Origin of the sequence: Marinomonas sp. KMM3893 (genome assembly GCF_004352855.1) — a bacterium.
Taxonomy (GTDB): Bacteria; Pseudomonadota; Gammaproteobacteria; order Pseudomonadales; family Marinomonadaceae; genus Marinomonas; species Marinomonas arenicola.
Window position 1 is genome coordinate 115,344 of the sequence record NZ_SJSC01000007.1, and the last position, 90,081, is coordinate 205,424.

The 90,081-nt window shown below is 45.6% G+C and carries 81 protein-coding genes, 1 rRNA gene and 1 other RNA gene (1 of these 83 cut by a window edge); 34 read left to right on the plus strand and 49 right to left on the minus strand.

Annotated features, from left to right (window positions below; genetic code table 11):
- A protein-coding gene (dxs, locus tag E0D71_RS15360; RefSeq protein ID WP_133004190.1) for a 1-deoxy-D-xylulose-5-phosphate synthase crosses the window boundary here: on the plus strand, positions 1-362 show its final stretch. 1,525 nt of this gene lie to the left of the window's left edge; 362 of the gene's 1,887 nt are visible here — the last part of the coding sequence; its start codon lies beyond the left edge, outside the window; its stop codon occupies positions 360-362.
- A gap of 99 nt (positions 363-461) precedes the next feature.
- On the opposite strand, the gene E0D71_RS15365 is transcribed toward dxs, so the two are convergent.
- Together E0D71_RS15365 and E0D71_RS15370 are read right to left on the minus strand one after the other, a co-directional pair.
- Positions 462-1,622, minus strand: a complete 1,161-nt coding sequence (locus tag E0D71_RS15365; RefSeq protein ID WP_133004191.1) for an N-acetylmuramoyl-L-alanine amidase — start codon at positions 1,620-1,622, stop codon at positions 462-464.
- Positions 1,623-1,847: 225 nt separating this feature from the next.
- Positions 1,848-3,191 (minus strand): MFS transporter, encoded by a 1,344-nt coding sequence (locus tag E0D71_RS15370; protein WP_133004192.1) that lies wholly within the window; start codon positions 3,189-3,191, stop codon positions 1,848-1,850.
- A gap of 790 nt (positions 3,192-3,981) precedes the next feature.
- On the opposite strand from E0D71_RS15370, the gene E0D71_RS15375 reads away from it, so the two are divergent.
- The gene (locus E0D71_RS15375; protein WP_133004193.1) at positions 3,982-4,245 is read left to right on the plus strand and encodes a hypothetical protein; all 264 of its coding nucleotides are present in this window, start codon (positions 3,982-3,984) and stop codon (positions 4,243-4,245) included.
- A gap of 67 nt (positions 4,246-4,312) precedes the next feature.
- Here the strand turns inward: E0D71_RS15375 and E0D71_RS15380 are convergent, their stop codons facing one another.
- Entirely contained in the window at positions 4,313-4,702 is a 390-nt protein-coding gene (locus E0D71_RS15380; protein WP_133004194.1) for a VOC family protein, read from the minus strand.
- Between the two features lie 189 nt (positions 4,703-4,891).
- Positions 4,892-5,227, minus strand: coding sequence for a YnfA family protein (locus tag E0D71_RS15385; protein WP_133004195.1), 336 nt, complete (start codon positions 5,225-5,227; stop codon positions 4,892-4,894).
- 298 nt (positions 5,228-5,525) lie between these two features.
- Here E0D71_RS15385 and E0D71_RS15390 point away from each other — a divergent pair, with 298 nt between their 5' ends.
- Positions 5,526-7,418, plus strand: a complete 1,893-nt coding sequence (locus E0D71_RS15390) for an ABC transporter transmembrane domain-containing protein (protein WP_243712050.1) — start codon at positions 5,526-5,528, stop codon at positions 7,416-7,418.
- A gap of 7 nt (positions 7,419-7,425) precedes the next feature.
- On the opposite strand, the gene E0D71_RS15395 is transcribed toward E0D71_RS15390, so the two are convergent.
- The 3 genes from E0D71_RS15395 to E0D71_RS15405 form a co-directional block, all read right to left on the minus strand.
- On the minus strand, positions 7,426-7,887 hold the full coding sequence (locus tag E0D71_RS15395; protein WP_243712051.1) for a DUF302 domain-containing protein: 462 nt from the start codon (positions 7,885-7,887) through the stop codon (positions 7,426-7,428).
- Between the two features lie 200 nt (positions 7,888-8,087).
- Positions 8,088-8,384 carry a hypothetical protein gene (locus tag E0D71_RS15400; RefSeq protein ID WP_133004196.1) on the minus strand — a complete coding sequence of 99 codons (297 nt, stop codon included), beginning with the start codon at positions 8,382-8,384 and terminating at the stop codon, positions 8,088-8,090.
- Positions 8,381-8,851 (minus strand): DUF4405 domain-containing protein, encoded by a 471-nt coding sequence (locus E0D71_RS15405; RefSeq protein WP_133004197.1) that lies wholly within the window; start codon positions 8,849-8,851, stop codon positions 8,381-8,383. The genes E0D71_RS15400 and E0D71_RS15405 overlap by 4 nt, the downstream gene beginning before the upstream one ends.
- Before the next feature lie 201 nt (positions 8,852-9,052).
- Here E0D71_RS15405 and E0D71_RS15410 point away from each other — a divergent pair, with 201 nt between their 5' ends.
- Positions 9,053-9,487 carry a MarR family transcriptional regulator gene (locus E0D71_RS15410; RefSeq protein WP_165943017.1) on the plus strand — a complete coding sequence of 145 codons (435 nt, stop codon included), beginning with the start codon at positions 9,053-9,055 and terminating at the stop codon, positions 9,485-9,487.
- 101 nt (positions 9,488-9,588) lie between these two features.
- Here the strand turns inward: E0D71_RS15410 and E0D71_RS15415 are convergent, their stop codons facing one another.
- From E0D71_RS15415 to E0D71_RS15430, 4 genes are all read right to left on the minus strand, one after another.
- Positions 9,589-9,873 (minus strand): DUF3861 domain-containing protein, encoded by a 285-nt coding sequence (locus E0D71_RS15415; RefSeq protein ID WP_133004199.1) that lies wholly within the window; start codon positions 9,871-9,873, stop codon positions 9,589-9,591.
- Positions 9,874-10,072: 199 nt separating this feature from the next.
- Positions 10,073-10,519: an isoprenylcysteine carboxylmethyltransferase family protein gene (locus tag E0D71_RS15420; RefSeq protein WP_165943018.1), complete on the minus strand. Its 447-nt coding sequence runs from the start codon at positions 10,517-10,519 to the stop codon at positions 10,073-10,075.
- Positions 10,520-10,689: 170 nt separating this feature from the next.
- Positions 10,690-10,980 (minus strand): hypothetical protein, encoded by a 291-nt coding sequence (locus E0D71_RS15425; RefSeq protein ID WP_133004201.1) that lies wholly within the window; start codon positions 10,978-10,980, stop codon positions 10,690-10,692.
- A gap of 219 nt (positions 10,981-11,199) precedes the next feature.
- On the minus strand, positions 11,200-12,720 hold the full coding sequence (locus E0D71_RS15430) for a diguanylate cyclase (protein ID WP_133004202.1): 1,521 nt from the start codon (positions 12,718-12,720) through the stop codon (positions 11,200-11,202).
- Positions 12,721-12,945: 225 nt separating this feature from the next.
- On the opposite strand from E0D71_RS15430, the gene E0D71_RS15435 reads away from it, so the two are divergent.
- Positions 12,946-14,148 (plus strand): putative manganese transporter, encoded by a 1,203-nt coding sequence (locus E0D71_RS15435; protein ID WP_243712052.1) that lies wholly within the window; start codon positions 12,946-12,948, stop codon positions 14,146-14,148.
- A 31-nt stretch (positions 14,149-14,179) separates the two neighbouring features.
- Here the strand turns inward: E0D71_RS15435 and E0D71_RS15440 are convergent, their stop codons facing one another.
- From E0D71_RS15440 to prfB, 6 genes are all read right to left on the minus strand, one after another.
- Positions 14,180-14,497, minus strand: a complete 318-nt coding sequence (locus E0D71_RS15440) for an antibiotic biosynthesis monooxygenase (protein WP_133004203.1) — start codon at positions 14,495-14,497, stop codon at positions 14,180-14,182.
- 66 nt (positions 14,498-14,563) lie between these two features.
- Positions 14,564-14,812 (minus strand): Rho-binding antiterminator, encoded by a 249-nt coding sequence (locus tag E0D71_RS15445; RefSeq protein ID WP_133004204.1) that lies wholly within the window; start codon positions 14,810-14,812, stop codon positions 14,564-14,566.
- A 349-nt stretch (positions 14,813-15,161) separates the two neighbouring features.
- Entirely contained in the window at positions 15,162-16,127 is a 966-nt protein-coding gene (locus E0D71_RS15450; protein WP_133004205.1) for a transposase, read from the minus strand.
- A 538-nt stretch (positions 16,128-16,665) separates the two neighbouring features.
- Positions 16,666-17,733, minus strand: coding sequence for a histidinol-phosphate transaminase (hisC, locus tag E0D71_RS15455; RefSeq protein WP_133004206.1), 1,068 nt, complete (start codon positions 17,731-17,733; stop codon positions 16,666-16,668).
- 205 nt (positions 17,734-17,938) lie between these two features.
- Positions 17,939-19,444, minus strand: coding sequence for a lysine--tRNA ligase (gene lysS / locus E0D71_RS15460; RefSeq protein WP_133004207.1), 1,506 nt, complete (start codon positions 19,442-19,444; stop codon positions 17,939-17,941).
- A 37-nt stretch (positions 19,445-19,481) separates the two neighbouring features.
- Positions 19,482-20,577 (minus strand): peptide chain release factor 2 gene (gene prfB, locus E0D71_RS15465; RefSeq protein WP_133004208.1). Its coding sequence is split into 2 segments (ribosomal slippage): positions 19,482-20,504 and positions 20,506-20,577, totalling 1,095 coding nucleotides; the frame shifts between segments, so codons are not numbered across the junction.
- Positions 20,578-20,722: 145 nt separating this feature from the next.
- Here prfB and E0D71_RS15470 point away from each other — a divergent pair.
- The 3 genes from E0D71_RS15470 (at position 20,723) to E0D71_RS15480 (ending at position 21,922) form a co-directional block, all read left to right on the plus strand.
- Positions 20,723-21,016: a cell division protein ZapA gene (locus E0D71_RS15470; RefSeq protein WP_133004209.1), complete on the plus strand. Its 294-nt coding sequence runs from the start codon at positions 20,723-20,725 to the stop codon at positions 21,014-21,016.
- Positions 21,017-21,151: 135 nt separating this feature from the next.
- Positions 21,152-21,329, plus strand: a non-coding RNA gene (gene ssrS, locus E0D71_RS15475) — 6S RNA.
- 5 nt (positions 21,330-21,334) lie between these two features.
- Positions 21,335-21,922, plus strand: coding sequence for a 5-formyltetrahydrofolate cyclo-ligase (locus E0D71_RS15480; protein ID WP_133004210.1), 588 nt, complete (start codon positions 21,335-21,337; stop codon positions 21,920-21,922).
- Between the two features lie 131 nt (positions 21,923-22,053).
- On the opposite strand, the gene traF is transcribed toward E0D71_RS15480, so the two are convergent.
- From traF to astE, 7 genes are all read right to left on the minus strand, one after another.
- Complete coding sequence (gene traF / locus E0D71_RS15485; protein WP_133004211.1) at positions 22,054-23,358, minus strand: conjugal transfer protein TraF; 1,305 nt, start codon at positions 23,356-23,358, stop codon at positions 22,054-22,056.
- Between the two features lie 252 nt (positions 23,359-23,610).
- Complete coding sequence (gene kdsB / locus E0D71_RS15490; protein WP_133004212.1) at positions 23,611-24,387, minus strand: 3-deoxy-manno-octulosonate cytidylyltransferase; 777 nt, start codon at positions 24,385-24,387, stop codon at positions 23,611-23,613.
- On the minus strand, positions 24,384-24,968 hold the full coding sequence (locus E0D71_RS15495; protein ID WP_133004213.1) for an HAD-IIIA family hydrolase: 585 nt from the start codon (positions 24,966-24,968) through the stop codon (positions 24,384-24,386). The genes kdsB and E0D71_RS15495 overlap by 4 nt, the downstream gene beginning before the upstream one ends.
- A 3-nt stretch (positions 24,969-24,971) precedes the next feature.
- Positions 24,972-25,829, minus strand: a complete 858-nt coding sequence (gene kdsA, locus E0D71_RS15500; RefSeq protein WP_133004214.1) for a 3-deoxy-8-phosphooctulonate synthase — start codon at positions 25,827-25,829, stop codon at positions 24,972-24,974.
- 71 nt (positions 25,830-25,900) lie between these two features.
- The gene (locus E0D71_RS15505; protein WP_133004215.1) at positions 25,901-26,911 is read right to left on the minus strand and encodes a KpsF/GutQ family sugar-phosphate isomerase; all 1,011 of its coding nucleotides are present in this window, start codon (positions 26,909-26,911) and stop codon (positions 25,901-25,903) included.
- 116 nt (positions 26,912-27,027) lie between these two features.
- Positions 27,028-28,029, minus strand: a complete 1,002-nt coding sequence (gene znuA / locus E0D71_RS15510; RefSeq protein ID WP_133004216.1) for a zinc ABC transporter substrate-binding protein ZnuA — start codon at positions 28,027-28,029, stop codon at positions 27,028-27,030.
- Between the two features lie 110 nt (positions 28,030-28,139).
- Entirely contained in the window at positions 28,140-29,162 is a 1,023-nt protein-coding gene (gene astE, locus E0D71_RS15515) for a succinylglutamate desuccinylase (protein WP_133004217.1), read from the minus strand.
- A 268-nt stretch (positions 29,163-29,430) separates the two neighbouring features.
- Between astE and E0D71_RS15520 the strand changes: the two genes are divergently transcribed.
- The 3 genes from E0D71_RS15520 to hemE all read left to right on the plus strand — a co-directional run bounded on the left by E0D71_RS15520 (position 29,431) and on the right by hemE (position 32,018).
- The gene (locus E0D71_RS15520) at positions 29,431-29,964 is read left to right on the plus strand and encodes an NUDIX domain-containing protein (RefSeq protein ID WP_133004218.1); all 534 of its coding nucleotides are present in this window, start codon (positions 29,431-29,433) and stop codon (positions 29,962-29,964) included.
- Positions 29,921-30,730 (plus strand): DUF2927 domain-containing protein, encoded by an 810-nt coding sequence (locus tag E0D71_RS15525; RefSeq protein WP_133004219.1) that lies wholly within the window; start codon positions 29,921-29,923, stop codon positions 30,728-30,730. Before E0D71_RS15520 ends, E0D71_RS15525 begins: the two co-directional genes overlap by 44 nt.
- A 184-nt stretch (positions 30,731-30,914) precedes the next feature.
- A complete protein-coding gene (hemE, locus tag E0D71_RS15530; RefSeq protein WP_133004220.1) occupies positions 30,915-32,018 on the plus strand; it encodes a uroporphyrinogen decarboxylase in 1,104 nt (367 codons plus the stop codon).
- Between the two features lie 84 nt (positions 32,019-32,102).
- Here hemE and E0D71_RS15535 read toward each other — a convergent pair whose 3' ends face one another.
- A complete protein-coding gene (locus tag E0D71_RS15535; protein ID WP_133004221.1) occupies positions 32,103-32,474 on the minus strand; it encodes a hypothetical protein in 372 nt (123 codons plus the stop codon).
- A gap of 128 nt (positions 32,475-32,602) precedes the next feature.
- Between E0D71_RS15535 and E0D71_RS15540 the strand changes: the two genes are divergently transcribed.
- Positions 32,603-32,941 (plus strand): P-II family nitrogen regulator, encoded by a 339-nt coding sequence (locus E0D71_RS15540; RefSeq protein WP_133004222.1) that lies wholly within the window; start codon positions 32,603-32,605, stop codon positions 32,939-32,941.
- A gap of 127 nt (positions 32,942-33,068) precedes the next feature.
- On the opposite strand, the gene E0D71_RS15545 is transcribed toward E0D71_RS15540, so the two are convergent.
- The 5 genes from E0D71_RS15545 to E0D71_RS15565 all read right to left on the minus strand — a co-directional run bounded on the left by E0D71_RS15545 (position 33,069) and on the right by E0D71_RS15565 (position 37,296).
- On the minus strand, positions 33,069-33,779 hold the full coding sequence (locus E0D71_RS15545; protein WP_133004223.1) for an ABC transporter permease: 711 nt from the start codon (positions 33,777-33,779) through the stop codon (positions 33,069-33,071).
- A gap of 3 nt (positions 33,780-33,782) precedes the next feature.
- Complete coding sequence (locus tag E0D71_RS15550) at positions 33,783-34,472, minus strand: ABC transporter permease (protein WP_133004224.1); 690 nt, start codon at positions 34,470-34,472, stop codon at positions 33,783-33,785.
- 79 nt (positions 34,473-34,551) lie between these two features.
- On the minus strand, positions 34,552-35,307 hold the full coding sequence (locus E0D71_RS15555) for a transporter substrate-binding domain-containing protein (protein ID WP_133004225.1): 756 nt from the start codon (positions 35,305-35,307) through the stop codon (positions 34,552-34,554).
- 66 nt (positions 35,308-35,373) lie between these two features.
- Positions 35,374-36,141 (minus strand): ATP-binding cassette domain-containing protein, encoded by a 768-nt coding sequence (locus E0D71_RS15560; protein WP_133004226.1) that lies wholly within the window; start codon positions 36,139-36,141, stop codon positions 35,374-35,376.
- A 135-nt stretch (positions 36,142-36,276) separates the two neighbouring features.
- On the minus strand, positions 36,277-37,296 hold the full coding sequence (locus tag E0D71_RS15565) for a GlxA family transcriptional regulator (protein ID WP_133004278.1): 1,020 nt from the start codon (positions 37,294-37,296) through the stop codon (positions 36,277-36,279).
- A gap of 293 nt (positions 37,297-37,589) precedes the next feature.
- Between E0D71_RS15565 and E0D71_RS15570 the strand changes: the two genes are divergently transcribed.
- From E0D71_RS15570 to sbmA, 3 genes are all read left to right on the plus strand, one after another.
- Entirely contained in the window at positions 37,590-42,413 is a 4,824-nt protein-coding gene (locus E0D71_RS15570; RefSeq protein WP_133004227.1) for an NAD-glutamate dehydrogenase, read from the plus strand.
- Between the two features lie 51 nt (positions 42,414-42,464).
- Entirely contained in the window at positions 42,465-43,688 is a 1,224-nt protein-coding gene (locus E0D71_RS15575) for an aspartate aminotransferase family protein (protein WP_133004228.1), read from the plus strand.
- A gap of 324 nt (positions 43,689-44,012) precedes the next feature.
- Positions 44,013-45,296, plus strand: coding sequence for a peptide antibiotic transporter SbmA (gene sbmA, locus E0D71_RS15580; protein ID WP_133004229.1), 1,284 nt, complete (start codon positions 44,013-44,015; stop codon positions 45,294-45,296).
- 144 nt (positions 45,297-45,440) lie between these two features.
- On the opposite strand, the gene E0D71_RS15585 is transcribed toward sbmA, so the two are convergent.
- From E0D71_RS15585 to E0D71_RS15595, 3 genes are all read right to left on the minus strand, one after another.
- Positions 45,441-45,653 carry a hypothetical protein gene (locus tag E0D71_RS15585; protein ID WP_133004230.1) on the minus strand — a complete coding sequence of 71 codons (213 nt, stop codon included), beginning with the start codon at positions 45,651-45,653 and terminating at the stop codon, positions 45,441-45,443.
- Positions 45,654-45,893: 240 nt separating this feature from the next.
- Complete coding sequence (gene glnE, locus E0D71_RS15590) at positions 45,894-48,809, minus strand: bifunctional [glutamate--ammonia ligase]-adenylyl-L-tyrosine phosphorylase/[glutamate--ammonia-ligase] adenylyltransferase (protein ID WP_133004231.1); 2,916 nt, start codon at positions 48,807-48,809, stop codon at positions 45,894-45,896.
- A gap of 67 nt (positions 48,810-48,876) precedes the next feature.
- Complete coding sequence (locus E0D71_RS15595) at positions 48,877-49,836, minus strand: CYTH domain-containing protein (protein WP_133004232.1); 960 nt, start codon at positions 49,834-49,836, stop codon at positions 48,877-48,879.
- Positions 49,837-49,968: 132 nt separating this feature from the next.
- On the opposite strand from E0D71_RS15595, the gene argE reads away from it, so the two are divergent.
- The gene (gene argE, locus E0D71_RS15600; RefSeq protein ID WP_133004233.1) at positions 49,969-51,162 is read left to right on the plus strand and encodes an acetylornithine deacetylase; all 1,194 of its coding nucleotides are present in this window, start codon (positions 49,969-49,971) and stop codon (positions 51,160-51,162) included.
- Entirely contained in the window at positions 51,155-52,465 is a 1,311-nt protein-coding gene (argA, locus tag E0D71_RS15605) for an amino-acid N-acetyltransferase (protein WP_133004234.1), read from the plus strand. Before argE ends, argA begins: the two co-directional genes overlap by 8 nt.
- A gap of 106 nt (positions 52,466-52,571) precedes the next feature.
- Here argA and E0D71_RS15610 read toward each other — a convergent pair whose 3' ends face one another.
- The 5 genes from E0D71_RS15610 to rpoE are packed head-to-tail and all read right to left on the minus strand — an operon-like array spanning position 52,572 to position 56,714.
- Positions 52,572-53,999, minus strand: coding sequence for a DegQ family serine endoprotease (locus E0D71_RS15610; protein WP_133004235.1), 1,428 nt, complete (start codon positions 53,997-53,999; stop codon positions 52,572-52,574).
- A gap of 57 nt (positions 54,000-54,056) precedes the next feature.
- Positions 54,057-54,524 (minus strand): SoxR reducing system RseC family protein, encoded by a 468-nt coding sequence (locus E0D71_RS15615; protein ID WP_133004236.1) that lies wholly within the window; start codon positions 54,522-54,524, stop codon positions 54,057-54,059.
- Positions 54,521-55,489 (minus strand): MucB/RseB C-terminal domain-containing protein, encoded by a 969-nt coding sequence (locus E0D71_RS15620; RefSeq protein WP_133004237.1) that lies wholly within the window; start codon positions 55,487-55,489, stop codon positions 54,521-54,523. Before E0D71_RS15620 ends, E0D71_RS15615 begins: the two co-directional genes overlap by 4 nt.
- Positions 55,490-55,494: 5 nt before the next feature.
- Complete coding sequence (locus E0D71_RS15625) at positions 55,495-56,124, minus strand: sigma-E factor negative regulatory protein (protein ID WP_133004238.1); 630 nt, start codon at positions 56,122-56,124, stop codon at positions 55,495-55,497.
- Positions 56,121-56,714, minus strand: a complete 594-nt coding sequence (rpoE, locus tag E0D71_RS15630; protein WP_133004239.1) for an RNA polymerase sigma factor RpoE — start codon at positions 56,712-56,714, stop codon at positions 56,121-56,123. Before rpoE ends, E0D71_RS15625 begins: the two co-directional genes overlap by 4 nt.
- Positions 56,715-56,928: 214 nt before the next feature.
- Between rpoE and nadB the strand changes: the two genes are divergently transcribed.
- Positions 56,929-58,524 (plus strand): L-aspartate oxidase, encoded by a 1,596-nt coding sequence (gene nadB / locus E0D71_RS15635; RefSeq protein WP_133004240.1) that lies wholly within the window; start codon positions 56,929-56,931, stop codon positions 58,522-58,524.
- On the opposite strand, the gene E0D71_RS15640 is transcribed toward nadB, so the two are convergent.
- Both E0D71_RS15640 and E0D71_RS15645 read right to left on the minus strand, forming a co-directional pair.
- Positions 58,525-58,788, minus strand: a complete 264-nt coding sequence (locus E0D71_RS15640) for a hypothetical protein (protein WP_133004241.1) — start codon at positions 58,786-58,788, stop codon at positions 58,525-58,527.
- A gap of 151 nt (positions 58,789-58,939) precedes the next feature.
- The gene (locus E0D71_RS15645; RefSeq protein WP_133004242.1) at positions 58,940-59,215 is read right to left on the minus strand and encodes a succinate dehydrogenase assembly factor 2; all 276 of its coding nucleotides are present in this window, start codon (positions 59,213-59,215) and stop codon (positions 58,940-58,942) included.
- 315 nt (positions 59,216-59,530) lie between these two features.
- On the opposite strand from E0D71_RS15645, the gene E0D71_RS15650 reads away from it, so the two are divergent.
- From E0D71_RS15650 to E0D71_RS15675, 6 genes are all read left to right on the plus strand, one after another.
- On the plus strand, positions 59,531-60,850 hold the full coding sequence (locus tag E0D71_RS15650) for a sugar ABC transporter substrate-binding protein (RefSeq protein WP_133004243.1): 1,320 nt from the start codon (positions 59,531-59,533) through the stop codon (positions 60,848-60,850).
- 98 nt (positions 60,851-60,948) lie between these two features.
- Complete coding sequence (locus E0D71_RS15655; RefSeq protein ID WP_133004244.1) at positions 60,949-61,809, plus strand: sugar ABC transporter permease; 861 nt, start codon at positions 60,949-60,951, stop codon at positions 61,807-61,809.
- Positions 61,810-61,818: 9 nt separating this feature from the next.
- Entirely contained in the window at positions 61,819-62,649 is an 831-nt protein-coding gene (locus tag E0D71_RS15660; RefSeq protein ID WP_133004245.1) for a carbohydrate ABC transporter permease, read from the plus strand.
- An 18-nt stretch (positions 62,650-62,667) separates the two neighbouring features.
- On the plus strand, positions 62,668-63,771 hold the full coding sequence (ugpC, locus tag E0D71_RS15665; protein ID WP_133004246.1) for a sn-glycerol-3-phosphate ABC transporter ATP-binding protein UgpC: 1,104 nt from the start codon (positions 62,668-62,670) through the stop codon (positions 63,769-63,771).
- Positions 63,764-65,194 (plus strand): mannitol dehydrogenase family protein, encoded by a 1,431-nt coding sequence (locus E0D71_RS15670; RefSeq protein ID WP_133004247.1) that lies wholly within the window; start codon positions 63,764-63,766, stop codon positions 65,192-65,194. The genes ugpC and E0D71_RS15670 overlap by 8 nt, the downstream gene beginning before the upstream one ends.
- A 184-nt stretch (positions 65,195-65,378) precedes the next feature.
- Positions 65,379-66,281, plus strand: a complete 903-nt coding sequence (locus E0D71_RS15675) for an AraC family transcriptional regulator (RefSeq protein WP_133004248.1) — start codon at positions 65,379-65,381, stop codon at positions 66,279-66,281.
- Positions 66,282-66,369: 88 nt separating this feature from the next.
- Here the strand turns inward: E0D71_RS15675 and xylB are convergent, their stop codons facing one another.
- A complete protein-coding gene (xylB, locus tag E0D71_RS15680) occupies positions 66,370-67,866 on the minus strand; it encodes a xylulokinase (RefSeq protein WP_133004249.1) in 1,497 nt (498 codons plus the stop codon).
- 392 nt (positions 67,867-68,258) lie between these two features.
- Between xylB and E0D71_RS15685 the strand changes: the two genes are divergently transcribed.
- The 3 genes from E0D71_RS15685 to E0D71_RS15695 all read left to right on the plus strand — a co-directional run bounded on the left by E0D71_RS15685 (position 68,259) and on the right by E0D71_RS15695 (position 73,713).
- Positions 68,259-71,636, plus strand: coding sequence for a PAS domain S-box protein (locus E0D71_RS15685; protein WP_133004250.1), 3,378 nt, complete (start codon positions 68,259-68,261; stop codon positions 71,634-71,636).
- Entirely contained in the window at positions 71,633-72,640 is a 1,008-nt protein-coding gene (locus E0D71_RS15690) for an HD domain-containing phosphohydrolase (protein ID WP_133004251.1), read from the plus strand. The genes E0D71_RS15685 and E0D71_RS15690 overlap by 4 nt, the downstream gene beginning before the upstream one ends.
- 152 nt (positions 72,641-72,792) lie before the next feature.
- A complete protein-coding gene (locus E0D71_RS15695; RefSeq protein ID WP_133004252.1) occupies positions 72,793-73,713 on the plus strand; it encodes a folate-binding protein YgfZ in 921 nt (306 codons plus the stop codon).
- Between the two features lie 49 nt (positions 73,714-73,762).
- Here E0D71_RS15695 and ung read toward each other — a convergent pair whose 3' ends face one another.
- On the minus strand, positions 73,763-74,434 hold the full coding sequence (gene ung, locus E0D71_RS15700; RefSeq protein WP_133004253.1) for a uracil-DNA glycosylase: 672 nt from the start codon (positions 74,432-74,434) through the stop codon (positions 73,763-73,765).
- A 9-nt stretch (positions 74,435-74,443) separates the two neighbouring features.
- The gene (locus E0D71_RS15705; protein ID WP_133004254.1) at positions 74,444-75,337 is read right to left on the minus strand and encodes a choline kinase family protein; all 894 of its coding nucleotides are present in this window, start codon (positions 75,335-75,337) and stop codon (positions 74,444-74,446) included.
- An 89-nt stretch (positions 75,338-75,426) separates the two neighbouring features.
- Between E0D71_RS15705 and hexR the strand changes: the two genes are divergently transcribed.
- Entirely contained in the window at positions 75,427-76,293 is an 867-nt protein-coding gene (gene hexR / locus E0D71_RS15710) for a transcriptional regulator HexR (RefSeq protein ID WP_133004255.1), read from the plus strand.
- 407 nt (positions 76,294-76,700) lie between these two features.
- Entirely contained in the window at positions 76,701-78,200 is a 1,500-nt protein-coding gene (putP, locus tag E0D71_RS15715; RefSeq protein WP_133004256.1) for a sodium/proline symporter PutP, read from the plus strand.
- A gap of 241 nt (positions 78,201-78,441) precedes the next feature.
- Here putP and edd read toward each other — a convergent pair whose 3' ends face one another.
- Positions 78,442-80,256 carry a phosphogluconate dehydratase gene (gene edd / locus E0D71_RS15720; protein ID WP_133004257.1) on the minus strand — a complete coding sequence of 605 codons (1,815 nt, stop codon included), beginning with the start codon at positions 80,254-80,256 and terminating at the stop codon, positions 78,442-78,444.
- 384 nt (positions 80,257-80,640) lie between these two features.
- Between edd and gap the strand changes: the two genes are divergently transcribed.
- The 5 genes from gap (at position 80,641) to purK (ending at position 85,432) form a co-directional block, all read left to right on the plus strand.
- On the plus strand, positions 80,641-81,654 hold the full coding sequence (gene gap / locus E0D71_RS15725; protein ID WP_133004258.1) for a type I glyceraldehyde-3-phosphate dehydrogenase: 1,014 nt from the start codon (positions 80,641-80,643) through the stop codon (positions 81,652-81,654).
- A gap of 82 nt (positions 81,655-81,736) precedes the next feature.
- Entirely contained in the window at positions 81,737-83,185 is a 1,449-nt protein-coding gene (pyk, locus tag E0D71_RS15730; RefSeq protein ID WP_133004259.1) for a pyruvate kinase, read from the plus strand.
- Positions 83,186-83,191: 6 nt separating this feature from the next.
- Complete coding sequence (locus E0D71_RS15735) at positions 83,192-83,662, plus strand: methylglyoxal synthase (RefSeq protein ID WP_133004260.1); 471 nt, start codon at positions 83,192-83,194, stop codon at positions 83,660-83,662.
- A 213-nt stretch (positions 83,663-83,875) separates the two neighbouring features.
- Positions 83,876-84,367 carry a 5-(carboxyamino)imidazole ribonucleotide mutase gene (gene purE, locus E0D71_RS15740; protein WP_133004261.1) on the plus strand — a complete coding sequence of 164 codons (492 nt, stop codon included), beginning with the start codon at positions 83,876-83,878 and terminating at the stop codon, positions 84,365-84,367.
- Positions 84,368-85,432, plus strand: a complete 1,065-nt coding sequence (purK, locus tag E0D71_RS15745) for a 5-(carboxyamino)imidazole ribonucleotide synthase (protein WP_133004262.1) — start codon at positions 84,368-84,370, stop codon at positions 85,430-85,432. It abuts the gene before it with no gap.
- Positions 85,433-85,544: 112 nt separating this feature from the next.
- Here the strand turns inward: purK and E0D71_RS15750 are convergent, their stop codons facing one another.
- The 5 genes from E0D71_RS15750 to rrf form a co-directional block, all read right to left on the minus strand.
- Positions 85,545-86,858 carry an MFS transporter gene (locus E0D71_RS15750; RefSeq protein ID WP_133004263.1) on the minus strand — a complete coding sequence of 438 codons (1,314 nt, stop codon included), beginning with the start codon at positions 86,856-86,858 and terminating at the stop codon, positions 85,545-85,547.
- Between the two features lie 307 nt (positions 86,859-87,165).
- Positions 87,166-87,630, minus strand: a complete 465-nt coding sequence (locus tag E0D71_RS15755) for a GNAT family N-acetyltransferase (RefSeq protein WP_133004264.1) — start codon at positions 87,628-87,630, stop codon at positions 87,166-87,168.
- A 181-nt stretch (positions 87,631-87,811) separates the two neighbouring features.
- Positions 87,812-88,111, minus strand: coding sequence for a DUF1840 family protein (locus E0D71_RS15760; protein ID WP_133004265.1), 300 nt, complete (start codon positions 88,109-88,111; stop codon positions 87,812-87,814).
- Positions 88,112-88,486: 375 nt separating this feature from the next.
- A complete protein-coding gene (locus E0D71_RS15765) occupies positions 88,487-89,452 on the minus strand; it encodes a transposase (RefSeq protein ID WP_133004266.1) in 966 nt (321 codons plus the stop codon).
- A gap of 523 nt (positions 89,453-89,975) precedes the next feature.
- Positions 89,976-90,081, minus strand: a 5S ribosomal RNA gene (gene rrf / locus E0D71_RS15770); the annotation flags it as partial.

The following is a 90,081-nucleotide window of genomic DNA, read 5'->3' on the forward strand; positions in this document are numbered from 1 at the left end:
GCATTGTTATCTGCGCTTTTGGTCGCCCCACTTATGACGCGCTACAAGCGGCACAAAACTTAGATGCCACCTTGCTGGATATGCGCTTCGTCAAACCAATAGATCAAGCAGCTTTGCTGGCGCAAGCAGACGCGAAACTAATGGTCACTGTGGAAGAGAATGCCATCATGGGCGGCGCAGGATCCGCCGTTAGTGAGTTTTACTTGTCTCAAAACATTACCATGTCGACCCTTCATATTGGCCTGCCGGACCAATATGAAGAACACGCCAGCCACAGCGCCATGCTAAGGCACGTTGGCTTAGATGCCGATGGCATAGAAAGACAAATCAAACAAAGATTGGCTGAAATAGCAAAAGGGTAAACTCACCCCAAGCGATTCAACGAACATCACTTAACATAAAGAACCAACAGCCCGCCTGTTGGTTTTTTTATGTCAGTCGTTTTGCAAGGCCAGAAAAAACTAGCCTACGATCAAGTTACGCTCTGGAATGTTGTGTAAACAATAATGCGTAATGCCTTCATGCAGGGCGCTGGCAATCTTATTTTGGAAAGCCTTAGTTCGAAGTTTCTTCTCTTCGTGTGGGTTAGAGATAAACGCCGTTTCCACCAAGGCAGACGGAATATCCGGTGACTTAAGAACCGCAAAAGCCGCCCTTTCAACCCGTTTATGCAGCACTTTTTCTGTTTTAGCAAGATTGCTAATCACAGTGTTCGCCAGATCCGTACTGGCTTGTAAGGTGCCTGTTTGAGATAAATCGAGCAATACCTTAGCCAGCATATTGTCTTTGGTATTTAACGATACGCCACCAATTAGATCCGAATTATTCTCTCTATGCGCCAAGCGTCGCGCCATCACGCTCGTCGCGCCTTTATTAGACAAGATATACACAGAAGAACCTCGTACCGAACGGTCTTCACAGGCATCGGCATGCACAGAAACAAAAATATCCGCCTTATGTTTATGCGCGATATTGACCCTATCACGCAATGGAATAAACACATCTTTGTCCCGCGTCATAATGACTTTAAAGCCTTGCGTGCGGTTTAACTTTTCGCGCAGCATACGCCCAATGGCCAATACCACGTCTTTTTCATGGGTACCGTGTTTGCCCGTTGCTCCTGGGTCTTTGCCGCCGTGACCTGGGTCCACAACAACAATAATGTCACGCTTTTCGGGCTGCCTTGTGGCCACTTTATGTTGCACCACAACAGAATCTGTCAGCGTTATTATCAGTTCATTATGACGCGCACCACGACGAACCGAGGTGGAGTTAAAGGCAATGTGCTTTTCTAAATCAAACACCAGGCGCAAAGTATCCCCATGGTGAATGGCCCAACGCACATCTTTAAAAAGCCCTAATTTGTGGAGCGATTTAACAGCATAGGCATTTTTTGTTTGCGGCAGATCCACCACTAAGCGTTCAGGATTCTTTAACGTGAAGACCTTGTAATGAGGCGTATGAGTCAACTTCAGGGTGAGGTGCGCGTTGCTCCCTTTGCGGTATGTGGCTATTTCTTCTAGAGTGTTGCCTTGTTCTGCAAACCCAGAAACAGGCAAAAGAGTGGCACAAGAGGCCAATAAAAAACGTCGAATGAAAGTACGTCGAGTGCTGCTTGTCATAGGTGATACGTGATTAATTAAAAGAAGTTAGTTGTGTAATGAAAATCAACACAAGGTGTTACAAAGTAACAAATACCCAATCAGATATCAAAAACAGAGTATGAGCTTTACACAAACCTCAAACTTCACAAACTTCAGTAAACGCGTATTTTGCCCTCTTTATTCAGACAAAAAAAGCCCCGCTTCACAGCAGGGCCTTATAAACGCATTGTGTCTAGGGATTCATCACGCAGGAACGGTAATCAAATCCAAGCGTTGACGAAAACGCATCACAGCCAAACCAGCCAAAACGCCGACACCACATACAAAGGCGACGTAATAAGCAGGTGAAAGTGGGTCTTCACGTAACATCAAGCTAACCACCATTGGCGTTGTTCCACCAAAAATGGCATACGCCACATTGTAAGAGAACGACAAGCCTGAAAAACGGATCGCCGCTGGGAAGCTCTTCACCGCAATCGCCGGCACAACCCCTACCAGTCCAGTGAAGAAGCCGACTAAGGCATACAATGGGAACAAGTACGTTGTGTCATGCAGCATGGTGCTATAGAAAACCCAGTAACTGATGGCCAAGCCAATACTGAAAATAATCATGATAGGACCATTACCAAAACGGTCTGCCAAAGCACCACAAACCACAGAGCCAATCACCACAAAAATAATTGCTAAGCTGTTGGCTTCTAAAGACAGTTTTGCGTCCAGATGAATCAGCTTTTGCAACAAAGATGGCGTCATCAATACGGTTACAACCACCGCTGCTGTCAGCACCCAAGTTACCGCCATAGACACAGCCACTGAAGGCGCATGGTTTTTCAGCACGGTTTTAATTGGCAACTCAACCGCCAATTCTTGGCTTTCCTGCATTTCTTTGAAGATTGGCGTTTCTTGTAACCAGCGACGCAAGTACATTGCGATAAAGCCGAACACACCACCCAACAAGAAAGGAAAACGCCAAGCGTAATCAGAAATCTCATCCGCTGTGTAAACCGTATGCATACCTGTTGCAATCAAAGAGCCAATCAAAATACCAGCAACCAATCCTGCAGACAGAATGCCACACGCTAAACCAACATGACGTTTGGAGACGTGCTCAGTAACAAATACCCAAGCTCCAGGCGCTTCACCACCAATCGCTGCACCTTGTAACACACGGAAGAAAAGTAATAACAGCGGCGCGGCAATGCCAATGGTTTCATAAGTTGGCATTAAACCAATGGCAAACGTTGGAATAGCCATCAGCAAGATACTCATCATAAACATACGTTTACGACCAAGAATATCGCCAAAGTGCGCCATGATAATGCCACCCAAAGGACGCGCTAAATAACCCGCAGCGAAAATCCCGTAGGTTTGTACTTGGCGAAGCCACTCTGGCATGTCGGTTGGAAAGAACAAACTACCAACGACATTGGCAAAATAGACAAAAATAACAAAATCATAAAACTCGAGCGCGCCACCGAGCGCCGATAAGCTTAATGTTTTGGCATCGTTTTTATTCAATCTGCGATGCGGATCGGACTGACCATCAGCATCACCATTTAGATGAGTATTATTAGGTTTTGAGTTCATGATTATTTTATTAACAGCTACTGTTTGTTTGAGACTTTTGTTTAAGGTAATCCGCTATAAACCCGCACCATTATTATTTAATTCGTTTCAGTGTCGTGTTTTATTTTATAGCAGGGGGAATGAATACTACTGAGGCTTTTCCATAAAAGAAAGACGTATTGTGCATTTTCTCGTCGTTCGTCTAGGCGAAACGCAACAAGTGAAAAGCTAGACCGATTCGAAAGAAAATAATTCATGTTAGAACAGGAGGATAAAGCGTATTAATACAAACCCAAAAGCACCTTACAGGGCAGCAACAAGGTGCTTTCAAGGAACAAATCCATCCCCTGTGGCGCCGCGGCTTTTAGTCGCTAGAGAAATCTGCTTCTTTGTGTTTTCAGGCTTTCAACAGTAACTGTGTCAACGTTATCACGGCTAATCTCTGTCATTGGAGGTTTTAGTCGTTTAATTGCTCGACATGTCATCACGTAAATATCCATATATTGAATACGTTAAACACAATAAACTGAGTGATTAAGAAGGTTAACCAGCAAGCCCAAAGATACCGTGCATTTACCTATTTTGACGACTCGTAAGCAGTCACCATAAAGCCATTGGTAAATGGCACCACTTTATTAAAGCGCGGCGGTTATAGAACAGCCATGAATTCAATCGCCAACTTAATGTCTGTCTAAAAAAACAAAAAACGTTCTCTTTTTTGCCTTTATTGACCACTTTAGACAAATCCCTCTTGCCTCTTTAAGTACTCTCCTTTACATTCAAAAAGCTTAACTTTTTCAAGGAGATAAAAATGTATAAAGCACTATTCATCGCTTCTTCCGCACTATTATTAACCGCATGTTCTGGCGCCAATGTAACCAGTCAAATCCGTGATTTTGATGCCACGACACCAGAAAAAATGATGCGCTGTGTGACGGTTGAAACAGGTGATTCTGACACCAATGAAGAATTAAAAGCTTACGATGGTTGGACCATGGTTTATGCATCTGAATACACCACAGATAATAAAGCCACAACAGAACTTACCATGTGCTTCGAAAAATCTGCTCAGTAATTTTGGCATTTAAAATGGCGGGTCACGAAATAGCACCCGCCACTTTAAACAAAGAAGACAATTAGAACTACTGGTTAGACAAAAAACACGTAGCGCAGATTTTATTACCTGATGGATCACGTAAATACGCTAAATACAGCTTTCTAGTGCCATTTTCTCTTATTCCTGGCGCTGATTCACAGGCTTCACCACCCGCTGCAACACCAGCAGCATGCCATGCATCGACTAATTCTGGAGTCGTTGCTTTAAAGCCTATCGTCGAGCCATTTCCGTACGTGGCCGCTTCCCCATTAATGGGCTTAGTAATGGCAAACGCACCGCTTTCACTAAAGTAAAAGAAACGCTGGTTAGACTCGTCAACAACCGCAGGCTCAAACCCCAACACACCTAAGATGGCATCATAGAAAACTTTCGACTTTTCAATGTCATTCGTACCGAGCATTACATGACTGAACATAACTACAACCTCGTGATAATGAACGCGATAATACAATCGCTTAGGGTCAGATGAAGCACAGCTACTTTCTCTAAAGCACTGCCATTTCATGTGAATCACATCATAATATATAAAAACACGTTTGTATCACCTGCCATAAAGGTCAATGTTAGGCTGTCTTTTGTCTGCCAAACAGCGTGGCTTTTGACGTTACGACACCCCGCGCGGTGCAAACATGATAATGGCCATGCCCACCAGTGCCACTCCCGAACCAACCAAATCCCATGCGGTAGGACGAATGCCATCCACCGCCCAGAGCCACAATATCGCGGTAAAAATATACACACCACCATACGCAGCATACACTCGCCCAGCAGCAGAAGGATGCAGGGTAAGCAACCACGCAAATGCGATTAAACTCAGCGCGGCAGGCAGCAATAACCATATCGATTTACCTTCTCGTAACCACAGATAAGGAAGGTAACAACCAATAATTTCAGCCAGTGCGGTCACCATAAAAAGACCGACTGTTTTTAACTCAGGCATAGCATTCAACACCTTAAAAAAACACGTGAGACAACACCGCCGTTAATCGGCAATGCAAAAGAAAACGCAATGACGAGATTCACCGCATTAGCTACCAAGATCAACAAAGTGAACGCCAGTCTAAATACCATAACCTGAAATAACAAAGCCAGGGCCCAAGATGACAAAACCAAACCGAAAATAACGCCTTAGCCAAAGAGAAACGCCATCGTTAGATAGCACATTATTTATCCATTTCCAGCACCAAGTTCCGCTATAGTAAGCATCATTCGTCGTTTTCACCATATGGACATTACTTTTGACCCAACTCGATATCAACCAAGAAAAACCAGCATCTAGGGATCAAGACCCTCACCATAAGGTGACTACCTTGAACAGCGACAAAGATAAGCCTGGCTTAAACGCATTTTTACCTTTTCTACGCCCCTACCGCCTTCAGGTGATATACGCCTTAATCGCGTTAGTCATCACCGCGGGAGCCATGCTGAGCCTGGGTAAAGGCGTGCAGTTTTTAATTGATAGAGGATTAGCCTCAGGCTCAGAAGCGGATTTAACCAAAGCCCTGTGGATATTTATGGGGCTAGTCATCTTACTAGGCGTTGGCAGCTTTTGCCGATTTTTTCTCGTCTCTTGGCTAGGTGAGCGGGTCGTTGCGGACATACGAAAAGCGATCTTTGCCCACTTACTCACGCTCTCTCCGTCTTTTTTTGAAGACAATTCACCGAGTGAAATTCAATCGCGCATCACCTCAGACACCACCTTATTACAAAGCGTTATTGGCTCTTCGTTGTCGATCGCCTTACGCAGCAGCTTAATGTTGGTCGGCGGTATTATTTTCCTACTCGTTATGCATTTTAAGCTGACCTTGATCCTATTGGTTTGCGTGCCTTTTGTGGTGATACCTGTGTTGTATTTTGGCCGCCGAGTACGTCGTCTATCTCGCTATAGCCAAGACGAAATCGCCAATGTAGGACGTTACCTGTCTCAAGCTCTGCGTCATATTAAAGTCGTGCAGGCGTTTACCCATGAAAAACACGATGAACAACGTTTTTCTGCGGCGGTTGAGCAAGCGTTTGCTGTCAGCGTGAAGCGCATACTACAGCGTTCTTGGCTGGCTCTAATGGCCATTTTGCTGTCGATGGGCGGCATTGGCATCATGCTCTGGTTTGGTGGTAAAGATGTCATTTCTGGCGCCATTAGCGCGGGAGATCTGGCTAGCTTTTTGTTTTATTCGATTGTTGTCGCTGGTGCGGTGACGGCGTTATCTGAAGTCATGGGCGAACTGCAACGGGCAGCAGGCGCCACAGAACGCATTATGGAGTTGCTCAATGAGCGCAGCGTCATTGTCGGTGGACAGCAACCAGTCCCTACGGTGCCAGAATCGAAAAGTATGCCTGAATCACAAAATACAGTGGGCGTTAACAACAGCCCAGAGGCACAAACAACGCCTTTGTTGGCGTTACAGGATGTGACTTTTCGCTACCCAACACGACCAACGACAGCGGTCTTAAAACACCTCAATTTCTCAATACAACAAGGCGAAACCGTCGCCCTTGTCGGCCCTTCTGGCGCGGGTAAATCCACCCTCTTTGAGTTGCTATTAAGGTTCTATGATCCGCAGCAAGGGCAAGTTCGTTTTTCTGGGCAAGATATCAAAACCTTCGACCTTGGTGCTTGGCGTCAACAGCTGGCGTTAGTCCCTCAAGAAACCGCGTTGTTTGATCAAAGCGTGACAGACAACCTAGGTTATGCGAACCGCGATGCCAGTGAGGACGCCATTCAAAGTGCGGCGAAGCAATCCAATGCTCACGAGTTTATTCAACGTTTGGATAAAGCCTATGAGACGCGATTAGGGGAAGATGGTGTGCGCTTATCGGGCGGCCAAAGACAGCGCATTGCCATTGCTCGCGCCATTCTAAAAGACGCCCCTATCTTGTTGCTTGACGAAGCAACCAGTGCGCTGGATGCGCAAAGTGAGCACATGGTACAGGCCGCACTTGAACAGCTTATGATAGGACGAACCACCTTGGTGATTGCCCATCGCTTGGCCACAGTATTAAACGCTGACCGTATTATTGTGTTGGATCAAGGGGAAATAATTGCCCAAGGCACTCATTCCGAATTACTCGAAACATGCGCCTTGTACAAACGCCTAGCGGATTTGCAATTTGGTGAGCCGTCAGCGAATTAATAAAGGCTTATTTGGCGGTGGCAGCTGACCCTAACTTGTTCAGCACCCCTGAGATTTTCTTAATAACAGCGTCACAACCTTGAATATGGTGGCGCTCTTTAAGGTACTCTGGGTTATTAAAAGACAACCAAACTTTTTGATTGGCGTCTTCGCTAATAAGCGCTTTTTGAGGCAGGTCGATGGCCACATCTTGGGCACACTTCATCAAGGGCGTGCCCACTTTTGGGTTACCAAACAGAATCACTTGAGTCGGCCTTAGGGACAACCCCGCGCCTTCCGCGTTTTTTTGATGGTCAATTCGAGCAAACACATTCAAGCCTTTACTTTGTGCAATAGACGCAAAACGATCTGCGGTTTCTTGCACCGAATAATGGCTTTCATATCGCAATAAACTGTCTGCGGCATTGGCGGCAAAAGAAGACAATAGCGCCACAACGCCTAACGAAGCTACCTTGATTACTTTCATCATAAAACCTCCCCTCCATAAGAACTAAGCTTACTAAGCCGATAACCTATCGGCTGTTGCACTGTTTTGTATCCGCTTCGTGTGAAGCTTATCGAACAATAGCACACTAAGCATGGCAATATTCAAGGGGGAAACGGCTAAATAATAGCCAGTGAGTGCAAAGACCACAGGACTGATTAAAGTTTGCAGAGCAAAAAGATCGATTAGTTTTTTCGTTTAGGCAGCTTGCGTTTGACAGCAGCCGACAGCGTCATTACTAACAGAGCCAAAAGCATAGGTACGCCAATCAGCACCAACTCTTTGACAAAGGGTAAGACATACATCAAGACAGCCGGAATGTTAGGCTTGCCTTCTCCATCCCCGCCATGTGTGTAACCTTGCTGATTAATCTGCTCAGCCCAGCTGGTCAGATCCAACATCGCCAATAAACCAACCACTGCAAGAGAGACAAGCAAAATAATCGTAAAACGCGACTTCCAGTGATAGCTTAAATATTTCATAACGCCACGCCTTTGGCGGACATTTTCTTCGTCAGATTAACGATCCAACGCCAATGCAACGCTAAATGAACACCAATAACAGGCATGATCAAAGACGCAAATTCGTTATGAACCTTAGACCAAAAATCTTGTATGGAGATCGTGATATGAAGCGCAGGCAATAACGACACAGACACTAAAAATCCGCTCACAAAAACCAACAGCATCATGATGTATAAGAGGTAATTCAGAATGGTGCTAAAGCGCTCTTTAAAGGTCGAGCGCAATAAAAAACGCCGTGCGCTTTTTTTGATCCAATCCCAATGCAGCAGTAAATGAATCGCAAAAGGCACCACAAACAATAAGCTTCCCCACTCATGCAATGGAATGCCTGTCGATTGCGGTGCTGAAATTATCATAAAACTCACAATCAGCAGAACGTCCATAACATAACGCGTTTTCTGCAAGTTTTGCTTCCAATCTGACATGACTTCATTAACCTTAAAAAGTAATCATTTTTTTACTGAACAACTGACGTTCTACGCAGTCATAAGTCTTTTACATGCAAAACGCTTGTCTGGCATTTTGGTTGCATGATTAAGGCCAATAAAATAGAGTTGATAACGTCATATATCCTACCAAAATAGATGATAAAATCAACTAAAACCTTTAACCCACGTGGAGCTTTTGTGAACTTAAATGAAGCGCTTTTTAGCTTAATACACACTGTTCGTAACACCATGATTCAACAGTTAAAATCATTAGATATGAACTTGTCTCCAATGCATTTAAAGTCATTAAAAGCGGTCTCTAAAATCGAACAATGCACAGGTCAAAAACTGGCGGATTTTATGGGCAGAGATAAGGCACAAGTGAACCGTTTGATTAAAGAGTTGGTGAACCAAGAATTGCTCATCAAGAAAGACAATGAGAAGGACAAACGCAGCCAATTACTCATCTTAGCGGCCAGCGGAGAAGCGTTAATAGAAGAGTTTAACAAGGTGGAAAACGAAGTGTTTAGCGCAATGGCATCAGAACTAGAGCCTGATCAAATTGAAAGTTTTATTCAGATTACGCAAACGTTCAAATCCAACCTTGATGCCGCTTATGGGAAAAAGAACTAGCGCTTAAGAGACGACTTTTTAGACATAGCACCTCACTAAAAGCGATTAGTATGAGGTGCTATTGGATGACATTATTCGATAAAATCGTTTGAATTAAACCGTTAAGATTTTTTCAGAGATTTCATAAACTCGGAAAAATACGGTCTAAACTCTTGAAAAAGTTCATGTTTTGAGTTTCTCAGCATCACTTCCCCAAACAGCTTAATACCAAGTGCTAACTCCCTGGCATCGCTCTCATCTAGATCGATCTTTCCTTTCATCGTCTCAACGATTTTAAAAATATCATCGTGATTACGGGTTTCAAACTCTAATGGGCTGGCTTCCACTGCATTGCCTTTAGGATCCTCAAGATGTTCGATAGTAAATTTGTATAAATGACCTTTCATAGTGCCTCCGCTGCGCGTATACATGTTGTCAAATTAAAGGTTGGCGAATCAAATGAACGACAAACAACGCCAACAAATTTTGTCTTGCCTACTCCCTTGTTAGGTGCAAAAAAATCAAAAACAACGGGCGTGACATTTTTAATCTAAATTGCCAACCTTCATACCATCAACCAAACAGTGGAAAATCCAAAGGGGACCGTCAAAGCCAACGACGCACTCTGGCGCAATAGTTCTGATACTCTTCTCCGAATTTTTCCGTTAACGCAGCCTCTTCTGGCTTGATCTGAAAATACGATAAATACACGACAAAACCAACAATGGGCAAAACCACCCACAGCGTATTCAACCAAAATGCACCGCCAACTAAGATCATAGCCAACGACAAATACATGGGATTACGCGAGTATTGAAACACCCCAGACACCACCAAGACATTAGCCTTGTTGGGCTTATGAGGGTTCACCGTTGTCTTTGATTGGGTAAACGACAGAACCGCAGAAACAGCAATGACAGCGGCAAGCAGCCAAATGGCATAACTCAATACCAATGACCAACCAGAAGCCTCAAAATGGAAACCAGATAAGGCAAGCATGATGACCGCAACAACAAGAAAAATAACAAGAGGAGGGATTTTTAAGGCAAGCATAGTCATTCCTTTGAGATCTATTGGCGATAGGAAAAGGAAACAAAAGACACTGTAAAAGGCGCCTTTATTCCGCAACTAGATCATCACTTTATTCCTGCCATTCATAAAAGCCAAGCGCTATATTTGGCTCTCAAAAACGCATTTCTGTGCGCTGAACACTTACCTATTTACTAAGGCGTCAGATGAAGCATTCCACCAACCATTAACATAAAGCCAATCAAAACAGGCGAGGTGACGATACCCACAGCAACAAGCACAAACGCAAAAAGGTTGAGGCCAATGCCAGATATATTCATCTGTAAAAGGGCACCCAGTAGGCCGAAAATAGCAATCAAGGCCGCCAGCGGAACAAACACAACACTCAGCATTAAAATGCCCAACGCAGCAAACACACAAGCAAGGATACCTGCAGTACTGCCCGCGTTATTTGCTTTTACATAAACCACTTCTCGCTCAGCCATGGTGTTTCCTTAAGGTATTGATAGGAAAACCATTGTAGTCAGATCGCAGCCAGATAAGAATCAAACAAGGGTAATTCCATGTTGTAGAAATGTTAACGCGATCGAAAAAACGATAAGTCGATTGCGCTAGGAATCATAGAAAAAAGCGCGTCTTAAGCCTAGCAGGGAAGCACAAAACACTGCGAGTTGGCAGCTTTCAAGTATTGCCACAAACAGGCGCTATAAGGCTTTGGATGGGGTATCTTCAGAAAAATAATAGACGCTATTACGACCTTCTGTTTTTGCCTGATACATGGCTTGGTCGGCACTTTTAAGCAAACCATCAATGCTCACGCCATCATCAGGGTAAAACGCAATGCCGATACTCGCCGTGCAATACACGCTTTCCCCTTGGATCACATAAGGCTCCGCAAGGGCCTGCAGTAAGGTATTGCCAATCATGTCTATTTCAGTCGGCGCGGTGCCAGAAAACACAATGATAAATTCGTCTCCACCTAAGCGCGCAGCGATATCACTCTTTCTAATGCACGCTTGAATACGTTTCGAACACTCGACCAACACACTGTCGCCAGCACCATGACCTAGGGTGTCATTCACATGTTTAAACTTATCAAGATCCAACATAGTGATGGCCAGCTGCCTCTTCTCTCGCTGGGCGGCATTGATTGACGCAGCCAGGTGCTCTTGAAGCAGGTTGCGGTTAGGCAAACCGGTTAAGTTGTCGTAATTGGCTTGCCGCCAAATTATTCTATCTGCTTTTTCTCGTTCAATGGCAATACGAGCAAGATTGACAAACTGCTCAATCAATTTAAATTCAGAGGCTTTGGGGGTGAGCTGTTTACGATAAAAAATATCGAAGCTGCCCAGCACATTACCCTGATTGCCTAATATAGGCTCAGACCAACACGATGCTAATTGCGCCGACTTCGCCGCCTTTTGCAAAGTGGGCCAATCAGAATGAGCCGCTATGTCTTCGATAATAACGCGAGCGCCTGTCGCGGCGGCATAACCTGCATCAGGGCGAATCTCCAACTCTTTTATCGCGTTATGATAAGCCTCTGGCAAGCTCGGCGCTGCCCCTAAGGTTAAGCGTTTGCCGGTTTTATCAAGCAATAAAATGCCACATCTGGCGTCAGGAAATTCGTTTTCAATGGCTTTTACTATGGAGGAAAGCACCTTGGATAACGTGCTGGAGCTGGCAATCAACTCGAGAATCGTATTGTGATGTTGGTTGATTTGGTCTTTTTCCAATAGTTGACGGTTTTTATTTTGCATAAAAACCGAAAAGATTAGCGCAAATATATTGGTCACGATAAAGGCCGCGACCAAACGAGGCAGGGTAAAGCTGTCAAACTGCTCATAAATTAAGAGACAGCCTATTGTGATCAATAGAAAGTTAAACACACCAGCAATCAGAGTCGGCAGTAAGTAAAAGCTAGCGATTATGATAGGAAATAACCAATAAATTAACGCCACACCTTTTATATAAATACCGATTAAGATAGTGACTTGCGCAAGAATGGCAAAAATGGCGCTAAAAAGTGGCACATTGCTGGTAAACCAAACGCCTAAAAAAATGGCAAAAATACCGCCTACCGCAGCAAAATCAACCGCTATATGCGCTGTATCCCCAGCCATCATACTCATGATCAGAAAAGGCGATAGAACCAAGGTCGCTGTCGCCGTAATGGCAAGCAAGATCTTATCTTCTAGAGTGCGGTTCTCCATTTTGACGGTCATATTTGATTCGCTTCCTATGCGGGGGCACAACGATGCCTACTTTTCACTCAATAAATACTCCATTCTTCACCAGTGGCTACTGTCCGTCAATCCTACTATGGGAGATATAGCAGGAATATAGCGCGAATACCCAAAAGAAAAGACGCTATACCTGACTAGGATCTACTTTCTAGAACAGGCTTTATTGGTTATGATAATCATTATCAAAAATAGACCAATCCTATTATGCCTATGATGAGCGCCGCAGTCTTAACAAAACATTATTACTTTGTGCACAGTGCGTTTGCCAACAAACGCATGATACTTCCGTTGCTGTTGTGCGTGCTTTGGCTCATACCAGAAGGTCAAAGCTTGGTAACTTCGGTGTTGGCCGAGGCCTTCTTGCAAGTCTCAGCGTTTGTGGCCTTTACCTTGGCCCTGTATTACGGGCTCAGTCACCACTTTGACTCTTCTCGACTACAAGGTTGGATGCAACAAAAACCCTATCGTGAAGTCTTTTTCGCAGGCCTAATGGGAGTGTTACCAGGATGTGGTGGTGCGATTGTCATTATCACCCAATACACGCAAGGTAAAATCGGCTTCGGTGCCGTGGTCGCGGTACTGACCAGCACCATGGGCGATGCGGCTTTTCTACTGATTAGCCAAAGACCAGAAGACGCTGCCATAGTGCTCCCTATCAGCATAGTGGTTGGTATTGTTTCAGGCTTAATCACCAATGCGTTTCTGCCTGCGCCAGCATTAGAATGCAAGCAAACAGGCTCAGCATGGTCGCCAAATACAACGCCTGAGCCGAATCCATTTGAGCTTTGGGTGAGTCGCTTAAGCGTGGCCTTTTGGTGTCTGCTCATTCTACCAGCCAGTGCGGTCGCCCTATTGATTGCCATGCAATACGATGCGAATACCCTCCTGAGATTACCAGAGCAATCCATTGAATTATTTGGCAGCGTGGCAGGCTTTATCTGCCTTTTGCTTTGGGCATTAAGCGCAAAAACAGATCGCTACTCAGAACTCGCCAAAGAAAATGATAACCCATTGCCAAAGCACTGGATTCGAAAAGTCGCCCAAGACACTCAATTTGTCACCAGCTGGGTGGTGGTCGCCTTTGTCGTTTTTGAAGTGGTGTTGCGCTATTTCGGAGATGGTATGCTGCAGTCACTACAAGAATGGGGCAGCGCGTCTGTCTTCTTCGCAGCCATGATTGGTCTACTACCAGGGTGTGGCCCGCAGATCATGGTGACTGGCTTGTACTTACAAGGAGCGATTCCACTTTCCGCGCAACTTGCCAACGCCATTAGTAACGATGGTGACGCCCTATTCCCTGCCATTGCCTTGGCCCCAAAAGCGGCACTACTTGCAACCCTCTACTCGACCGCACCTGCGCTTGTTGCGGGCTATGGGTATTATTGGCTTATTGAAAGCAGTGTTTAGCGCGCCCTTTTACCGCGTTCAAACAAGCTTGCTAGCAACCGTAATCCCGCTCTACCTTTGAGATGCGCACTTTAAACGACGCATACCAAGATTCACGACCGTTTTTTTGCGCGGCCAAATGCTCTGCATTCGCTTTCCAGCGCTTAATAGACGCTAAATCTGCCCAGTAAGAGACGGTTATTCCTACTTCTTCCCGCGCTGATTCAACCCCTAAAAAGCCCGGCTGCTGCTGCGCGAGCTCGACCATTCGCATCGCCATTTCACCATAACCATTTTCCCCTTCGGTGCGTATCGAAGTGAAAATCACCGCATAGTAAGGCGGCTTGGGAGTACTCGCTATAAAAGACATGCATACTTCTCTTGTTGGATTAAACACAGGCAATCCGCCTCACCACCTAGTGAGAATGCCCTAAGATCACGACTGAAAACTCACTTCCGTAAAGTGTGGGTTATCTATGGTTATCGCAAGCTTAACCAACGCCGCGAGTACCACCAACTGAACCCCATTATCCGTCTGTATTTTTATACACTCGGCACGGTTTTCATTGCGCGCCGTATCCAACGCAACACCCTCTATCCATCCCCCTGAGGCCATCGTTAACCTAATCGGGTAATGGAATAAGCAAACGATCTCAACATAATCGTATTCGTGGCAAGTAATCATAAGGAGTCTCTAATAAAATGCATGATCGTAAAACCATAATGCACCATACGAAAAAAACGACCAAAAGCTTATCCAGCCTTATCACCAAATCATTGACTATAAGCAAGCTTATAAAACTAGCCAGGCACTTATTAAAACTAATAAAAACAGAGCTTTGGATAATTTAATCAAAAAGTGGCAGCCAATCTAGTCGTTACTAATGAATAAGGTATAAACGATAATAAGCAGGAATCGAAACTCAATAGCTCAATATTCTTTATTGAAGATTTTTACGGCTTTTACCGCTTTTTGGCTCATGAGAACGACTCAGAAATACACTGATAAGCAATAATTTAATCCGCAATTCAGCTCAGGCGAGTCGCTGAGCGCTTTTTCGATTGCGTCTGCGATGGTGCGATTCGCAGTACTGGTCAATGGACGATGCCTGCCCGACGACTCTTCCTGTTCTGGCTTCGAACTCGGTTGCAATACACATCCAATTGTCAGATGAAATATGCAATCGCTGTAGAATGGGAAGTAAGGAGGCATCAATCGAGCCTTTTTTGCCCTCTTTCACTATGCGCCCTGTCATATCGACCAGCTCTAAATAATCCGCCAGTTTAAAAGGTAAACCGTTGGGCATGTCTTTTCGTGGATGACCGACAAAAGGATGCAGCGTCTTGGGCTGGCTGTTTTCTTTCACGGCAAGCACGCGCTTCTTGATGCTGGTGAAATCGGAGCTTTCTGGAGTGTCACTAATACCCGACCTGACTGGATTTAGATCCACATAGGCCATGCAAGCGATCAGCGCCGCTTCGTCCAATAAAGCCTGGGATTTAAAGCGTCCTTCCCAGAAATGGCCGGTGCATTCGTCTTCTAGATTGGCTCGCCGTGCAATCGGCTCGTTAAGCTCTTTCATAAACCAGCTAATGTCTGTTAAGCGTGCTCGGTAGGTTTCTGCCGCCGCTTCTGCGAGCGTAATGACATAAGCTGGAAGCGTGCCGCCAAGCAGGTATTGCTGAGTAAAGGTCGTGCCTTTATGAAGCTTATGCCAGCGTTCTAACACCTCCACGACAGACCAGTTTTTCACAGTCTCTGAATCGATATGCAGCACAACATGAAGATGGTTACTCATCACCGCATAGGCACACACATCGATCGAAAAGATACTGGTGAGGAACAGCAAACGGCGCTCGACCCAACTGCGTCTATGTTCGTAGCTCGCACCTGTAAATGGATCCTCACCGCACAAAAAAGCACGACGAACGCATCGGGCCACGCAGTGATAATAAGGGGTATCGTCTAAGCATACTTGCTGACTTCTGGGCATTGGCATAATCCCGCTCCTCTTCCTTGAGAAAACAAAAATTAAGTATAGAAGAAGTCTGAAAAATAAACCGAAAAGAGCGCTAAGCACCGTGGTTACTGGCTTTTTCGTATGCCTGTCTTGGAATGTCTTTCGCGGTAATCACCCGATGTATTTATAAAATGTTTAGCCTCTAAGAAAATCCGTTCGATGCAACCAAGTTGCGCGACTTGAGAATGTTTCTGAGGCAGTGTTTGATGATGTATTTCAATCTAATAAAGCGCTAAACACCTTCCTTAAACGATCGACATACAAACGTTTTTATGTGCCACGGAAACGATACGCTAAAGATCTTAAAGAGCCCTTTTGGTTACTTTTGTGGCTCAGGACAAAAGTTACACGCTCAGCAGAGCGGAATAAAGGCCGGGAAAACAAAGTGGTTCAATGGAACTTACAAAACCAATAAAACCATCTTCCGTCTTGTATCAAGCCTGCTCCGTTGTGATAGAACCCTTAAAACAAAAAACCGCTGAGGTCAGCGGTTTGTCTTTGTTCACGGCCCAAATACTTATGAAAGCAGGGCTTTCAATGCCGTGGCTAATGCGGCCATTTCAGCGTCTGTACCTATGGTGATGCGTAGGTAGTTGCCGATGCGTGGTTTGTTGCTACCAAAGAAGCGAACTAGGATGCCCTGCTCTTTTAAAGCGAGGTAAATTTGTTCGGCGTTTTTCTTTGGGTGTGTTGCGAAGACGAAGTTGGTCGCCGATGGCAAGACACTAAAGCCAAGCGCTTCTAGCTCTTTCACAGACTGCTCGCGTGTGGCGATGGTTTTGTCGCAGATTTCTTTTAGGTAGGTTTCGTCTTCTACCGCTGCGGTTGCGCCTGCTAAAGCAATACGGTCGATTGGGTAGGAGTTGAAGGAGTTCTTCAAACGCTCTAGCCCTTCGATCAAGTCTGAGTGCCCCAATGCATAGCCCACTCGAATTCCGGCCAAGGCGCGGGATTTCGATAACGTCTGTACCACCAATAAGTTCGGGTACTGGTTCACCAGTGTCACCGCACTTTGTGCGCCGAAGTCCACGTAGGCTTCGTCCACCAGCACAACCACATCTGGATTCGCATTTAGAATCGCTTCAATATCCGATAGCGGCAAAGCTTTACCCGTAGGCGCATTCGGGTTGGTTACGACCACACCGGATACGTCTAGATTCTCGTAATCCGTCGGTACAATATTAAAATCATCGTCCAATGGAATCAGCTTAGGCTCGATGCTGTACAAGCCTGCGTACACTTTATAAAAGCTGTAGGTAATATCAGCAAAGGCTAACGGTTTGCCGCCCGCAAAATAGCCCATAAAAGCCAAGGCCAGTACTTCATCTGAACCGTTGCCGACAAACACTTGGTCTGTGTTTAGTTGGTAACTTTTAGCCAATGCTGTTTTTAGTGTCACACAGTTTGGATCAGGATAAAGACGTAAACGCTCACTTACTTGCTCTTGCATGGCTACTAAGGCTTTAGGAGATGGCGCGTAAGGGCTTTCGTTGGTATTTAGCTTGATGTACTTTTTGTCTTGCGGTTGCTCACCTGGCACATAAGGGTCAAGAGAAGCGATTTTATCTGTCCAAAAACGACTCATATCAATTATCTCTCCACTACTTATTTTAAAGGGGTCAGAGCCCTTTAAAAGTAGATGTTGGATAAGTAAATTTTGTCATAAGTTAAAGGGCTCTGACCCCTTTAACTCCTAGCTGTCATCAAAATTAGATTATGGAAACAAAATAAGGCCTCAATTGAGGCCTTATAAACACATTACAAATTGTCAGTCACTGTCCGGCCTAGGATCAGTCCTGAGGCTTCATATGAGGGAACAACAATACGTCACGGATAGACGGCGCATCAGTGAACAACATCACCAAACGGTCGATACCGATACCTTCACCAGCGGTTGGTGGTAGGCCGTATTCTAGGGCGTTGATGTAGTCTGCATCGTAATGCATGGCTTCATCATCACCCGCGTCTTTCTCTGCCACTTGGCGTTTGAAGCGTTCAGCTTGGTCTTCTGGGTCGTTAAGCTCCGAGAAGCCGTTGGCGATTTCACGGCCACCTACGAAGAATTCAAAACGGTCTGTAATGAAGTCGTTGTCGTCGTTACGACGTGCAAGTGGTGATACTTCCGCAGGGTATTCTGTGATGAAAGTCGGCTGATCCAATTTGTGTTCAGCGGTTTCTTCAAAGATTTCCGTCCATAGCTTGCCAAGACCCCAAATCGGTTTCACATCGATTTTCAGTGATTTAGCAACTGCTGTCGCTTTTTCCAAGGTGCTTAGGTCGTCTGCGGTCAACGTTGGGTTGTAGTGCAGGATAGACTCAAGCATGGTCATGCGAACAAACGGCGCGCCGAAGTCGTATTCAGACCCTTGGTAGGTCACTTTAGTGGTGTTCAACACTTTTTCAGCCACGGTGCGCAACATGTCTTCTGTTAGATCCATAAGATCTTTGTAGTCGGCGTACGCTTGGTAGAATTCGATCATGGTGAATTCTGGATTATGGCGAGTCGAGGTTCCTTCGTTACGGAAGTTACGGTTGATCTCGAACACACGCTCAAAGCCACCCACAACCAAACGCTTCAAGTAAAGCTCAGGGGCGATACGCAAGTACATGCTCATGTCCATGGCATTGTGATGCGTCACGAAAGGACGCGCCGTCGCACCACCAGGAATGGTTTGCAGCATTGGCGTTTCCACTTCCATAAAACGACGATCTTCTAGGAAGCGACGAATCGTAGAAATGATTTTTGAGCGCATTTGGAAAGTATCACGAGAATCTTCATTCACGATCAAATCAACGTAGCGCTGGCGGTAACGCATTTCCATGTCAGACAAACCGTGGTGTTTATCTGGCAATGGACGCAAGGATTTGGTTAGCAATTGCGCTTCGTGCATGTCGATGTACAAGTCGCCTTTACCTGACTTGTGAACAGGACCAGAGATACCAATGATATCGCCCAAATCCCATGTTTTTTGTTCAGCAAGCAATTCAGGGCTCAACACTTTGCGGTTGATGTAGGCTTGAATCTGACCAGACATGTCTTGTAGCAACATGAAAGCGCCACGGTTACGAACGATACGACCGGCGATGCTAACCACGTGGTTCTTTTCTTCTAATGCTGGCTTTTCAATCTCGCCAAATTCTGCTTGCAAGTCTGCCGCGTACGCATTGCGACGGAACGCATTAGGGAAAGCATTACGCTGCTCACGGATCGCCGCCAATTTACCGCGACGTTCTGCCACTAAACGGTTGTCTTCAGATTGTGCTGTGGATTCTGTGCTGTTTGCTTCGTTAGCCATGATTTGCTATCTACTCTTTAAAATGGGTTCTGGCGCTTTACAGGCCTTGTTTTAAGCTTGCGACGATAAATTGATCTAGGTTGCCATCCAACACGGCGCCCGTGTTTGAGGATTCCACACCGGTGCGCAAATCTTTAATACGTGACGCATCGAGAACATATGAGCGAATCTGGCTGCCCCAACCAATATCGGATTTACTGTCTTCCACTGCTTGCGCGGCTTCGTTACGTTTCAGCATTTCAAACTCGTACAATTTGGCACGAAGTTGTTTCATGGCGAAATCACGGTTAGCGTGCTGCGAGCGCTGGTTTTGACATTGCACAACGATACCCGTTGGTACGTGAGTAATACGTACCGCGGAATCTGTGGTGTTTACGTGCTGACCACCCGCACCAGATGAACGGTAGGTGTCGGTGCGAATATCGGCAGGATTGATCTCGATATCCACATTGTCGTCCACTTCTGGAGACACAAACACAGACGCAAAGGAAGTATGTCGGCGGTTCCCTGAGTCAAACGGTGACTTACGCACTAGACGGTGAACACCGGTTTCAGTGCGCAACCAACCAAACGCGTATTCGCCTTCAAAGCGAATCGTTGCCGATTTAATACCTGCCACATCACCGGCAGACACTTCCATCAACTCGACTTTAAAGCCCTTGTCTTCACCCCAGCGTAAGTACATGCGCAATAGGATATTGGCCCAATCTTGTGCTTCGGTACCACCAGAGCCAGATTGAATATCAAGGAAAGCGCTGCTTTCGTCCATTTCCTTGGAAAACATACGACGAAACTCAAGCTTGGCCAACAGATCTTCAAGGTCTGCCAATTCCAGCTTCACCGCTTCCACGGATTCTTCATCGTCTTCTTCTACGGCAAGGTCCAAAAGCTCTTTGGCATCTTCTAAACCGCTTTCCATACTCTCTAGAGTATCGACCACTGCTTCTAGAGCAGAGCGTTCTTTACCTAGTTTTTGAGCATAATCTGGGTCATTCCAGACATCAGGATCTTCAAGTTCTCGGTTGACTTCTTCTAGGCGCTCTTTCTTTGACTCGTAGTCAAAGATACCCCCGAAGGGTTAAAGCACGTTCAGACAGGTCTTTTATCTTAGAAAGTATCGGGTTGATTTCCATATTGGCGTCAATTTGCTATAAACAGTGTGGATAAAGTTAATCCGGAATTGTAACGAATTTACCCGCAGCATAAAATGCCATTCGCTACCTAATGATGGAAAAACAGACCATTTTTTTGTGGGCCTTGCTATCAACTGGAGTCTATATGGATAAGCCAACCGTTTCAGTCAACATTCTGGGACAAACATTTAAGATAAATTGCCCTAAAGGGCATGAGGCGGATTTGAAAGAAGCCGCTGAATACCTCAACAATCAAATGCGGGAAATCAAAGCCGGTGGAAAAGTCATCGGTCTTGAAAAAATTGCCGTATTGGCTGCGTTGAATATTACTCACGATATGCTTTCTGGGCAAAAATACGCACGAGCGAACGAGCAACAATTGCGAGAACTGACTTCGCAGCTGGATGCCGCGTTAACACATCAAACAAAAGCCGGTTAAACAATAACCTAAGCCGTTTATTCTTTAACCTGTTTTTTGTTGATGCAAGCTCGCAACACGAATTTTCTTCATACAACCCAGAAAACATCAGGGAAGTAAGGGTGATTTCTCAGAAGAGTTACTCTATACTGCGCTTGTTTCCTGGGTTGTTCGAAGCGGCTTAACGCCCTTGAGCCTATGAGTAATACCCCGGAAGGAGACTGTGAGTTTGGTGTGCATGTCCGTGCGTCGGAAAGCCTAAAAAACTTCAGATCCCTCCACCTTGAACCACTGGGTTCAAGGCCAATAGTCGAAACGGCAACTTGGGAAACTCTTTTTATGCCTTCTCCATCCAGTTCTAGAGAAATACTCAGACGTCAACTTCGTCAAACCAGACGACACCTATCCAATGAAGAACAAGCACTTGCTGCTGAGCAACTTACGACTCAGTTCGTTTCAAGTCCTTTATCCAATACGTTAACTCAAAACACTCGCGTTGCCCTTTACCTAAGCAACGACGGGGAAATCTCGCCGAATTCTTTATGCGAATACCTTTGGCAACATGACGTTGACCTTTACTTGCCCGTTCTAGATGGCAAAGCGCTCAGATTTGCACGCTATACATCTACCTCAAAATGGGCCGAAAATCGCTTTGGCATTAAAGAGCCTGTCGCTTCAGAAACAATCGATGGCCTTGAGCTGGATGCGGTCTTTTTACCCTTGGTCGGCTTTGATATCGAAGGTGGCCGCTTAGGCATGGGGGGTGGTTTTTATGATCGTACTTTCGAGCACAAGCAAGCCAATCAACCCCCTATTCTGATTGGTCTGGCCCACGATTGCCAAGAAGTGGCTAAACTGCCGATCGAAAGCTGGGATGTGCCATTGGATAACATACTGACGCCTTCAACCTTCATTCAGCTCACCTGATTAAGACCCTCACAAGAGGCTCACGAATACAGAAAAGGCCGATATGAGATCATCGTATCGGCCTTTTTACTGTTTGCTCTTTTTGCTACTTCTATTGCTCGGCTTACTTATGCTCTGCCGTTTAACACGCCTTAAAACGCCATGTCATACCCTACCGACAAGGCCATGCTACGTGGCAACACACTGTCTCCTTCGATCTTTTGTAGGCCATAAGCAAGGTCTACATTTAAACGTCGGAATAAGGTCAGTCCAGCGGTGACATAACTTAACTGGGTCCCGGCAAAATTCTCCCGATACCCCACTCGAAGCCCTGGCGACAAGACTGAATCACTAAAGTAGGCTAGCGACACCACGCCCCATTGGTAATCATCACCGACTGGGTCTTTTACGCCGTTCACATCGTACGAAGCCGCTAAAATCCACTGACGGTTACGAGAAGTAATCGCGCCATCAATGGTGCCTTGCGCTTCCATTTTATAGGTGTCAGACAAGGACAATTTACCGTCACTCGCTAACGCATTGGCCGCATTGCAACTGGTCAGAGAAGAGCCTGATAACCCAGAACAATTCCCTAGGTCGCCAAAATCAAAGGTTGGCTGATTAATATTCGCCAACGTCACCCCAAGCTGATACTGATGGCTCACCCAAATCGCGCCAAGGTCAATACCCACGCCCGATGACGCCTTTTTGCCAGCGGTTAAGGAATCAATAAAAACCTCTTCTGCGTCGTCACTTTCATCGCTTAAGACCGCCAACGAGCGGCCTAACGAGATCCGATGCACATTGGCTTTAACACCACCAATCAATTCGCCCACTGGGGTTCTTATCACCATTTGGCTGTAGCCTAATCCCACCCGCACATCGGTTGCCGACGCAACATAAAGTGCGCTGTTTGAATTCAGTTCATAGTCTGAGCCCGACCCTGTAACGCTGATGTCATCGGACAAGATATTGGCTTTACCGACAAAAGACGCACTGGCGTCCAACATAAAGGCGCCTCGTGTTCGCGTTTTATAAATAATCGGCATAAAAGGCACTTGAGTGCTGCCAGACAGCTTTACATAGGCGCTCTCAGACAAATCACTCAGAATCGAGTTTGCATCGTCTACAGCGGCATTGGCTTCTGCCGAAGAGGCGTAATCTGTTTTCCCCAAAATATCCGCCAGATCATCCACTCGATCGCTGAAATCATCCACTTTCCCCACTTCGTAAGACACTCCGATGGGGCCTAAAAAGCCCGCTCGCCAGCTTTTGCCAGCTGACGTACTTGCCATTACATAGGGAGCCGCAGGGTTCGCCAGCGACGTGGATAAAGCACGAGGATTCACTACGCCGCTTAACGTATAGCTAGAACCAACCGGCAGATAGACCGGCATGGCGGCCATTACAGAGCCGCTAAATAAACACAGCGCAGACAGAGTCAAAGATGTCTTCATGTTGTCACCAAGCCTTCCTTTGGAAAAATGTGCAAAACCGAATCATGAGTATTCATAATATAGAAGAAAATATGAACATCAACTGACACTGTATTGACACAGTCATAATGGCGTAAGACTCAACCATTTAGGCACAAAAAAACCGCTTAACGCGCAGTGGCATTAAGCGGTTTTAGCAAGGCACAAGAAGCGGCGGCGCTCTCTTCAAAATGGCCTTTAAAAAAAGCGATGACAACACACCATTAAAAAACGCTATGGCAATAAACGGCGCAATGCCTCTAGATCTTCTTCGGTATCGACCCCGTGTGGCGGCAAACCATCGGCTTTGGCCACTTGAACCTTAATACCTTGATGCAAGAAGCGCAGTTGCTCTAGTTTTTCCCATTGCTCTAGTGGCGACATAGGCAAGCTGGCGTACTTGGCTAATAGGCTAGCGCGATACACGTACAAGCCGATATGACGCAACGCTGGAAAATCAGCAGGCAACGGCTGGTGTTCAGCACGCGCCATAAAGCCATTTCGATCCCAAGGCATTGGAGCACGGCTAAAATACAAAGCACGCTGTTTTTCATCGCAGACAACTTTCACCACGTTAGGGTTAAACAGTTCATCGGCGTCGTCAATGCCACACGCGATGGTGGCCATTTCAGATTCCGCGTCATCGGCCAATGCTTTGACAGTCGCATGGATCAAGGCCACCGGTAAAAACGGCTCATCGCCTTGCACATTGACGATAATCTCGTCTTGTTGCCAGCCCATAATAGACGCGACTTCGGCCAATCGTTCGGTGCCATTTTCATGGTCATCACGCGTCATCACCACAGGCGCGCCAAAGCCTTTGGCGGCGCTCTCAATCACCTGATGGTCCGTGGCGATAGTGACCGATTTTGCCCCTGCGTGAAGCGCAAGTTCATACACCCACTGCAAAACAGGCTTGCCACCTAGATCAGCCATCAATTTTTGCGGAAAGCGTTGAGACGCATAGCGCGCAGGAATCACGATGTGAAAGTCAGGTAAAGATACACTCATTTTTTCTCGAACTCCGGTTTTTGAGCCAATGCGTACGCGTCTTCTAATGCCATTCGTGTTGCTAAAATCACATCCGCTACTTCTCTTGCTACGCCCTGTCCTGCCGATTTATTCAAGGTGAAATGACAATGACGTTTCACCAAAACATGGGCATCGCTTGGGCAGAAAGACACGCCGACTTTAGGCATCACTTGCAGATCAATGACATCGTCTCCCACATAAGCGCAGTGCTTAGGGGATATTTGCAATGTGTCGACCAGCTCATCAAAGGCCGCGGCTTTATCATGACAGCCTGGGTAAAAGTGTTTCACCCCTAGATCCTCCATGCGACGGCGCAGTGGCGCGGAATCTTTGGCGGTAATCACAGCGACCGTTACTCCCCATTTAGGCAGCAACTTCATCGCTACGCCGTCTTTGACGTTAAAGCGTTTCACTTCTTCACCGGCGGCGGAATACAGCAAACCGCCATCGGTTAATACACCATCCACATCAAAGACCACCAGCTTAAGTTCCGCCAGCTTGTTTTGAAGCGCGTCTGCGGCCATTAACGAGGGATAAGACGCAAGAAAATCCACATCCATTGGTTAAGCGCTCGTGTCTAGCGTTTCAAACGTTTTCACCAACTCATCAAGCTGTTTCATTTGCTTCAAGAAAGGCGCTAATTTGCCTAATGGCAAAGCACAAGGACCATCGCATTTTGCGTTATCTGGGTCTGGATGCGTTTCCAAGAACAAGCTAGACAAACCAAGCGACATGCCCGCACGAGCAAGCTCAGTGACTTGTGCACGACGACCATCGGCCGAATCAGAGCGACCGCCTGGACGCTGCAAAGAATGCGTCACATCAAACATGACTGGGTATTCGAATTTTTTCATTTCGCCAAAGCCCAACATGTCCACAACCAGATTGTTGTAGCCCATCATGGTGCCGCGCTCACACAACATTAGGTTGTGGTTGCCCGCTTCTTCGCACTTGGTCAAAATATGCTTCATTTCGTGCGGCGCAAGAAACTGTGCTTTTTTAATGTTAATCACAGCGCCAGTTTGTGCCATCGCCACAACAAGATCGGTCTGACGAGAAAGGAAAGCCGGCAATTGGATCACGTCCGCCACTTCTGCAACCGGCGCACATTGGTATTCTTCATGCACATCGGTGATCACTGGCACACCAAAAGTGTCTTTGATTTCTTGTAGAATTTTTAACCCTTCTTCCATGCCAGGACCACGGAAAGAGTTGATAGACGAGCGGTTGGCTTTATCAAAAGAGCCTTTAAACACGTACGGAATACCCAATGCTTGAGTCACTTTAACGTGCTCTTCGGCCACCTTCATCGCCAAGTCACGAGACTCCAATACATTGACGCCACTGAAAAGAACAAAAGGAAGGTGGTTCGCGACTTCAATGTTGTCGCCAATTTTGATGATTTTGCTACCGTGAGACATGCGTCACTCCAGTTAATAGGTTGATTGTGCGCTCCATCTTTTTTCTAAGAAGCGCTAAGTAAGTCATCTGCTTATCGATCGTAAATTTCTAACACGCCCGTCAATGCATTTTCATTATCTGTGACCACTAATAAGGTGATCTTGTCGCGTAGCATCTGCTCTTCTGCTTCCACTATCATGACATTTTCATTGATGGTTTTTGGGTTTGGTGTCATTAATTCCGACATTTTTTTGTCGATCATACCCACGCTGTCTTTCAGCATGGCACGACGTAAATCACCATCGGTAAAAATCCCCAACAGATGCCCCTTGTCTTGAATCAAGACCACCCCCATGCGTCCGTGAGTCATCACTGTGATGGCCTCTTTTAACGACGCTTCTGGGGCACAAACAGGCAGATTTTTGCTGTGCATTAAGTCTTTAACACGGGTCAGCAATTTGCGGCCTAAGCTACCGCCAGGGTGGAAACGAGCAAAGTCTTGCGGTTGAAAATGTCGGCACTCCATTAAAGCCACGGCCAGCGCGTCCCCCATGGCAGTGGTCATAGTGGTCGATGTGGTAGGCGCCAGATTATTAGGGCAAACTTCACGATCCACCGAGATATCCAACACACAATCACAATGTTTGGCGAGCGAAGAGTTCATGTTGCCGACGATGGCAATGCTGGGGTTCCCAAAATTTTTGAGCGACGGCAGTAAACGCATCAACTCTTCGGTTTCACCAGAATAGCTGATTAAAATAAGCGTATCTTGAGCTTGGATCATACCCAGGTCGCCATGAAAGGCTTCGCCTGGGTGAAGGAAAAAACTTGGCGTTCCCGTTGAGGCCAAAGTCGCGGCGATCTTTTTACCAATCAGACCAGATTTGCCCATACCACAAATAATGGTACGGCCTTCGCTCGCGAGTATCATGCGGACCGCTTTAGCGAACTCCTCCGTCACTTGATTGGCAAGACTTGCTAAGGCTTTGGCTTGTGTCGATAAGGTATTACGGGCACTTTCTATCAGCACCTCAGAACGAATATCCTGAGCATTTGAAGAAGTAGGGATAGAAGATGGACTAGTAGAAGACGGATCGCTCATAAGACATCTCTGAATAATTAAGTGAAATGATTATACAGAGGTCAAAGCAGGTCGCCTACTGCAGAGCGAACTTTCCCGCTCACTCTGCAGTGACTCAACCGCTGTACGCTAGCAATTTAGCGTAGGCAGCTCATAAATTGACCACTTACTTCAGATAAGAAGGCAAGGTAGGCACCACGATTAATTGTGATATCGGTCCCTAGTGGGTCTAAAGGAACCGAATTCACCTTGCTGCCGTCCAACAAGGTTTTGACGATCGCAGGGCTAAACTGTGGCTCACTAAACACACACTGCACTTTATTGTGATTAATCATTTCACGGATTTCGGCGATTTTCTTCGCACCAGGTTTGCGCTCAGGACTCACCGTCACTTCGCCAACATGATCCAAACCGTAATGCTGTTCAAAGTAGCCATAGCCATCGTGAAAAACAATATAAGGCACGTCTTTAACGGTCGATAAAGACGCTTTCAGTTCGGCGTCTTTAAGCGCTAGGCCTTTTTCAAAATCGGCTAGATTATGCTGATAAACACTGGCGTTCTCAGGGTCTAACAAGACCAAACGTTGCGCTACCGCAACCGCCAATACTTTCGCGTTGTCTGGGGATAACCACACATGAGGGTTCACACCATCGTGGTGATGACCTTCATGACCTTCATGTTCCTCGTGATCTTCATCATGATCTGCATGCTCGTTATGATGGTCGTCATGATCCGCGTGGTCTTCATGATGTTCGTCGTGGTCATCGTGATCCGCATGGTCGTCGTGATCGGCATGATCTTTTGAAAACTCTTGTAGGGTCATGCCTTTAAGCGCTAACCATTCAATCGACGAATCTTCTTTACCCGCATTTTCGAGTGGCTTTTCTAAAAAACGCTCTAGCGCCTCCCCCACCCAAACAACGGTATCGGCTTGATCTATTTTGCGAAGATCAGACGGGCGCAGAGCAAAATCGTGAGGAGAAGCGGTGCTAGAGACAATTTGTTCAATCTTAGCGTGATCGCCAGCGATGGCAGCCACCACCATAGAAACAGGCTTAATACTGGTGACAATAACCGGCTTAGCAAACAGAACCGGTGACAATACGGACGCACCCAAGGCAACTAACAACTTATTCATTATCGTTAAACCACTCTCTTAATAAATGTTATAACGTAACAATATAAAATTACCGCGCAACTTTCAAGCCCGCATTTAGCAAGCTTGTCGAAAATTGCGTCCTAGGTGGGTTACTTAAGCGTTAAAGCGCTCAACGAAATTGGGCGAACTACTAACCCTGCGCGCTGCCCTATCGGCACATTCGCGTTTGGAAAGATAATGGCGTCGCCACTGGCTTTCACCAGATATTGACTCTGTGAAGAGCGCGCTAATTCATACCCTTTCTCAAACCCGGTAAAGTTTTTCACGTCGTCGGAGATGGTTAGTTGATAATCATCGTGATCTTTTACTAACGCATCCTGCACCGCAAAGAGCTTTAAGCTGTCATCTATTTGTTGGTGGTCTAAAACAGGAAATTTGGCTGTGCTAATCAGCGACATTAGAGTCTGGTTAATCGCCTCAAATCGAGACAAGTCATTCTCACCAAAAGGGTAGACTTTACCGAGTTCTACCGTAAATCCATGGGCGCCATGTTCGGCTGAAGAGTAATAAGAAAAGGTTGTGGTTGGCTGATGTGACAACAAAACAGCGTCGATGCCAGACGCCGCTAAAAAGCCCAGCTGTTGTTGATCATAAGGCGCATCGCCAATAAATGGGTGAACTACAAATTTTTCGTATTCAGAGCCGCGAATTGCAGTATGCAAATCATAATGAAAACGCTGACTGCCTTCTTTGCTGGCGGCGTAAAACGTTGTCACCGCTTGCTCTAAGCATTGCGCCCGTGGCACTTCAATGCCCTCATAATGACACCATGCACCGCTAAACAGTCGATTTAGATTTACATCGCAAAAGCGCTCTGCTCGATTAGCCGCTATCGGGTTGCCAATGATCACTAACAGACGAACGTTTAAGGCTAAACGATCCTCCAAAATGGCCTTCAATAACTGATTGACCAATTCAATGGGCCCAGTTTCATTCCCATGAATCCCCACTGAGAGTACGAGATTGATGTCAGTTGGGCACTTTGGTTCCAACCTTAACACCCCGGTTTCTTCGACAAAGCCCACCCCACTGGCAAACGCCACCTGAAAAGGCGCAAGCGATTCTGGGTGATTGAGCGTCAGGGCAAGAAAATCATTATCTGGGATCATCATAGTTTCCATTACAGCGATTTATTAAATGACAGCGGCTATGTTATGAGTGTGTGTGGCGCGCCAAACAGCCCCAGTACGGGCCTCATTATCATACCTTTTTTTCGCCGCGATATACCTTACTCGACTTTGTAAGGGAGCAGATAGAAAAGTTCTGGTCGCCTTTTGGATAACCCAGGAGGCAACAAGCCTTTTCTTTCACGATAAATGCCGATACCCTTTGTGCCATATTTCATTCCAGCTTCTTAGCTTGTTAACTTTCGAGACTTTTATGCCCACCGAAGAAATCATCACCCTAGTGGATAAACACAACACCGTCATTGGTGAAATTCCTCGTCGCTTGATGAACTTTGGTGAAGATTACCACCGCGTAACCTACATCCTAGTCTTTAATAACAATGGCAACTTGATCGTGCAAAAACGCACAGACAACAAGGCCTTTTGCCCAGGTTATTACGGTGTGTCGACTGGCGGTGTTGTCGACAGTGGCGAATCCTATTTGGAGTCAGCCCACCGTGAGCTACAAGAAGAACTGGGGGTGGATCTAACATTGACCTCACAAGGGGTTTTTTGCACCGAAGGCGAAGGGTTTAGAATCTGGGGGAAAATTTACACCTGCCATTATGATGAACAGCGAGACGGCGCATTGAGCTTGCAGGCAAAAGAAGTGGCATCGATTCATGAAATGAGTATAAATTACATACTAGAGAACACAGATAATTTGCTTTTTACGCCAGACTCTTTGGATGCCTTACGCCATTATGCCAACAAGCTTACTCAGCCGCTGCCAAGCGATCCTAGCTAGTTTTATACTTGCCTTAGCTCTCTTTAGCGGTCAGGCCAGCGCCCTAGAACGCTGGCAGACAGACGCCTACATACAGCAAAGTTTCATCAAAATCGCGCTGGAACGTGAGTACAAAGAATCCAAACACCCCAAGTTGATTCGCTGGGAAAAGCCCATCAAGGTGTATTTTAAAAGCGACATGGGCGATGCCACCTTGCAGCACGACCTCCTCGACGTACAAATCAAACATCTCGCCTATATCACCGGCCAACCTATCGACTTCACGACAAACCCCAAAGAGGCTGGCATCTTTATTATCTTCACCGCCTATAAGACCCTAGAAGACAAAGTCAGACGCTATATTGGTAATCCAGATAAAATCCGTAAAGCGATCAATGAAGCGGTCTGTTTAGGCAACTTTCGCCTCAATAAACGCTCCGAAATCACGCGAGCTGTGATCATCATCCCTGTGGATTACGCCAGAGAAAAAGCCCGTTTGCTCGATTGTGTGGTAGAAGAAATCACCCAAACACTGGGCTTGCCTAATGACTCTAACGATGTTTTCCCTTCTGTGTTCAATGATGTCAGCGTCGATACTTACTTAAGTCCATTGGATTATATTTTGCTCAAAGCACTGTATTCAAAGCACCTTACTCCAGGAATGACAGTGCCTCAGACCAAAGCGGCCTTTCCCAAAGTCCTCAAAGATCTGCACGCTTCTGGCGACATTGAAAACGCCGTCCAACGAGTTCAAATAAAAAGTTTACGACGTTATGTAGGCGACTAGCTAGGTTGCTGACGGCGCTTGTTCGCCATCCGTAATATTATCGAATGCCATCAAAAAGAATGAGATAAATCAATGTCCTTGCCGTTTTTTAGGTAAGTTGTCATAAATTGTATTTATTGGATCTGCTTTTACCGATCAAGTTAGGTAAAATGTTTTCCAACAAAGAACTAATCGGAGAGTCTGAATGTTTCCTGAGCTCAAAAATGATCGCTTCTTGCGTGCTCTACTCAAGCAACCTGTTGATACAACACCTGTATGGATGATGCGTCAAGCGGGTCGCTACTTACCTGAGTACCGCGCAAGCCGTGCCACTGCTGGCGACTTTTTGAGTCTCTGCAAAAACGACGCCTTCGCCTGTGAAGTTACCCTGCAGCCTCTTGAACGCTACGATCTTGATGCCGCCATTCTCTTTTCAGATATTTTGACCATCCCTGACGCAATGGGATTGGGCCTGTACTTTGAAACGGGCGAAGGGCCGAAGTTCAAACATACGGTTCGCTCCAAAGCCGATGTCGATGCCCTGCCAATCGCCACGGCCAACGATCTCGATTACGTAATGAAAGCCGTGACTACGATTCGCCATGCGCTAAACGGTCGAGTGCCTCTGATTGGCTTCTCCGGCAGCCCATGGACTCTGGCGACTTATATGGTTGAAGGCGGTTCTAGTAAAGATTTCCGTCATATCAAGGGCATGATGTACAAAACACCAGACGTGCTTCATGCCTTACTAGACAAGCTTGCCAAATCGGTTATTGACTACCTTAATGGTCAAATCAAAGCCGGTGCCCAAGCCGTACAGATCTTTGATACTTGGGGTGGCGTATTAAGTGGCCCTATGTACCAGCAGTTTTCATTGATGTACATGAAGCAGATCATGGATGGTTTGATCCGCACCCACGAAGGGCGAAAAGTGCCGGTGATCATGTTCACTAAAAATGGTGGTCAATGGTTGGAAAACATGGCGGCCACGGGTCCTGACGCTCTCGGTCTAGATTGGACAACAGACATGGCAGAAGCGCGCGCTCGCGTTGGTGATAAAGTCGCACTGCAAGGCAACGTTGACCCATGCGTTTTGTACGCAGACAAAGCGGTGATTGAACGCGAAGTAGAAAATGTACTCGAAGGCTTTGGCCATGGCACAGGTCATGTCTTCAACCTAGGTCACGGTATTCATCAATTTGTGGACCCTGAGCAACCTAAGTACCTGATCGATGCGGTCCATGAGCTTGGTGCTAAATACCATGAACAGAGCTTTTCAGACCTAGACTCACTCAACGATCTCGACTAAACCACTACCTTGATCGTCTTCTAAAAAGGCACCCGCGTTGATTAACCTCGCGGGTGCCTTTTTTATTGCGTAACCTTGTATTTATTAAGCGGTTTTTATTTCTTGTAAACGCCTAAGACAAGCCTCCCCTACGGGCTTTTTCTGCTCTCGCCAAAGGCCATTTTTCTTACGAGAGACGCACTGAAAGTCGTCGTTCACGTAGCAACAGACATGATCATGACCTTGTTGATCGAGCCAAGACAAACGCCCTAAAGCCCTATTACTACCCAGTCCCACCACCACAAACCTTAGCTGGAGCGCAATGTCGCGATCCCAGGCTGAGAAGCTAATCACATTTTGCGGCGTTGATATTTTTCTAAAATGTAACCCCGCCGCTTGCCAAAGACTCTGCTTTAATCCCTTCATAAAACGGTCTATTTTGGCTTCAAAGACGAGAAAATACTCATTGTCTTGCATACCACACCTCGAAAAATCCATCTTCAGAATAACAAATATAGACCATAACCTATTCCTCAGTAGCGAGTTTCACAAGAGAGTGTTATTTTTACGGAAACAATGCATATTTATTTGTATGGAGAAAGAGAATGAAGTTAATCACCGCCATTATTAAACCTTTTAAGCTAGATGAAGTTCGCGAAGCGCTGTCTGAAATAGGTATTAGTGGTATTACCGTCACGGAAGTAAAAGGATTTGGCCGCCAGCGTGGTCATACCGAGCTATACCGAGGTGCGGAGTATGTTGTCGACTTCCTTCCAAAAGTGAAACTCGAACTGGCTGTTGATCTTGATCAAATGGAACGCGCAATTGAAGCCATTCAACACAGCGCCAATTCAGGTAAAATTGGTGATGGTAAAATCTTTGTTACCGAACTAGAGCAAATCATCCGTATTCGTACTGGCGAAACTGGCGCAGATGCCATCTAAAGCTTCTTAGCGTTTAGCATAGCCCATAAAAACACGCTTAAAAGACACAAAAAAAGAGGCCGAAGCCTCTTTTTTTTACCCTACTATCAGCCCTTTAGCAGCTAAATAATAAAGCGTAACCCTGGCATTAGCCTTTATCTGGCACCTTAATTGAAACGGACCCCAAATAACGGTTTTGACGTTTTTCAACCTGACGGAAGATGGCAATAATCACCATACTAATCACCAAATAAATCGCCCCTGCCGCCAAAAAGATTTCGATTGGCGTGTACGTTCTCGCAATGATGGTTCGCGCCATACCAGTAAGATCCAAAATCGTAATGGTACTGGCTAAGGCACTGCCTTTGAGCATCAAAATGATTTCATTTCCGTAAGCTGGCAACACGATGCCGAATGCACGAGGCAATAAAACACGGCGGTACATTTGCGCTTTAGACATGCCCACGACTTTACAGGCTTCCACTTCACCTGGCGGAATCGCCTGAATCGCGCCTCGGAATATTTCAGCTGTATAAGCAGATGTATTCAAGGTAAACGCAATGATGGCACACCAAAATGGCTCACGCAGAATCGGCCAGAGAAAACTCTCACGAACGACCTCAAATTGTGACGCACCGTAGTACACCAAAAATATTTGCACTAGCAAAGGCGTACCGCGAAAGAAGAAGATGTAAGCAAAGGGAAACGATCGAATCCAAAGCACTGGCGAAATACGCGCCAGAGCGATAGGCAAAGCAATGATGCCCCCCAATACAATTGATAAAACAACCAACTGCAGGCTAACCCAAGTCCCTTCTAATAAACGAGGGAAGTATTCTACAACTACTGAGAAATCCATCGTTTACCCTCTTGTTAAGCCACGGCGAGCGCGCTTTTCTAAATACGACACCACACCCATGGAGACAACGGTTAGTGCCAAATACATAATCGCTGCCACAAGGTAAAACAAGAAAGCTTCTTTTGTGCTACTTACAGCAATGTTTGCTTTACGCATAATATCTTCTAAACCTACCACAGAGACTAATGCGGTATCTTTCAGCAGTACCAAAAACAAGTTGCCTAAACCGGGCAAGGCGATGCGCCAAACCTGTGGCAAAATAATTCGATAGAACTTGTGAAATGTGCCCATTCCTAACGCCACAGCCGATTCATGCTGCCCCTTAGGAATAGATTGCAAAGCACCTCGAAATACTTCTGTTGCGTACGCACCAAAAGTTAGCCCCAACGCCGTCACACCCGCAGCAAAAGCACCAATTTCAATATATTCATCATACCCAAACAGACTCGCAATCGACATTAAGACGGTGGTCGCCCCAAAATAGATAATCAGCACTGTCAATAATTCAGGAAGCCCCCGAATCAAGGTGGTATAGATATTCGCAATCCATTGCAGAGGTTTTATTGACGATAATTTAGCGGCGGCGCCCAATAAACCGAGCACAAGACCAACAACTAAAGAGGCAAGAGCAAGCTCTACGGTAACCAATGCGCCTTGTAACAGCTGATGACCGAATCCATGAAGATCAATCATATTTTTTTCTCAGAATTAAACAGGAAACAACCCCTTTAGCTCAGCAAATGAGCCAAAGGGTATGTCGACTTTCTACCGATTAATAGATAGAAAATGGGAAGTATTTAGCGTTGATTTTTTGATAAGTACCATTTGCTAAAATTTCTTTTAGGGCTTCGTTTAACTTATCTTTCAACTTATCGCCTTTGCGTACAGCAATACCGATATTGTCGTTTTTCATGAAAGCAGCGCCTTTAAACTCAAACTTATCGCCATTACCGGACGTTTTAAGCCAGTTATAAGTCGGCAACTCATCCGACAACACAACATCAAGACGACCAGAAACTAGATCCAAATACACGTTGTCTTGGTTATCGTAGAATTTCAGTTTGGCCTTGCCTGCATAATTGTCTTCTAGGTACTGAGCACCCAAGGTTGCACGCTGTGCACCAATGGTTTTGCCATCTAGATGCTTAAGATCTACTTTCTCACCAGTACGGCCTAGGAAGCGCAAACCGCCTGAGTAGTATTTGTTAGTGAAATCTACCACTTTCTCACGCTCTGGAGTAATAGACATAGACGCAATAATGGCGTCGAATTTACGTACTTTCAGACCAGGAATAAGACCATCCCAATCCTGCGTAACCACTTCACAATCTGCTTTCATTTGCGCACACAAAGCGTGCGCAATATCCACATCAAAACCCTGTGGTTTACCTGAAGAGTCGATGTAATTGAAAGGCGCCCAAGCACCTTCTGTCGCGAAACGAATTTTGTCAGCTGCTTGTGCAGAAGCGCCAGTCAGTGCTGCGCCAACAAAAAGAGCCGAACCCATTATAATAGTTTTTAATTTCATGAAAGATTCCTTAGTGAACAGTTATTTTTTTACTTTATTTAAACCAAGCACAGTCTTAACGATTACCTAAAACACACTAGATAAGAATGCCTTACAACGCTCAGACTCTGGAGATCCAAACACTTTACTTGGAGCGCCTTGTTCTTCAACGACTCCCTGATGAAGAAACACAACATCGCTGGATACTTCACGAGCAAAGTTCATCTCATGAGTAACAATCAGCATCGTTCTACCTTCGTCAGCCAGTTTACGCATTACACCTAATACTTCACCTACTAACTCAGGGTCAAGCGCTGAGGTAGGCTCATCAAACAAGATGACCTGAGGGTCCATCGCTAACGTTCTCGCAATGGCGACACGTTGTTGTTGGCCACCAGAAAGTTGGTTTGGGTACATGTCTTTTTTGTCCGCTATCCCTACTTTATCAAGAAGATGTTCAGCGTACGCTTTAACTTCATGCTTTGGACGTTTAAGAACATGAGCTGGCCCTTCCATAACATTTTGCAAAATAGTCATGTGTGGCCATAGATTAAAGCTTTGAAAAACAAAGCCAATCTGCTGACGCATCTTGGTCAGCTGCTTCATATTACCGGAAACCAAATCGCTACCATCAGGAACCAAATTCAAAGATTCACCATTAAAGATGATTTCCCCTTTGGTTGGATTTTCTAGCATATTAATACAACGTAAAAATGTGCTTTTTCCTGAGCCACTTGATCCAAGAATAGAAATAACATCCCCGTCATAGGCTTTTAAGGAGATACCCTTAAGCACCTCTACATTCCCAAACGTTTTATGAATGTCTATTAGCTCTAGAGCCGGGACTTTCGACATGTTGATTACCTTTTTATATATCATTTTTATTTTCGTGTACGAAAATAGAACCTGAGAAAGCACGCCCTGCCGCTATTAGAGCAGGAAAAAGCAGCGCACTCATAGATCAAAATAGCTCGTAAAGCGTATTTTAAATTATTTTTTCCATAATTGTCTTTTTTTCCTGTCTGTTTGATCAGGTTGAGCCACCTTAATTTGCAGATTTTTCCGTTCTGCTCTGGGTGAGAGCCCAAAAAACCCCTTATAAGTGGTACTAAAATGTGGCGCCGTCGTGAATCCACACTCCAACCCAACCTCTGTAATCGACTTATCCGTTTGCAATAACATCTGTTTAGCATGCTGAAGACGCAGTTCCAGATAGTAGCGAGAGGGCACAGAACTCAAGTTCTGCTTAAACAAACGCTCTAAATGACGGCGAGAAACACCAACATGATAAGCAATATCATCAGACGACAAAGGTTCGCGGATGTTCGCTTCCATTAATTGAACCGCTTCAACCAATTTCGGCTGGCCAGTTCCTATCCGCGCCTGCAGTGGAATCCGCTGCGGGTCGTCGTGAGTACGAATACGTTCACAAACAAACTGTTCTGAGATGGTGCTAGCAAGCGTCATGCCATGCTGTTTACCAATTAGAAACAACATCATATCCATTGCCGCGGTGCCACCACTGCACGTAAAACGATCACGATCCACTTCAAATAAGTGACTCGACACAATCGTATCGGGAAACTCGTCCCGTAAATTGGCAATATTCCACCAATGTATGGTCGCACGATAGCCATTTAACAGCCCTGCTTTGGCCAATAAATAGCTCCCTGTGCAAAGACCGCCGAGATGAATCTGCTTTTGCGCCTGCTTCTTCAACCAATTTTCTAAAGTTTGACTTTCGTTTTGTGTCACTGGCGAGGCACCACACACAAAAATGGCATCAAGATCCTTAGGTGCATCCATGGTGGAGTAGTCAGTATGCGTTGTTACCCCTGTATTTGAAGAGATTTCACTCTCCCCATGACCAATGGTACAAAAACGATATAGCTCTTTTCCTGTCACCCAATTCGCCATGTGCAAGGTTTCTATTGCAGATGAAAAACCCAACATTGAATAGTGAGGTAGAAGCAAAAAACCGTATTTTTGAGGTTTTTTGCTCGCCTGCATGATTTCTCTCGATGCAAATTCACTCTTGTACAAATTATTATCCTGCGATCAATGAGTAAAAAAGAAGTTTATTTCGTTTAAAATGGATAACAAAGGGTTTTCCTGTTTGAATCAAGCTCTTTTTAGGAAAAACCTTCAAATAAGAGAACTAAATGTCGCAATTGCGTAATTTCAAGCCTTTCAAAGGAGACGAGTTTTCATAATAATCGTTTGGCAGTCTTGAAGTAGTACTTTCGTGATCTAACAATGGCAACTAGTTTTATAAAGAACACCACTCATGAGGATGAGTTCTAATGACTGATAATAAAAAATGCGAATTGATCGACCGTATTGAAGCTGAGATACGAGACAACTTCAGTAGTAGCGAAGCACAAAATCTTGTTCACCTTACCCACCTATACTTCCAGGACTCGCTAACGGAAGACATGGTGAATGAGTCCATTGAAAACCTATATGGCACTATCGTATGCCTATGGGATTTCTTACAACAACGCTCAGGTTCACAGCCGAAAGTTCGCGTTTACAACCCTAATTACGAAGAGCATAGCTGGCACTCGACACACACTGTGATCGAGATTCTAACAGAAGACATGCCATTCCTTGTGTCCTCTTTTAACATGGCACTTGTGCGCTTAGGTCACACTATTCACTTGACCGCTCACCCGGTCGTCCCTGCAGTACGCAATAAAAAAGGTGAGCTGCAGTCTATTAACCCTAATGGCCCTCTTGAAACGCACGAAGCATTGATGCGTTTTGAAATTGATCGTCTATCCGACATCAACCTGTTAGACGAAATCAAAGAAGAGCTTTTGTCTAGTTTAGTCGATGTTAAAAAGGCCGTGAAAGATTGGCCAACGATGAAAAGCAAACTGAGCGAAATTATCGGCGAGTCCGAAAAAATCGCTCATTTAAAAGACAATGCCGAGCACCAAGAGAATCTTGATTTTCTTCGCTGGATCGCAAACGACCACTTCACCTTCATCGGCTTTCGCGCCTATGATTTGGTCGCAGAGAAAGACGAAGCGCACCTTAAATTGGTAGACGGCTCTGGTCTTGGTACTTTCCGAGACATCAATGATAAGAAAGTAAAACGCGACATAGTGCTTAACAATCGTTTGGCAGAGTTGGCGGTTGATAACAGCAATGCGCTTATCTTAACGAAGTCCACTGCTATTTCGACCGTACATCGCCCTGTTCACTTAGATTATCTAGGCGTAAAACGCTTCGACAAAAAAGGCAATGTGATCGGCGAATGGCGTTTCTTTGGTTTGTATTCTTCGGCGACTTACGTGGCCCGTTTACAAGACATCCCTTTGTTGCGTAAAAAGCTAAACCACATTGTTGAACAAGCAAATGTGGACCCAAACAGCCACAAAGGCAAAAACCTTAAGCACATTCTTAACAGCTACCCGCGCGATGAAATGCTGCAAGCGCCTGTGACTGAGCTTTACGATACAATCGAGAGCATCCTCGCGATTCAAGAACGTCGTCAATTACGTGTATTCTTGCGCAAAGACATTTATGGCCGCTTCTTAAACGCCTTGGTGTACGTGCCTCGCGATCGTTACAACACAGAATTGCGTATTCATATGCAAGACATTCTGATGAATGCTTGTAACGGCACAAGCTCTGAGTTCAACGTACAGTTCTCTCAACTTGTGTTGGCTCGCGTTAACTTTACGATCCAAATCGCTGACCCACAAAACAGCCCTTCCATCGACGAAGAAGACATTCAACGTAAGATGCAAGAAGCCATGAGTTCGTGGGAAGACAAACTGCTGTCTGCTTTGCATAAGAGCAATGGTGAAGAAACCGGCAATACGCTGTTCGCACAATACGCTCACTACCTACCAGCCGCGTACCGTGAAGACTTCTCTCCAAATTCTGCGGTATTGGACATCGAACGTCTTAACTCATTGGCTGGCGAAGGCGACATCAGTACTCATTTGTATCGTCAGGTTGGTCAAACCAAAAACAACTACTTCTTCAAAGTGTACGGCTCCGGCACGTCCTTGGTGTTGTCAGATGTATTACCGATTCTTGAGTGCATGGGGTTACGTGTTCTTGAAGCGCGCCCTTATGAGTTAGACAATCACGAAGAAGACATTAAAAACACTTGGATCGTGGAATTTGCGATTTGCGTGGACGCTGACGTTAACCTTGAGAAGAACGCACAACGTGTGGCCTTCCAAGACGCGTTTAACCAAGTCTTTAGCCGCCGTATTGAAAATGACCGCTTTAACGCCCTTGTATTAGACGCGTCTTTGACGTGGCGCCAAGTCACTATGCTACGTGCATTAACCAAATACTTGATGCAGTTACAAGTGCCTTTCTCTGTTCAATACATGCAACAGACATTGGAGAAGAACGCCAATATCGCACGCTTGTTGGTGCAATTATTTGAGCAACGCTTTGACCCAAGCTTAACCGCTAAACGCGATGACAAGGTTCAAAAACTGCTTGAGAAAATTGATCTAGAATTGGATCAAGTGGCGAATTTGGATGAAGATCGAATCCTCAAACATTACTTGTCTGTTATTCAGGCGATGATTCGTACTAACTTCTACCAACCTGATGTTAACGGCGAAATCAAAGATTACGTTTCTTTCAAACTAGACCCATCTTTGATCCCTGCAGTACCACTACCTCGCCCTAAATTTGAGATCTTCGTTTACGCACCTTGGGTTGAAGGTGTTCACATGCGAGGCGGCAAAGTGGCTCGCGGTGGCTTACGCTGGTCAGATCGTATGGAAGATTTCCGTACCGAAGTACTTGGTCTAGTAAAAGCCCAAATGGTAAAAAATGCGGTCATTGTGCCATCCGGTGCAAAAGGCGGTTTTGTTGCCAAGCAGCTTAAGAAAAATGCGTCTCGTGAAGACGTTCAAGCAGAAGTTGTTCGTTGCTACACCACCTTTATCAGTGGCTTGTTAGACATCACTGACAACCTGGTTCAAAACGAAGTGGTTGCACCTCTTTCCGTTGAGCGTTACGACGAAGACGACCCATACTTGGTAGTCGCCGCCGACAAAGGCACAGCGACCTTCTCAGACCTTGCGAACAGCATTTCTGAAAAATACGGTTTCTGGTTAGGCGACGCCTTCGCTTCTGGTGGTTCTAATGGTTACGACCACAAGAAAATGGGCATCACAGCTCGCGGCGCCTGGGAATCTGTGAAACGTCAGTTCCAAGAAATTGGCATTGATTGCCAAACAACCGACTTCACCACAGTCGGTGTTGGCGACATGGCCGGCGACGTATTTGGTAACGGTATGCTGCTGTCTGAGCACACTCGCCTGATCGCAGCCTTTAACCATATGCACATCTTCATTGACCCAACACCAGATGTGGCAAGCTCATTTGCAGAGCGTCAGCGTATGTTTAATCTCCCTCGCTCATCATGGGAAGATTACAACAAAGAATTGATTTCTAAAGGCGGCGGCATCTTTAATCGTTCCGCAAAATCCATTCCAATCAATGCTGACATTCGTAAAGCCCTCGGCATCGAAGGCAACATGAAGTCCATGGCACCAACGGACTTAATCAATGCCATTTTGAAAGCACCAGTTGATTTGCTTTGGAACGGCGGTATCGGTACCTACGTTAAAGCTGAAAGCGAAACACACGCAGACGTTGGTGACAGCGGCAACAACGCCTTACGCGTTAACGGTAAAGAACTACGTTGTAAGATTGTTGGCGAAGGCGGTAACCTTGGACTAACACAGCGTGGTCGTATTGAGTTCGCTCAAAACGGCGGCTTAATCAGCACAGACGCAATCGACAACTCGGCGGGCGTTGACAGCTCTGACCACGAAGTAAACATTAAGATCCTGCTTAACCGTGTTGTTGAAAATGGCGACATGACTGAGAAGCAACGTAACACTTTGTTGGCTCAAATGACCGACGAAGTAGGTCGTCTTGTATTGCGCCATAACTTAGGACAAAGTCATGTACTGTCCTTGGCGAACGCACAATCATCCGAACGTTTGACTGACCACTGGCGCTTGATCTTGTCCTTGGTACGTGAAGGTCGTCTAAACCGTGAAATCGAATTTTTACCAAGCGATGCGCAAATCAAAAAACGCTTGAACAAAAATCAAGGACTGACTCGTCCTGAGATTTCTGTGTTGCTGGCCTACTCTAAAATCAAGCTTTCTGAGCAATTGGTTGAAGACGGCATTGGTGAAGACCCTGATTTAATTACTCAAATTCATCAGTACTTCCCGAAAGAGCTGACCAAACGTTTTGGCGATCAAATGGCGTCACACCCATTGGCTCAAGAAATCATTGCTGGCCACGTTACCAACAACCTTGGTAACCGCATGGGCCCAACCTTCAGTACCTATGTACAAGAAGAAACCAGCGCATCGGCTCTGAACCTAGTTCGTGCTTACATGGCAGCAGAAGACATTTTCGACATTCCTTCTCTTTGGGATTCGATCAACGCTCTGGATTTCCAAGTTTCTAACCAAGTATCGAACAACCTATTGATTCGCATTCAAGCCTTGCTAGAACGCGCGACGCTTTGGTTGTTACGTAACACTCGTGAGAGCTTGTCGATTCAACGTTTGAAAGACACTTACAAACCAGGTGTTGAGATCATTCGCGCTAACATGCAAGCGATCCTAACAGAGCCAAGCCAAGCACACTTAGCCGAAATCAATGCAGAGTTGGCTGAACAAGGCATTCCAGCAGAAGTGGCAGAGAAATTGTCTGCACTGCATTACTTATTCTACGGACTGGACATCATTCGTGTGGCCAGCAATACCGAGAAAGAAGTATTGGATGTCGCACAGACTTACTTTGCCCTTGAAATGGATCTAGAGCTTCATTGGCTACGTCACAGCGTGTTCGAATTATCGGCTGACGATATGTGGCAACGCCGAGCGAAAGCCGGCCTTGGTGACGAAGTAGATAACAGCTTAAGAACCCTCACTCAGGAAGTCATTCAATCCAGCTCTGATATCAAAGAGCTTGAAGAAAGACTGACTTTCTGGCGCGAGCAAAATAGCGACAATATCAAGCATTACAGAACCACCTTCGGTGAAATTAAATCTGAAAGTGAATTGACTCTTGCTATGGTAACTGTGGCTATTCGTGAGTTGAGAAACCTGATATAAACCAAAGGGCGGCTGGTTCTACAGTCGCCCATCTTTAAGAGGTATATAAAAGTGACTGAACAAGTAACGAGAGCAACATTTGACGAAGTAATGGTTCCTAACTACGCACCATCTGCGGTTATTCCAGTGCGTGGCGAAGGCTCTCGCGTATGGGACAAAGAAGGTAAGGAATACATTGATTTTGCAGGCGGTATTGCCGTGACTGCGCTAGGTCATTCTCACCCAACTCTAGTCAATGTAATGCGCGAGCAAGCGGGTCAACTTTGGCATCTATCCAATGTCATGACCAACGAACCTGCCCTACGCTTAGCGCAGAAACTGACCGATAAGACATTTGCTGATCGCGTCTTTTTTTGTAACAGCGGTGGTGAAGCCAATGAAGCCGCTTTCAAACTCGCTCGTCGTTACGCATTCGATCACTACGGTCCTGAAAAGAACGAAATTATTGCCTTCAATAAATCGTTCCACGGACGTACTTTGTTTACCGTTTCTGTTGGTGGACAACCTAAGTACAAAGAAGGTTTCGAGCCGACTCCGGCTGGCATTAATCATTGCGACTACAACAACATTGATCAATTAAAAGCGTTGATCTCTGATAAAACTTGCGCCGTTGTGATGGAGCCAATTCAAGGGGAAGGCGGTATTATTCCTGCGAATGTCGAGTTTGCTAAGCAGGTGCGTGAGTTGTGTGATCAACACAATGCACTGCTTGTATTTGACGAAGTGCAGTCTGGCGTGGGCCGTACTGGGACTTTCTTTGCCTACGAGCAATTGGGTGTAAAACCTGATGTGCTAACAAGCGCAAAAGCGTTAGGTAACGGTTTCCCCGTTGGCGCTATGCTTACTACCAAAGACATTGCAGCTAGCCTAGCCATTGGTACACACGGTAGCACTTATGGTGGCAACCCAATGGCGTGCGCTATTGCTGAAGCCGTCGTCGATATTATCGATACGCCAGAAGTACTAGGTGGTGTTGATAAACGTCATGCGCTTTTTGTTGCAGGTTTAACGGCCATCAACGAAAAATACCATGTCTTTAAAGACATTCGCGGCATGGGCTTATTGATCGGTGCTGAAGTGGTCGACAGCCTAAAAGGCAACGCGAAAGCGTTCCTAGTTGAAGCCGCTAAAGAAGGCTTGTTCGTATTGGTTGCTGGTGCTGACGTACTGCGTTTTGCTCCATCACTGATCATTCCAGAAGCCGACATTGCTGAAGGTTTTGTTCGTTTAGAACGCGCTGTCGCAAAAGTGGTAGCAGACAACAAAGCCGCGTAATCCATTTTCGGTCATCGAATGAGATAACGTACTCGCATCAGAATCGGGCCTTCACTTTAGTGTCGCGCCCGATTTTTTTTATTGATCAAAAAATTTCCTCTCACTCTACATCCTCAATGCGCTTTTTAATCGGCCAATTCTTTGCGTTTAGGAAGTCACGCAGTTTTATTCTTTGTTTACAGCTTCTTGAATAGGAGTTTGATTGTTCTTCACTCAGTACTAGTTTAAGCTTCAAACAGGTCTAATTAGACAACTTTTTAGTAGATCAATCACTTACCCTATTCAAACTAGGTTAATCCCATTTAGTCAAAGAGAGAACAAAACGTGTTTTTATCCTTCTTCCCAAAACCTAAGTTATTCTTTTTGAGCTTTGCCTTATGGGCGCTTGTTTGTGTTTTAGGCTGGTATCTTGCGATACAAGATTTAGGCAGCACACTCAGCTTGGCCTCTTTGTTTGGCCTGCATTTTCCTGAAGCCTTAACTCCAGATGCCGATGCCGCAGCCAAAGCGGCCTTTGCCAGTGCTCAAGAATTTGCAGTCGATGTCTGGCTATACCAATATATGTTGGTTTGTTATGCCATTTTCATTGGCACTTGGGTGGCTTATGGCGGGCAGAAATGGGCTAAATGGTCTGTTATCGGCTCTGGTTTAATCGTCTTTATCACTTGGTTCCAAGTACAAGTCAGTGTGATGATTAACGAATGGTATGGCAGCTTTTATGACCTTATCCAAAAAGCACTCAGTGCACCAAACAGCATTACTTTAACGCAATTTTATTCACAATTATCAACCTTCGCGATCATCGCCCTAGTGGCCATTACTGTGTCTGTATTGAATAACTTTTTTGTCAGTCATTATGTGTTCCGCTGGCGCACAGCGATGAACGATTACTACACCTCAAAATGGCAGCAGGTTCGCCAAATTGAAGGGGCGTCACAGCGTATTCAAGAAGACACCATGCGCTTTGCCAATATCGTGGAAAGCCTTGGGGTTCGTTTTCTAGATTCCATTATGACCTTGCTGGCCTTCTTGCCCGTTCTATGGGGATTGTCTTCATACGTCACCACCTTGCCCTTTATTGGCGAGGTGCCTCAAGCACTCGTGTTTGTGGCCATTTTATGGGCGATCATAGGCACAACGCTATTGGCGGTCGCAGGGATTCGCTTACCAGGGCTAGAGTTTAAAAACCAACGTGTTGAAGCGGCTTATCGAAAAGAGTTGGTGTATGGGGAAGACTTTGAAGATCGTGCTGAGCCAGCGAAATTAGTAGAGCTGTTCGCAAATGTTCGCAAAAACTATTTCCGACTGTACTTTAACTACCTGTATTTCAACGTGGTGCGTTATGGCTACCTACAAGCTGGGGTTTTAGTGCCTTTGATTGCATTAGGGCCTTCTATTGTGGCGGGGGCATTCACGCTTGGTATCATGCAGCGAATTTCAAACGCGTTTGGTCAGGTCGAAAGTTCTTTCCAATTTTTGGTTAATTCTTGGACCACCATAGTAGAACTCTTGTCTATTCATAAACGTCTAAAAGCGTTTGAAGCCGCCATTAATGACCAGCCTCTGCCTGCGGTCGATCAAGAGTTTCTGGCCAAACAAGACGACTAAACGCGCTGCGTATCTTTGTTGCTCAGTCAGTCTTTGTCCTTAGATAGCCAGTACCGCAAAAGCAAAAATGCCTTCAATAGAAACCATTGAAGGCATTTTTTATGGTTCTGAAAGCGGCATAGCAAAAGGGAAGTCGAATTGAGTTTAGACTCGAATATTCACACTCTGACCCAAATTATCAGTTGTTGCATGATTACCACTACTAGCAGCAGGGGTAGGATTCACCGAGCTGGCACTTTCTAATAAATCTAACGCTTGTTGCCCTCTGTGGGCAATAACGTCTTTATTCAAATTTGCGCTGTATGCTTCTTTTGCGTAAGACATTGAAGCGGCGCCGACGCCACTAATCTCAGACATAACTTCCCCTCCCTATCTAACCTTTTAGGCTTTTACACCAACAAGGTTACTGTTCAAAAATAAAGCTATTTATGAACTATAGCGAGAATCTGATCAATTTACGATCAAAAAATAAGGAAATTAGATCAATAAACACTCACAAACAAGCAAAAATGATCAATTAACCACCAAAATGATCACTGCAGTACAATGATCAACCAATAGGTTCGCGACCTCTTCGCGGCCTTTTTTCCTAGCGCTTTAGAGATCTGGTGAATTAACAAACTCATCCCAATACCCGCTCACCAACGCTTGGTTCGCCATCAATGCATCCCCTTGAACCACTCGCCCCTGTTTTTGCAGCGTTAATCTGTGACTGTGCGAGCGATAAAGTGTGTAGGTGTCTATCATCTTCTCGGCTTTTTCAGAGGAGATCAGACCCACCTTAGAAGCCGCTTCTATCTGGCGCACATTGTCAGAATACGCCATTAACTCTGGGTAACGATGAGACCAAGCCAGCACCAGGTATTGCACCATGAACTCAATATCTATGATGCCACCAGCACCTTGCTTCAAATCAAAGCCCTTTTCTTTACCGCCCGTGTCCAAGTGTGCGCGCATTTTTTCACGCATTTTAACCACTTCTGCTTTTAGCTCTTCTCGATTACGTTGAGAGCCAATGATGCTCCGGCGGCAATCTTCAAATTTCGCTTTTAACGCCGCATTACCGGCCAGCGCTCGAGCCCGGGTCAATGCTTGATGCTCCCACGTCCACGCTTCTTTTTGCTGATAATCCTGAAACGCTTCTAAACGCGTAACAAGCAGCCCAGAATTTCCTGAAGGTCGTAACCGCATATCCACTTCATAGAGGCGCCCAGCTGCGGTAAAGCTGGTAATAATGTGAATTAAACGCTGCCCTAAACGAGTATAGAAGGTGAGATTGTCTATGCTTCGGTTGCCATTGGTGTAGCCGTTGGCTTGCGCATCATGAATAAACACCAAGTCGAGATCTGAATCGTAACCCAGCTCCCAACCACCTGATTTTCCATAGCCAATAATGGCCAGTTGCGGTCTAGTGGCTTCTTCACCATCACTCACAGGAAAACCATGCTTGGTGGTTAAATATCGCCAAGACTGCTGTAACACTTGTTCTAACAGCACTTCCGCTAACCAAGTTAAGTGATCACTCACTTTCATAATTGGCAGTATGTTGGTGATATCGCAGGCGGCAATGCGCAAAATGATCGACAATCTGAAGCGGCGCATGGCGTCCATTTGAGCTTCTTCATCGTCCTCAGGTAGACGTAATAAAATTTGCTGTAGCTCGTCTTCGAGCATTTGTTTAGTCGGTGGGCAAAATAACGTGGTGGCATCCAACAACTCATCCAACAAAGAAGGTGTCGCAGAAATTGCCTCACTAAACCAAGCACTTTCTCGGCATAAACGGATAAGGTGCGTAATCGCGGTGGGGTTTTCACATAACAACACAAGGTAGGCGGTCCGGCGAAGCACGGCTTCTAAAATAGGCAACACCCTATCCATGACCAAATCAGGCGTACTTTCATGCTCCAATTGGGAGACAAACATCGCCAAGAAGATGGCCAGACGTTCCTGCCCTATAGGTTGCATAAAGACAATGTTTTTCGACGATAGAAACACGGATATACGCTGTACAGTGGCGTCTTTATCCTGCCAAACAATGCCATCTAAGGCATCACTAATGGCGTCTTTATCATCAGCATGCTTTAGCAATAGCCGCCATGTGTCTTGGATTTTAATCTCTTCGCTGGTCTCTTCGCCGTCGTCTATTAGCTCTAGAAACAAGCGATGCACATTACGTCTCACGTCCCACAGCGCACTGTCTAAGCTTTCCCATGAAGCATAGCCTACCATAAGCGCAATGCGTGTTCGCTCAGTTTCATCATTTGGTAGTAACTGAGTTTGTTCATCTTTTACCGCCTGCAAAGCGTGCTCTGTGCGTCTTAATAACTGATAGGCATTCGCGAGTTGCTCCACGTCAGTGGCAGACAAATAATCCTGCTCTGCAAGGTAAGGCAACACTTTTAATAAGGCCGGACGTTGCAATCCACTGTCGCGCCCACCATGAAGGATTTGCAGCGCTTGAGCAATAAACTCAACTTCTCGAATTCCGCCTTCGCCCAACTTAATATTGTGCTCTATGTCTTTACGGCGCACTTCTTTTGCGATCATTTTTTTCAGGTCTCGCAATGCCCCAATCGCGCCGAAATCTAAATACTTGCGATAAACGAACGGCTTTCTGAGCATTTCAAACTCTGCAACATCGGTACTATTCCCCGCCATCACACGAGCTTTTATCATCGCATAACGCTCCCAGTCTCGACCTTGATCCTGGTAGTAATTTTCCAATGAATCCATATTTAAGACGAGCGCACCAGACTGACCAAATGGTCGCAAGCGCATATCAACACGGAACACAAAGCCGTCTGCGGTAATCTGATCTAAATGCTGGATGAGCTTTTGACCAAGCTTAGTAAAGTACTCCTGATGTGACAGGCTCTTCTTGCCTCCAGACGTCTCACCGTGCTCGCGAAAAGCAAAAATCAAATCGATGTCTGACGATAAATTCAGCTCATTACCACCGAGCTTTCCCATCCCAATCACAATTAAGGATTGAAGCTCACCCGAAGCGTCTAATGCCTGCCCATAAAGCGCCCTATAATGCTGAGTGGACCACTGTATGCTGGCATTCACACAGGCATCTGCTAACGCGCTCAACCTCAGCGTCAAATCGGTTAAGCTGATTTTTTGCTGAATATCCAAGGCAATCAGCCGCACCATCCACCACTGACGATAAAGACGTAAACGCGCCATCATTGCACTTTCATCAAGCTCACTGATCGTAAGACCATTGGTTGCTACCACAGATTGACCTGAGATCAAATCTTCCATTGAAGGCAAAGTGGGCAAGGCCTCTAAAACAAGCAAATCATCTAACCAGGCTGGAAAGCGGACACATTGCTGATGAAGGTAATCACTGAGCAACCAAAGCGGCTCTAATACCGCCACTTGTTGCTCCGTTAACAGGGTTAATCCACGTTGCTGGCGGGCTTCTTGAATGGCTTCAACAAGCAAGCAACGATTATCAAGTTGCGCACAAAAAGCATCATAAACTGGGTTTAAAGCAGGTGGGGTCAAGACATTATCCTTCTGTGTATTATTCTTATTCGTTGTGTCTGATGGGCGAATGGCAAAGGTTTAATGGTTAGTGCGCATCACCATAAGAAGCTTGATTTAACCACTGGCCGATTTCCAGCATGATGATGCCAGTGTCTTTACGCGCGGCTAAAGCGGAAAGAAGATCCTTGTCTTCAGCTTGTAGAGTTTGCTGATAAATTTCATCAAGACGATCAAGACTTTGTGCGAATGTGGTCGGCAAACAACGGGCTAATTGTGCCATTGAGTGACGAATCGGTTGTATCAGAATCTCGTCCTTCATAAAAAACATCGCTTCCCAATAGACCAGCCATACTTCATACCAATAAGCAGACAACGCCAATGTCGATGCCGCCGCATTGGGCTTCTCAGGAAACTCAATAGCCCCTTGTTTTAGACGCACGCCTTTTTGCGCTTTAGACACAGTGCTGACTTGCAGAGGAAACTGCTTAGCCAGTTTGAGGGCAAAACAATACAGCCCTGTTTCATCGCCTGCTTTGAGTTCCAGCTCTAATTCACTGATCGCATCTTCACCATAAGGTGAGGTGACTTTACCGGCGTCGCACACCACTTCCATCTGGGTGCCATTTTCTTCTATGAGCCAGACTTGGCGCTCAAAATCCGTACGAAACACTTCCAGCAGCTGACGACTCCAAGCCATGTCCGTCAATGACTCAGGCAGAGGCACTTCGCTCAACAAAGACAGATCTAGCTGATCATTCGGAATCATCCATTCCCACTCACCACGAGCATGCATGCCTACGCGGTTGCTGCCTCGGGTTTTCACTGTTTGAATAAACTTCTGGTTCACCGCACGAATACGCAGTGCTATTCCAGCCTGCATTAACGTCGCGTCTTCTGTATCAAAATACCCATTCATCAAAGACAGCGTTGCTTGACGAGTTGCTGTCTCAGATTTCGAAAGCAGACAAAATTCATCCAAAAATTCACTGGCAGACTTGAGATACTCGGACTGAACCATTAACTTAAGTTCTAGCTCGGTAGCCATAAATATACGAACCTCTTTTACTTCTGGTGTCGACCTAACGCCAGAGACCACATAATCTTGATTATAATTGTATCAGATGCCTAGCCGACAATAGTAATATTAGATCATCACTACTCTGCCTGAGGAGCCACCATGGCTGCATTACCGTCGCTTATCAGTATGATGTCGCAGCTTATTGCATCGCCATCTATCAGTTCTAGTCAATCAAACTGGGATCAGTCAAATAAAGGCGTCATTGAATTGCTAGAGAGCTGGCTTTCTTCTCAAGGCTTTCAATGTGAAATCATGCCCATTCCCGGTCGTCCCAATAACGTTAATTTGATTGCTACACTGGGCTCCGGTGATGGCGGCTTGGTACTGTCTGGTCATACAGACACAGTCCCTTATGACCCCGGCCGTTGGCACTCTGATCCCTTCAAACTGGAAGAACGAGACAACAAATTATATGGCCTTGGTAGCTGCGACATGAAAGGCTTTTTTGCCATTGTGATTGATACGGTTCAGCAAATGGCACTAACAAACCTCAAACAGCCTTTGATCGTCCTTGCCACAGCCGATGAAGAAACCTCTATGGCGGGTGCTCGGGCTTTGGTCTCAAACCATAAAATCAAGGCCCGCTACGCCTTAATAGGTGAGCCGACCTCGCTCACACCCATACACGCCCACAAGGGCATTTTGATGGAGCGTATTCGAGTAACGGGGCAATCTGGTCACTCTTCCAATCCAGCGCTTGGCAACAACGCAATGGAGGCCATGCACGCGGTCATGTCGGAGCTGATGCGGTTCCGTAATCGCTTAAAAGAGCGCTACCGTGACGCGTCTTTTGTGGTGGATTACCCAACCATGAACTTTGGCTGTATTCATGGCGGCGACAGCGCCAATCGCATCTGTGGAAGCTGTGATATTGATTTTGACTTACGTGCTCTTCCTGGCATGAGTAATCAATCTCTGATCGAGGAAATTGCCAAGATATTGCCTAATGTCGAACAACAAACTGGCACTCAAATAGAAATAAACAGTTTATTTCCGGACATTCCTTCTTTCTTCACGCCCACCGAATCGGACATAATTAAGACTTGTGAGAAACTCACGAACAATGCGGCCAGCAGTGTCTCTTTTGCAACCGAAGGCCCTTTTTTCAACCAATTAGGCATAGAAACGTTAATATTAGGTCCTGGGTCTATCGATCAAGCCCACCAGCCGAATGAATTTATGGCCTTAGAACAAATTAAACCTATGCAACAGGTACTGCGCGGGTTAATCGAACGCTATTGTGTACAAAGTACCCCATTTAACCAACCAAAAGACGAGGAACAGCGTGTCTGACGAGCTAAATTATGTGGACTGGTTTCGCCACTCCTCCCCCTATATTAATGCCCATAGGGGAAAAACCTTTGTTATCTTAATTCCAGGCGAAGCCCTAGAAAGCACGCATTTTTCTGGCATTATCCATGACTTAACCTTGCTAGACTCTCTCGGCATCCGACTTGTTTTGGTTCAAGGTGCGCGCCCTCAAATAGATAAAATACTTTCTAAACGAGAGCACACTAGTGCTTTTGAAGATGGTTATCGCATTACGCCTCAAGATCAACTTATGGACATTATCCAAGCTTCCGCCGCCGTGCGAGTGCAGCTTGAAGCTCAGCTGTCTATGGGTCTGTCCAATACTCCGATGGCAGGCGCCAGCCTAAAAGTTTGCAGTGGCAACTATGTGATTGCTCGTCCTCTGGGCGTGGTCAATGGCATCGATTATGGCCATTCTGGGGAGGTTCGTCGTATCGATTCTGATGCTATTTTCAGATTACTCGAAGACGACAACATGGTCCTACTTCCCCATTTGGGCTTTTCTCCTACTGGAGAGGTATTTAATCTAAAAGGGGAAGATGTTGCCATCCAAGCCGCCATCCAACTCAAAGCCGACAAGCTGATTATCTTCACCGAAGAAGAAGGTATTTTTGACCAGCACGGTAAATTGTATTCCGAATTACTGACCCACGATGCCGACGTTATTTTGAAAAATAACACCTTAAACAGCATCACTCATGCCGCACTAGAAGCCTGCGTAGCGGCAGTTCGTCAGCATGTACCTCGTGCTCATATCATTTCATTTAATGAAAATGGCGGCCTACTCCAAGAGCTGTTTACCCGTGAGGGAGCTGGCACCATGATAGACGAAGACAGCTACGAGCAATTACGCCCAGCGCATATTAATGATGTCGGTGGCATGATGGCCCTGCTCGCGCCACTGGAAGAAAAAGGTGTCTTGGTGCGCCGCTCAAGGGAATTGCTCGAAAACGAAATTGATCGTTTTATTGTCATTGAACGCGATGGTGCCATTGTGGCTTGTGCGGCTATTTATCCTTTTGAACAGGAAAACGCTGGGGAACTGGCTTGCTTAGCAGTCTCACCTGACTACCGTGGCTCTAATCGCGGCGAACGCTTACTCAAAGGCATAGAACAAGCCGCTAAGAGGCTGAATTTAAGCACTGTCTTTTTGCTGACCACTCGCACCGCCCATTGGTTTATCGAGCGTGGTTTTAGTGAAACCTCACTCGCTTCTTTGCCAGCCAAAAAACAAGCGCTCTATAACTATCAGCGCAATTCAAAAATCTTCTCAAAGCAACTCTAACCAAGAAGTAGTAAATAAAGGCGCACCACTTAGCGCCTTTATGAAACAAAAAAAATGCCGCAAACTTAGTTTGCGGCATTTTTTTAGAAGGTAACTCTATTCGTGTTTATTTGGTGATTTTGAACGGAATAAACATAGGGTAACCATCACGGATCACTCGCATTGGTACGGAACGATCATTAGGGATTTTCTTCGCGATTTCTGAGAAATCCTCAGCCCCCTTGATCGCCTGTCCATTAAGCATGGTAATCACATCGCCTTGCGCTAAACCATTGCGAGACGCGGTGCCACCAATAACTTGCTTAACGATCACACCTCCTTCGATATCCAAGCGTTTGGCAAGCTCAGCAGGCACATCCGCAACCACCATGCCTAAGCGGTTTTCATCTTGTTTCTTCTGCTCTAGCGTTTTTTGATTGTCTGGACGGGACTCTAAAGACAAGGCAATGGTCTTATCTTTACCATCCCGGAAGATCTCCACATCCACCTTGTCGCCGGATTTCATTTGACCAACAATATAAGGAAGCTCACCTGAGTGGTTTATCTTATTGCCGTCAAAAGCAAGAATGATATCGCCTGATTTCAAACCTGCTTTCTTAGCAGGCGAGTCAGGCATGACTCGACTAATAAGCGCGCCATGAGGACGTTTAAGACCAAAAGACTCAGCCAAATCGCTGTTTACATCTTGAATTAACACACCCAACCAAGCGCGAGACACTTTACCGTTCGCTTTAAGTTGATCTACAACAGACATAGCTACTTTTGAAGGGATCGCAAAAGACACCCCCATAAAACCGCCGGAACGAGTGTAAATTTGTGAGTTAATACCTACCACTTCACCGTCTAGATCAAACAAGGGGCCGCCAGAGTTACCTGGATTAATTGCCACATCAGTTTGAATAAAAGGCACGTAGTTATCAGAAGGCAAATTACGACCGGTAGCGCTTACCACACCCGCGGTGACTGTGTAATCAAACCCAAACGGCGAACCAATCGCCAATACCCATTGACCCGCTTTTAGCTTGTCCGAATCCCCCATTTTGACCGTTGGCAGATCCTTGGCGTCGATTTTCAGTAACGCTAAGTCCGTACGGCTATCAGTGCCAATGACCTTTGCCGTGTATTCGCGGCGATCATTAAGACGCACATGAATAACATCCGCGCCTTCGATAACATGGTTGTTGGTTAGGATATAACCATCTGGGGAAATAATAAAACCTGAACCTAAAGAGCTTCTTTCTCTCTCTTTTGGTGCTTGAGACTCTCCACCATTACCGCCATTAAATGGCTGCTGACCGAAGAAGTGACGAAAGAATTCATTCAATTCTTGGCTGTTTGGCCCCAATTGCGGGTTGTTGCCTTCTGCCGCCGTTTTAGTCATAACCATTTGCTCGGTGCTGATATTCACAACAGCGGGGGAAGCTTTTTCCACTAACTTTGTAAAATCAGGCAGTTCAGCAGCATGGGCGAACATAGAAAACATCATAAAAACACTGACGGCTCCTATATTAATTTGCTTAAGCAATCTGTTCATTGATTAGTCTCCTTAAGACGTATCAAGTTTTACTGTGCTAGGTGAAGATTGTTAGGTTCAAGGAGTAAAGACTAAAGGAATTTCACTACCCTGAGTGGTTTCAATGCGTAAAATTTTGGGATAAAAATCGGGGTTATTCTCTTCTTTCTGTGATTTTTTCTTAGCAAGCCAAAGCCCTGATAGAAAGCCAATCAGTGAGAAAATAACGGAAACACCAGAGCTTGCATGCCAAAGAGAAGGCACGGTTGCACCAGCGACCAAGCCTAATAATGGAATAAAATACATCCATAACGACGCCTGTAATAAGGTGTCTTCCGGGATACCAATCACCACTCGTTGCCCCACGCTGACATCAAAATTGTCAATTGCCTTCATCCGCATACGGTTGCTAGCAGACACTTGCGCTATCGCGTGATGACCGCAACCGTGTCTGGCTCGACACGAGGTGCAGCTACTTGTTCGAATGGTTTCTACTTCCGCAAATCCCGTCTCTGTGGAAAGTACCGTACCAGACTCTTCAATCATAATCTTGCCTTTGGCATAAATACTGACATTAGTTTTTCTATGGTGACTTTAGGAACTTCACCCACCATGGTCACTAAATACAATTGTTTACCTACTTTTAACGTTTTTTCTCCCGCGACGGTCGCCCCTATCAGTAAATAGGACGTTGGCTTTACCTTCATCACAGGTTCAACGAAAACAGAGATGGTCGCCATGCCATCAGACAACAGCAACATGCTGGTCCCATGATTTAACGAGCGGGCTTCTGGCCACACTAAAGAAAACCCTTCCGGTAACCAATCAAATTTCCATAAGCTTTTGATTTGCCTAGGCTTGGGCTCTACCATCTGTTTTGAATAAGATGACTTATTGGGGATGAAGTCTTCCGCTTTCAAGTTTGGATCAAAGGTCACCGACGTAAATTGTATTCTGTCGAGCAGTCCACCGTTTTGATCGAGCATATCGTGCTTGAGCAAAAATCGATTGTGCTTATCAAGCCACACTTCATGCGCATAACGGTACTGATCTTTAGGAACCAAACGAAGGTGGTATGCATCACGCCCAGCAATACGGCCTATTTTATCGCTAACCACCAGATCATAACCTAATGTTAAACGCTCACTATCCAATCCGATAAAACGTTTGAACGGCGTACTCGACATTACTTGTTTGTCTGCAATCGATTCATTGGGATAAACACAAATCACCGTATCATCAATACGAATAACTTGTATTTTATTGCCATCAAGATCAACAAGACTTTCGTATTCTTTACCTTTTTTCTGCTGATGCTGCACTCGCATGCTATTCATTCTGGTGTTTTCGGAATGAATGAAAATCCCGTCGTAATCCAATTTAGAAAAAGACTGAGACATTTCCTCTAGCAACTGAGCGGCAGTAGGTGTCGTGGGCACAGAATATCCAAAAGGGCTTAGCAATACACTTAGCACCACTAAGCCTGCACGTAATAATCCAGACAAGGTCATGTCTTTCACTCTTTTATTGGGTAACTAGCGATGCGTGCCATTGGAATCATCCCTCGTCCAACGGTCATAGTGGCTTGCTCTGCATGCTGACGTAAATAATTTTGCAGACGTAAACTGTCTACATCCATCGGTTGTTTTTTCAACTCAGCCAAGGAAGTAACGGGTATCGCCAAAGAGTGTGTGGTGTCTTGCACGGCCACAGCAGGCGCCGTTTTTGATGCTGGGTTTAACATCAAATTACCACCCACAATGATGACAAAGGCCACACTGGCAGCGACCGCAAATCCACTCCAAAAATAACGCTTCTGGGGCATTATTTCGGACACCACATCAGGCGTTAAGGACGTCAACAAAGGCGCCAAAGAAACCACTTGTGTAGACGGTTTCTGGCGCTCTTCTCGCTCAATCTGCGCACTGACACGAGCCGCCAAATTAAAACTCGCATCAATATTCACATCAACATCAGACTCTTTGCGTAATGTGTGTTGAATAAGATGGAACGCGGTCATTTTTTCATTTAAATCGGTCGAGCTCTGCGCCATTAAATCATGAAGATCTTGTTGATTCGCTTCATCATCAAACATCGCAGACAAGCTTTCTAATACAGCTTGTTGGCTATCATCAGACGTTGTCATAAATCATCTCCTCCATCCATAAATGGACGTATTTGTTTTTCCACGGCTTCTCGTGCGCGGAAAATTCTTGATCGAACCGTCCCAACCGGACAATCCATTATCTGTGCAATATCTTCATAACTTAAACCATCAAACTCTCTCAAGCTCAACGCTCCCCGAAGCTCTTCTGGAAGGTTGCGAATCGCCTCATGTATCGCACTTTCTAAACGGTTTCTATTTAAGATTGCGTCCGGTGTACTTGAATCTAACAGGGCATCATAGGCACTAAATGCTTCGTCGTTATCAAGTTCGACATCGGAACCAGGTGGACGGCGGGAACGACTCACTAGATAGTTTTTTGCCGTATTCACCGCTATACGATAAAGCCAGGTGTAAAATGCGCTCTCTCCTCGAAAGGAGTCAATTGCACGGTAGGCCTTTATAAAACTTTCCTGAGCGACATCAAGCACTTCGTGTTTGTCTTGAACATATCGGCCAATCAGCCCTATCACCTTGTATTGATATTTTAGAACCAAAAGATCAAAAGCCTTGCTATCACCTTGCTGGACTTTTTGAACTAACGCCTGATCTGAAGACGTTTCGTGCTGCATAGGCACCTCTTATTAAACCTCATTAGCGCGCCAGTGCTGCTCATTTAAAGAGAAGACAACAAGACACATAGCGAGTTCCCATATAATCTATAGAGACTTTATATTTGCACAGAGTACATATTGTGGAGAAATAAAATACACCTTCAGAAATTGTTCACTATTTCGTAACAACAATAGTAACATTAATACTTTAGACATGAATCAGATCAATATTATGAGCCGACACTTTAAACACGATATCGTCATCATAGGCGCTGGCGCGGCTGGCCTGACTTTGGCATTAGAACTGGCTAACACTCACAGCGTCGCCATTTTAACCAAAGCCGATATTCGCGAAGGCTCTACACTTTATGCACAAGGTGGTGTAGCAGCTGTTTTATCGGATGAAGACACTATCGAGTCCCACATTAACGACACCATAGACGCAGGTGTTGAGCTGGGCGATACCGATGCCATCCGTTTTACCGTAGAGCACTCTAAAGAGAGCATTAATTGGCTCATTGACCAAGGTGTGCCTTTTACTCGTTACGGCGAAAGTGAAAACTACCACTTAACCAAAGAAGGTGGTCACAGCCATCGGCGCATTATTCATAGTGCCGATGCGACCGGCTTGGCCATCTCCAAGACCTTGATTAAAAATGCAGCCAACCACCCAAACATCTCATTTTTCCCTGATCGAGTCGCCATTGATTTAGTCACCACGCAAAAGTTGGGCTTAGCAGGCGAGAATAAGGTGGTCGGGGTTTATGCACTCAATTTAGACGATGACGTGATTGAAGTATTCCACGGCCAATCCGTCTCCCTAGCCTGTGGCGGCAGTAGCAAAGTCTACTTATACACCAGTAACCCAGACACGGCCTCCGGTGACGGCATTGCCATGGCGTGGCGTGCAGGTTGTCGAGTTGGCAATATGGAGTTCAACCAATTCCATCCGACTTGTCTTTATGACGCCAAAGCCAAAACCTTTCTGATTTCAGAGGCGGTACGAGGTGAAGGCGGTAAACTGCGCCTGCCTGATGGTTCGCGTTTTATGCCTCAATTCGATGAGCGAGCGGAATTGGCGCCTCGAGATATTGTCGCACGTGCGATTGACCATGAAATGAAACGCTTGGGGATAAACCACGTACTGTTAGATATCTCACATAAAGACGAAGGCTTTATCAAAGAGCATTTTCCAACCATTTATAAACGCTGCTTAGAATACGGCCATGACATGACGAAAAGCCCTATTCCTGTGGTACCGGCGGCTCATTACACTTGTGGCGGCGTGGTCGTTGACCAGCATGGCTCGACCGATATTCGCAACCTTTATGCCATTGGTGAAACCGCTTACACCGGCCTGCATGGCGCAAACCGTTTGGCTAGCAATTCATTGTTAGAATGCATTGTATTCGCGCGATCCGCGGCGCAGCACATCATCAACAGCAAAACACAGAACGACGACATCGTCATTCCAGATTGGGATGAAACCAAGGTAACAGACTCAGACGAAGACGTTGTGATCACCCACAACTGGCAAGAGTTACGACGCTTTATGTGGGATTACGTCGGCATTGTCAGAACCGACAAGCGCTTATTGCGTGCGAAGCACAGAGTGGATTTATTACGCTCTGAAATTCAAGAATTTTATACCAACTATAAAGTGTCTAGCGATTTGCTGGAGCTACGGAATCTGGCCGTGGTGGCGGACTTAATTATTCGCTCAGCCATGTCTCGAAAAGAAAGTCGAGGTTTGCATTTCACCTTAGACTATCCCGATAAGTTAGCCAACAGCAAACCGACAATACTCAGCCCAGAGACAACAGACTGATCAATGTTTTGATGTTACCTCGCTGCGCTTCAACATTTTTTGTTGCGCAGCAAAGGAACGCAACACTCGATAATCATGATAGGACAAACTGTCTCGATAAATGACCTGATATGAAGGCCAAATACGACCTAGCCAGCCTCCTTCTCGCATCACTTTAGCAATAATCTGTACACCATTGACTCGCACAAAGTCCATCGCGTAAACCTTGCTTCCTTGCTGCCAAAAAGCCCCATTTTCATCAATAGTAATAAAAGAAGGGCCCACTCTAACTCGTCGCATTAAACGATAAAAAAGTATCATCAAGACACTTAAGAGCAACATAGCCCAAGTAGTGGATGGTAACCAAAATAGACGCAATAGAAGTGCACAACACCCTGCAAAAAGAAGCCAGAGCGTCATGCCAATAACAGAAGGCTTAAGCGCGGTAGTTTTCAGGCTGAACACGAGTCAGGATAATCTCAACAATACGAGCAAAATCTGGGTCTTCAGGCACTTCTCTTTGCATAAACCACTCGAACAACTCTTGATCTTCACAGGCTAACAAGGTGCTAAAGCGCTGCTGATCTTCTTCAGCTAATGTTAGATACACCTCTTCTAAAAATGGCTCAAGGAGCACATCTAATTCCAGCATGCCTCGGCGGCATTGCATTTTAAGGCGCCGAAAGGCAATGGAATCCGCAGTATCACTCATGAAATTACCCTCTATGTAGAATGCGCTCATTATATCGATTTGCTGCGAAACGGAAAACGTCTTCGTAAGATTCTATGACAATAATCACTAAGTCACTGAAATGTCAGAGTTATGCAAAGAATAAACACGCTTAATACGTATTTTTTTGACACTTTATCCTTCATATATAGAAAAAAGAAACAAAATAGTACATGTATTGGCGATTTGCGTACTAGAGAGTCAATTCATATCTGCCTATATTAATGATTACTTGATAAAAAATTATCAAGACTAGGTACGACTATAAAAACAAAAGCCCCAAATAGGGAGAACCTAATGAAAAGCCTTTCTAAAAACACGGTTGCTTGTGCAATATCTTTAGCAACTGCGATCACCACTGCTAACGCTTTCGCTGACACTCAAATCACTGTTGCTACCGTGAATAACGGTCACATGATTGAGATGCAAAAACTTACCCCTGATTTTGAAAAAGCTAACCCTGGTATCAAGGTTAAATGGGTAACACTAGAAGAAAGCGTACTACGTCAAAACGTCACCCAAGATATTGCCAACAAAAGTGGCCTATATGATGTGATGACCATTGGTATGTACGAAGCACCTATTTGGGGTCAACGTGGTTGGTTACAGCCAATTGACGCAAGTGGCGATTACGATGAAAAAGACATCCTTCCTTCTATCCGCAGCGGCCTTTCTTACGATGGCACACTGTATGGTGCACCATTCTACGGCGAAAGCTCGATGATTATGTACCGTAAGGATTTGGTGAAAAACGCTGGCATGGAAATCCATGACCACGACAGCTGGGACCACATCCGCGATGTAGCAAAAGCAGTAAACGACCCAAGCAAAGGCATTTACGGCATTTGTTTACGAGGCAAAGCTGGCTGGGGTGATAACATGGCCTTGGTGACAACCATTGCCAACTCGTTCGGTGGACGCTGGTTTGATGAAAACTGGAAACCTGAAATCAATTCACCAGAGTGGAAAAAAGCGGTTAGCTTTTACGTTGACCTTCTTAGTAAATATGGCCCACCTGGTTCAAGTTCAAACAGCTTCAATGAAAACCTAGCGTTATTCAATGAAGGCAAATGTGGTATGTGGATCGATGCGACCATTGCCGCTTCATTTGTGACCGACCCAAAACAAAGTAAAGTGGCTGACCAAGTGGCTTTCGCCCAAGCGCCACAAGAAGTTACTCAAAAAGGCTCTAACTGGTTATGGGCTTGGGCTTTGGCCGTTCCTGTTGCCACCAAACATGAAGCCGCTGCACAGAAATTCATTCGTTGGGCTACCTCAAAAGACTACGTAAAACTGGTCGCTAAAGACGCGGGGTGGGCTTCTGTTCCAACCGGCACACGAGAAAGTACTTATCAAAACCCAGCCTTCCAAAAAGCCGCTGTTTTTGCGAACGCAGAACTCGCTGCGATCAAGTCAGCAGACCCTAAAGACAGCACACTAAAACCTTCCCCATATGTGGGTGTACAGTTTGCCTCAATTCCTGAGTTCCAAGCCATTGGTACGACGACAGGGCAAATGATTTCCGGTGCACTTGCTGGAGCGATGACCGTTGAGCAAGCATTAGATAATGCTCAAAAAGCGGCAGAGCGTCAGATGCGTCAAGCTGGTTATTACTAGCCTTTGACAATAATAAGGCAGCGGGAAAACCCGCTGCCTTATTGATCTATTGGATCTGTCGCACGACGCCCTATTCATTATAATAAGAGACACATACCATGAAGCGCTCAATCACTCGCTTATTAATGGCGCCATCCGTCATCATGCTTTTAGTGTGGATGATCGTGCCGTTATCGATGACCATCTATTTCTCAACGATTCGTTATAACCTCTTGTACCCAGGTCAAAACAATTTTGTTGGCCTAATGAACTATGAGTTTTTCATTACGGATCCAGGATTTATCACGGCGGTTGCGAATACCCTAATACTATTAATATCCGCTTTGTCTATTACCGTCGTACTTGGCGTCATGTTATCGGCCTTAATCGACAAACCTTTTTTTGGGCGCAGCATTGTTCGCGTGCTACTTATCTCGCCATTTTTCATCATGCCAACGGTCAATGCCTTGATTTGGAAAAACATGATGATGAATCCGGTATACGGTATTTTTGCTTGGATTTCTCAATCTCTCGGTCTTCAACCAATTGATTGGCTGGGCACCTACCCGCTTATGTCCGTGATCATCATGGTCAGTTGGCAGTGGCTACCCTTTGCTATCTTGGTTTTTGTGACCGCATTACAGTCTCAAGATACCGAACAAAAAGAAGCCGCTCAAATGGATGGCGCAACAGGCTGGCATATTTTTCGCTACCTAACCATTCCTCACCTAGCACGTCCGATTGCCGTGGTAGTGATGATAGAAACCATTTTCTTATTGGCTGTATTTGCTGAGATCTTTGTCACGACTGGCGGTGGCCCTGGTTATGCCAGCACCAACTTGGCTTACTTAATCTACAACCAAGCACTTCTTCAATACGATGTAGGCGTGGCTTCTGCGGGTGGTTTATTCGCGGTATTACTTGCCAATATCGTTGCATTCTTCCTAATTCGTGCCGTCGGCAAAAACCTAACGGTGTGAGGTAACAAGATGACTCTTAATCAGCAACGCAAACTTAAAACACTTATAACCGGCTTATTTGCTTGGTTTATCGCACTTTTGCTGTTCTTTCCTATTTTTTGGATGTTTTTGACCTCCTTTAAAACAGAATTACAGGCAATTTCGGTGCCTCCTTCTCTTTTCTTTGAGCCAACGTTAGACAACTTTAAAGTCGTGCAAGAGCGAAGTGATTACTTGCTCCATGCCATGAACTCAGTGGTGACGTCATTTGGTTCAACCATCATAGCTTTGATCATTGCGGTACCTGCTGCGTACTCAATGGCCTTTTTCCCAAGCAAGCGCACTAAAGACATCTTGTTATGGATGTTGTCGACAAAAATGCTGCCTGCGGTTGGCGTATTGGTTCCTATTTATATCCTGTTCCGCAACAACGGTCTGTTAGACAGCCGCTTAGGTTTGATCATTATCTTCACGCTGATGAACCTACCTATCATTATTTGGATGCTGTTTTCGTACTTTAAAGATCTACCAAAAGAGATCCTTGAAGCGGCTCGCATGGATGGCGCCAGCCCATGGGGAGAAGTGGTTAAAGTTGTGCTTCCTTTGTCTGTCGGCGGTATCGCCTCAACAGCACTGCTGTCTATCATCTTATGTTGGAATGAAGCCTTCTGGTCGCTCAACTTAACCGCCTCTAACGCAGCACCACTCACCGCTATGATTGCCTCTTATTCAAGCCCTGAAGGTTTGTTTTGGGCCAAGCTGTCTGCTGCTTCTACTCTGGCATGTGCGCCCATCGTCATATTTGGTTGGTTCTGCCAAAAACAACTTGTCCAAGGCCTTACATTTGGTGCCGTAAAATAATTATTAGGAATTTTAGCCATGAGTTATTTAGTTATTACAGAATTACAAAAACATTACGATAGCTACCATGCCTTGCGTGGCATCAACTTGAACATCACTGAAGGCGAATTTATTGTCTTCGTTGGCCCCTCTGGTTGTGGTAAATCCACATTACTGCGTACCATTGCAGGCTTAGAGTCCAGCTCTGGCGGTACTATTGAGCTGGATGGCAAAGACATTACCGAAGTTGCCTCATCAAAACGTGATTTGGCCATGGTGTTTCAGTCTTATGCTTTGTATCCGCATATGACAGTCGCAGACAACCTTTCGTTTGCCTTGCGTCTAGCAAAAGTGCCAGACGCTGAAATTCAAGAAAAAGTTCGTTCTGTGTCTGCATCACTGCAACTAGACCCTCTATTGGATCGTAAACCTAAAGAGCTGTCGGGGGGGCAACGTCAACGTGTTGCGATTGGTCGCGCCATTGTCCGCCAACCCAAAGTTTTCTTGTTCGATGAACCTTTGTCTAACTTAGACGCCGCTTTACGTGTACAAATGCGTCTAGAACTCGCTCGTTTGCATAAAAAACTTGGCACAACAATGGTTTATGTAACCCATGATCAGATTGAAGCCATGACCTTAGCCGATCGAGTGGTCATCCTAAACGCAGGACAAATCGAACAAGTGGGCACGCCTTTAGAGTTGTACCGTCAACCAAACAGTCGCTTTGTGGCTGAGTTTATCGGCACACCAAAAATGAACCTAATTCCTGTTGATACGTTTGCGGTTAAAGGCGATCAATTAACGCTAAACCTACTCGATAGCAGCGTACTTTTCCCTGCGAATCGACTAAGCGGCCCTCTGCCTAAAGCTATGATTATGGGGATTCGCCCTGAACACTTATCTTTGGTTGATGACAATGGCGACTTCACCGGTTGTGTCGAGTTGGTGGAACACCTAGGTTCTGAGGCTTACGCTCACATTCAATTAACCAACAGCCAAACTATTATCTTAAAAGCCTCTGCCCGTAGCACGTTAAAAGATGGCGACTTGGTTCACATCAAGGTGGATTCCAGCGAAGTCATCTTATTTAACGAAAGCGATCGAGTTGTTTCTGTGATCGCTGAGGAGGCTAGCAATGACTAGTTTTCTTGTTGCGACGCGTAATCCTGAGCAGCTCTCTGCTCAGGATTACGCCAGGGAAGACATTCAACCTGGCGTGGTTCATTTAGGTGTCGGCGCTTTTCATCGCGCCCACCAAGCAATGTATTTCGACCGCCTTTTGGCCCTTCCAGAAGGGAAAAAATGGGGTCTGACCGGAGTAAATATCCGCCCTCAGGACAGTGCCACCTTCTCTCGTTTTAGCGAGCAGAAGGGGGAATATATTCTCAAAACAATGGCCCCAGATGGCGCCGCTGAATACGAGCATATTCGCTCCATTATCCACCAAATTGATGGCGCAAAAACCCCCAATGAAGTAGACGCGGCCATTGCTAATTCAGACACACAATTAGTGACTTCCACGGTAACAGAAGGCGGTTACTATCTAGATGAAAATCGCGTGCTCATGCTAACGCATCCCGCGATAAAGGCTGATATTGAAGGTGCAAGAAACACTTTATACGCTTTCTTGTACGCCGGATTAAAAATGCGCAGCGAAACCTCTAAAGCGAAAATCACGTTACTCTGCTGTGACAACCTCCGTCATAATGGCGAGCTATTAGAAACGGGGCTAATGCAATTTTTAATGGCCAAAAACGATCCTTCTCTCGCGGCTTGGGTAAAAGAAAATGTGTCTTTTCCCTGCGCCATGGTGGATCGAATCACCCCGAAACCTAGCCCTATTCACGTCCAAGATGTGCAAGAGCGATTTGGTATTGATGATGAAATGACCGTCATGGGGGAAGATTTTGTCCAATGGGTTATTGAGGACAACTTTGCTGGAGAGAAGCCTGCACTCGACCTTGTCGGGGTTCAATTTGTTGCAAAAGTCGACCCTTATGAAGAAGCTAAAATTCGCATTCTGAACGCGGGTCACACATGTGTTACCTATCAAGCGGCATTAAAAGGGCTAACCTATTTTGATGAAGCCATGCGTGATGACGAGTTAAAACAATACTTCGCAGACTTCATTAAACAAGACGCTATTCCTGCGATCGGAGAATCGATTGTTGATTTGAACGCCTACTTCGAGATCATTGCAGCACGCTTTAGCAACACCAATATTGGTGACACTGTCGATCGCATTTGTACCGACGGCTACGCCAAGTTCCCTATCTTTGTTTACCCTTCTCTGGTGGGTGTCTATCGCCTCGGCAAAACGCCGAGCAAAACCATTCAGGGTATCGCTTGTTGGTTTGTCTTTATCCACAAAGTCGCGTCAGGACAATTGGATATCCAATATCATGAGCCTAATGCGGCGGCGATGACGGCCTTCACAAACGATGATAAAGGCATTCATGCTTTTGCTACAGACCCTTATTTATGGGGCACTGTTGCCAAAGATTACCCGAGTTTCGTCACCGACCTGACTCAAGCAATACAACAAGCACAATTAACCTATCAGTAATCGATAACCCATAGAGTAAAGTCGCCCAGCTTCTTTACTCTCTTTTCGCTAAATACGCTTTGCTGAGGCATAATGGTAACTCTGTCAGCCTCAGTAAAATGCACTCAATACTAACGAATGCTTGTAGGCAGCTTTTCTATGCATCATTAAAGCAAGACTTTGATTTTTGTTTTAGGTAAACATTATGTCCACAACAACGAAACGCAACACTCCAGAATACGAACTGGTTGATAATGGCATTGAAACCATTCGTTATTTAGAACACGGCTACCCTAGTGACTTAATACGCTGGCATGCCCACGACGATTACGAACTGCACTTCATTGTTGCCACTTCTGGCAAGGTATTTGTTGGCGACTATATTGGCAACTACAGCCCAGGGCAGTTAATTTTAACGGGGCCAAGATTGCCTCATAACTGGATTTGTCAACACAACCAAGACCCTGTTCAAGTAAGAGATATGGTCATTCGCTTTGATCATGAGTCCTTTTCTAATGGCATGAAAATCATTCCTGAGCTGGCCGAAGTGCTGCCTATGTTGCTAAGGGCAAAATCGGGGATCGAATTCTTTGACCTAGAACTGGATGATCTCAAGAAAACCTTTGAATCCGTGCGTGATAGCAGCGGTTTACAGCGCGTCATCAAGGCTCTCCCTCTGTTAAAAAGGCTGGCTCAGAGTCAAAACTATCGGTTGCTTTCAACCGTGCAGATTGACTTAAAATCCAATGAAGCCTTACAAAGAAAGATCAATACCGTGGTCGATTATGTCTCGCAAAATTACAACCAAGACATCAGCTTATCGAACGCGGCGAACTTAATTAATATGTCAGACAGCCACTTTTCTCGATTCTTCAGAAAGGCGACAGGTAACCGCTTTATCGAGTTCGTTAACCGTGTGCGCATCAGCCGAGCTTGCAATCTACTCACAGAAACAGACCAACAAATTGCCAATATTTGCTTCCAAGTTGGCTTTAATAATGTGGCTAATTTCAACCGACGCTTTCATGAACTCAAAGGCGTTACACCTCGCGATTTTCGTTCACAAAGCAACAAACGTCTGGAAGGGCAAACACTTACTGCCCATTAGACCTGTACTATAGAAAATGAGAAAACATAAAACGGGGAAGTGATGAGCAAAAGCGTCAACGTCCCCGTCTATAGTAAGTGGGCAATAACTAGGTAGGATTCAACAATTCAGATAACGGCTGATTCAAATGCGCCGTAGCCTGATAGAAGGCTTTGTATAAATCGTATTTCTTCTGATAATAGCCCGCTTGCGTGGCGTCTGGCTCATGGCTATCCAACACATCCGGTAACTGGCAATAGGTTTCAATTAAGCTTTCTATCTCTTCGCCTGCTTGCTGTTTATCACCGAGCAATGCCAAACGAGCCGCGCCCAAGCCTGGGCCGACTTCGCCACCATCTCGGTACACCAAACGTTTTGCTAGTACGTTAGACAAGAGTTGACGCCAAAAAGCGGAACGCGCGCCACCGCCAATCAATGACAAATCGGCCACATCACTGCCTGCCAAAGCCAACGCATTCTGGCAATCTAGCAACGAAAAGGCGACGCCTTCTAATACCGCAAGCGTCATATCATCAAGCGTGGTTGCGTTATTCAAGCCGACAAATTGCCCTTGAGCATAAGGGTCATTGTGTGGTGTACGCTCGCCACTTAAATACGGTAGGAAAATAACACTGGTTTGTGTTTTTTCTGAGTGTTCTAACGCTTCCAATAAAGCTTGGACGGAAAGATCCGCTGTTTTTGCTAGCCAAGAGAGCGAGTTCGCGGCACTGAGCGTCACTCCCATTTGATGCCAACGATTTGGCAATGCATGACAAAACGCATGCACGGTATTATCAGGGTTGGCTTTATGGGACTCACTGACAGCAAAATACACACCCGATGTACCTAACGAGAGCAAGCCTTGTCCGGGTCGGGTAATCCCCATACCGACAGCGCCAACAGCATTGTCTCCGCCACCAGCAACCACAGAAATAACGGGCAGTTTTAATTGCTCAGCGACTTCATCAGACAGGCGCCCAATGACATCACAGCCTTCAAATACAGTCGGCATATTCTGTTGTGTTAAGCCTGTCGCGGCCAACAACACATCATCCCATTGTCGCGTTTTCGGATTCAGCCATAAGGTGCCCGCAGCGTCTGAGCAATCTGTAGAAAAAACGCCTGTTAAGCGATAAACCAAATAATCTTTAGGCAACAATACATGGCTTATTTGAGCAAAAATATTTGGCTCATTTTCACGTACCCACTGGACTTTCGGCGCGGTGAATCCTGGCATCACTAAATTGCCAGAGCGCTCAACAAACTCCGGACATTGCGTCATCAAGGTTTGGCACTGGGACTGACTACGACCATCGTTCCATAACATGCACGGTCGTAATATATTGCCTTGAGCATCGAGCAAGGTTGCGCCATGCATCTGCCCTGATAAGCCGATCGCGTTTAATTTACTCAAATCTAAACGCTGCTGAAGTAATTCAATTACCTCCACACAGGCTTGCCACCAAGATAAAGGGTCTTGTTCGGACCAAGTCGGCTGAGGTGTGCTCACGCTCAACTCCGCCGATTCTTGAGCCATCAGATTGCCATTATCATCAATGACAACGCCCTTAAGTCCAGAAGTTCCAAGATCAAGGCCTAAATACATAATTCATTCTTCTCATATTAATCGCATGTTTCAGCGTTTATTTTTATTCTCTCTTAACGCATATTGGAAACACTTTAGTTATGAGTCAATCGTAATTTTACATCCTGCATTTTTCGTACTAAAAATGCATAGAATTCATCAAGTTTACGCACTCAGTTAAGGATAAATCCGTTATAGTAATACCACTTTCTTTTGACTCACCTTCTGGGTTATATCATTCTAGCCTGTTCGCTATTTAAAAAAAGAATGGCTCGTCTAAATATAAATGAATAAACTCTGTACAAGCGATCAGGTTTCACATTTAGAACATAAGTGTTAAACCACATAATATGACGCATTACCTCACTCGTTAAACGCCAGTTGATCCTAAAAGCATAGGTAAAAATACAAGTATGACAGGACTGAATACCTTTTTTATCACGCAAATCATCCCTCAAAGCCAACTTATGGCGGGGCATTATGATTATAAGCTGGTGATACTTTCTATTATTGTTGCCATTGCGGCGTCTTTTTTCACTTTGCACTTTGCGACTGTCGCCCAATACATTCTGTCGCCTACTTATAAAAAAATTGCGCTGTTCTCAGGCTCTTTTATCATGGCGGGTGGTATCTGGAGTATGCACTTTATTGGCATGCTCGCCTTTCAAATGGGGGGCGCCGTAAATTACGACTTAATCCTCACTCTGATCTCCCTACTGCCCAGCCTAATTGCCTCTTATGTCACGTTAAGAATTCTTGCTGATAAACAATCACTCACGCCATTAAAACTCATCATTGGCGGCGCCACAGTGGGAGCAGGCATAGGCGCCATGCATTACATGGGCATGGCGGCAATGGATATGAATGCCACTTTGCTTTATGACCCATTCTGGTTCTTCTTATCGATTGCCATTGCCGTGGCATTGGCCATCATTGCGTTGTCCATCCGCCACTACATCACCAGAACCTGGCCTACTTGGAATCTGCACATCATTAATATTATTAGCGCCGCTATCATGGGGGCGGCCATTTCAGGTATGCACTATGCTGGAATGGAAGGCGCGCGTTTTATTATGCCAGCTGGCCAACATACGATGGGGATAGCAACAAACCAACACGACGGCCTGTCACTGACCATTGCCACCATCACCATATTGTTATCCATCTTGGCAACCAACATCACCTCTCAAATACGCTATCGACAACTGTTTCAGGAAAAAGCGGACAATGAACTGCGTCTGCAAACCACACTAGACACGGCCATTGATGGCATTATTTCTATGGACGCGAAAGGCGTTATTCTTGCGTTTAATAAAGCCGCTGAGCAGATTTTCGGATGGACAGAAAGCGATGTGATTGGCAAACGTATTTCAGTGTTATTGCCAAAGTCGAATAATTTGCACAGCCGGAAGGCCCTCATAAGCTATTTAAAAAATGCGATTCAACAAGGTGAAGGCTCGGATAATGAAATCACGGTACTTCATCGGAATGGGCATATTATCCCTATCCGTCTGGCCATTGGTCGAGTTGATATAGTGGGACAAAAACCCATGTTTGTGGGGTTTGTAACAGACATTTCTACACGCAAAGAAATGGAAGAAAAAATCAAGAAAAGCGAAGAACAATACCGCTCTCTTATTAAAAACATCCCAGGTGTCTCTTTTCGCAGTCTATTCCAACAAAACACACCACCTATATTTATCAGTGATGCGGTAGAACAACTCATCGGCTGGCAAGCTAATGATTTTTATCAAGGGAAAATCTCGGTTGCAGAAGTCATCCACCCTGATGAAGTAGATCGCATACAAGAGACGATTAAAACCGCTATTAATGAACGCCGTTCTTACTCTCTCGAATACCGACTCAAGCACAAAGAAGGCCAGACTATTTGGGTGCTGGAAAACGGCACCATTGTTTTTAATGAAGACAATATTCCAGAATGGATAGACGGTGTCATGCTCGACATTACTGAGCGTGTGGAAATGGAAAGCGCACTGCGCAAAGCAAAAGAAGAAGCCGAAGTGGCGGCTGAAAGTAAGGCCGCCTTCCTTGCCAACATGAGCCATGAAATACGCACACCGATGAACTCCATCATTGGTTTTTCAGATCTGTTGCTCGAAATGAAGAACGAGCCTGAACAGCAAAAATACTTAGATACGATCAGCCAGTCCGCCCGTTCTTTGCTTTATCTACTAAACGACATTTTGGACAGCGCAAAATTAGAAAAGAATAAACTCGAGCTCGACCTTCAGCCTTTTATTCTCTCCGAGCTCGTCGACTCGTCTATTTCTACCTTGTGGCTACAAGCCAAGAACAAAGGCATTTCATTGCAGTTCAACATAGATGATACCCTTGCTATTGCTTATCTGGGGGCCGCAGATCGCATTCGCCAAGTGTTGATCAACTTAATGGGGAACGCCATTAAATTCACCGAGTCAGGTGAAGTCGAGCTAAAGGTTTACCCAATGAAATCTCCTTTCATACGCTTTGAAATAAGCGATACCGGTATCGGTATCGAAGCTGGCCGTTTAGAGAAGATTTTCGACCCTTTCACTCAAGCCGACGCCTCCATGAGCCGACGCTTTGGTGGTACAGGTCTTGGCACCAGTATCTCCAAACAACTGGTCTCGTTAATGGGCGGCACAATACACGCCAAAAGCACCCTAAACATCGGCAGTACCTTTTATTTTGACATCCCTCTTGAGGTGACTGAGCCACCAGCAGAAACTGAAAATAATTCATTAGTGTGCATACCGCCTCAAGATATCTTGGTCGTGGACGATATACCTCAAAATATTACCTTGCTGTCGCACCTTCTTTCTCGTCAGGGACACACAGTGTTTACGGCAAGAGACGGGCTTGAGGCAGTGGAAGCCTATAAATCATTGCACCCCAATTTAATCTTAATGGATTTGCAGATGCCGAAAATGGATGGCGTAACAGCAACGCAGATTATCCGTACTTACGAAAGTAGCCATGCTATAAACAATGTCCCTGTTATTGCTTTAACCGCCAGTGTGTTAATGGAAGATCGCCGTGATGCGAAAAAAGCGGGAATGAATGGCTTTGCGACGAAACCCATTGATCGACTTGCATTAAACAATGAAATGGCTCGTGTGTTAAAAATGACCGATTTACCGTTACAAAGCACGGACAGCAAGGTGGCGTTTTCACCACCCAAACGCAAAGAGATTCATTTTGAAAAGGGGTTAGATTTGTGGGGCGAACGCAAATTGTATATTGAAGAGTTAGAAAAATTCGCCAAACAAAACGCGAGCATTAGCCAAGAACTTAGAACACTACTTGATGACAAACAATATCAAAACCTCAGCCAATCGGCACACGCGATAAAAGGCGTGGCCGCTAATTTAGCGCTGGTTAATTTATCACAACAAGCCGGCAGCGTAGAAAATACAGCGCGTACTAAGGCGCATCTAGATTGTGATGAAAATATCATTAAACTAGAGCGCGCTTTTAGCAATTTCTTAAGTGAATTGTCTCGCTTCAGTGTACCGAGTGAGAAGCAAGCTTCTCTATTAGAAAACGAAGTGAGCGCAGCACACACATTCAATCAAGAAGCGGCTCTGTCTTTGATGGACGAGATCATAACGCTTGCCGAGAGCGGTGAATTAGATGATAACAAGATGACACAATTGATTAACTGCTCTCCTGCGTCCTCTAAAAAAGCCGTGATGCAAGCCATCGATCATTTATCCAACTTTGATTTCGAACAAGGCACAATAGAACTTGTGCAGCTCAAAAAGTCATACACCGAAGGGGAAACTTTATGATACTTGGCGCCATTAACTCCCCGAGAATTTTATTGGTCGACGATGAACCGACAAATCTTAGGGTACTCAAAAAAGTATTAGAGGATAAATATCGCCTTTCTTTTGCCCGTTCAGGAGAAGACGCTTTAAATATCGTCAAAAAAGAGAAAGTCGATCTTATCTTGCTTGATGTTATGATGCCCGAAATGACCGGGTTTGAAGTCTGCGAGAAACTGAAACAGGATCCAGAAACGGCCCATATTCCAGTTATTTTTGTCACCGCATTGCGCGACACTGTAGACGAAGCGAAAGGCTTTGAAATTGGTGCCGTCGACTACATTACCAAGCCCATTACGCCAACCATAGTCTTTGCCAGAGTCAAAACACATCTGTCTTTGATCCAAGCGAACGTACTCAAAGCAACACACATAGATTTAATTCAGCGTCTAGGCCGTGCCGCTGAATACAAAGACAATGAAACAGGCATGCACGTACAACGCGTTAGCCAGTTTGCCAAGATCATGGCCATGGCTTGCGGCTACAATGAACATGTAGCAGATGAACTTATGATGGCGGCGCCTATGCATGATCTGGGTAAAATAGGCATCGCAGACAGTATTCTTCTTAAACCCGGTAAATTAACCGAAGAAGAATATGAAATCATGAAAAACCATACTCATATTGGTGCAGAGATTTTGTCTAATCCAAAATCTCATCTGATTGCTTTGGCGCACTCGGTCGCTATTTCACACCATGAAAAATGGGACGGCAGCGGCTATCCATATGGCTTGTCTGGTGAAGAGATTCCCATCGAAGGACGTATCGTCGCGCTTGTTGATGTGTTCGACGCCCTCACTTCTGAGCGACCTTATAAGAAGGCGTGGTCTATAGAAAAGACCATCGATTATATCAAAGAGCAAAGCGGCAAACATTTTGACCCTTACCTTGTCATGCTACTTATACAGGAGCTTCCTAAGATATTGGTCATCAAAGAAGAGTTTTCAGAAGAGATGCCGGCGAATTAATAAAGCCGCCGTTGAAAACAGAAAAAACAACGCCACTTTAATCCGTAATAGGAGGAACAGATCGTTTAACACAAGCGAGTGTTCCCCTCCTTCACGAGCCTCTCAACACAGTCAATCATGTCGTTTATCTAAACGACTATAGGTTTTGCTCTATGAATACTTTATCTCACTTAGTGACCTCATTACTTGACCAAGACGTCACAGCACCCAATACACAGCTTGGCGTATTACGAATTAATGGCAGCGATGCCGGCAAGTTTCTTCAAGGCCAAGTGTCTTGCGATATGGCAAAGTTGTCTGATGACAAGAGTTTATACGGCGCTATTTGCAGTGTAAAAGGCCGAATCATCAGCAACTTTTTTGTGATTAAAGAGCAAGAAGACATCTTGCTTGTTATGAGTGCTCCCTTGGTTGAGACGGCACTCAATCACTTAAAAAAATACGCCGTATTTTTCAAAGTAACGCTGAGCATGGCAACCGATGAGTTTGCTATTCAAGCGTCCTTTACTGAATCAGATAATCCCCAGACTCCGGACGCTTTAGATGAGTGGCTACCAACCACAATAAGTGACGACGCCATTACCCTGACGATCAGTGAAAGTCCGACACGGGCAAGCCTCTGTTTGCAACGTAATGCCAATGCCTTAGCAGACAATGCGCCTGCGTCACCACAAGCCGAACTCTTGTCTTTGCTTACCGCCAGACCGCTGATCGACGCGGAACACAGCGAAGAGGTGCTACCGCAATGGCTCAATATGCAACGCACTGGTGGTATCAGCTTCACGAAAGGCTGTTACACAGGCCAAGAAATCGTTGCAAGAATGCAATACCGCGGGAAGTCAAAGAAACAATTGGCCCTCTTTACCTGGAAAGGCGATACCGACGTGAGTTCTACATTATTAGACAGCGAAGGCAAAAGCATCGGCAGTGTATTCAAAGCAGCCCGTTACCATGACCTTAATGTGGCGCAAATCATTCTCAATATAGAACCGACTGAGGTAAATGACTTTTTCCTAGGTGAGCAAGCCGTCACCTTAATCCCTCTTCCCTATCGGCTTGAAAATACAAAATAATCCCACAAAAAAGGAGCCCATCGGCTCCTTTTTTAGGCGGGCAATTTGTTTAAACCGGGTCCAATGCCCAATGAATCGGAGTTTTCCCGATACCTTGTAAATAGGCATTGGCTTGCGAAAAGTGGCGGCACCCTAAGAAACCACGATACGCCGACAAGGGCGATGGGTGGACGCTCTCCAAAACACAGTGTTTTTGGCGATCAATATAGCGGCCTTTTTTCTGGGCATACGCGCCCCACAGTAAAAACACGACCCCTTCTTGCTCTTGATTGATCAATTCAATGATTTTATCGGTGAAGGTTTCCCAGCCTTTCTTTTGGTGAGAACCGGCTTTACCGGCTTCCACCGTCAAGACACTGTTTAGCAACAAAACACCTTGCTTTGCCCACTGGTTTAAAAAGCCATGTTCGGCGGGAGGAATCCCCAAATCACTGGTCAATTCTTTATAAATATTCACCAAAGAAGGCGGTACTTTGACCCCAGGCTTAACGGAAAATGACAAGCCATGCGCCTGACCGGCTCCGTGATAAGGGTCTTGCCCTAATATCACCACTTTTACTTTCTCAAACGGGGTTTCTATCAAGGCGTTAAAACAATCGTTGGCCTCTGGATAAATGCATTTCTCTTGTCTCTCAAGCAATAAAAATTGCGTTAAAGCACGCATGTAATCTTTGTCAAATTCACTGGCTAATCGTGATTGCCAACTGGAAGGTAGTGTCATATATCAACTCTAAATTGTGGATTCAGCTATTGGAAAAGGGTTTAAAGTCGGCGTTCCTTTAAATTCATAATAGAAGCCGTGCGCGTCCGGGTCTTCAGACGAGGTTAAATGCTTCAATAACAACCACGCCATTTCCCGTAAAGCGTACGCCAAGCCATATTGTTCTAGGCGCCATAAAGTATCGCCACCCTCTAACGCTGGCTGATAAGCCTGTATCAACACTTGGCGTTGGCTTAACGTTAAATTATGGGAACGAGACACCACAGCAAGATCAAACAAAGGGTCCCCCATGCCAGCGTATTCCCAGTCAATCAACCATAACGCTTGATCGTCTATTAAGAAGTTTTTCGGGTTGGCGTCATTATGGCATAACACTGGAGCTTGCGTCGGGGTAAGCCGATCCAGCGAATCTAGCTGTTTCTTTAAATAGGCATACTCTACGGCCAACTCGGGCCGAACGCTTAAATAGCCGGCGATGCCCTGCAAATAATGCTCGATCACCCGATAAATACAAAACTGATGTTCTACTGGCGGCAATTGATGCGCACTCGCTAATGCCTTCGCTATACGCTCAATATTCTTTGTACTGTGTACCACAGTCCATTCGCAAGAAGGCTGAGGCACAAAGCGGCAGGCAAAAGCCCCCTCGTCATCGTGCCAAAGTAGCTCTGGGGATAAGCGCGCTTGAGCCGCCATAGAGACGACCTGCAATTCGCATTGTCGGTTAATAAAAAAGGCGGATTCATCCAATCCGGGAACTCTTAATACCCATTGAGGCGAACCATCCCAGTCAAGTCGATAGACATGATTTGAAAAACCATCTTCAAAGGATGCCACCTCAATTTTGCTATTTTGGGGTAAAGCCACCACCATTTTGTCGAAATAGCCGGATAAATTAACCATTTTTAATCATTTTATTGCCAGAGTTGTAAGTCGCTGTCAGAATGACCAACACAACTATCCGAGTCAATAGCCAATTTTGAAGCAGATCAATGAATAAACACGAAGACATTATTCGTAAGATACAAGAACGACTGAGCACTTTAAGCAAATCAGAGCGAAAAGTAGCTGAGGCCATTCTTGCCGACCCAAAAACGACCATCCATTCCAGTATTGCAAAATTAGCAGCACGAGCAGAAGTCAGCGAACCAACGGTTAACCGCTTCTGTCGCAGCTTGATTGGAAGTGGCTTCCCTGATTTTAAAGTGTCCTTGGCTCAAAGCTTAGCAACAGGTACACCTTACGTTAACTTAAACGTAGAACCAGACGATGCACCCGGAGCGGTCACCAGTAAAATTTTTGAAGCCGCAAAGAATAATCTAACGCGCGCCCAAGAGATTTTACCTGAATCTCTTATCAGCCGTGCCGTGGATGTGCTTGCCCAAGCTCGCCGTATTGAGTTTTACGGTTTAGGTGCATCAGGCCCTGTTGCGAAAGACGCTCACCATAAGTTTTTCCGCTTAAACATGCCGGTTGTTGCCTACACCGACATTTTAGTACAGCGCATGGCGGCAGCGGGAACACACCCAGGCGATGCAGTGGTCATTATCTCTTATACAGGGAGAACATTGCCGCTCATTGAGACTGCTCGTGTCGCTCGTGAAGCGGGGGCAACCGTCATAGGTATCACGAACCCGGATTCCCCTCTGACCGAACATTGCTCAATTGTGCTACCCATTGAAGAAACAGAAGACACCGACATTTATACGCCAATGAGCTCACGTATCGTCTACTTAACCTTGATCGATGCCCTAGCGACCGGTGTTCTATTAAAACGTGGCCCAGAGTTCAATGCTCACCTCAGAAAACTGAAGTTGAGCGTGCAAGATACTCGGCTACCAAAAGTAGAAAAAAAATAAGTCCACGAACTTACAGTAAAAATACAAAAGGCACCTAAGGTGCCTTTTTAGATTTTGACACTTTTTTGACAAGCATTTATCGTTTTTCGCCCCACCTCCAGATTTTTTTGCAACTTTGCCAGAGTTTTTTGAAAGATAATCCGCGTATACATACCTAGAATGCTCAACCTAGTTATGAACTGTGCTAAAAATGGTCAAAATAAAATATACTTGACCATGTGCTTTTAGATCATATTTCAGAGACTTGAACGTTTAAAAATTATAATTATTCGATGCGAATGGGTGGAAGCCTGCTTCTACCAATACATTGCTTAGGTCTTTCATCAAACTAATACTACCCAAGAGTATTGAAACACTCGATGTTAGTACCGTCGCATCCAAATGAATTTATCGACTAGGGAACTACAATGATTGAGAACACTAGCTACGCGATAAGCTTTACGTTTTTAGCTTATCTAATTGTTATGCTTGGTATTGGGCTTTACGCTTACAAGCTTACTTCTAATGCAGAAGATTACTTCCTTGGAGGTCGCTCACTGGGACCTTGGCCTACAGCGATTTCTGCTGGTGCATCTGACATGAGTGGCTGGTTGCTTCTTGGTCTGCCTGGCTACGCATTCGCCTCTGGTATGGAATCTATTTGGCTGGGTGGCGGTTTGCTAGTCGGCACTTGGTTGAACTGGTTGTTGTGTGCAAAACGTTTGCGTACATACAGTATTAAAGCGGAAAACTCTCTAACGATTCCTCACTTCCTTGCGACTCGTTTTCAAGATAAATCCAAACTTATCCAAACCATTTCAGCGGCTTTCATCCTACTATTCTTCTTGTTTTACACAAGTTCAGGTCTAGTAGCTGGCGGTAAATTGTTTGAAACTGTTTTCCACCTTGATTACACCTACGCGGTTGTTATCGGTACTGTGTGTGTTGTTTCCTACACTTTATTTGGTGGTTTCCTAGCGGTTGCTTGGACTGACCTTGTACAAGGCCTGATGATGGCTGCGGCATTGATGATAGTACCGGTTGTTGCGCTTGATGGTAGCTGGTCTGAATTGCCAGCAACATTGGCTGCGAAAAACCCTGAACTATTAGACATCTGGACTAACGTGAAAGGCGAGCCTTTGTCTTTGATCGGTATCGTGTCTCTTGTTGCTTGGGGCCTAGGTTACTTCGGTCAGCCTCATATCTTAGCTCGCTTTAAAGCGTCTCGTTCTAACAAAGACATCAAAACAGCACGTCGCATCGCTGTGATTTGGACTGTTTTATGTATGGCTGGTGCATTGGCTATCGGTCTATCTGGTATCGTTTATGTTGATAATCACATGGGTGGCACACTTGCTGACCCTGAGAAAATCTTCATGATCATGGTTAACGCCGTCTTCCACCCTGTTGTTGCTGGTATTCTACTTGCTGCTATCCTAGCGGCGATCATGAGTACTGCGGATTCTCAACTACTTGTTTCTTCTTCTGCATTGGCTGAAGATTTCTACAAACAGTTGATTAACAAAAACGCAACGCAAAAAGAAATCGTTAACGTTGGTCGCTTTGCCGTTGTTGCCATCTCTATTATTGCTTTGGTCTTAGCATTGAATCCAAACAGCTCTGTATTAGGCCTAGTGTCTTACGCTTGGGCAGGTTTCGGTGCCGCATTTGGCCCAGCAATCCTATTGAGCTTGTTCTGGCGTAACATGAACCGCAACGGTGCCCTTGCTGGTATCATTGTTGGTGGTGTGACTATCGTTGTTTGGAAACAGCTTCACGGCGGCATTTTCGATCTATACGAAATCGTCCCTGGATTCCTCTTCTCAACCATTGCTATCGTCATCTTTAGTGTGATGGGTGGAGCGCCTGAGAAGAAAGTAACAGACAAGTTCGATGAGTACACTGAAGCATTGGACACTATGGAGTAAGCACTTCCTCTCCATAATACGAAGCCCAGTTCAATCCTTTGAACTGGGCTTTTTTTATCACTCTCATTTCTCCTTACCTCCAACCTCAAGCCTTTTTCTGAAGCGCCGCAACACCCTCCTCTCATACCGCCACTTAACCATTCCGCTTGGCTACTCATTATTAGTGCATAAAAAAAGGGCTTGCAAAGCAAGCCCTAAACACCATTACTAACAAACGTTAGTAGTCAGAGGAAACCATCAATTAGTCGTTAAACAAGCTACAAGCACCTTGTTCAGCACCGCTCACGAGAGCACGCTGAGCGCTAAATAGCTCACGCCCCATACCTTGGTAGGAGCCAGTTAAATCTTGTTGAGCTGCGCTACGAGACGCCAGCTCTTCATCGGAAATAAGCACAGAGATAGTGCCTTCTACCGCATCTAGGCGGATCAGGTCACCTTCTTGGATTTTAGCAATCAAACCACCAGCAACCGCCTCAGGTGTAAGGTGAATCGCGGCTGGTACTTTGCCAGAGGCACCCGACATGCGGCCATCCGTTACCAAAGCGACTTTATAGCCCTTGTCTTGCAGGTTAACTAAATAAGGGGTGAGTTTATGCAACTCAGGCATGCCAATTGCTTTGGGGCCTTGGAAGCGAACCACGGCAATGCAATCGCGCTCTAGCTCACCATTAGAAATCGCCGCAGCCAAATCATTTTGACTATGGAATACCACCGCTGGCGCTTCAACAATTCGATTTTCTTCTGCAACAGCAGAGACTTTAATGACCGCGCGGCCCAAGTTACCTTTTAGCAAGGACAAACCGCCCTCTTTGCTGAACGGGTCTTCGATTGGACGGACAACGTCTAGATCCAAACTTTCCTCAGTGCCATCACGCCACACAACCTTATCGCCTTCTAAGAAAGGCTCTTTGGTGTAATGCGTCAAACCTTTACCCACAATGGTCATCACATCTTCATGCAACAAACCACCTTTTAGCAACTGCTTAACCAAGAAAGCCATGCCGCCTGCGGCGTGGAAATGGTTGATGTCCGCTTGGCCATTCGGATAAATACGCGTCAATAAAGGAACCACTTTAGACAGGGCGGCAAAATCATCCCAAGTCACAATGATGCCAGCGGCACGAGCAAACGCGACAATGTGCATCGTATGGTTAGTAGAGCCACCAGTCGCCAATAGGCCGACAATGGCATTCACAATGCTGCGCTCATCAACAACTTCGTACAAAGGACGGTAATCACGGCCTAAAGAGGTGATTTTTGTCGCCAATTGCGCGGTGTGTTTCGTCAGTGCGCCACGTAATTCATCATTCGGGTTCACAAACGATGACCCTGGTAACTGTAGCCCCATCATTTCGACAAGCAACTGGTTAGAGTTTGCTGTGCCGTAGAAGGTACAAGTCCCTGCACTGTGGTAAGACGCAGACTCAGCTTCAAGCAACTCTTCACGGTTGGCTTGGCCTTGGGCATAACGCTGACGCACGGCAGATTTTTCTGCATTAGAAATACCTGAGTGCATTGGGCCTGCAGGCACAAACAAGGCTGGTAAGTGACCAAAACGAAGGGCTGCAATCAGTAGGCCTGGTACAATCTTGTCACAGATGCCTAAATACAAAGCGGCATCAAACATATTATGAGATAAAGCAATCGCTGCCCCTTGCGCGATGTTGTCGCGACTAAAGAGGCTCAATTCCATACCATCTTGCCCTTGTGTCACGCCATCGCACATTGCTGGCACGCCGCCCGCAAATTGCGCCACACTGCCCATTTCGGCAACGGCTTTACGGATTTGATCAGGGTAGTTTTCGTAAGGTTGGTGCGCAGATAGCATGTCGTTATAAGAAGAGATGATGCCAATGTTCGCCTCTTCCATTAATGTTAGCTTCTGCTTATCAGTCGGCTGACAGGCTGCAAAACCATGAGCTAGATTACCGCAAGATAAAGTACCTCGATGAGGGCCTTGCTCTTGTGCTTTCTTCATATCGGATAAGTATTGAGTACGCAAAGACTGGCTGCGCTCAATGATGGCTTCAGTTACTTTCGTAACGATAGGGTTCATACTTTACTCCGTTTCTACAGCAGTCACTGCCCGACTGACCTGAAATCATTTTTTGTAATATTACTACATTTTTAAAAAAAATCATCCTAAAAAACCATAAAAATCGCGGATGAGAATAAAATATTGTAATTAATTTACATAAAAAGCCCCAAAAACTCTTTTTTTCCTTTAAAATATCATCCATCAGTAACATTTTTTATTGTATGATCTTAAAAACACACTGCAGACGCGTATTTTTTAATCAATAACCGCCTATTTCATGCGCTATCCTTGCTTGAAAATCACGTTATGTAGTATTTTTACGTCAAAGAATACATTTATCCATTTGTCTTTCTCTTAAGAGGAGTAAGAGCAAATGGAGTTTCACGATATTTAGAGGTGAGTATGACTATTAAAGTAGCAATCAACGGATACGGACGTATTGGACGCAATACACTTAGAGCGCTATATGAATCAGGCAAGCGCGATCAAATTCAAGTGGTCGCAATTAATGACCTTGGCGATTCTAAAACCAACGCTCACCTGACTAAATACGACACAGTGCACGGCCGTTTCAATGGCGAAGTTACCTTTGACGACGAAGCTCTGTATGTTAACTCTGATAAAATTCGCACTTTCTCTGAGCGTAACCCTGCAGACCTTCCTTGGGCAGAGTTAGGCGTAGACGTTGTCTATGAATGTACTGGTTTCTTCACGACAAAAGAAAAAGCCAGCGCACACATTACTGCCGGCGCTAAAAAAGTCATCATTTCTGCACCAGGTAAAGAAGTAGACGCTACCGTCGTTTACGGGGTAAACCAAGATGTATTGACCTCTGACATGACGGTCATCTCTAATGCATCTTGTACCACCAACTGCCTAGCCCCTATCGCTAAACCACTAAGCGACAAGCTTGGTATTGAAAGTGGCTTAATGACAACCATCCACTCTTACACCAACGATCAGCGTCTATCGGATGTATACCACGACGATCTATACCGTGCTCGTGCCGCAGCAATGAACATGATTCCTAGTAAAACAGGTGCTGCCGCGGCTGTTGGCCTAGTGGTTCCTGAGCTAGTTGGTAAATTTGACGGCATGGCGGTTCGCGTTCCAACAATCAACGTATCGCTTGTTGATTTGACCTTCTTAGCACCACGCGAAACGACAGTAGAAGAAGTTAACCAAATCATTGAAGACGCAGTAAAAGCGGATCCAATTTTGGCGCAAGTGCTGCATGTCAATCATGAGCCATTAGTGTCTAGCGACTTTAACCATAATGATTACACTTCCAACTTTGATGCGACACAAACCCGCGTTCAAGGCAAATTGGTAAAAGTCATGGCGTGGTATGACAACGAATGGGGCTTCTCTAACCGTATGTTAGACAATACCATCGCATTAATGAGCGCTAAATAATCATTATTAACAAAGGCTGCTGACGCGGCCTTTGTCCTATCTTATACTCAGTCACACGCTTTCTAATGTTTGGTAATCTATCATGACTCGTAGAACAAAAATCGTTGCAACACTTGGTCCTGCTTCTAGCTCTCCTGAAATGATCGAAAAATTGATCCTTGCTGGTGCCAATGTTTTCCGTCTTAATTTTTCCCATGGACAACCAGAAGATCACATCGATCGCGCCAACGTTGTTCGTGCTATGGCGGAAAAAAATGGCCGTCATGTTGCTATCCTTGGCGACCTACAAGGTCCTAAAATCCGTATCGCTCGCTTTAAAGACACAAAAGTAGAACTAGCAGACGGCGCAACCTTCATTCTTGATGTGGGTTTTGATAAAAACAACGGCGATGAAACTCGTGTCGGAATCGACTACCCACAATTAGCAAAAGACTCTCAACCAGGTAATATTTTGTTACTTGATGATGGCCGAGTTGTACTTGAAGTCCTTGAAGTAAAAGGCTTAGAAGTTATCACTAAAGTCATCGTTGGTGGCGCCTTATCAAACAACAAGGGCATCAACCGCCAAGGTGGTGGCTTGTCTGCTGCAGCATTAACGGAAAAAGACAAAGAAGACATCAAAACAGCCGCCGCATTAAAGGCGGATTACCTTGCTGTCTCTTTCCCACGCAGTGCGGCGGATCTTCATGAAGCGCGCGCATTGGCCGAAGCCGCTGGCCTGAAAGCGGGTATCGTTTCTAAAGTTGAACGAGCTGAAGCCGTTGCAGACAATGAAACATTGGACGCTATCATCCTAGCTTCTGATGCTGTCATGGTTGCGCGTGGTGACCTGGGTGTCGAAATCGGCGATGCTGAGCTTATCGGCGTACAAAAGCACATGATCAAACGTTGCCGTCAATTGAACCGCCCAGTTATTACGGCGACACAAATGATGGAAACCATGATCACCAGCGCTATGCCAACCCGTGCTGAGGTTTTTGATGTAGCAAACGCGGTATTAGACGGAACAGATGCGGTTATGTTGTCTGCTGAAACAGCGGCGGGTGCGTACCCTGAAGAAGTCATTCAAACTATGAACCGTGTTTGTTTGGGCGCAGAGAAACAACCTGCGATCAACCGCTCTAAACACCGTATCGATGTGACTTTTACGAACATTGATGAAACCATTGCTATGTCAGCTATGTACGCTGCCAACCATTTGGAAGGTGTTAAAGCGATCATTAGTTTGACCGAGTCAGGCACAACGCCATTGTTAATGTCTCGCATTAGTTCTGGTTTGCCTATTTATGCTCTATCACCAAACCAAGCAACACTAAACAAAGTCAACCTGTACCGTGGTGTTACTCCAGTGTCGTTCTCTTCTAAAGAATTCAACATTGAAACCATCGTAAAAGGCCTTGTTGATCACGTTAAATCCTTGGGCTTAATCAACGATGGCGACCTTGTTATCGTAACCAAAGGTGATCACCTAGTCAGTCATGGCACAACCAACATGATGAAAATTGTAAAAGTTGGCGAAACAGAGGAATAATCTACTGTGGCAAACAAAGTCTTGCTGAAAAAAACCGTCACGACACCAGTGCGTAAAAACGTCGCTCTGGTGGCGCATGACAACATGAAGCCAGAACTTATTGAGTGGGCTGAGAAGCACAAAGAAAAGCTCATCAAGCACAACTTAATGGCCACTGGGACCACCGGAAACTTAATGCAGAAGCAGTTAAAGGTTCCGGTTCAAGCGCTTATTAGCGGTCCCCTTGGTGGCGATCAGCAGTTAGGTGGGTTAATCGCGGAAGGTAAAATTGATGTCCTCATCTTTTTTTGGGACCCCTTTGAACCTATGCCCCATGACCCCGATATAAAGGCTTTGTTACGTGTTGCAGCGGTCTGGAATATTCCCATCGCCTGCAGCGTGTCTTCTGCTAACTTCTTAATCTCTTCGCCACTTTTTGATAGTGAGTTTGAGCGCAGAGTGCCAGATTATGACCAATACCTAAAAGAGCGACTTTAAGTCGCTCTTTTTTTGCCGCGCTGTTTTCTTCATCTCACCAGCAATGGCCGCAATACCCTCGCTGTTTTCCTCAAAATCGGCTATATTATCGCCCAATTAATCTCGCTTCATTCACGTGATAGGCCACGTAATGACAAGCGACTCTATTTCACCCATCAACGTAACTCTGCCCCTCTGCACACCACGTTGAAAACCGCCAGCAGGAGAATTGTTTTGCAAGCAAAAGTAGCCCTTATTATGGGATCGAAAAGTGACTGGGCCACCATGGAAAGTGCCGCTGAAATAATGGACATACTTGGCGTGAGTTATCACGTTGAAGTGGTTTCGGCTCACAGAACACCAGTGAAACTCACAGAGTTTGCAGAACAAGCTGCGGAAAAAGGATTTCAAGTCATTATTGGTGGCGCCGGCGGCGCCGCGCATTTACCTGGCATGGTTGCAGCGCATACGCGTCTGCCTGTTCTAGGTGTGCCAGTACAAAGTAAAGCGCTCAACGGCATGGACAGCTTACTGTCCATCGCTCAAATGCCTAAAGGCGTGGCGGTTGGCACATTGGCCATAGGTACTGCTGGTGCTTTTAATGCTGGCCTATTGGCTTGTCAGATTCTTGCGAACTCTGACCCAGAATTGGCTAAAAAAATCGATGCGTTCCGTACTCAACAAACGGAAACTGTTCTTGCTAACCCTGATCCTCGCGAGGCCTAAATGTCAACTTTATGGGTATTAGGTGCTGGACAACTTGGCGCCATGCTAAAACAAGCAGGCACTCCGCTCGGTCTTGATGTTCGCCCTGTCGACATTGAAGCAACCGACGAGTTACCACTGCAAGCCGACGACATAGTCACTGCGGAACGCGAAGAGTGGCCAGAGACTGTTGCCACAAAGCAGCTGGCCACACACAAGAACTTTGTTAACTTGGCAACCTTCCCTCAACTGGCCGATCGCTTGACGCAAAAACAATGGCTAGACCGCCTTGAGCTTGCGACTGCGCCTTGGTTTCCAGTAGAGCAAGACTCGACTGCCGACTACGCGTATCAGACCTTAGGCGAGCGCGTACTCATGAAACGCCGTCGTGGCGGTTACGATGGCAAAGGACAATACTGGCTTAAGCAAGCCGAACAATCGGAAATCCCTGATGACTGGAAAGGCCACGCGATCGCAGAGCAAGCCATAAACTTTGATGAAGAAGTTTCCTTGGTCGGTGTGCGTGGCAAAGACGGTCAAAAGTACTTTTATCCACTGACTCTAAACTTGCACATCAATGGCATTTTATACGCCTCTATTTCACCGTTGAAACGCCTTGATCAGTACCAGAGTACCGCTGAAGCTATGCTAGGCAAATTAATGGACGCTTTAGATTATGTTGGCGTTATGGCGATGGAATGTTTCCGTGTCGGAGATGAGCTACTTATTAATGAACTTGCTCCACGCGTTCATAACAGTGGCCACTGGACCCAAGCTGGCAGCAATGTTTGTCAGTTTGAAAACCACGTTCGCGCAGTAACAGGCTTGCCTCTTGTTGAAGCAGAAATCAAAAACCAAAGCATGATGGTAAACCTTATTGGTGTCGACCTTGATTACCAGTGGTTAAACATCAAGAGCCTAGAACTGTATTGGTATCAAAAAGACGTTAGACCCGGTCGTAAAGTAGGGCATCTAAACTTCTGTACAGGTAATCTAGAGGTGCTCAATACAGCCCTTAATAGCCTTACAATGCCAGCGCCCTACCCTGAAGCTATCGCATGGCTGAAAGCAAATTTACCGTCCTAATCGCTAAGGGTCATTCCTTGCGATAAAAAAAACCGCATCAAGCGACTTACGACGTCAGCGGATGCGGTTTTTTATTGTCTCGGTGTTAACGGACTCGATTGTTAGGGATTGCTTAGGCTTCTGGTAAGCGCATCGCCATCAACACCCCAACGATCGCCATAACAGAAAAAACCAGCACCAAACCTTCTATTGATATCACCTGGGTTAGCGTGCCAATCAAGCTCATCAACAGCAACATAACGCCAATCACAGTATTACTCACCGCCACATAACTGGTGCGTTTATTACCATCCGCTAAATCCACTAGATAGGTTTTTCGACCCACTCGAACGCCCTGATGGGCAATGGTAAGCAGAAAATACAAAACTGGTAACAGCAAAATATTATTAAACAAAGCGGGCTGAAGGTAGGAAATAGCAAACAATACAAAACCAACAACCGAGCTTAAAGCACAAGCAACCATCATGACTTTCTTGCTAGAGCGGTCCGAGAAGCGCCCCCAAAAAGGCGCAGACACAAGAGAGGCAAGGCCGCTAGCAAACAAAAACATGGCCAGTACCCATACGTCGCCACCCAGTTTTTGCTGAGCCAACACCACGTAATAAGGGGCGCTCAGAGCCGTACAAAGAAACAAGGACCGGGTGAAAACAAATAAACGAAACGCTCTATCTGTTTTCAATAAGCTAAGCTGCTTCAAGGCTTCCAATAAGCCATTGCGACCACCATCAACCTCGCCTGGAAATTCCACCACCTGAGAGTAAACCGCCGCGCCAATCAGCCAAACCATGGCCGCTGCCACCAAACAAGAGCCATAAATAACAGGACTCGCCTCAAATTCCGTAAAAGCACTAAGCATCATTACAATCGCTATGCCCACGGTAACCAAGCCCGCAACGCTTGCAGACCAACCCGTCACCTGACCACGCTGGCTTTTAGGCACTGTTTTGCCCAATACATCTTTTGACGCGACTGAACTCAGCCCTCTCGCTAAGCTAAAAACAACCAGACAGAGCATAATTAGCCAGCCCGCTAGCGCGCCATTAAACGCCACAGCAATAAGACCAATCGCCACAATACTCAGCGACTGAATCACACTGCCAACAATCCAGACCCATTTTCGAATAGGCAACTTACGAATAACACTCGCGATCGCGAGTTGTGGTAATAAAGACCCTGATTCACGAATCGGCACCAACCACCCTAGTAAATAGGCTGGCGCCCCGACACTTTGTAAAATCCATGGCAAGGTCACTTTAGGGTTAATAATAGCGTCCCCTAAGTTGGTAAAAAATTGCGCAATGATCAGCTTTATAAAATTACCTGGGACCTGTTTGCACGCGGAGTCTTCTATCTTCTCACACGCCCTCGCATCTTCTTCATTGGCAATTTTTTCATACACAGACCCAAGAAGACCTTTATCCGACATACATACTCCACAGAAAGTAATTCGCTCAATTCATTTGAAAACCAGATAATGAAATTTTACCACCTCTGATGAAATATTGCGTAGCAGTCCATCACAGGAGCGATAGAAAAAACAACCTGTGATCAGGCAGTGATATTGATATGGGAATAAGTGCTCAGGAAATAGTTGGAATGAGTGTTTGGCGTCGTCAGGCCAGAAACAAAAAAACCTGCTGTGCAGTAACGTCTTTTTTATGACGACTTTAGTGTCTCTCGCCATCGTAATGGGCTTCATTAGACCTAGCGTTGCAAATACAGATTGGCGAATGCTAGCAAACTTTTTCCATAATAAAGTTTCTCAGGTTTTGTCCTCGAACCTTCACTTCTTGCTCTTTAATAACCGTAAAGCCAAAGTACTCAAAAAATGGCCGAGCAGTAATACTGACCTCAGATCGAAACTTGTGAATGCCTCGCGATTCCCCAACGCTAAACACCTGCTCCATAAGGCAACGAGCAACACCTTTACCTTGGTAATCATGATGACAAAAGAAATGATCGATTAAACCGTTTTTTTGAAGGTCGGCGTAACCAACCATTACACCTCCTATTTCGGCAATAAAAGGAGAAATAGAATCCATCTTTTGCTGCCATACCTCAGAGTCAAAATTATCCGGCGCCCATGCTTCTACTTGAGCTCGAGAATAGTCACGCGCATTTACACGACGAACTGTATGATAAAAAAGTTCATACAAGGTCTGCGCGTCTGATTGCTCATACTCTCTAATTTGGATCATGCTATTTTTACCGCTATGCTGATTTAGCTAAGCTCCCATCAAGCACCACAGGGTGAACTTAGCACATGCTGGGATTGCGTATTGTTATACACCTAATCACCCAAAATTCAGGCTATCTTCCCTAACCCATCACAAGAGGATAAGCACGCTCATGTTTTGACATGCCTGTCCTATAGAATTATTAGTCTGGACGCCACATTACATAACCATCAGCATCGCAGGCTCGACGTAGCATCGCTATTAGTGGCGCAGCACGGACTGATAGCGCTACCTCTTCCGATTCATCTGGGTTAGCACCAGCGGCTTTCTCCTTCTCATGTGTAATAGCCAAAGCCAAATGATCCAAAGCAGAGGTCAAGGCTTCGCCACTGACTGCCCCTTCTGTACTGCCACTCTGACCCATCATGGTAAGCAATTGATTGGCGACACTATCAAACATAACAAAACTCGCCGACTCTTCACTGTAAAACTTGATCAACATATAAGCGACCTCCTTAAGGAAAAATCAAGACAGGCACACCATAAAGTCAATAAAATCAATCTATTGAGTGCCCTAGCGAAACATATGCATTGTTCGCATATTAAAATATACAGGATAAAGACAAGTAAGCGAGACTAAATACTAATCAGGCGAGTAGCTGAGCACTTTTTCGATTGCGTCTGCGATGGTGCGATTCGCAGTACTGGTCATGGACGATCCCTACCCGAAAACGCTTCCACTTCGGCTTCGAATAATCAAGACAGGCACGCCATAAAGCCTATAAAATCAAGCTATTGAGAGTCCTAACGGAACATAATCATTGCTCGTATATTAAAAAATACCGAATAAAAACAAGTAATCGAAACTAAATAATAATCAGGCGAGTCGCTGAGCGCTTTTTCGATTGCGCCTGCGATGGTGCGATTCGCAGTACTGGTCAATGAACGATGCCTGCCCGACGACTTTTCCTGTTCTGGCTTCGAACTCGGTTGCAATACACATCCAATTGTCAGATGAAATATTCAATCGCTGTAGGATGGGAAGCAAGGATGCATCAATCGAGCCTTTTTTGCCTTCTTTCACTATGCGTCCTGTCATATCGACTAGCTCTAAATAATCTGCGAGTTTAAAAGGCAAACCGTTGGGCATGCCTTTTCGTGGATGACCGACAAAAGGGTGCAGCGTCTTGGGCTGGCTGTTTTCTTTCACGGCAAGCACGCGCTTCTTGATGCTGGTGAAATCGGAGCTTTCTGGAGTGTCACTAATACCCGACCTGACTGGATTTAAATCCACATAGGCCATGCAAGCGATCAGCGCCGCTTCGTCCAATAAAGCCTGGGATTTAAAGCGCCCTTCCCAGAAATGGCCTGTGCATTCGTCTTCTAGATTGGCTCGCCGTGCAATCGGCTCGTTAAGTTCTTTCATAAACCAGCTAATGTCTATTAAGCGTGCTCGGTAGGTTTCTGCCGCCGCTTCTGCGAGCGTAATAACATACGCTGGTAGAGTACCACCCTGCAGGTATCGCTGAGTAAAGGTCGTGCCTTTATGAAGCTTATGCCAACGCTCTAACACCTCCACGACAGACCAGTTTTTCACAGTCTCTGAATCGATATGCAGCACAACATGAAGATGGTTACTCATCACCGCATAGGCACACACATCGATCGAAAAGACACTGGCGAGGAACAGCAAACGATGCTCCACCCAGCTTCGTCGATGTTCGTAGCTCGCACCTGTAAATGGATCTTCACCGCACAAAAAAGCACGACGCACACATCGGGCCACGCAGTGGTAATAAGGGGTATCGTCTAAGCATACCTGCTGACTTCTGGGCATTGGCATAATCTCGTTCCTCTTCCTTGAGAAAACAAAAATTAAGTATAGAAGAAGTCTGAAAAATAAACCGAAAAGAGCGGTAAGCACCGTGGTTACTGGCTTTTTCGTATGCCTGTCTTAAAAAATATTAGAGCTGAAAGGGGTCAGATCCCTTTAAACAGAAGAGCAAGAAACGGCCGCTCTACTGAAGTACGACTAGGGTCAGAGCCCTTAAACAGCAAGTGATGTGGTTAGTTGGACGCTGTGCGACTTTTTAAGGGGTCTGACCCTGCACATCTGGCGTGATTAATCTCGATAAAAACATAAAGCACTGTATTCATTAACTTTTATATATGCCTATCTTGATTAGAGCAGTGTGAGAGGTTCTTGTTTTACCGTATCTTTAGAGAGCCGCTGACGCGTCGAGGAACGGCTCTTTAGAAAGTGATGGCGCAAGCAAATGGAAGAACAAGAAATTCTGTTTAAACTACAACGCTAGAACGAAAAAACCCCACCCTGCGTAGCAGGATGGGGCTTCTCTTAATTATAAGCTTGACGACGACCTACTCTCACATGGGATCCCCCACACTACCATCGGCGATGACGCTTTTCACTTCTGAGTTCGGGATGGGATCAGGTGGTTCAACGTCTCTATG

What these genes read in the sequence shown, in the direction of transcription:
- E0D71_RS15365 (WP_133004191.1), bottom strand. Translation starts at nt 1,622, where the DNA reads ATGACAAGCAGCACTCGACGTACTTTCATTCGACGTTTTTTATTGGCC.
- E0D71_RS15370 (WP_133004192.1), bottom strand. Translation starts at nt 3,191, where the DNA reads ATGAACTCAAAACCTAATAATACTCATCTAAATGGTGATGCTGATGGT.
- E0D71_RS15375 (WP_133004193.1), top strand. Translation starts at nt 3,982, where the DNA reads ATGTATAAAGCACTATTCATCGCTTCTTCCGCACTATTATTAACCGCA.
- E0D71_RS15380 (WP_133004194.1), bottom strand. Translation starts at nt 4,702, where the DNA reads ATGTTCAGTCATGTAATGCTCGGTACGAATGACATTGAAAAGTCGAAA.
- E0D71_RS15385 (WP_133004195.1), bottom strand. Translation starts at nt 5,227, where the DNA reads ATGCCTGAGTTAAAAACAGTCGGTCTTTTTATGGTGACCGCACTGGCT.
- E0D71_RS15395 (WP_243712051.1), bottom strand. Translation starts at nt 7,887, where the DNA reads ATGATGAAAGTAATCAAGGTAGCTTCGTTAGGCGTTGTGGCGCTATTG.
- E0D71_RS15400 (WP_133004196.1), bottom strand. Translation starts at nt 8,384, where the DNA reads ATGAAATATTTAAGCTATCACTGGAAGTCGCGTTTTACGATTATTTTG.
- E0D71_RS15405 (WP_133004197.1), bottom strand. Translation starts at nt 8,851, where the DNA reads ATGTCAGATTGGAAGCAAAACTTGCAGAAAACGCGTTATGTTATGGAC.
- E0D71_RS15415 (WP_133004199.1), bottom strand. Translation starts at nt 9,873, where the DNA reads ATGAAAGGTCATTTATACAAATTTACTATCGAACATCTTGAGGATCCT.
- E0D71_RS15420 (WP_165943018.1), bottom strand. Translation starts at nt 10,519, where the DNA reads ATGCTTGCCTTAAAAATCCCTCCTCTTGTTATTTTTCTTGTTGTTGCG.
- E0D71_RS15425 (WP_133004201.1), bottom strand. Translation starts at nt 10,980, where the DNA reads ATGGCTGAGCGAGAAGTGGTTTATGTAAAAGCAAATAACGCGGGCAGT.
- E0D71_RS15430 (WP_133004202.1), bottom strand. Translation starts at nt 12,720, where the DNA reads ATGACCGTCAAAATGGAGAACCGCACTCTAGAAGATAAGATCTTGCTT.
- E0D71_RS15435 (WP_243712052.1), top strand. Translation starts at nt 12,946, where the DNA reads ATGCCTATGATGAGCGCCGCAGTCTTAACAAAACATTATTACTTTGTG.
- E0D71_RS15440 (WP_133004203.1), bottom strand. Translation starts at nt 14,497, where the DNA reads ATGTCTTTTATAGCGAGTACTCCCAAGCCGCCTTACTATGCGGTGATT.
- E0D71_RS15445 (WP_133004204.1), bottom strand. Translation starts at nt 14,812, where the DNA reads ATGATTACTTGCCACGAATACGATTATGTTGAGATCGTTTGCTTATTC.
- E0D71_RS15450 (WP_133004205.1), bottom strand. Translation starts at nt 16,127, where the DNA reads ATGCCAATGCCCAGAAGTCAGCAAGTATGCTTAGACGATACCCCTTAT.
- hisC (WP_133004206.1), bottom strand. Translation starts at nt 17,733, where the DNA reads ATGAGTCGTTTTTGGACAGATAAAATCGCTTCTCTTGACCCTTATGTG.
- lysS (WP_133004207.1), bottom strand. Translation starts at nt 19,444, where the DNA reads ATGGCTAACGAAGCAAACAGCACAGAATCCACAGCACAATCTGAAGAC.
- E0D71_RS15470 (WP_133004209.1), top strand. Translation starts at nt 20,723, where the DNA reads ATGGATAAGCCAACCGTTTCAGTCAACATTCTGGGACAAACATTTAAG.
- E0D71_RS15480 (WP_133004210.1), top strand. Translation starts at nt 21,335, where the DNA reads ATGCCTTCTCCATCCAGTTCTAGAGAAATACTCAGACGTCAACTTCGT.
- traF (WP_133004211.1), bottom strand. Translation starts at nt 23,358, where the DNA reads ATGAAGACATCTTTGACTCTGTCTGCGCTGTGTTTATTTAGCGGCTCT.
- kdsB (WP_133004212.1), bottom strand. Translation starts at nt 24,387, where the DNA reads ATGAGTGTATCTTTACCTGACTTTCACATCGTGATTCCTGCGCGCTAT.
- E0D71_RS15495 (WP_133004213.1), bottom strand. Translation starts at nt 24,968, where the DNA reads ATGGATGTGGATTTTCTTGCGTCTTATCCCTCGTTAATGGCCGCAGAC.
- kdsA (WP_133004214.1), bottom strand. Translation starts at nt 25,829, where the DNA reads ATGTCTCACGGTAGCAAAATCATCAAAATTGGCGACAACATTGAAGTC.
- E0D71_RS15505 (WP_133004215.1), bottom strand. Translation starts at nt 26,911, where the DNA reads ATGAGCGATCCGTCTTCTACTAGTCCATCTTCTATCCCTACTTCTTCA.
- znuA (WP_133004216.1), bottom strand. Translation starts at nt 28,029, where the DNA reads ATGAATAAGTTGTTAGTTGCCTTGGGTGCGTCCGTATTGTCACCGGTT.
- astE (WP_133004217.1), bottom strand. Translation starts at nt 29,162, where the DNA reads ATGATGATCCCAGATAATGATTTTCTTGCCCTGACGCTCAATCACCCA.
- E0D71_RS15520 (WP_133004218.1), top strand. Translation starts at nt 29,431, where the DNA reads ATGCCCACCGAAGAAATCATCACCCTAGTGGATAAACACAACACCGTC.
- E0D71_RS15525 (WP_133004219.1), top strand. Translation starts at nt 29,921, where the DNA reads ATGCCAACAAGCTTACTCAGCCGCTGCCAAGCGATCCTAGCTAGTTTT.
- hemE (WP_133004220.1), top strand. Translation starts at nt 30,915, where the DNA reads ATGTTTCCTGAGCTCAAAAATGATCGCTTCTTGCGTGCTCTACTCAAG.
- E0D71_RS15535 (WP_133004221.1), bottom strand. Translation starts at nt 32,474, where the DNA reads ATGCAAGACAATGAGTATTTTCTCGTCTTTGAAGCCAAAATAGACCGT.
- E0D71_RS15540 (WP_133004222.1), top strand. Translation starts at nt 32,603, where the DNA reads ATGAAGTTAATCACCGCCATTATTAAACCTTTTAAGCTAGATGAAGTT.
- E0D71_RS15545 (WP_133004223.1), bottom strand. Translation starts at nt 33,779, where the DNA reads ATGGATTTCTCAGTAGTTGTAGAATACTTCCCTCGTTTATTAGAAGGG.
- E0D71_RS15550 (WP_133004224.1), bottom strand. Translation starts at nt 34,472, where the DNA reads ATGATTGATCTTCATGGATTCGGTCATCAGCTGTTACAAGGCGCATTG.
- E0D71_RS15555 (WP_133004225.1), bottom strand. Translation starts at nt 35,307, where the DNA reads ATGAAATTAAAAACTATTATAATGGGTTCGGCTCTTTTTGTTGGCGCA.
- E0D71_RS15560 (WP_133004226.1), bottom strand. Translation starts at nt 36,141, where the DNA reads ATGTCGAAAGTCCCGGCTCTAGAGCTAATAGACATTCATAAAACGTTT.
- E0D71_RS15565 (WP_133004278.1), bottom strand. Translation starts at nt 37,296, where the DNA reads ATGCAGGCGAGCAAAAAACCTCAAAAATACGGTTTTTTGCTTCTACCT.
- E0D71_RS15570 (WP_133004227.1), top strand. Translation starts at nt 37,590, where the DNA reads ATGACTGATAATAAAAAATGCGAATTGATCGACCGTATTGAAGCTGAG.
- E0D71_RS15585 (WP_133004230.1), bottom strand. Translation starts at nt 45,653, where the DNA reads ATGTCTGAGATTAGTGGCGTCGGCGCCGCTTCAATGTCTTACGCAAAA.
- E0D71_RS15595 (WP_133004232.1), bottom strand. Translation starts at nt 49,836, where the DNA reads ATGGCTACCGAGCTAGAACTTAAGTTAATGGTTCAGTCCGAGTATCTC.
- argE (WP_133004233.1), top strand. Translation starts at nt 49,969, where the DNA reads ATGGCTGCATTACCGTCGCTTATCAGTATGATGTCGCAGCTTATTGCA.
- E0D71_RS15610 (WP_133004235.1), bottom strand. Translation starts at nt 53,999, where the DNA reads ATGAACAGATTGCTTAAGCAAATTAATATAGGAGCCGTCAGTGTTTTT.
- E0D71_RS15615 (WP_133004236.1), bottom strand. Translation starts at nt 54,524, where the DNA reads ATGATTGAAGAGTCTGGTACGGTACTTTCCACAGAGACGGGATTTGCG.
- E0D71_RS15620 (WP_133004237.1), bottom strand. Translation starts at nt 55,489, where the DNA reads ATGACCTTGTCTGGATTATTACGTGCAGGCTTAGTGGTGCTAAGTGTA.
- E0D71_RS15625 (WP_133004238.1), bottom strand. Translation starts at nt 56,124, where the DNA reads ATGACAACGTCTGATGATAGCCAACAAGCTGTATTAGAAAGCTTGTCT.
- rpoE (WP_133004239.1), bottom strand. Translation starts at nt 56,714, where the DNA reads ATGCAGCACGAAACGTCTTCAGATCAGGCGTTAGTTCAAAAAGTCCAG.
- nadB (WP_133004240.1), top strand. Translation starts at nt 56,929, where the DNA reads ATGAGCCGACACTTTAAACACGATATCGTCATCATAGGCGCTGGCGCG.
- E0D71_RS15645 (WP_133004242.1), bottom strand. Translation starts at nt 59,215, where the DNA reads ATGAGTGATACTGCGGATTCCATTGCCTTTCGGCGCCTTAAAATGCAA.
- E0D71_RS15650 (WP_133004243.1), top strand. Translation starts at nt 59,531, where the DNA reads ATGAAAAGCCTTTCTAAAAACACGGTTGCTTGTGCAATATCTTTAGCA.
- E0D71_RS15655 (WP_133004244.1), top strand. Translation starts at nt 60,949, where the DNA reads ATGAAGCGCTCAATCACTCGCTTATTAATGGCGCCATCCGTCATCATG.
- E0D71_RS15660 (WP_133004245.1), top strand. Translation starts at nt 61,819, where the DNA reads ATGACTCTTAATCAGCAACGCAAACTTAAAACACTTATAACCGGCTTA.
- ugpC (WP_133004246.1), top strand. Translation starts at nt 62,668, where the DNA reads ATGAGTTATTTAGTTATTACAGAATTACAAAAACATTACGATAGCTAC.
- E0D71_RS15670 (WP_133004247.1), top strand. Translation starts at nt 63,764, where the DNA reads ATGACTAGTTTTCTTGTTGCGACGCGTAATCCTGAGCAGCTCTCTGCT.
- E0D71_RS15675 (WP_133004248.1), top strand. Translation starts at nt 65,379, where the DNA reads ATGTCCACAACAACGAAACGCAACACTCCAGAATACGAACTGGTTGAT.
- xylB (WP_133004249.1), bottom strand. Translation starts at nt 67,866, where the DNA reads ATGTATTTAGGCCTTGATCTTGGAACTTCTGGACTTAAGGGCGTTGTC.
- E0D71_RS15685 (WP_133004250.1), top strand. Translation starts at nt 68,259, where the DNA reads ATGACAGGACTGAATACCTTTTTTATCACGCAAATCATCCCTCAAAGC.
- E0D71_RS15690 (WP_133004251.1), top strand. Translation starts at nt 71,633, where the DNA reads ATGATACTTGGCGCCATTAACTCCCCGAGAATTTTATTGGTCGACGAT.
- E0D71_RS15695 (WP_133004252.1), top strand. Translation starts at nt 72,793, where the DNA reads ATGAATACTTTATCTCACTTAGTGACCTCATTACTTGACCAAGACGTC.
- ung (WP_133004253.1), bottom strand. Translation starts at nt 74,434, where the DNA reads ATGACACTACCTTCCAGTTGGCAATCACGATTAGCCAGTGAATTTGAC.
- E0D71_RS15705 (WP_133004254.1), bottom strand. Translation starts at nt 75,337, where the DNA reads ATGGTTAATTTATCCGGCTATTTCGACAAAATGGTGGTGGCTTTACCC.
- hexR (WP_133004255.1), top strand. Translation starts at nt 75,427, where the DNA reads ATGAATAAACACGAAGACATTATTCGTAAGATACAAGAACGACTGAGC.
- putP (WP_133004256.1), top strand. Translation starts at nt 76,701, where the DNA reads ATGATTGAGAACACTAGCTACGCGATAAGCTTTACGTTTTTAGCTTAT.
- edd (WP_133004257.1), bottom strand. Translation starts at nt 80,256, where the DNA reads ATGAACCCTATCGTTACGAAAGTAACTGAAGCCATCATTGAGCGCAGC.
- gap (WP_133004258.1), top strand. Translation starts at nt 80,641, where the DNA reads ATGACTATTAAAGTAGCAATCAACGGATACGGACGTATTGGACGCAAT.
- pyk (WP_133004259.1), top strand. Translation starts at nt 81,737, where the DNA reads ATGACTCGTAGAACAAAAATCGTTGCAACACTTGGTCCTGCTTCTAGC.
- purK (WP_133004262.1), top strand. Translation starts at nt 84,368, where the DNA reads ATGTCAACTTTATGGGTATTAGGTGCTGGACAACTTGGCGCCATGCTA.
- E0D71_RS15750 (WP_133004263.1), bottom strand. Translation starts at nt 86,858, where the DNA reads ATGTCGGATAAAGGTCTTCTTGGGTCTGTGTATGAAAAAATTGCCAAT.
- E0D71_RS15755 (WP_133004264.1), bottom strand. Translation starts at nt 87,630, where the DNA reads ATGATCCAAATTAGAGAGTATGAGCAATCAGACGCGCAGACCTTGTAT.
- E0D71_RS15760 (WP_133004265.1), bottom strand. Translation starts at nt 88,111, where the DNA reads ATGTTGATCAAGTTTTACAGTGAAGAGTCGGCGAGTTTTGTTATGTTT.
- E0D71_RS15765 (WP_133004266.1), bottom strand. Translation starts at nt 89,452, where the DNA reads ATGCCAATGCCCAGAAGTCAGCAGGTATGCTTAGACGATACCCCTTAT.